This is a genomic window from Yoonia sp. MH D7, assembly GCF_054439475.1.
In genome coordinates this window covers 1,492,270-1,604,910 of record NZ_JBTJCF010000001.1, presented here as the reverse complement: position 1 = coordinate 1,604,910, position 112,641 = coordinate 1,492,270, and the positions used below count along the sequence as shown (strand labels likewise).

Below are 112,641 nucleotides of genomic sequence, written 5' to 3'. Positions count from 1 at the left end.
GCAATACCACCCGCGACCCCGCCGATGGCTTCCATCTTTTGGCTCTGGCGCAGGGTGGCGTGCAACTCCTCCAGTTCCTGATTGCGTTCAGCGACCCGCGTCTCAAGCGTTGCATTCAATTTTGCTATTTCATCTTCGACATGCTTGCGGTCTTCAATGTCGGTATTGGTGCCTACCCAACCTATCAGCTCACCTGTTTCCGAATGCAATGCAGACGCACGCACCAGATGCCAACGGTATGCTCCATCAGATTTACGGATACGGAATTCCGTTTCATATCCGATGCCTTGCGCGATCGCATGGGTCCATTTCGCCGCTGACGCATCAAAGTCGTCGGGATGAACAACACGGGTCCAATCAGTGCCGTAAAGCTGACCTTCGCGCAAACCGGTAAACTCGTACAGCCGGTCATTGAGCCAATCAAGCCCGCCGTTGGTGTCCGCCGTCCAAACATGGTTCGGCATGGTCTGCGCCATCGCCCTAAATTTCTCGCGGGTAGCGGTCAACTGGGCTTCGGCGATCTTTTGACCCGTCACATCATGCCCTTGCACGAAAATGCCGGTGGTCGCACCTGTTTCGTCTTTTAACGGGTGGTAAATGAAATCAATGTAATGCTGTTCCGGCTTGCCTGTCCCGACCGCTTTGAGTTGCGCCACCATTCCCTTAATCGAGACGGGTTCGCCGGATGTATAGACTTGGTCAAGCAGTTCGAAAAAACCTTGGCCCTCGAGATCTGGCAAGGCGTCTCGCACTTTCAGGCCTAACAGCGTCCTGTCGCCGACAAGATCTGTGTACGATTGATTGACGATCTGGAAGATATGCTCTGACCCGCTAATAACGGCCATAAAGCTCGGCGCCTGATCAAAGGCGGAGCGAAAAAAATCGGTCATCTGACCGAGCGCAAGATTTTCTGCTGAAATCGTTTCGGCACGCTGTAACAGAGCGGCTTGTGTTGGAATGGATTCGGTGCCCACCGTCTGCGTGCCGCGATATAAATCGGTCACATCCATGGTGTTTTGCAAAATGAACTCGACCTTGCCATCTGCGTCGAGGATAGGCGAGTGGGTGGCGCTCCAGAAGCGGTCCTCAATCTGACCTTTTGCTGTTTCAATGGGGTAGGGGATCAATGCAAGGTGATCAGCCTTTCCAGTTTCGATAACCCTGCGAAACGATGTCCGAAGAAGCTGGTCAGGCACCGAGTTGGCCGGAGCTGGGAATTCCTCCAACAAAAGTCGCCCGATCAGCGCATCGCGTTCGCGCCCGACAGTTCCGACGTAGGCATCATTGACCCAGACGATCCGTAGGTCTGAATCGACAAGCAAATGCGGAGAGGGTGCAGCTGCAAACAGCGCATCAAGGTCAACTCTTATCATCAGTATTTCCACAACTCATTACCAACGCCAAGCCTGACATGGGTAGATTTAATACATCCAGTAAAGGTTTCCAGTGTGCCTGCACCTTTCAGAATCATTATATATGCTAGCTTTACAGCCAACTCTACCTACTCCTGCGCTCGCCAAGCAAGTATGTGGAATGATTAATGAGCCGTTTTCACTTCAATCACCAAACTCGGGATTTTCGCTTGCATCGTATGTTCTTGCCCACTTTTTCAGTTTGCGAACCAACACACTACTTTTGACTGGAACTGCCTCGAGCGGTCATGGCTGCATTCAAACGCGCCAAGTTGCACTTGTTTGAGTTGAAAATAGGTGAACGATGCTGCCTGTGAGCGGCACTGAACCAAAAACGAAATCCAGCCCGTGTTAGGAGATTCAATCAATCGCCTTGTCCACATCGGCCTGCGCTTCCAGCTCTGAGTTCAATTCAGCGCCAAGCAGAACTATAAATGCGGAAATCCACAGCCACATCAGTAGAATGACGACCCCAGCCATACTGCCGAAGGTTTCGTTATAGCTACCAAAATTGCTGGCATAGATTAAGAAACCCGCCGAAGCGGCGATCCAAACTACGCAGGCGGCAATGGCACCAGGTGAGAGCCACTTCCATTCGACAAGACGTCGTGATGGTCCGTAGCGATAAACAATTCCGAGACCCAAAATAGTCAGAAACGCCAAAATCAACCAGCGTGATAATAAGATTAAGGTCTCAACCCATTCTGGTAGCGCTACAAACGCCAACGCCGCAGGCACAGCCACTACCGCTGACATGCCCAGTAAAAGCCCTAGGATCAGGAAAACTGTAAGTGCGAGCGTCCAGAGGGTCCTACTGACAAACCCGCGGGTCTCTTCCGCATCAAAGACGACGTTCAGGCCCTCCATCAAGCTACCCATTCCCCTGGATGCAGAATAAACTGCCAGAAATAAACCGATCACAAAGGCGGTGCCCAGCCCGACCTGTCCGGAACCCGCCACTGCCACTGCCTGATCAAGGATGATATCAGCTGCGCGTTCAGGTATCATATTGGTCAGGGTTTCCAGTTGGGCAGTCACCTGCGCCGGTTCCAACATCAAGCCACCCAAAGCCATCAATGCCGTAACTGCGGGAAATATCGCCAGTAAAGCGTAAAAGGCTACCCCCGCAGCGATGAGACCAATATGATCGGACTCCAGTTTCCCTTTCACACGGAATGCGATGTCTTTCCATCCTTTGGCGGTAATGTCGGACGGGGTTTTGGCGTCTTTGGCATTAGCCATGCTGGTCTCCTCTGACGTGCGACCAGCCCGCGCATGACACGTGGGCTGGTCATTCGGTTACGTGGGGTTCTAAGATTGCGCAACACCACCGACATTTTGTTTTTTGGCTTCCGCTTCGACGGCATCTGCGACACGTTCACCAGACTCTTTCGCTTTATCCATCAGCGACGTGGCAATCTTGTCTGCTTCGTCTTTGACATCGCTCACCACGTGTTTTGCTTCTTGGGTGGCCGCCTTTGCAACCTTACCCAGCTTCTGCTTTTCTTCTGCAAAGATGCGCTCGGCTTCGTGCATCAGCTGGTCACTCTGAGCGCCAAGATATTCATCTTCCATCCTGCTGCGGGGCAGGGCGGCACCCAAAGCGGCACCTAGAGCAACTGCAAGCGCACCAGCGATCAAAGGCTGCTCTTCAAAGATGTCCGTAGCGCGGTCGCGGCCCTGACGTGCGTATGTCATTGCGGCATCGCGGGCTTCAATGGCACTTTCGCGTGCGGCGACCACGCGGTTGCGTGCCTCCTCGGACAACTCCTCTGTACCTTCCGCCAAGCGCGCTTTCAACGCAGCGGCCTGATCCGACACCGACGAGACCAAATTCCGGGCTCCATCAATAACACCATTGCCGGTATCTGAGATGGCGCTTGCGCCATCTTTGGCGGTCTGAGCAATCGTTGTTCCAGCGGAGCGGGCTGAGCCAGCGACAAATGAGGCCGCGTTTGACGCCTGCTCTCGTGTTCCAGAAATCGCATCGTTCATCTTTGTTCTTACACCGTCGCCAGTGTCGTCACCATCGTCGCGATCCGATGCTGGTTGCGCCCATAACGGAGTAGAGTCAGGTTGTGCGTAATGACCGGAGTAATACGGTTTTGATCTGTCACCAGGTTGGGGGCCGAGCGAGCCGCTCGCAGCGGTTGAACGCGAGGCGGTTGGTGTGATCGATCGCCTATTTCGGTTCCGTTCGGCTGTGACGCCATAGTCGTCGTTATAGTCATCACGCGCCACCGCACCAACACGATCATATCGGTCATCGTTGTGGCGCTGACGTTTTTCGCCATATTTGTCACCGAACATCAACCACGCCAGACCTACACCGGTAACCGCCAGTGCCACAGGATTGCGCTTTGCCGCATCAGACAACGAGCGTCCGATATCTCCGCCATGCTCGCGGAAATGTTCAGTGACCTGACGGGCCACTGCATCAACAGAAAAGCGTTCTTTCAAATCATCCAGCGTATCGGTCAAGCCCGCACGTTCGCGTTCAATCTCACGTTCGATTTCTTCGGGGCTTTTGGTATTATTTGTCATCGTAAACCTCCTTCAGGGCGCGCACATCGCGCTTTACATTCTTTGCTGTCCTTTTGGGTGCAAGGCTGCTGAGCTTCAGCTCGATGGTGCCTTTGTGTGCCATCACATAAGCGGTGATCGCGAAAATCACCCCGACGATGAGAGCAGACCAACCTGCGCTAACGCCTGCCTCGGTTAACGCGGCAACTAGTGCGGCGGACAAGACATTCAGGGCTGTAAGCGCGACGACAACGCACCTATGATCAGGCCAATGGCTGCGCCCGCACTGGTCAGGATTTCATTCACCTCCGAGCGCGCGAGATCGACCTCACTGCGCACTAGAGAGCTGACATGCTCAAGGGCATCAGCCAGCAGTCCCCCGGTTGATTTATTCGGACCGGTATTCATAATTTATCTCCTCCTGATATGGAATCGGTCGCATTGGTTGCTGTGTTTTCAGAGTTGGAATATTTGGGTCGGTCCGCTGTATCGTTGCGTCCCACGTCTTGACCATGATTTCCGTAACCATTTGATCTTCCCGATCTATCGCCAGATGCTTTGGCAAAACGTGTCGCCGCAAAGCCGATTAAGGCGGCGCTGCCCAAAAATACGAGCGGGTTGCGTTTGGCGAAGTCTGACACTGATCCGACCATCTCGCCCAAGTCCTTGTCGCGGATTGAATCAGAGGCATCAGCCAGACTATCTGCTATCTGGCTAAAGGTGCGCTCCTGAGGCGATCCGCTCCGCATTTCATGTGCTGCCGTTCGCAAGGCCGATGCTACATCTTTGACTTCGCCAGCAGCGGCGCCTTTGGCCTGATCTGCGTAGTCGGCAGCTTCCGTGGCAACGTTCTCTGCAGCATTGTGGGCGCGCTTTTTTATCTCTTTCGTGGCTGTGCCTGCTGCTGATTTTGCCTTTTGTGTTAAATCCTGTTGCCCGTCAGACTTGATTTCATATGTACCTGTCATGGTAATCTCCGTGGGTTAAGTGATGAGGTTTAGAACTGCTAGAACGACCACAATGATGCCGATCAGATAGAAGACTCCGTGCATTCGATTTCCTTCGATATTCACGTTCCAATTATTGAAAAGGAAACATCCTGACAGTTGATTAGTTCCGAATAAAATTCTGGGGCCTCGTCGCTACGACAGACGATAGCCGACCCCGATGCGCAGCCTTTTTTGTCTCCGATTGGCGCCGACGTGTTTCTAAAAATGCAGGCTTCTAAATTCCGCCGAAAGGCGGATTTGAACTGTTAGTGGTTTCAATCTCGTGCGGGTGACGATTTTTGAAAATGGACATGTGAAAACAGTAGTTTCAGCGAGAAATTACGATTTAAGCACCGGGACTAACCTTAGGGTTTTTCACTGATGTAACCTCAATCAACGGGATGCTAAAAAATCAGAAGAGCCCTAGTTGTGTCTTAACCATTTTCGACCTCCGTTTTGGGCATTAATTATTGGGTCTCGGGAACCCACGGTAGGTGCGGACTGTTGCTACTCAAGAGATTGAAAAAAGGAGATCCAAATCATGCCTGCGAAATCAAAAGCGCAACAGAAGGCTGCCGGCGTGGCGCTTTCTACAAAGCGGGGTGAAACAGACAAGCAAGAGCTGGTAGGTGCATCCCGCGAAATGTATGACACAATGACCGAAGATCAGTTGGAAGACCTGGCTGGTACCAAGCACGAGGGCAAACCAGAACACACTTCTTGATTTTATGAATTGCAGCACTCGTGCTGATGATATCCCGCTTTTGTTGCGCCTAAAACCGACGCGTTGAAGGGGAGGCATTTTAAGCGAGGCCAATTAAGCGGCTGGTATTGAAAGTCAGCTTGACGCAGCGATTTACAGTAGTGTCGACGCCTGTAACCAGTCTGGTTGATCTTTGGATAATTGCCATGACATCCTTTAGCGCGAGAGACCGAATTTAACATGAGATGCTTATGAGCAAAGCCAAAGATATGGACAATGAAAATCACGCTGTCGAAGATATTCTCGGCGCGTTGAATGATGTTGTGCGCGATCATAACGCAGTTGACCTCGGCACCGTGAGAAAAGCGGTCGGCCAACGTGGTTATGGCCCGTTCCTGACTTTACCCGCAGTGCTAGAACTGACACCAATTGGCGCCGTACCCGGCGTCCCTACACTTCTGGCTCTTATTATTTCCGCATTTGCCCTTCAAATTGCTTTGGGTCGAAAAAACATGTGGTTGCCTGATTTCGTTGAAGGTTGGTCAGTCGACTCAAGCAAAATGAAAAAGGCGATTAAAAAACTACACCCTTTTGGACAAAAGGTAGATCGCTGGTTTCACGGAAGATTGCCACTATTCACGAGTGATATCGCAATCCGTCTCGGGGCTATTGCTGCGATTGTTCTTTGCCTCACTGTCCCCCCTCTTGAATTAGTGCCTTTTGCCTCTTCACTGCCAATGTCGGCGATCGCAATTATCGGGCTAGCAATTTTAATGCACGATGGTGTGTTGATGCTGGTAGGTTATGCTGCTGCTCTAGTTGTAGTCGCTGTAAGCTTTGGCGTTTTGGGATCGTTTTGAACAACAGTTTACCAGTTATCACCCATGAAGTTTAGAACTGTTCAGGGTGAGGGAAACGCCGGCGCCATAAGATCATATGGTATACACGGACCCGCCGCTCTTTCAGGGAAGTTGAAATTCTCTGTTCGTGCGGTGGAAGTGTAGAACAGCAAGGTTTCAAGTTTTAGGCATTTTTGTTGGACCATTGGCGACGTTTGGTCTGGAGCTTTGACTGGGTTTTCTGCGAGAGGAACTCAGGGTGCTCCAGACAGATCTTGTATCGAAATTTTTTCGAGAAATTTAGGTTTGTCTGTCATAATCGAAACTGCCAACTGAGAACATCTGGTCGCATTTTAAGCATCCGCGACATCTACTCTGCGCAACATATTCTGCACATTAATCAGTGCTTCGATCGCTATTTCATCTCCTGATTACCCGACGCTGCACTAGGCAATCACCCCTTAGATCCGTTTGAAAAATCGCATTCTGACTGATCTGAAAAAGATGGTGGTTAAAAGCAGAGGAACTTTTTCTCGCCGCAGGCATTGATCTGAATAGAAGCGTCGAATGATCAAAAAACGTCATATGCGTTTTATTCTATCAAAGTGAACATCACACACCCACTTGGATTGCTGGAGAATATAAATGACTGAAAAATCACCACCATATTGCCCTTCCATTGAAACACAAAAATCAAATCAGACGGCGAAGCGTGCCGAAACAGTGGGTCACGGAGGTGAGACACATCAACTTGCTCCAAACGGCCCGCGTCTGACGACAGCTCAGGGCGTGCCAGTCTCGGACAACCAGAACTCTCTCAAAGCCGGAGCCCGCGGTTCAGCTTTGCTTGAGGATTTTCATTTCCGTGAGAAGATGTTCCATTTCGATCACGAGCGTATTCCCGAAAGAGTGGTCCATGCGCGTGGTTACGGGGCGCGTGGATATTTCGAGACAACAGACGCGATCCCCGAACTTACATCAGCGCATTTACTACAGGAAAAGGGGCGCAGAGTACCCGCTTTTGTCCGCTTTTCCACAGTTGTCGGCAACAAGGGGTCGATGGATCTGGCACGTGATGCACGAGGGTTTGCTGTGAAGCTTTACACGGAAGAAGGAAATTGGGATATTGTCGGGAACAATATTCCTGTGTTCTTCATTCAAGACGCGATGAAGTTCCCCGACCTTGTGCATTCAGTCAAGGAAGCACCTGACCGTGGATTTCCTCAAGCTCAGTCCGCGCACGACAACTTCTGGGATTTCATTTCGCTAATGCCCGAGGCGATGCACATGGTGATGTGGACCATGTCGGACCGGGGTATTCCGCGCTCTTTCCGATTTATGGAAGGTTTCGGCGTTCATACTTTTCGCTTTGTTAATGCAGAGGGTGAGAGCCATTTCGTTAAATTCCACTGGAAACCAAAGCAGGGTTTGCAATCGGTCCTTTGGGACGAAGCGGTCAAGATTAACGGCGCTGATCCGGATTTCCATCGCCGTGATCTTTGGGGCGCAATACAGGCTGGTGATTTTCCAGAATGGGAACTGGGTGTACAGGTGTTTGACGACGCGTTCGCCGACACATTCGAATTCGATGTGTTGGATGCCACCAAGTTGATCCCTGAAGAGGGCGTGCCGGTTCGCATCATTGGCCGTCTCGTGTTGGATAGCGTGGTTGATAACTTTTTTGCAGAAACTGAACAGGTTGCATTCTGCACGCAGAACATCGTGCCGGGAATTGATTTCACAAATGATCCGCTGCTACAGGGCCGCAATTTTTCCTATCTGGATACCCAGATCAAACGTTTGGGTGGACCCAATTTCACCCATATCCCTGTAAATGCTCCAAAATGTCCCTTTGCGTATTTTCAACAAGATGGTCACATGGCGATGCACAATCCTGCAGGACGCGCCAATTATGAACCGAACCGTTGGAAAGAGGGCGGACCGCGCGCTGATCCGGAGACAGGATTTACCTCATACCCTGAGACGGTAGAGGGTGAGAAGCGAAAGGTTCGGCGGGATTTGTTTGCAGATCACTACAGTCAGGCGCGCCAGTTTTACAAAAGCCAAACTAAAATCGAACAAGGTCACATCGCCGATGCGCTTACTTTTGAGCTATCAAAATGCGAGGTGCTGGAGATCCGTAAGCGCGTTGTGGCGCACTTGCCGAACATTGATCCCGATCTTGCTCAAACAGTTGCGGATGGCTTGGGGTTTGACGCCATGCCACAGGCGCATACGCCAAGGCGAGAAGTTGTCGACGATCTTAAAAAGTCGGATTCACTTTCAATACTCAAGAACGGACCGAACAGTTTCAAGGGACGTAAACTGGGTATATTGCTAGCTGACGGCATCGACGGCGATTTGCTCAATGCGCTTCAAAAGGCGGTCAAGGATGCGGGCGGGATGGTTGAGATCGTCGCGCCCACGATCGGAGGAATCAAAACAGCACAAGGCGAGCGTGTGCAAGCCGACCAAAAAATTGATGGCGGTCCATCCGTACTTTATGATGCGATTGCTGTAATGGCATCTTCCGAGGGCGTGAGACAACTCATATCCATGCATCCCGCAAAAGGATTTGCCGCGGATGCATTCGCACACGCTAAATACATTGCTCTGTCCGGCGAGGCAGCAGACCTCTTTCGCGCAGCAGGGGTAGGCAAACTCGACAAAGGCGTTATTTCTCTCAACAAAGGCGACGAATGTGATGATTTTGTGAAAACCTGTGGGTCTTTGAGGTATTGGGACAGGTTGGGTGCATAATGACCTCCGCTCATCCCTTAGATCATCATAACAGCGACAAGATTAACGGGTTGTGACTGTATAAAAAGGGTAGCCCGCTGGGTTGCCCTTTCTATGACGGAGGTTGCATATTCGGTTCTGTGCGATTGGGCCTGACATCGAATTTCGTGAAGTTTTGGAGAAAAATTTTCCCAAAGGGTGTAGTGCAGTGCAAGTAATAGCTTAAGTTACTGCAAAAACTGAAAAAGACACTACAAATTCCAAACTGAAACTAGTCTGGTATCAATGGGCGGTATTGTTGTTTTTGAGCGGAGCATGACACTCATCGTATTCAGCTACACATCGATTAAGGTTTCATCTAGATGATCGCCATGGAGCACAGAGACGTTGCCTGTGGTTTCAAGCACAACTGCGCGAACGGATGAAATCTCCATCACATTTGCTTCGCGCAATTTGGCCATCAAATCCTCTTCGGTAACGCGGGTGGTCCGTAATGCCTCATAGAGGATCACACCATTTTTCATCAGCAGGGTCGGGGTGTTTTGGACAAGCGCATCAAACGTCGGAGCCCGGTGGCGCAACCACGATACTGCATATTGAACAGCAAAAAGACAGGACATAGCAGACAGGGTTTGCAGGAGGCTAGGCCACGTTTCGGATTGGGATGCGCCTGCCAATAGCGATCCCATTGCGACGGTGATGACAAAATCAAAATTGGTCAGTTTGGAAAATGATCTGAGACCCACAATACGAACTAGAAAAATCACCCACACCAAACCGAGGCCGCTTAATAAAAGCCCTTTTGTAATTGCGTCACCTATGGTGTCTTCAAAGAACATTACGGTCTCCTTATTTGTAAAAAATCGCAAGAACCCATACGCTAAAATAGTCTTTAGATCGCCTCAGACAAGCCGCCAGTCACTGGCAAAACCTTACGTCGGATACGCCCTCTTTCATAAACACACTAAAATGGGATGAAATTTCCTAAATCAAATCAATAGAAGTTTATAATATACACTGAACTAGTTCAGCTGGCTTGGTCTTGACTACGCTAGAAGATCAAAACCAGATATGTAGCTTTGTACATGATCGATTTGTCGAATTTTTCTTTGAGTTCCTTTCGCAGGCGGTGACCTGAGCCCCAAGTTCCCTCCAGCTTTGCGCGGAGTCCTTGGGGTTAAATCTGTGACCTCAGGCGGCCATTTTGTCCATCGTCTTTCTCTGCAAGAATTCCATTGGCGTCAGGTTGCCTAATGCTGAATGTGGCCTGCGCCAATTGTAATCCTCCTGCCAGTCTTCGAGCGTTTCGCGGGCCTCACCTAATGTGCCAAACAGCGTTTCATTGAGGCATTCGTCCCGTAATTTGCCGTTGAAGCTTTCGATAAAGCGGTTCTGCTGGGGCTTTCCTGGCGCGATATAGTGCCAGTCAATGCCTGTATCCTGAACCCATTTAAGGATCGCCATGCTGGTGAACTCGGTGCCATTGCCGGACACAATCGTCTTTGGCATGCCACGCTCAGAGATTATGTGGTCCAGTTCTCTGGAAACGCGTTGACCTGACAATGATGTATCCGCGACCAATACCAAATTCTCACGGCTGAAGTCATCGACGACGGCCAGAATGCGAAAACGGCGACCGTCTGTCAGTGCATCCGACACGAAATCCAGGCTCCATCGCTGGTTAGGGCCATCCGGCAGCACCATTGGCTTCCTTGTGCCCAAAGCACGCTTCCTGCCGCCTCTACGGCGCACCTGAAGCTTCTCTTCACGGTAGATGCGCCTCACTTTCTTGTGGTTCACCTCAAAGCCATCCCGCGCAATCATCACATGGACACGGCGGCAACCAAACCGCCGCTGTTCACGAGACACGCGTTTGATTGCAGCTCGCAGCTTCGCATCATCGCCACGGCGCGACAGATACCGCACCGTTGATCGATCAATCTGTAGCACATCACACGCCCGTCGCTGGCTGACCTGATGGACTTCCATCAAATGCACCACAGCTTTCCGCTTCCCAACGGGCGTCACCATTTTTTTGAATTGATGTCTCGCAGCATGGCATTGTCCAACATCTGCTCCGCCAATAGCTTCTTCAACTTACCGTTCTCGTCTTCCAAGGCTCTCAGCCGCTTCGCGTCAGACGGTTCCATGCCGCCATACTTCGATTTGTATTTGTAAAACGTCGCCGAACTGATCCCGTGCCGCCGACATACATCAGCGGTCTTCTCACCAGCTTCCTGTTCCTTGATCATCGCTATGATCTGTTCATCCGTAAATCGTGCTTTCATTTGTCCGTCCTTTTGTTGGGCGGACTCTACACAAATCTGGAGGAATTTTAGGGGCTCAGGTCAACGGCTGTGATCTTGTCTTGGGTTTAGATCGTGAAATTAAAGGAAAGCAATTGGAAACAAGGGCCTATGCTTTAATCGCAATCGGTCATGCCTTACTGGACGTGCATCAAAGTTCGGTTCAGCGCCCTCGCCACCATTTGGATGATTCTTTTGCAATTGCTCATACATCGCAATTTTAATTTAGCTCTTCGATCCGCCCATCAGAATGTATTTTCAGGAAAATACTGTATTCAACACCGGGATCGCCGTAATGATCAAAAATGAAATGGTAACAATTTTTACAACTTTCATCTGTCGGCTCTTTGAGCCGAAGGTTATGTCCATCCTTGTCCGTCGTCAGGGTTTTTGGCACCAAAGGCGGCCTAGACTAAGAGAGAGTTCGGCTCATCTGGTTGGTTGCATTATGCGGCGTGTTGTCTGTGATGCAAGCGTCGCGTTTCGAGCGTCTTACGTTTGATCCTTTCCCGTTGCTGTAGAATGGCTTTGTCGCGTCCGAAGTATACGTCGGCGGGTGTAACGTTGTTCAGGCTCTCGTGGTAACGCTGGTGATTGTAGTGGTCTACGAAGGCTTCGATCTGAGCCTCAAGATCGCCGGGTAGGAAGTAGTTTTCCAGCAGGATGCGGTTCTTCAAGGTCTGATGCCACCGCTCGATCTTGCCCTGCGTTTGAGGATGATAGGGCGCGCCACGGCTGTGCTTCATATCCTTGTCTTTCAACCATTCCGCCAGCTCCCCCGAGACGTAGCTGGAGCCGTTATCACTCAGCAGGCGAGGTTTGTGGACGACATGAACTTGGTCACATCCCGACGCTGCCAAAGCCAAGTCCAATGTGTCCGTCACGTCTTGGGTTCTCATGTTGGTGCAAAGTTTCCACGAGATTATATATCGGCTGTAGTCATCGAGGATCGTGCTGAGATAAAACCAGCCCCATCCGATGATCTTCAGATATGTGAAGTCCGTCTGCCACAACTGATTGATGCCCGTGGTTTTGTCTTTGAACTCGCTCGCCGCCTTTATAACGATAAACGCTGGGCTGGTGATCAGATCGTGCGCCTTCAAAATCCGATACGTCGAAGCCTCTGATACGAAATAGCTTTCTCGATCCGTGAACGTCACGGCCAGTTCACGTGGCGACAACTCGGTTTCTTTCAGCGCCAACTTCACGACCTTGCGCCGCACCTCGTCAGGAATGCGGTTCCAGACGTGTTTGGGCTTCGGCGATTGATCCTGCAGTCCAACTTCGCCACGCCGCAAATATCGATCATACCAACGGTAGAATGTGGTGCGGGGAATGCCCAGCTTTGCCAACGTGAGCCGTGCTGACAGGTGGCTTTCCTCGACCAGCCGGATGATCTCCAGTTTCTCAGATGCAGGATATCTCATTCGTGGTTGCCCCCATCGCCCAGCATGCTTTTTTTAAGCAAACGGAGTTCGAGCGTTTGTTCCGCCACAACTTCCTTGAGATCATGGGCCTCACGGCGCAGATCCTTCACCTCGTCAGTGTTCGCCGCACGTGCCGTATCGCCCGCAAGGCGCCGCTTTCCGGCTTCCATGAAGTCCTTGGACCATTTGTAGTAAATGCCCTGAGAGATACCCTCACGGCGGCACAGCTCTGCAATGCTGTCTTCACCACGCAGACCATCCAGAACGATCCTGATCTTCTCTTCGGATGAGTAATGCTTGCGCGTGGCGCGTTTGATGTCTTTGACGATCTTCTCGCCAGGGCTCGTCGTTGTTTGTCTCATCTTCCACTCCTCAGTGGTGACGATGAGCCAGAAACACTCTCTTATCAAATAACGCTATTTGGTCCCATAGGCGCTGACGTCAGACAAGCAGCACAGGGCGGCGCGATTACATTACGGGCGATGATGTATCGGTAAACGGAAAATCGGGGCGCGTGACCTCGGTAACTGTAGGCAATATTATGAACCGCCAAGTGATTATCTACGACAAGCGTGCGCAGATTATCGCGACCAATAAACCGCATTGGTGGGACATTTGGAACCACACCTTTCGGGCGATAAAACACGAAAAGCCCCCTTACATTACATTACATAGGGATCAGGCTTCCCCTATGTATACGATACCTTATGAATTGGACCCGTCGGATCCCGACCAAAGCCGCGTTTGGCGCGTCGAATTACGGGCAGGTAAGACCTTGTTGAAAGAGACTTGGGGCATTCGGACTTGGGCCGATTTGTTCGACAAGCTGGGCGATTTGTTCCGTCATACGGGCGAAGTGATCCGTTACACCGATCCAGCGTCAACCGATCCAAACCGTGCGCGGTGGTCCAACCACATTCTATGGGAAACGGCTTGCGCTGAAATGAACGACGATCTGACCGAGATGCGCAGCGGCGTTGATCCGAACCCGCTCAAAGAGGTTCACCGTGAACAGCACATCGCGACTATCTTTCGCAACGTGCTAGGCTGTAGCATCACATTGGCGGCGCTAGAGGGCAAAGAGCCAGCGGACCTTCCTGATTTCTTTGAAGCGACTGCGCAGAAAATGAAAGACGCGGTGCAGTCTGATCCAGCCAAAACCGAGCGGCAATTGCGCGAGGCTAAAGAGCGGTATGTGTTTATACAAAAACCGGAAGCGCCTATGTAATGTTACATAGGCATATACGGCAGTCAAAAGCGCCTTACATCATGTAGGGCGCTTTTGCTTGGCGGAACTTCAGCTATGCAAGTTATGGCAGGAACTGGACCTTCGCTGCGTGGGTAAAACCTAATCCAAATGACGCCGAAGCGGACGCTCACGATGCAGCTTCTTCACAGATCAAAATACTTGATTGAGTTTGGTTATCAAGCGTGGGTGAAATAGGGTATGGCGATTGAAGGTAAAGAAATCGATTATAAATTTTTAAAATCAAGCGAGCCGTAACTGAATGCCAAAAAGATCACGAACACACCAGCTTGAAGACATATCTATCCAGTGCTTTGAACAACTCCTACCGGCGGAATGGGTCTGCCGTCGTAAAGACAAGGACTATGGAGTTGATCTGGAGGTGGAAGTTTTTGATGAATGCGGCGAAGCAACAGGCCTACTTTTCTTTGTTCAACTGAAAGCTACTGATGACATCAAGAAAGAACGCACCGTAAGTATGAAGGTTGACAGGCTTGAATACCTTGCCTCTTTCGACAACCCTTCGATAGTCGTTCGTTATTGCGACGTTTCAAAAGCATTACATTGGATTTGGTTGTCGAATATCTTCGCCAAAATAGCAACGCCCGAAACCGAAACGGTTAGCGTGCAGTTTGAAGAATCTGACACATGGACCGACGCAACGCCGTTGGAAATAATTGAAACAATGAAAGTGTACCGTACTATTCGGACCGCCTCCAGGCGCACGCCGATTGGGTTGTCTGTTAGACCAAATTCCAGCGCAGCTGGTGGAACTTTTGAGCTGAACTATGCTGTTTCTTCAATTCTAGATACATGTAAAATGGTTGTTGCAGAAAAGGATGGATCGAAATGCCTGCCGGTGACTGTATGGCTAGATGGTGATTACCTGTTAGCAGAGGTAGACATTATCTCATCGATTGGTGTGCACCTGCACCGAGTGCATCGAGATGACATTCTTGCTCAGCTTACTTACATTCTTGTTTATATGGCTGGAAGGTACGAGTTCTCATCACAGGCAAAAAACCTTGCTCAGGTTATTGTCGATCGGCGTTTAACTTGTCAAAGCAGAGAAATAGCAAGCTCTGTCGCATGTCTATTTGTTGATAAACCATCTCTGTGTGCGGAAATCGCAAGCTTGAATTTTTTGCATGACCAGCAAGACCCAGCGTACGCTAGATACATTCAAAGTTTACTCGGAAGTGAGGTTTCTGTCGAAGAAAAAACGGATGCTGTGAAAAGGTTCTATAGCAAAGCACTTGTTGCCCATGAAGAACAATCTCGCCACAGTCAGTCGGTTATACATTACTCCTATGGTAATTTCCTAAGAATGAAGGGTGATCACGCGCAAGCGGTTCGTCACTACAATACTGCTCGCAAGAAAAATCCCGAATACTTGGAGAAAGAATATTTTCTCGCTGAGCTAGCCGCCACTCTGTATTTCAAGAGGAGGTTTAGCGTTTCTGCTCGGTTGTACGCTGCATCATATGAGCTATCCAAAATGCCAAAAACAGCATTATGCGCGGGCGACGCGTTTCTATTTTCCCGAGAATTCCTTAAGTCGTCTGAGCTTTACGACATCGCTGCTAGGTCAGATAACGAGTTTGAAAAGACCGAAGCAAATTTGAAGATTTGGTTGGCTGACTGGTGCGCGGAATTTTGCGAACGTAACGAACAAATGGAGATGCGTGGCGTTTTTCATCGACCTGCCGTTTGGTCGGATGTTTTGGAGCAGTGCCTTGCCGCGGAACAAATCGAACATGCTCTCGCTGCGTCCCTCTTGCTCGCTTTTATATTGGAGGACGATGAGAAGGTTTGGACGCAAGCGATATCCTTAGCCGTCCATACCAAAGACATACAGCTTATGCTCGCTACTTTGTCCTCTGCAATTTGGCGTTGCGGATACGAAGCCTACACGCCCTTTCGCGATCACTTGGCCCAGAATGGTTTCAAAAATGAGAACTTGGTGCACTTCGATGAAATAGTGGACCATTTGTATACACTAAGAACTTCAACTGGTGACGATGGTGTAACGATGAGGGTCGTCGAGCAGCATCAATTTGACACGCTGGTTGAAGTGCCTACTGAAGTTTAAAGCTAGGAGAAGCGTTATGCGGCAACCAAACCCCGATCATATAATTGAATGGAGGGGAAGGCGTGGCTTTCAGTCCGGAGCAGCTTTTGATATCAAAAATCGCCTTGATGACCTCAGTAAGGCTTGGAGAAATTCACCAAGCCCATATATGGCTGAGTTCGTACCTATGCGAATTTCAACTTGCATTGAAGTTTACGCCCGTGAGCTAGTTAGAGAGCTTACCGATGCAGGAAGCCCATACGCGGATCAGGCTACAAAATTGGTGAAGAATGCAAAACTAGATCTAGCCTTTGCTGCGCACATTTCGGGAAAAAGTTTATCCATTGGTGATTTCGTGGCGCACTCTGTGTCCATCAACAGCATTGATGCAGTAATTTCAATTTTTACTACCTTAATTATCGACTTCATACCTAAGCTGAAGATAGCTCACGCCCTTTGGACGGAAGAGGAATGCTCTTGGCCACTGGACCCAATTATTGAGAACTACGAACGAACGGTCAGTGTCCTGTACCAAATGTTCGAAGTGCGCCATGTCTTGACGCACGAGCTACCAGATGCGTCGGTAGTCGACGATCTGGATATTGAGGAGCTGTGCAATGCGGCAAGCCTGTTTGTTGATGCTTGTGATTGGGTGGTTGTTGGGGAATTACATGGTTCACTACCTCGCACGCAAACAGCGATGAATATCGGTGCGGGTGAATGTCTCGAAGAGGCTCAAAAAATGCTAGATTCAGCATTCTCTGAAGTTGCAGCTCTTACAGATATTGATGGTAACAGATTACAAGAGACTCAGTCGCTCTGGCAAAAATTCTCAGACAGCGAAGCTTCTCTTGTTGCATCACAAGTCGAAGGCGGCTCGATGTACCCGATGATGTGGTCTTCAGCAAAAAAGGACCTTGTAAACGACAGGACAGAGCAACTTCACAGAATTAAAGATGAATGGATGGGCGAATAAGGTCCATTTCTGGAAAGTGGTACCACATTTTTAGCGCTAAGGTCCAACGGCGGCAAACGGAATGCTGGACCTCTGCATCCACAATGCTCACGAATGTCTCTCATCGGCCGATTTAGTGGCTTGGATACGGCAGATTGTGCGCAACCAACTGGCTGTTGAAATCGGTGCTAGAGCAGTTGATAAAACACGTATGGCGGAACATCACAAAGAAGGTCAGCGTAAACGGCGCGCGCAGCTTGCAGGGCATCCCGAATGGATGGAATACCCGCGCACGCGCCCAAAGGCGCTTAAAGCTGGAACCGATTTTTTCTTCTCGGGACGCATGTGCAAAAACCGACATTACAATTTGCGTACCGTTTTGGGTTCGCGATGTGTCGCTTGTGAAGACCAAGCTCACAACGTGAGCCCGTCGCTTGCATCCTTCATTAAGGATTGGATTTTTCCTGACTAACCCGCTGCGCTGTAGAAATGTTGCTGAGACACAATGGCAGTTAAGGGCCGAACAGCCCGAATCAACTTTGATCAACACGCGAGGGATAAGATTATTGGGCCGTGTTTCAAACGACACAGCTTAAAATCGGCTTCCGATAAGCTTCCGGATTTTTTTGGCCATTTTTTCCAAAACCCAAAATCACGTAAGTATTTGAATTTATTGGATAAATGGTGCCCCACACGTCCCCACATTTATAGCCTAAGTCGTTGCTTGAAAACGATAATAAGTTTTATAATTTACTCGATACCCCCAATGATACCCCCAAACTTGACTTCTAATGGATTTAAAGACCGTCAATTGGCGTAAATGTGAGCTTGGATATCCATAAACGCTCTTTTGATGATCGGGATTTCGCCAAGTACGCGTTTCGCGCCATTTGTGCCGCCGTACTTAACTTTCAGGAAGTCACCGATCTTACTCAGAGCAAGTTCATCAACCCCGTGAACTTCATAGGACCCCAATACAGCATCCAAGAAGGTGCGCATTTCGCCTTCAATATTCGCAAGGCCTAAAGCTCTCGCTTGATTTGCACGTTCGGTGCGCATTTTTGGCGCGAGCGTAAACTTCACATAGGCCAAGACATCAAAGATATCGCTATTGGGTGCGTCAATGAGGCGCTTCATGTCTTCGAGGCGGTCGCCATCATAGCCCTTATCGGCGAGCAGCTTAGTGAAGCTTAATCGGGATTCAGGATTGCCCCAAATCTTACGCAAGTGATCTTCGTCGCGCACAAGGTCGCCAAGATCGCCAAATAGCTGCTTCATAAACTCTTCGCCTGAAATCATCTTACCGTCGTGCGAAAAGTAAGTGGTCGTGGCGATGTATTTGATCTCTCGTTCTTTGCCGTCGGCGAGTTTGACGATGATTTTGGCCTCGGGTTCGGGCGGGGGCTCACGCGGCCCGTCGGCAATTGGTCCTATTGGACTCTCGCCTCTTGTCGGTTTCGGGTCTTCTGGGGGCAGGGGCTCGCCGTCCCACTCGGGATCACTGAAATGCTCGTAGGCTTTCACAAAGTCATAGACGGTGAAAAAATCTTTGCCCTCAAACGTACGCGTCCCACGACCGACGATCTGTTTGAACTCGATCATCGACTTAACGGGGCGCATCAGGATGATGTTGCGGACATTGCGGGCGTCAACGCCTGTGGAGAGCTTCAGCGAGGTCGTCAGGATTGTCGGGATGCTCTTTTCGTTGTCTTGGAATTCGCGCAAATGCTGTTCGCCCAGCGCGCCGTCATTGGCTGTGACGCGTTCGCAATAGTGCGGATCATCGATGTCTTTGATCTGGTTAATATAGTCGCGCACGGCGGCAGCGTGGTTTTGGGTGGCGCAGAATACCAGCGTTTTATGACGCGGGTTGATCTGGTCCATGAACTCGTGAATGCGGCTTTGCTCGCGCTCTGGGATCACGATTTTCGCGTTGATCTCGGCTTCGGTGTAAACGTGGTCGGGGTCAATCTCGCCGCTGACGACTTCATCATCGGGATCATAGACGTAGCTATCAATCGTGCTGGCCATTTGGCGGACTTTGAAGGGAGTTAGGAAACCATCCTCAATACCGCTGCGCAGGGCATAGGTGTAAACAGGTTCGCCGAAATACGCATAAGTGTCGGCGTTCGTCTTGCGTTTGGGTGTGGCGGTCAGACCCAACTGCACGGCAGGTTCAAAGTACTCCAAAACTTGCCGCCAAGTGCTTTCGTCTTTCGCGCCGCCCCTGTGGCACTCGTCAATGATGATAAAATCAAAAAAATTAGGCTCGTAGGCGTGGAAGTTAAACGTGTCTTCGCCGTTTTTCCCATCGGTCATAAACGTCTGAAAGATCGTAAAGAACACCGACGCATTGCGCGGCATCTTGCCCTTTTTGCTGATCTCTTTGGGGTTAATGCGGCTTAGGGCGTCCGGCTCGAAGGCGCTAAACGAATTATACGCCTGATCGGCTAGAATGTTGCGGTCGGCCAGAAACAGGATACGCGGGCGGCGCGTTGGCTCGCCTGTCAGGCTCCATCGCGCTTGAAACAGCTTCCATGCGATCTGGAACGCGATAGATGTTTTGCCCGTCCCCGTGGCCAACGTCAAAAGGATGCGGCGCTCGCCGTCTGACATTGCCTCTAGCACCGCGTTCACAGCGCCCGCCTGATAATAGCGGGGTTGCCATTTGCCGCCGTCGGTCTCGAACGGGATCTGGCCAAAGCGGTCGCGCCATGCGTTGCCTGTGGGGTAGCAGCGCAGCCAGAGATCGGCGGGGGCTGGCACGGCGTCCACTTCCGCCTCGGCCCCTGTGTGGCAGTCGATCTCGTGATAGCGCAGCCCGTTGGTGCAATAGGCAAAGCGGGCCCCGATGCGTGTGGCGTAGTCAAGCGCTTGGCCGCGTCCTTCGGTATAGGGCAGGGTGGCGCGTTTGGCTTCCATCACGGCGATGGCGTGGCCGTTCACGCGCAACACATAGTCGGCGGGTTTGGGGCTGTCTTTTTGACCGCCCGACTGAATACGACCGGGCCACAGCATTTCTTCACGACTGACACGCGCACCCTCATGGCGGGCGGAGCCTTCCCAGCCGTTCGCGGCCAGATCAGGGTCAATCCGCATGGCGCGGGTATCAGCCTCGGTCTCGGACATCAGGGGAGATTGATCAATCATGGGTTGAGGTTAGCGTCACGTGAGTTCTCCCGCAAAGGCTTTTTGCAAGAGAGACTGGCGCAAGTCCGCGATGTCGGTGAGTTTGGTGCGGTAGTTTGCTTCGGCCACTTGCACAATTGCGGAGGTTTTATCTAGCATATCAATTGCCGCATCTTGTTTCGAAAGGCTTGGAAATGGAAAATACTCAGTCTCGAAAGTGGCAAGATTGATGTTGTGCTGGGCTGCGCCTTCGCCTCGTGCTTTCAACCGCTTCTGAAAGAACTGTAAAAGGTATTCGAGGTATTGGCTAGTTGTCTGCTTTGGGTCTGGCACGACACCAATAATGCTGTCGGGGAAACAAGCGCTAAATGACAGGATCGCGGTTTCAGCGATGTTTGCGGCAATCGTAATGCATAAGGTATCGGCGGGCCAGAGTTTGCTCTGTGCCAATCCTTTGTCAGTGTAAGTTTGCTTGTATTCGGTGATCAAATGATCGGCGTTCCGAACATCCCCAGTTTGCACGAACGGATAGGGGCCACCGTAAAGAAATGGCGCATTTCTCGGGCGATGCTTCGATTTTCCACGCCCAAAATCCAAAGCGATTTCTTTCAACAGCTTTTGTTCGCTTTTCTTTTCAATTGTTGAAAATACACTGACCAACCCCGCCTCAAACAACTCCCGCGCGTTTTGGAGGTTGGTTTCGGCGTTGTCTTTGGCGCGGGCCAGCCCCTCAAACGCCGCATCCAAAACCGCCACGATTTGTTTTTGTTCTGCGAGGGGCGGGATTGGGATTTCGTAATTTTGGATGTGTGCTTTTGTGAGGGCTTGCCGTGTTGCGCCAGCGTCATCGCCAATCCCAAGCAGCGTGTCCTTGTGTTCTTTCGAAACGAGAAGATATGCCAGAAACTCAGAGTCAATCTCGTCTGGATCAGGGCGAATAATTGCAACGTGCTGATTGACGCGGGCTGGTATTATCTCAGGTGGAACAACGCAACAGCGAGCAATTGAAGCACCCGTGATGTTTAGGAGGACATCGCTACTTTCGACTTCGACGATGGACAGCTTTTCAGCTTGATCGTCGTCTATCCTAGCTAAGTCTTTTGGTCGAAACTGAAGATCGTGCACATTCATACTCCGAATGAGTGCAATACCTTCTTGTTTGTATGCATTGCGCCCACCCTTAGGCGTTGCCCCGCTACCAATTTTAGAGGTGACATCTTCAAGGCGCTTAACCTCCCAGCCCGCCTTCACAGCATGCCTCTGATCTCTTCCAAAATGGCCGCCGTCTCTGTGTCGCGCTCTAGCATATCCGCGATAATCTCGGAGGGGTCGCGCAGGGGGGCTTCCTCGGGGGCGAAGGGGTTTTTGACGGACATATCCACTGTGTCTGCGTCGATATCAGTGCGCTGCACGGTCCAGCTTTTCGCGCTATCTTGCTTCGTCTTTTGCAGGGTCACAAACTCTGCCAACTCATCATCGCGCAGGGGGGATGATTTGCCCAAGGACCGTTCAGGGTCCAGCGCGTAGAACCACGTTTTATGGGTCTTGCGCCCTTTTTCAAAGAACAGCACCACGGTTTTAACACCCGCCCCTTGGAACACCTTGGCGGGGCAATCCAGCACGGTGTGCAGATCGCAGGTCTCTAACAGTTCGCGCCGCAGCGCCGCCGCGTCGCCGTTGGATAGAAACGTGTTCTTGATGACCACAGCCGCGCGCCCGCCCGCCTTCAGCTTGCGGATAAAATGCTGGATGAACAGATAGCCCATCTCGCCCGATTTGATGGGGAAGTTTTGCTGCACCTCGGCCCGCTCGCCCGATCCAAACGGCGGATTGGCAAGGATCACGTCATGGCGGTCCTTTTCCTGAATATCCATGACGTTTTCATTGAGCGTATTGGTGCGGCGGATATTGGGGGCCGTGATCCCGTGCAGGATCATGTTCATAATCGCGATGATATAGGCCAGCGATTTCTTTTCCTGCCCGTAGAAGGTTTTGGTTTGCAGGGTGTTGAAGTCGGTGGCGGATATATCGGGGGTCAGCATGTGGGTATAGGCCTCGCACAAGAACCCCGCAGAGCCGCAGGCCCCGTCATAGATCGTCTCGCCGATCTTGGGGGCGATCACCTGCAGCATGGCGCGGATCAGCGGGCGCGGCGTGTAGTATTCGCCCCCATTGCGCCCCGCGTTGCCCATGCGCTTGATACGGCTCTCGTAGAGGTCGGAAAGCTCGTGCTTGGCTTCTTGGGTGTTGAACTCTAACCCATCCACGATTTCCAGCACGTCGCGCAGGGAATAGCCCGAGCGGAATTTGTTGGTGATCTCGGAGAAGATTTCGCCGATTTTATACTCAATCGTGTCAGGGCTGGTCGCATCCTCACGGTATTTTTTGAGCGTCGGGAAGAGGGTCAGGTTGATAAAGCTGATCAGGTCTTCGCCCGTCAGAAGGTCTTTGCGCTCAACGCCGTTTTCATCGGTAGGTGAGGCCCACGTTTTCCAACGCATCGCCGTTGGTAGGGTTGGAGTGTAGTCCGTGCCCTCTAGCTCGGCCTCATCTTGCCGTTCCTGTTCGATATCGTCGAGATACTTGAGGAATAAAATCCAAGAGGTTTGCTCTGCATAGTCCAGCTCGGACGCAAGCCCCTCTTCATTGCGAAGCTCGCGGTCGATGCTGTTAAAGGCGTTTTCAAACATTGGGATTCCTGCATTTTTTTGCAGAGTAGTTTCAGGGCAGGGGATGAACAACGACGAACTAGGCTTGCACGGGTTTTTTGATCAATGCGCCCTGTTCCTCCGTCGAAACGGGGCAATAGGCGCTAACTGCTGTGATAACGCCGGAATGCCCGATGTTTGCCGAGAATGCTTTGAAACCGAGGTGCGTGGGGTATTCCGCCTCAATACCGCCGCTCTACTGTAGAAAAGTGTGCTATCATTTGCAAAGGTTTCTGACGCAATAGATCTTTCGGCAGGACTGTACGTTTGCTTATAATCAACACTGTCGTAGATAGATCATCCAATGCGGCAATTGACGTAATCACGTTAAACGCTACCTGCTGCGATTTCGATAGTGCGGCTGCATTATTTGGCTCCAAAATCGACTACACTCGGGCGTGCATCGCATCTCTGATAGAGACCTGCATACTCAACAGTGTCGAGCAATACGCCTACCTCAAGGCAACAGTTGAGGCCGCCGCAGCAGTGCATCCCGCTGCGCGCATCGACAAGCTCATACCATGGCACTTTGACAGTCAGGATTGACAGCGTTTACAATGTTTTCGCCGAATTTTATGAAAAGTCGAATACTGTGTTGCAGGCCTAGTGTTCCCTATCTTCGTAGCTCCCAAAGGTTTATAAATACTCTGGAGACGGACTGTGTTGGAGCGGGTATGAACTTAGAAATTAAAGCGTTTTACAATGCAAACGCACCGTTAGCTGATGGATTTAGAAGGAAAGAGCTACTATCAATTTCTGATGATGAATTTGAGCAGTCGCGCGAGTTCATTCATTGGGCGTTTCCAACGTCGGAACCTAGCCAACAATTCCCTAACGCGCCAGTTTTAGATTTGGCCTCAGCAATTTGGCTTGCCGAAAAAACTGACTTCTCTGAGTTCTTAGAGGACATGGCTGTTAGATTTCTAGACTTTCTATCTGCCCAAAATCATTGGAAATGCCACTACAACCATAATCACCTTCGCATAAGCAGAGCAATTCAAAGCCTCAGAGTTTTACACAGCTGGGAATTAGCAAATTGGTTCCATTCTAAAGTCAAAGAACTTGCAGATGATAGTTTTTCGCTGATGCAGGAGGCTGATAGTTACTGGGCATATCATGCATCCCCTATTCATGATCGGATTGCTGGCGCGTTTGTTGGGTTGGCGATTGGTGATGCGTTGGGCGCACCTGTTGAGTTCTCGCCAAGAGGAACCTTTTCGCCTGTAACTGTGTACAGGTCAGGCGGTCGATTTAATCTTCCAGCCGGGGCTTGGACTGATGATACAGCAATGGCACTGTGTTTAGCCCAGAGCATAATCGAGAATGACAGCCTACAAAACGATGATTTATTGAATAGGTTTTGTGACTGGGCAGCGCATGGCTCGAATACAAGTACAGGGGTTGCCGTAGGTATAGGGCAAAACACGCTGCGTGTTCTCGGTGATTACCGCAGAAACGGCTATTTAGAGGCGCGCCCTTTTGGTTCAAAGAATGATGGTAATGGCTCCCTTATGAGGTTGGCCCCAGTTGCTTGTTATGCATATTCGGATGTTAATAAGGCCCGTCGATTGGCGAGCGAGCAGTCCAAGTCAACCCATGCGTCAAGGCCTGCTGACGAAAGCTGCCAACTCCTTGCTGAACTACTATGCATGTTAATTGACGGACATTCTTTGACGAATGCGCTGAAAGGAACGTCGCAAAGGGAGTGGGGGCAATTGGCAGGTTCAATCTTCAAGCATCCATATGCTGAGGAAGTAATAGATGATGTGACCGCAAGTGGATTTGTCATTGAAACTCTTCATGCTGCACTTTGGTCTGTGATCAATGCTGATAATTTCGAAACGGCGGTCTTAAAAGCAGTCAACTTGGGTGACGATGCGGACACCGTTGGTGCTGTTGCCGGGCAACTGGCAGGCGCGATATTTGGGTATTCGGCTGTCCCGAAATACTTGAAGTCCGGCCTTAGTTCTGAGCGATCACTATATGTGACTTCTCAGTTTCTTGCGAGACTAGAATAGGAGGTGCGAGACAGTCGGCCATTTTCAAACCTGCCCTGTCTGACGTCAGCGCCTATGGGACCAAATAGCGTTATTTGATAAGAGAGTGTTTCTGGCTCATCGTCACCACTGAGGAGTGGAAGATGAGACAAACAACGACGAGCCCTGGCGAGAAGATCGTCAAAGACATCAAACGCGCCACGCGCAAGCATTACTCATCCGAAGAGAAGATCAGGATCGTTCTGGATGGTCTGCGTGGTGAAGACAGCATTGCAGAGCTGTGCCGCCGTGAGGGTATCTCTCAGGGCATTTACTACAAATGGTCCAAGGACTTCATGGAAGCCGGAAAGCGGCGCCTTGCGGGCGATACGGCACGTGCGGCGAACACTGACGAGGTGAAGGATCTGCGCCGTGAGGCCCGTGATCTCAAGGAAGTTGTGGCGGAACAAACACTGGAACTCCGTTTGCTTAAAAAAAGCATGCTGGGCGATGGGGGCAACCACGAATGAGATATCCTGCATCTGAGAAACTGGAGATCATCCGGCTGGTCGAGGAAAGCCACCTGTCAGCACGGCTCACGTTGGCAAAGCTGGGCATTCCCCGCACCACATTCTACCGTTGGTATGATCGATATTTGCGGCGTGGCGAAGTTGGACTGCAGGATCAATCGCCGAAGCCCAAACACGTCTGGAACCGCATTCCTGACGAGGTGCGGCGCAAGGTCGTGAAGTTGGCGCTGAAAGAAACCGAGTTGTCGCCACGTGAACTGGCCGTGACGTTCACGGATCGAGAAAGCTATTTCGTATCAGAGGCTTCGACGTATCGGATTTTGAAGGCGCACGATCTGATCACCAGCCCAGCGTTTATCGTTATAAAGGCGGCGAGCGAGTTCAAAGACAAAACCACGGGCATCAATCAGTTGTGGCAGACGGACTTCACATATCTGAAGATCATCGGATGGGGCTGGTTTTATCTCAGCACGATCCTCGATGACTACAGCCGATATATAATCTCGTGGAAACTTTGCACCAACATGAGAACCCAAGACGTGACGGACACATTGGACTTGGCTTTGGCAGCGTCGGGATGTGACCAAGTTCATGTCGTCCACAAACCTCGCCTGCTGAGTGATAACGGCTCCAGCTACGTCTCGGGGGAGCTGGCGGAATGGTTGAAAGACAAGGATATGAAGCACAGCCGTGGCGCGCCCTATCATCCTCAAACGCAGGGCAAGATCGAGCGGTGGCATCAGACCTTGAAGAACCGCATCCTGCTGGAAAACTACTTCCTACCCGGCGATCTTGAGGCTCAGATCGAAGCCTTCGTAGACCACTACAATCACCAGCGTTACCACGAGAGCCTGAACAACGTTACACCCGCCGACGTATACTTCGGACGCGACAAAGCCATTCTACAGCAACGGGAAAGGATCAAACGTAAGACGCTCGAAACGCGACGCTTGCATCACAGACAACACGCCGCATAATGCAACCAACCAGATGAGCCGAACTCTCTCTTAGTCTAGGCCGCCTTTGGTGCCAAAAACCCTGACGACGGACATGCGTCTCGTAGGGCGTAGGTTGGATCAGTGTTGGCTACCCCGCTCGCCACCGCATAGCGAAAGACAGAGCCTATACGGGCGCGGAGGCGGTGGGCGGTCTCATAGTTGCCCTTTGCTTCAACTTTGCGAAGCGTTTTGAGGATCATGGGGGCAGTGATCTCGGAAATTGGTTTGCGACCAAAATCAAGGTTTGCAAGTTTGAGGTGGTATTCGGTTTTTGATAGCGTTGCCTCTGATTTTCCTTCTTTGCGCTGTTTGGCGATAAAGTCTTGGCCGATACGTTCAAATGTTTGGCCCTTGGCCTCCAGTCGGATTCGTTTGTCTTCTTGTTTGGCTTCGCTAGGGTCAATGTCTGCCGCGACTTTGGCACGGGCAAGCTCTTTGGCTTTACGCGCCTGTGCCAAGCTGACCTCGGGATAAACGCCAATCGAAAGCAGACGTTCTTTACCGTACATGCGATATTTGAACTGCCATAGCTTTGAGCCATTGGTTTTGACCAAGACAAACAAGCCTTCGAAATCGGAGACTTTGTACGCTTTTTCGTGGGGTTTAAGGTTTCTTACCTGAATATCTGACAATGGCATGGTTGGGGGTATCACTTTTCCGACTCAAACTCGATACCCCCATGAGCACCCCCAAACTGGGGGTATCGTATCAAACACCACAAGACTGTGCTGGACAACAAGAAGGAACAAAACCCTTATAACACGAGGATATTTGGACGTCATCGGATAAATCTGGATATGAAAATGGTGCCCCCACACGGAACCAAGCTATTGTTTTTACTAGTTCTTATTTGTACATTTTCGTCTGTATCCCCCTTTTTTATATAGCCTAAACTGTCCTGAATTGTCTTGCCATGTCCATCCCTATCCACTAGCTTAAGGTGGATATTTAGGGGGATATAAAATGCGGGCGAAAAATAGACTTTCTGCACAGTTTTTGAAGACCGCACCCGTAGGCAAGCACTGCGACGGTGCGGGGCTTTGGATGGTCAAGCGCGACGATGGCGGCGCGCAGTGGGTGCAGCGTGTGACTGTTCACGGACGTAGGCGTGAAATGGGTTTGGGGGGCTATCCCGCGCTAGGGCTGGCAGATGCCCGCAAACAGTCAGAACGGTGGCGCACTCTGGCAACGGCGGGCCGCGACCCGATTAAAGAGCGTGAAGCCGAAGAGCGGGCTGCGCGGCGCGAAGATATCACGCTGGAAATATTGACCGCAGATGCTTTTGAATCCCGCAAAGCTGAATTGAAAGGGGATGGCACGGCGGGCCGGTGGCTTTCGCCTCTAACAATTCACGTTCTACCAAAGCTGGGCAAAGTGCCGGTTACGGACCTCGACCAGCGCGACATTCGCGACACGCTTGCGCCTATATGGCACACAAAGGCCGACACGGCGCGCAAGGCCATAAACCGGCTTACAATCGTGCTACGCCATGCAGCGGCACTGGGCTTAGATGTGGATCTGCAAGCGACCGAAAAGGCAAAGGCTCTGTTAGGCAAAACGCGGCATGTGGCAAAGAATATCCCGGCTATGATGTGGCCCGATGTGCCCGCTTTCTATACCAGCCTAGAAGAGCCGACCCTAACGCACCTTGCCCTGCGCTTGCTTATCCTGACGGGCGTGCGCTCTTCCCCGCTGCGCAAGATCCGGCTCGACCAGATAGAGGGCGATGTGTGGACAGTGCCAGCCGAAGGCATGAAGGGCCGCAAGGGGGCAACCGACCCATTCCGCGTGCCCCTGTCACATGAAGCCCAGCGCATAATAGACCTTGCGCGCCCGCACGCCCGCAACGGTTTTTTGTTTCCCAACACGCGCGGCGGCGTGATTAGCGATATGACGCTTTCACGGCATATGGAAAGGCGCGGGCTGTACGCGCGCCCGCATGGGTTCCGCACTAGCTTGCGCACATGGCTGGCCGAAGCGACCGACGCCCCGCATGAAGTGGCCGAAGGGATGTTGGCGCATGTGGTGGATGGTGGGGTGGTGCGCGCATACCGGCGCACTGATTATCTGGAGCAGCGCCGCGCGTTGGCCGACCGCTGGGCAGACCATGTGACGGGCGGCGCTGGGCAGATAGTTAAACTGGCGAGTGCGGGATGAGTGAACAGCAAAAACCGCCGTTTTCACTTGCTCAACATACAAGCGAAGCTAAGCGTTTAACGCAGTTGCTTGATGAACAGAAAAAGCAAAAACGGCAGGACTCAGAAGTTTCCTTCGAAGACGACTTTGCACCTAGCTCAAGTCCCGCGAAAGATGACGCTAACTCTGGCATACTACAGACCAAAGCAGGCCGATTGCATTGCTACAATGACCACGTTTTGGACTACATGGAGGGCGCGCTCGATAGAGCTTGCGAGTTGGGGTTGCCAAGAATACCTTGGTTTTTTCCCTTGCAATATCCTCCTGTAAGCGATTTTTTGTTTCAAGTAACTTCCCGAATGGTGGGTGCGTTATCTGAGACCTTGGAGGAACAATCTGACGATTGGCTAGCCTTAAAGTGCTACCTATGTTGGTTAGAAGCTTGCCACGCGCTGACAGACGGTGCCTCTATTTTATATGTGGCAGACAAGATGTTTGTTGCTGGCGCGACTGCCCGTGAGTTTGAATTGTCGGTCAGAAATCGTCGCCATTCCGATTTAGGCCGCCGGCAGAACCGTCACTTGACCGACTTGCGTGAAGGAAAGAATAGGCGCGCGGCCTTGAACGTTGAAGCCAGACGAAAAGTTGTCGCCAATCTAATGGAAGAAACTCGACTTACCGGCGGCAGTCTCGACATATGGTTGGTGAAGCAATTGTTTGAACGGCACAGCATCACCATTGGTCAAAGGACAGTTAGGAGCGACCGTAAGGTAATTACTGGATAGTAAACGAGAGAAACTTGGCAAACCTTGTTAAGCCTTGCCAGCCACATATTGACACATTCGCACCATCCGAAACACGAAAGGATGTTGCGATATGCAAACCTACCTCACTCTAACTGAACTACGCGCCAAGCTTGGCGGGCGTTCACGCTCTGCAATTTATGTCGACCTTGCTGCGGGCCGACTGCCCCAGCCGATAAAGCTTGGCGGACGTCTCTACTGGCCAGAAGGCGACGTTGAAACGCACCTGCGCGCCATGCGCGAAACGGTGGCTTAATATGAGCCGCAAAAATGAAATGGCCCGGAACCTGTTTGGGCAGGAACCGAGCAGGGTAGATAGCCATGTAAACGCGGCCAATACCCGAATCATAGCACAGCGTAAGCCGTCGCGCCACAACGGCGGCAAAGCCTACACCGTCAAAACGACCGGCGGCGATATTTTCCGCGTTGTCGTCTCTGGCCGTGTGCGCTGGGCGCTCGACCAGTTGTGCCGCGTGGGATTGGCGGGATGCACGCCTATCGACAATCCGGCCCCCCGCTGGAGCGCGTACATCTTTGACCTTCGCGGCATGGGTATCGAGATCGAAACCATCCATGAACCGCACGAAGGCGAGTTTGCAGGCACGCACGGGCGCTATGTGCTGCGCTCGACCCTCACGCGCGTGATGCAGGGGGATGCGATATGAACCGCCTGCAAATTCTCTACCTGCGCCGCCTGCACGGTTTGACCGAAGCGCAGGCGCACGCCTTGTCTGTGCTGATCTGGGGGGCTTCATGATGGATGCAAAGCACCTCACCCAAACCCTGCGCGGCAAATGGTATGGCCGCTATGGCAGCGCACCGTGCCCCGTGTGCCAGTGTGAAGGCCGCAAGGGGCAGAACGCGCTAACCTTGGCCGATGGCATCGGCGGCAAGCTGCTGTTGAATTGCAAGAAGGGAGGCTGCGACTATCGCGACATTGCGACAATCGCCGGTGTCACGCAGGGCACCTACACGCCGCCGGATCCGGTAATCATCGCCCAGCGCGCAGCAGAACAGCGCAAGGCCGATGCAAAGCGCGCGCAGCAGGCGCAGCGGCTCTGGACGGGCGCGCAGCCTGTCGCGGGCACAGTTGCGGAAAGCTATCTGAGGGGGCGGGGCATTACCTGCCCCCTTCCCAACACCCTGCGCTTTGACCCGCAATGCTGGCACGCGAGTGGCAAACGCGTTCCCGCTCTGGTGGCACTGGTGCAGGGCGGCGCGGGCTTCGCAGTGCATCGCACCTATCTGCGCGACGATGGCAGCGGTAAGGCCGACGTGACGCCACCCAAGATGATGCTAGGCGCGGTGCAGGGGGGTGCTGTGTGCCTGTCTGGGGGCGCTGCGCCGCTTGTGGTGGCGGAGGGAGTCGAGACAGCGTTGAGCCTATTCAGCGGGCTGCTGCGCGCCCCTGCGACCGTTTGGGCGGCGCTTTCTACATCGGGAATTCGCGGCCTGCACCTACCGGACACGCCGGGGCGTTTGACGATTGCCCCCGATGGCGATGCAGCAGGCCGTGCAGCGGCGCAGGCACTAGCAACACGGGCGCACGGGATGGGGTGGCAGGTATCGCTTTTACCTGCCCCTGACGGGCGCGATTGGAACGATATTTTGACCGGAAAGGGGGCCGCATGATGCAGGTTCTTCCAACACCAAAACCCTTCACGCCCGAAGGACCGCAACCGCTCTTGCGCGAAATCGCTGACGGTGCCGAATACCCCGTGCAGGCATTGGGGCCGCTAGCCGAAGCTGCGCAAGCCGTTCAGGGCATGACGCAGGCACCGCTTGCAATCCCTGCCGCATCGGCGCTGGCCGTGGCATCGCTAGCGGTGCAGGGTTTTGCCGATGTGGAGACACTGGGCGGCGCGCGTGCCCTTTCGCTGTACCTGCTGACCATCGCGGGCAGTGGCGAACGCAAATCAAGCTGCGATACGCCACTTATGGCGTCCCTGCGCGAATATGAGCGGGAACAGGGGAAGGCCCAGCGCGATGATATGCAATTATGGATAAATGCGCAGGCACTCTGGAAAGGGGAGCGCGACCGGATCCTCAGCGAAGCCAAGCGCGGCAAGGGAGAGAAGAAAACAGCCGCGCGCGCGGATCTGGACGCGCTGGGCGCGGAACCGGCGGCACCGCCGTCTGCTGACCGCACCGTGACAGAGCCGACCTTTGAAGGACTGACACGCTTGTTTGCGACCGGCCAGCCGTCCCTTGGCATCTTCAGCGACGAAGGCGGGCAGTTTTTGGGCGGGCATGCCATGAACTCGGAGAACCGGCAAAAGACGCTGGCCGCGTTGAATGACCTTTGGATGGGCAACCCTATACGGCGTACACGCTCAGGCGATGGGCACTCGACCTTGTTCGGGCGGCGGCTGGCCGTTCATCTCATGGTGCAGCCCGGCGTGGCGCGTGGCTTCATGGCGGATCCGATGGCAGCAGATACCGGCTTTCTACCCCGCTTTCTGATTTGTGAGCCGCGCAGCACCATCGGCGCACGACTGCACGGCACCATGCGCCGCGATGGGGGCGCGTTGGATCAATTCGGTATACGCCTTCGCGAAATCTTGGAAACGCCCATGCTGATGGATGCAGACACCCGTGAATTGCAACCGCGCACGCTACCGCTGTCGGATGGCGCGCGTGCGCTTTTGATCCGCTATGCGGACACGGTAGAAGCGGCACAGGCACCGGGCGGCACGCTGCACCGCTTGCCCGGCTATGCCAGCAAATCCGCAGAACAGGCGGCGCGCATTGCGGGCGTGCTGACGATGTGGCGCGACCTGCGCGCGCCCGAAGTGACCCCCGCCGATATGGGCAACGGCATCGCCTTGGCGCAGTTTCACCTGTCCGAAGCGGTGCGGCTGGCCGATGCTGCAACGGTATCTGTCGAAATCGACCGGGCCGAAGCCCTGCGCAAGTGGATGCTGGAGGGCTGGACAGAGACGGAAATCATGGTGCGCGATGTTGTGCGCCTTGGACCGAACGCGCTGCGCGAAAGCCCGAAGGCACGCGCAGCACTTGCCTTGCTGGAACGCCACGGCTGGATTGCACCGCTAGACCCCGGCACGCTTGTACGGGGCGCTGCACGGGCAGAAAGCTGGCGTATCGTGAAGGGCTGCGCGCATGTGGTTTGATGTGCAGCAGGCGCTAGCCGAAATCGAGGGGGGCACGCCGCCCCCTTCGGTGCAACTGCCGGTACAGGATCCGGCCCCGACACCTGCGCCCCGTGTCGCGGTTGTCGCAGGTGTCGCAACACCCCTAGCACAGAAACGCCAAATTGCAGCGGATCCAGACGCACAACACCCGCACGGAACCACCCTTGATGGGCAACCCCTGACATGGACCGGCCGCGTTGTATCGCTGGCATCTTGGCGGATGCTGACGGAATGGGATCGGCACGGGCCAAAAGGCAAGCACTGGAACGGCGTAACGAAACAATGGGACCACCCGAAAGGAAATTGAAATGGCTAAGAGCGTATCGAAGAAAGAAAAGAACAACCCAAAAATTGTGGATAGAAAACGACCATCGCTAGAGATGAACGAAGATGAAAACGGCGTTTTGCAAATCGGAATTGATGGTGACTTTGGTCGCATATCCACCCCTGAAACGGGAAAGCCTGTCGCGCTGGGCCTCATTGCACAAATTGCCAGTTTGGGGTCGCATGAAAAGCGGATAGATGAAGTGGCTTCAAACTTCGCGATTGGCTTTTTGGATGCGATGGCCCCCAAAGATGCAGCCGAAGCTTTGTTGTTCACGCAGATGGCGGCGATACACCAAGCGACCATGATGCTTGCGCGCCGCTTGAACCATGTTGAAAATATCCCGCAACAGGATGCAGCAGAACGCGCCCTGAATAAGCTTGGCCGCACCTATGCAGCACAGATGGACACATTGAAGCGATATCGCAGCAAAGGGCAGACAGTGCGCGTTGAGCGTGTGACAGTCGAAAGCGGCGGGCAGGCTATAGTTGGGAACGTGACAAAGGGGGGGGCGAATAATGAAAAGTGACGCTTACCCCATGCACTGTGTGATAGACGTACATTCAGACAACTAAGTGAGAATAATATGAAGCTTTATCTTTACGTGATTTTATTGGCGGGCTTTTCTGTCGCACAACCAGCCAAGGCGCAGACTATTTCCGGAAATGACCTGCATGAAGCCTGCACCTCGGATGACCAAGCGATGGCTGCCTTCTGTGTGGGCTACCTCATCGGACAGATAGAGGGGCAATTTCTGGGCGGATTGCTTTTCAGCCAAAGCGCAGAGGATGACATAGATACGGAAAGCTTTAACAGCCTTGCCAACATAGCCTTCCAACACTGTATTCCCCCAGACGTACTAAATTCCCAGCTTCGCGATGTTGTTGTAAGGTATTTGCAGGACAACCCTGCTACACGCCACGAAACTGCACGGTTTCTCGTCTTGGAGGCTTACCGTGACGCCTTCACCTGCCCATGAAGGAAACCAGAATGACCAGCGCGTTTGCAATGCACGCAGCCCAGCGCTGCACCGCGAAATCAAAACGTACCGGCCAGCCCTGCAAAAGCCCAGCGGTTAGCGGGTGGACCGTTTGCCGGATGCACGGTGCGCGGGGTGGCGCAGGATCCGGTAGAGCGCACCCGAACTGGAAACATGGAGAGAGAGGCTATCAAGCTGTCGAACTTCGGGCTGCTATTGCGGCACTCGTGGGAACAAAAAAAGGACACCGATAGACATTTGAGGCGAGCCGCTAAAGACTATTTGACTGAAAATTTTTCGAATGATTCAACCGATGCTGCTGCTACAGTCACGATGTATAGACAATTTTAGGTTTGAAGGGGCAGCACAATGGTCGAAAAGGCAATTGAAGGCAAAATCAGGGTTCTAGGGTTAGAAAGCTGGTGGCATGAAGAGTTGACGCCGGAGGACCGCGATGCAGTCGAGCAATCCTACGGGCCAGACCAAGGCGAAATTGAGGGTTCACTAAGTTGGACAACACAGTCACGCATTAGCTTTCTTACAAACGTGGCGGATTGGCTAAAAGGTGAAGGAACTAGATTTACAGCGTACAAATTTATCGCAAAAGCGGACAATATATGGCCTGATGATGCACCTGCTATAGATAGGCACTTTGCGCTATCAGTAATGTGTAAGGTTTTTTACCGTTGGCGTGACGTGGATAAATTTGCATTGGAAGCGGCCATTGATGCATGTAGGCGTTCTGTCTTGATGCACCAAGAGGCTTTAGTTGCCTTCAAGCAACCTGCACATATCCTACCTTGGGGCAGCGGCCTTCCCGGCCACTACTGTTTCAAGCAGTTGGCGATAATTGAAGAAAAACGCGGGAATTTTGAAGATGCGTTGAAGCTTTGCGATGAAGCAAAGCAGGCGGGCTGGACGGACGACTGGGATAAGCGTGTTGTGCGACTTCGTAAGAAATTAGCGAAGGACAAAAAGTCTTAGGCAAAGTGGTTTGTCCGAAGTTTGTTACGTCTAAGGCTAAACCTCATAACCGCAATCCAGAAGGTGGATAATTAGGGGGATGCAGAAAGGAGCCTTTGTCATTTTTTATATAAAATACAATGACTTAACGGATTTAAATGGTGCCCCCACACGGACTCGAACCGCGGACCTACTGATTACAAATCAGTTGCTCTACCAGCTGAGCTATAGGGGCACTTTGTGTGGCGGATATAGCAGGAGGCTGTTGAAAAGCGCAATGGGGTTTTTGCGAAAAAACCATGTTTTTTTCGGAGCTCGATTTTTGCTAAAAATAGGGATCTAAGTGTTATCCAGATTGTGTGACTGATAACGTTAAGTCATGTTGCTGGCATGCGTTATTTACTTTTGCTGATAGCCTCGATCCCATTGCCTGCGTTTGCAGAGCCGCCGGCCCCAGTGACCGACGCGGATTATGCGCCCGTGTCTTTGCAGGAGGCGCTCTTGGGGCGCGATTTGTTTTACGATCCGATCTTGTCTGGCAACCGCGAAGTGTCCTGTGCCACCTGTCACCATCCAGCCTTTGGCACTGCTGACGGGCTGTCGTTGGGTATTGGTGATGGGGGGCGCGGGTTGGGTCCGTCGCGCGTTGTTGACCCCGACAATCTGCCGGAAGCGCGGATTCCGCGGAATGCGCCCGCGCTGTTTAATTTGGGCGCGCATGAGTTCACCCGCCTGTTTCATGACGGACGTATTGAGGTGGATGCAGCCCGCACGCACGGAATCCGTACTCCATTGGACGCAGATATGCTGGTCGGGTTTGCCTCGCTTTTATCCGCCCAGACAATGTTCCCTGTGCTAAGCCCTGACGAGATGGCAGGCCATTATAATGAGAACGACATTTCCAAAGCGGTCCGCCAAGGTTTGCTGACAGGGCAGGGCGGTGCGTGGGATATTATCGCAAGGCGCGTCGAAGCGGTGCCTGAATATGCGAGGCAGTTCGCGGTAGTGTATCCTGAGCGTGGCAGGATTGATTTTACCGATATTTCCAATGCGATTGCGGCGTTTATGGCGTTTGAGTGGCGCTCGGATACGGCACCTTTCGATGCGGTTTTGAGAGGTGCTGCAACGCTGGACGGCGCGGCAGCACAGGGCATGGAATTGTTTTACGGAGATGCGGGCTGTGCCAATTGCCATAGCGGCCCTTTTTTGACGGACCATGATTTTCACGCCATGGGAGCACCGCAAATTGGCCCCGGCAAAGCCGCCGCGTTCGAGAACCATGCCCGCGATGAAGGCCGCTATCTGGTGACGGGTCACGTCGAAGATCTATATGCGTTCCGCACGCCGTCATTGCGAAATGTGCTGCTGACGGGGCCTTATGGACATGCCGGCGCGCACCGTGATCTGGCGGCGTTTCTGAGTGATCACGCCGATCCCGTGGCGGGATTGGCACGCTATGATGTTGCACAGGCCGTATTGCCCGGGATGGATGTTATTGATCTGTCCGAGGATTTTACGCCGATTTCTCGTGCCGTCGCAGTGACGGGCCAGAGGCTGGATGAAACGCAGATCCAAGCCTTGATCGCGTTTCTTGACACGCTGACCGATCCCGTTGCAACCGATGGCAGGTTGGGTGTGCCGGATACGGTGCCAAGCGGGCTGCCGGTGGATTTCCCAGAGTGAGAAAATGTGTCAACCACAGATCTATCTGACGGGGTGTAAGATGTGCTGCGCATCGGTGTCCAGCGTTGCATCAGTCACGTTTCCATTTGGCCATATAACACGCACCTCCGCTTGCTCTGCATCGCCAAGCCCGAAGTGCAGAGGCCCCGCTTGCCCGCCCGCATGACCGCCGCCGACCATAACTTGCTGGCTTTGCCCATTGACGGTGACCTGCGCACCGACCGCGCGGGTATTGGGGGCGGCGCTGCGCAGATCTAGCGTGATCCAGTGGCCGGTAGCTGGGCTGACATTGCGATACAGCTCGATATCCGCACGACGGTTGTTGACCACCAAATCCAACAGTCCGTCACCGTCAAAATCAACTAGCGCCGCCCCACGCGACCGCTCGGTCGTAGCGACACCTGCATGTGTCGCCGCCTCGAAAAATGTGCCATCCACGTTTTGCATCAACAGGTTGTTAGGGTCGGCCATCGCCAACCCCGGCATCTGGTCCACGTTGCCCTTAGCAATAAACAGGTCCGGACGGGTGTCGTTATTTATATCGCCAAATTGCGCATGCCATCCGGTTGACGGCCTGCCGTCCTCGCCTGTGTGGGGGCGTTGCGCATAGGTGCCAATGGAAAAAGGGGCTGCTATATAGGTGCCGTCTGCTTGCGCCAGTTGCATCAACTGGTCGCCCATCGAGGTCAACACAACCTCGTCGCGTCCATCGCCTGTAATATCGCGCGAGGCAATGCCCATGCCCCAAACTGATAGGCGCGGCCAGCCATCGGCTTCTGTCAAAAACCGCATCGCGGCCGTGTCCCACATCTGTTCAGCCCCGTCGCGCAGATAGTAATGGCGGTCATTGGAAATTCGCAAGCGATGCTGGCCCGATGCGTCACGAGCCGCAAGCATCGAAAGCGCACAGTAGCCGGGGGTCAACACGTGTTGCGTGTAGCCATTTGGCTGCGGGATCAGGACCGCGTTGTCGTCACAAGCCCCGAACGGTCCTTCCGGATCATCTCGGTCAACATAGTTTCCTAACGCCATCGTCGGCCTGTCGCCATCCCACCATGCCGAAAAACTTGTGGTCCATGCCGTGCCTGCGGGCATACCCCAGCGGTCCGTCGCATCCGTGAAAGTGCAATCGCCTGTGCCTTGTAGCACTACATTTGGCCCGACGCGCATCACAAACAGGTCTAGAATATCGTCGCCGTCGATGTCCAGCGGATAGGCCCCTGTGACGCCTGTAAGTGGCGCAATGGTTGTGCGTTCAAACGTAAATGCGCCAGTATTTTTCCAAAGGGCGGCAGGGGCCTCGCCGCCTGCTGCAAAAATGTCAGGCAGGCTATCATCGTTGCAATCCAGCACGCTGACACCGCCGCCGACAAAATGTTCCCAGCCGCCGCTATAGCTGTGGGGCCCAAGGGCGTCGCTGTGGTCCTCGAACAGAGGGCCTGCGCCTGCGCCGGTGGCCATAACGCATAGGAGCAGTGCGCGGATCATGAGCGTGCTTCGGTCAATGCGGCATCGGTCACAGCGGCGAGCGCCAGAGCCGTTGCACCTCGCGCCCAGACCAGATCGCCCCATGCATGGATTTCCACAGGGCAGGGCGCGCGCCCGTCTGACAGCGTTAGCCGCCGCATCTCAGCCATTACAGAATCGGCGTAAAGATAATCATAGCGCATCCGCTCGCCCGACAGGATAATCAGTTCAGGATCAAACAGTTGCACTACATTTGACAGTGCCACCGAAAGGTAACGCCCTGCGCGCCTGAAAATCGTGCTCGCGGCCTCGTTGCCCGCTTTGGCCTGCGTGTAGAGCAAATCAAGCATGGCATTCGGGCTTTGCACATTACGCGAGCCGCGATCAAGGGCGGTCCCTGCTTCGCGCACTAACGCATAGTCGGCAAGATATGCTTCAAGACACCCGCGCTGCCCGCAACGACACAATGCGCCGTCAAGTTGCACCTTGGTGTGCCCTAATTCCAAACCCATACCGCGCGAGCCGCGAAACAAGCGGTTATCAAGCACCAGACCCATGCCAACTCCGTGCTCGATCGTCACGACCGCAAAATTGGCGAGCTCTCGCCCAACCCCAAACCAAAGCTCGGCCAGCGTCAGCATATTGGCATCGTTATCCACATAAAACGGCAGGTTGTGCCGTTTGCTAAACCCGTCGGCAAGGTTCACATCGCGCGCGGTCATCAGCGGCGACCATGCGACCACCCCCGTGATATTGTCCACGATCCCGGACAGCCCCACGCCCACCGCATCGATTTCATCAATAGATTTGCCCGAGATCACCAAAAGCTCCGCGATCAAGGCGTCCATTTCGTCGAGCACCACTTCGACGTCTTTGCGCGGTTGTGGAGTAGTCAGCGAGGCATCGGCTAACACGTTACCTGCAAAATCTGTCAGCACGGCGGTATGAGTTTCTTCGGATAGCTTGATGCCGATCACATGTTTGCAGTCACGCACAACTTCGAGGGCCACAGGCGGGCGGCCACGCGCGTGCTCACGCGCCAACCCTTCGACCTCGCGTAGCATCCCGCGTGCGATCAAATCAGCGGTCAGCGTGGTTACCGACCCCGCACTGATTCCCAAGGCGCGGGTGATATCAGCGCGCGCAGCACGTCCTGCGGCGCGCACATGTTCAAACACTTGCTGGCGTAACGTCGTCGCATCACGGCCTAAAACCGGCAAAATCGGGCCACATCCTTGCGGCAGGTGTGGCATAACTGCCTGCTTTTCATGGCTGTCATACATAATTTAGCCCTTGAATTAAAATTCCAAAAATCACACTGATATCGTTGCTGTTGGGGTAGGTTGGCGAATTAAATACCGATAGACTAGCCCGAAAAGCAATATTTATAGAAAATTCCCTAATTTTTATTTTGACAACTGAATTAAATGGCGCATGTTGGGCCTATCGAGTCCAAAGACTCGTGATTCCGTATCCGCGGAAGCTGCATATCTGGGAGGATTTCATGCATAAATCTATTATTGCTGCCGCCATTGCGGTTGTCGGTTTTAATTCGGCCGCTTTGGCCGATGGTCTGACTGTTGGTGTAAGTTGGTCGAACTTTCAGGAAGAGCGCTGGAAAACCGACGAGGCCGCGATGAAGGCTGCGATTGAAGCAAACGGCGACACATATATTTCTGCCGATGCACAAAACTCTGCCGCCAAGCAGTTGACTGACGTTGAGGCCTTGATCGCACAGGGTGTTGACGCGCTGGTTATTCTCGCCGTTGACAAAGACGCTGTCGGTCCCGCAATTAACGCGGCCGCTGGCGAGGGTATTCCTGTCGTAGGCTACGACCGTCTAATCGAGGACGCGCGGGCTTTCTACCTGACATTTGACAACAAAGGCGTGGGTTCCATCATCGCACAGACCGTGATGGATGTGCAGCCAACCGGCAATTACGCAATCATAAAAGGCGACAAAGGCGATCCTAACGCATTGTTTTTGCTAGAAGGTATGATGGAGGTGATCGGTGACAAAGTGGCCTCGGGCGAGATCGTGATCGTCGGCGAAAGCTTTACAGACGGCTGGAAACCGGACAACGCGCAAAAGAATATGGAGCAGATCCTGACGGCTGCAAATAACGAAGTTGACGCTGTTCTGGCTGAAAACGACGGTATGGCGGGTGGCGCGATTGCCGCACTTGCAGCGCAGGGGCTGGACGTGCCGGTAGGCGGTCAGGATGGCGACCACGCTGCGTTGAACCGTGTGGCCCGTGGCACACAAACAGTGTCGGTCTGGAAAGATGCACGTCAGTTGGGTGCTGCCGCAGGTAATATCGCTGCGGCATTGGCGGCGGGCACGGCGCTTGACGCAATCGAGGACGCTGTGACCTGGTCCGGTGGTGAAAACGGCGTTGAAATGAACGCGATCTTTCTGGCGCCGACACCTGTGACCAAAGATAACATCAGCGACGTTATCGACGCAGGCCACATCGAAAAAGACAAAGTTTGCGAAGGCGCAATGGACGGTGTCGCCGGCTGTTAAGCAAAATACCACGCTGGCTGGTGCATTAACTGTACCAGCCAACATATTGACCTTATTATAGATACTGATCCGATCGCCTCTTGGTCGACATGCCCGTCGAGGCTCGCCATTGGTGTTTTCTTGACCCTGCCACATGGGATGGACAGATGACAAAATCGACCAACCAAAGCCCCTCGACCAATCCGCTAACGCGGTTCTTGCGGGCGACCGAAATAGACACCCGCTTGCTGGGCATGGTAGGGGCGCTGTTGTTCATCTGGATCGGGTTTCACTTGTCCGGTTATTTGAAAAACGGCAGTTCCGCGTTTTTGACGCCGCGCAACCTGTGGAACCTCTCGGTGCAAACTGCGTCGATTGGCATCATGGCCACGGGCATGGTGCTGGTCATTATAACCCGTCATATCGATCTTTCCGTGGGCTCGGTTTTGGGGTTCTGCGCAATTGTAATGGGTGTGATTCAGGTCAATATCCTGCCGCAATATCTGGGGCTCGGACATCCGCTGATATGGATTATTGCGGTGCTGAGCGGCATCGTAATGGGCGCTTTGGTCGGGGCATTTCACGGCTGGCTGATTGCTTATCTTTCGATCCCTGCATTTATCGTGACGCTTGGCGGCTTGCTGGTCTGGCGCGGCGTCGGCTATCTGGTCGCCCGTGGCGAAACAATTTCCCCCGTTGACGCGACATTTGCGCTGCTTGGCGGTGGTCCTTACGGCGCGGTCGGCAGCACCGGTAGCTGGATAGTCGGACTGATCTCCTGTGCCGCGATTCTGTGGATACTGATCTCCGCGCGCAAACGGCGGGGGGATCATGACTTTGCGCAGCGACCAATCTGGGCTGATGCTGTTCTGGCGGCTTTGGGCTGCGGCATGGTCATCGGCGCGGTGCTGCTGGTTAACGCCTATACATGGCCCAAAGGCATCGTCTCACAATATGCAGCGGCCAATAACATCGTGGTGCCAGAGGGTGGTCTGAATATTTCTTACGGGTTTGCGATTCCTGTTCTGATCATGATCGCAGTAGGGATCGCGATGACGATCCTGATGACCCGCACCCGGTTCGGCCGTTACGTTTTTGCTATCGGGGGCAACCCTGAGGCTGCTGCATTGGCGGGCATCAACACCCGTTGGATGACAGTCAAAATCTTTGCACTGATGGGCATGCTGGCGGGTCTCTCTGCTGTTGTCGCCTCCGCCCGCCTCGGCTCTGCGACCAACGCGATTGGCACGCTTGACGAGCTCTATGTCATCGCCGCAGCCGTGATCGGCGGCACGTCTTTAGCGGGCGGCGTTGGTACAATCTACGGCGCAATACTGGGCGCATTTGTCATGCAATCCTTGCAGACAGGCATGGTTTTAATCGGTTTTGATAGCGCCATGCAGCAGATTGTGGTGGGATCGGTGCTGGTCTTTGCTGTCTTTGTCGACAACCGTTATCGTAGCAAATCGAAGTAAGGAAACGCGATGAGCCAGACACAAACACCCCTCGTGGATATCCGCGACCTGTCCATTTCATTCGGCGGTATCAAGGCCGTGGATCGCGTGAGCCTTGATCTGTATCCCGGTGAAGTTGTTGGACTTTTGGGCCATAACGGGGCTGGAAAATCCACATTGGTCAAAATGTTGTCAGGTGCATACCAACGCGATAGCGGCGAGATCTGGATCGACGGTAAAAAGGCCGATATCCGCACGCCACGCGACAGCCGCGACCATAATATCGAGACAATTTACCAGAGCCTTGCACTTGCTGATAACCTCGATGCCGCCTCAAATCTGTTTTTGGGACGCGAGTTAACGAGCAAACTGGGCTTTGTGGATGATGGACGCATGGAGGCCGAAACCCGCAAGATTATGGCGCGTTTGAACCCAAACTTCAAAAAACTCAAAGAACCGGTTTCGGCGCTCTCGGGTGGCCAGCGCCAGTCGGTCGCCATCGCCCGTGCGGTCTATTTTAAGGCTAAAATACTGATCATGGACGAGCCAACCGCCGCACTTGGGGTGCATGAGACCCAGATGGTCGCGGACCTGATCAAAGAATTAAAAACTCAAGGTTTGGGCATCTTTTTGATCAGTCACGACACCCGCGAAATGATGGAACTGTGTGACCGCGTGGCTGTGATGAAAAACGGCCAATTGATCGGGGTCGAGCGGGTTGAAGACGTGACTGAAGATGACATTCTGTCGATGATTATCATGGGCAAAAACCCCACGAAGGTGGCTTGATGTATATCGGATTAGACCTCGGAACATCTGGGCTCAAGGCTGTTCTAATTGATGACACACAGGCGATTCTAGCCGAGGCCACCAGCCCGCTCAAGGCGAACCGGCCGCAGACAGGCTGGTCAGAGCAGGCGCCTGCCGCATGGCTTGATGCCGTTGACACCGCGATGCAGGCCCTGACAGCGCAGGTCTCCTTGGACGCCGTTCGCGGTATCGGTCTTTCGGGACAAATGCACGGCGCAACCCTCATTGACACGCAGGGCGAGATTTTGCGCCCCTGCATGTTGTGGAACGACACCCGCGCCCACGCCGAGGCCGCCAATATGGACGCCGATCCCGCGTTTCGCGCTGTCACCGGCAATATCGTGTTCCCCGGGTTCACCGCGCCAAAAATCGCGTGGTTAGCCAAGCATGAGCCGCAGGTTTTTGACCGCATCGCCAAGGTGCTTCTGCCCAAAGATTACCTGCGGTTCTGGCTGACAGGCGAGACTGTCAGTGACATGTCAGATTCCGCGGGCACGGCGTGGCTCGATGTTGCCGCCCGCGATTGGTCCGATGATTTGCTCGCCAAAACCGGTTTGACCCGCGACCAGATGCCAAAGCTTGTGGAAGGCTCCGAGGTCTCGGGCATCCTCAGTGACAAGCTCGCAAACTGCTGGGGACTGCCGCGCGGTGTTGTGGTGGCTGGCGGCGGCGGCGACAATGCGGCAAGCGCTGTTGGCGTCGGTGTCGTTAAGGCGGGCGACGCCTTTGTCTCGCTTGGCACCTCTGGCGTTTTATTTGCCGCTTCGGACGCCTACCAACCTGATGCAGCCAGTGCTGTGCATACGTTTTGTCACGCTTTGCCAAAGACTTGGCACCAAATGGGTGTTATTTTAGCTGCCGCCGATGCGCTGAATTGGTATGCAGATCGCGTCGGTCATAATGCATCTGCGCTGACAAGTGTTTTGGGTGATTTGCAAGCCCCAAGCCGCGCATTATTCCTGCCTTACCTTGGGGGCGAACGCACACCGCATAACGACGCACAGGTGCGCGGCGCGTTTCTGCATCTAGATCACAGCGATGACACCAACGCCCTGACACGCGCCGTGCTAGAGGGCGTAACCCATGCCTTCGTGGACAATTTCCAGGCCCTGAAATCAACTGGCACACAGATCAACCGCCTGATTGGCGTCGGCGGTGGCACTAAATCCGACTACTGGGTCAAAGCGATTGCAACCGCCCTCGACATGCCTGTTGAATTGCCCGTCGCGGGTGATTTTGGCGGCGCATTTGGCGCGGCGCGGCTTGGCCTGATGGCTGCCAACGGGGCAGGGGCCGAGATCGCGACACCACCAAAAATCGCGCGCGTCGTTGAGCCGGACACTACACTCACCAGCGCGTTTCAACACGCTCACGCTAGATACCGCGCAAGCTACGCAGCACTCAAGGACTTAACATGACCGACTTTTTCAGAGGCATCCCGAAGGTCTCATTCGAGGGACCTGATGCCGACACCGACTTCGCCTTCCGCCACTACAACCCAGATGAAGTGGTGATGGGCAAAACGATGAAAAACCACCTGCGCTTTGCTGCGGCCTACTGGCACTCATTCGCATGGCCCGGCGGTGATCCGTTTGGGGGACAAACGTTCGAGCGCCCTTGGTTCGGTGACACGATGGATCACGCTAGGATGAAAGCCGATGTCGCCTTCGAGATGTTTCAAATCCTCGGTGTGCCATACTACTGCTTCCATGACGCCGACGTGCGTCCCGAAGGCGTCGATTTCGCGGAGAATACCCGCAACTTGGAAGAGATCGTTGATTATTTGGCTGAAAAACAGGCCGAATCTGGTGTTAAATTGCTCTGGGGCACAGCCAACCTGTTTTCTCATAGCCGCTATATGTCAGGAGCCGCGACCAATCCGGACCCCGATGTTTTCGCATTCTCGGCCGCGACTATCAAAACCTGCATGGACGCCACAATGAAGCTCGGTGGCGAAAACTATGTGCTATGGGGCGGGCGCGAAGGTTATGAGACCCTGCTGAACACCGACATGGGCCGCGAACGTAAACAGGCGGGCGCGATGCTGCAAATGGCCGTCGACTATAAACACAAGACAGGCTTCAAAGGTGCGATCCTGATCGAGCCCAAACCGCAGGAACCCACAAAACACCAATACGATTACGACGTTGCCACCGTTTACGGCTTCCTCAAAGACTTCGGGCTTGAGGGTGAAGTGCAGGTGAACATCGAGCAGGGCCATGCAATCTTGGCAGGCCATTCGTTTGAGCACGAGTTGGCCCTTGCCCGAGAACTTGGCATTTTCGGCTCCATCGACATGAACCGCAACGACTACCAATCCGGCTGGGATACCGATCAATTCCCCAATAACGTTCCAGAAATGGCGCTGGCATATTACGAGGTGCTGCGCGCTGGCGGTTTCAAAACAGGTGGCACAAATTTTGACGCCAAATTGCGCCGCCAATCGCTCGACGCCGAGGACCTGATCCTCGCCCATGTCGGCGGCATGGACGCCTGTGCGGCAGGCCTGAAAGCGGCGGCCGCGATGCTGAAAGACGGCAAGCTGGAAACGGCGCGCAACGACCGTTACGCAGGCTGGGACACTGACGCGGGCAAGGCGCTTCTTACCTCCGACCTCGACAGTATCACTGCCAAAGTCATGGCTGAAAACACCAACCCTAAACCACGCTCTGGCCGTCAAGAACGCTTGGAGAATTTGGTAAACCGCTACTTGTGAACTCCGCGTGGGCTGCATACCTTCCGCCAAAAGGGAGCAGCCCGTGTGATCACCGCATTACTCAAATCTTTCGGCAGGCAATATCTGGACGTGACCATCCGCTCGGGCAACCTGCGCGTTCGGATTATCGAACGCCCCGCACTCTGGATGGACGACGCTGCACTTGCCACTTTACAAGGCGAGCTACGGCTTATCGCAAGCAAAACCCTGCCTGCAGGCGATCTCACCTACGGCGTTTTTGCCCCCGATGGCGAACGCTTGCGCGAGACCGTGATCACCTTGGTCACCGACGCTGCCGACACCCCGATTGCCTTTAACGCGCTGGCAATCATGCTGGTCGATGTGGCGCCGCAGCCCGTGCAGGTTCTGCATCTGGGCTTGGTCATGGTCGACCCTGCCGTGCAAAAACAAAACCTGTCATGGGTGCTTTACGGGCTGACCTGTTTTCTCATCTTCTCGCGCCGCCAACTGCGCCCGATCTGGATTTCAAACGTGACCCAAGTGCCTGCGGTCGTCGGTATGGTCGACCAGATGTTTTCAGACGTCTGGCCCGCCCCGCGCGCAGGGCCGCGAAGGCTCTCGCATCTGATGCTTGCACGCGCCATCATGACCAATCAGCGCGATGTTTTCGGAGTTGGCAACGAAGCCACATTTGACGAAGCTAAGTTCGTAATCTCAAACGCTTACACGGGCGGATCAGACGCGTTGAAGAAAACCTGGGACACCGCCCCCAAGCACCGCGACACCGCTTATAACACCTATTGTGCCGAGATTCTGAACTATGGACGCGGCGACGATGTGCTGCAACTTGGCCTCATGGATATCGGCGCAATGCGGCGTTATCTGGCCCGCGCCGTGCCACGCTCTGCGGTCCTATCCTTGCTTGTTGCGGGCGGTATCGTCGCGTTGCGCCGCATCGTATTGCCGGTCCTGCATTGGGCTGATGCAGGGCAGACCTGGCGCGATCTACGGCCATGGAACGGGGCAGGGCGATGATCGCCTCGGCCAACATTCTGACCGACCTTTACCTATCACTCGCAGGTATCATCGGGCTTGCAATCTTACACTGGCAATTCGCCGGAAACGCAGCCACCACCCTCCTAACCGCGCGGTTCATCTTTGTGCTGCGCGTCGGCATGATGCTGTTTGCGGGGCGAGCCTTGGTGGTGCTGACAGGGGGCATGTGGTTCCGCTTTGTGGTCATTCTGGCTGCTGCGCTGATTCCGTTGGCAACACTCTTACTCACCGAAAGCATGCTGCGCCGCCATGCACCAAAGTGGGTGAAAATCTACGTTGGGTTAGGCGCAATCCTCTTTGGTATCAGCGCATTCTGGCTTGGTAACGCCCTTGATCCCGCGCGGCTCTACGGCTTGCTGCTCTACCAGCTCGGTGGATTTGCAATCGCGGGTTGGCTTATCGCAACCCGCGACCGCAACAGTCTGTCGGCGGGCGAAAACCGTACCGCACATCGCCTCGGCTTGGCCCTCCTGTTTTTAGTCCCGCTTGGCGCATCAGATTTTCTGCTAGTTGCACTCCATTTACCTGTGCAAGTCTCGGCCATCGGCGTCTTGATGATGTGCTGGCTGGCACTGGGTTTGGGGCGCGTGCAGGACGGTCATCGGCACAGCGTCTTTGCGCTTTTATCAGTGGTTTTTGCGGCGCTTCTTTGCGGCGGAATGGTCACGCTGATTGGCGGGTTTGGGCGGCAAGGCGGCATCTTGATCGTCGCGCTTATTTTGGCGACACTGCTGGTACTGGCGATTACGGCAAGCGCCCGTGACAGACGAGATGCAGCAGGGCAGGCGTCGATCCTAGCCTATCTGGCACGGCCCTATCAGGGCGATGTGCTCGGGTTCCTGCAAGGTCTGTCGGATCATCCTTTGATGAATAAAGCGGCGGTGATCACCCCCTCCGAGCTTGATGGACTAATCCCCGATGTCTTGACCCGCATTTTCACTGCCGCTCCCGTCCTGCGCCGCGATCAGCGCCCCGCACTAGGCCACGTCGCCGAGGATCACATGGCGCATCTGTTCGAACGGTTTGACGCCACGCATCTGCTTGATCTGGGCACAAAGCCGCGTCAGATAGTTGCGATCTCTGTGCCAGCATTTCTAGGATCAAACGTTGCCCATTGCGAGCTTGGTGCAGTGCAACGAATGGCCGCGTTAATCGCAGACAAGGGTGCCTTGAATGTTAACTGATGCACAGTTTGAAACCATTGTGGCACAGGCGCGCCTTGCTCCGTCGATCCATAATGCGCAGCCCGCACGTTGGCGACGCACCTCCCAAACGATTGAAATCGCAGCAGATCGTAGCGTGATCCTGCGACAAGCGGACCCTTCCGGCGCACATATCGGCCTGTCTTGCGGGGCGGCAGTAGAGGCCACAGTGCTCGCGCTATCCGCACTTGGGGTCGCGTGTGACGTCAACGATCTTTGGCCAAACGAGGATCTGCATAGCTGGTCAGGGGACCGTATGGCGGCGCGTTTGACGCTGCGATATGGCTCAAAAACTGACCCGTTACAGGCACTTTTGGACGCGCGCTTCACATGGCGCGGGCCATTTTCAAATGAATATTTGCGACTGTTTGGCTGGTCGCGCAGCGATACGTTTTTTATCCTCGACGTATCAACACGTAGCTGGATTGCAGGGCTGAATGACATGGCATCGCTTGGTATTCTGCGCAGCAAACCGTTCCGGCGGGAATTGCTCAGCTGGATGCGCCTGCATCCATCTCATCCGCGATATAAAGTTGACGGTTTGAGCCTTGATGCCTTGCAAATCGACGAAAGGCTGGCGCGCAAAGTGGCGACCGGTTTTGGCCCGATGTGGCCGCTGTTGGACCTACTTGGCAAGACCGCAGCAATGACCGCCGAAGCAGATGTGACGATGACCGCGCCATTGATTGCTTGTTTCCACCGCCCCGCCGACGAAAGCCCTGTTCAATCCGGTCAAGCGTATCTGCGGCTGTGCCTGGAGGCCGCGCAATTGGGCTTGGCCGGCTGGCCAATGGCTGCGTTGACCGACGACGCGGCTGCCCGCGCACAGGTTACGGCTCAAATGGCGATTGGCCCTGATCGCAAACTCGTCCAAGTTTTGCGTTTTGGCGTGCCGACAGGACCGCAATCCTCACGCGCGCGTCACGACGTTAGGTCTCTCATTGTCGCTTAGTCTGCTATAAAACTATAACCCTTTCCCAATTTTACGGCCCTGAAAATTAGACGAAACGACTTCGTATATCTGACCTCTATCGTGCACGCGTAAACAAATGATGTATGCCCCACCGCGAAATTTCCGCGCCACAACTCTACAGGCAATGGCCGCGACAGTCATGATTGAAGCCCGTTAGTTTTTTTCTGCCGGTAACCAAATCGTAGCATTCGTCTGAAACACTGGCTGTATGAATTTGGAGCGCGTGTATGAACTTATATCATTGTGGCATTGACCTGCGGGACGATGCAAAAGCAGTTGCCTTTTCTGTCGCGATCGAGGCATGGATGGGACTATTGCAGTCGCACGGCGTGATCGTGTCGTGGCGTTTGTGTCGGCGCAAACTGGGCTTTGGTGCGCCAAAAGCGCGCGACTTTCTCTTAGAAATCGAGCTGGAAAATTTGAGCCAATTGGACCGTGCTTTTCGGTTTACGGGATCAAAAGATGAAGATGTAGAGCGGCTGTACGGTAATGTTCATTGTATGGTGGGTGATTTTGATGTCGCGCTCTATCGGCGGTTCCCTGATGCGGAACGCGCGGAAAGGATGGCGTTTATTTAGGTGTTGCGAGTATGAAAATAAACGCCATTTCTGACGGGCCTTGGTCTGACGGGCGTTGACGAGAAAACACGCGAGCCAATTCAACCTGCACTGAACGCGCCGTATTTGCCGCCATGAAACACCAGCGGGTCGCCGCCTTGGTGGTGGGCTCTGGTTACGCGACCCAGAATGATTGCATGATCGCCTGCGTCGTAAGTAGCCTCCAAGTTGCACTCGAATGTCGCAAGCGCGCCTTCGATGATTGGCATGCCGCAATGCGATAGGTGCATTGGCACGTTCTTGATCGCCGTTTTGGACCTAACAATGGCCGCACAAATGTCACGTTGATCCGCGCTTAGCACATGCACAGCAAACCTGCGTGCGCCATGGAAGTATTCGAACCTTTTTGAGCTTTTTGCCGGCGACCACAGCACCAGAGGCGGATCAAGCGAGACGCTGGCAAAGCTGTTGGCAACAATCGCCACGGGTCCGTCGGGGCTGTCGGTGGTGACAACCGTGACGCCGGTGACAAACGTGCCTAGCGCATCGCGGAATTCTTGGGCGTCAGTGGATGGGTCAAATGTCTGAAGGGTGCCTGCGTCCATCATGGTATTTCGTCTCCCAAGGTGTTTATATAAATTCCGAACCACGTCACGCGGTCACGTTGATATACAGAGCGTCGCTAAGTTTGCCTACCCGGTCAAGTTTATTGCTGAGGACGACGGTAATGAAATTCGCGCGCTGCGCCCTGAAGTTTCGCGGATCCACTTTTGTTCACACCACTCGTAGGTCAGTTTTCGCGCAAAAACTGGACACTTGAAGCAAATTGACGAACATCCCCGTAACGCCTGTTTATAGGTGGTAGAGTGACGTAAAGTTTTTGTGCTGACATCAAATGGAGCGCATATCTCTCCGCTGCATTAATGATGACTGGTGGCGTAAAAGTCTGATTTCCTTTAATTTATTGCGCCGCTTGTTGCGTATTGAATGTCATTGAAGCTATTTTCAAAAATCATTTGGCACGCCCACCTCTTCAGATAATTTGTTAAATCAAGAGGGAAACCTAATGCGCCTAAAAACCTGACATGATGCGTTTGGCTTGGAAGTGAGTGTGGATAACTTCTCATTACTTTTGAGAAGTTTTGCTGGCAGCGATGCAGTATGCGAGATCAAATATTCTAAGCGTTCTCGGAGGTGCAGATTGCACCTGTCCCGCTTTCGTGCGGCCCTCGGCGCTCGTGTAATTTTGAAAAGCGCGCAGCCGTTTCGACTTTTTCTCTCATCTTATATTTTGATAATTAGATGCTACCGCCGATTGTGGGGCAGTCGCGAAAGGGCGACCGCCAATGTCGAATAGACGACAATGAGAACTATCTGCGTTTTAATTGCACTTGCCACATCCCCAGCCGAAGCGCCCATTTGATCGACCGCGACAAATGCGGAAATGGCCGTCGAGGATGGAACAAGCTGCGAGATAGTCCGCAGATGGTCAGGTATCATTTCAACTGGCCACGAGATGCCCGAAAGAAAAAACATTGGCATCCCGATCACCACGAGTAAAAACACGACCCCTTCGCGCCAAGGAATGGCCATCGCGATAGCAAATCCCATTGCAATGCAAGCAAAGATAAATGGCACAGAGATCAACAGCAGCGTCGCAAGGTCGCCGGTACGCGGAATACTGTAGAGATAGGGGATCAACATCTGGGTGAATGCTACCCAGACCATATACAGGGCAAAGTAGGCAGTAATTGTGGCCCACAAACGTGCGCCAGTTGGTGGCCTGCGCCCCGCATGAAGTAGTCCGATCCCCATGACTAACGTCTGTTGCAAGATCAGGACAAAAGCCGCTGGAATCACATAGCTGGCATAGCCGCCCTGTGGATTGAAAACAGCCACATTGGTTACAGCGATAGGAGACAGCATCGTGCGTGCCACGCCATCATCGACGCCTAGTGCGGTGAGGCGCGCATAATTGACCTGCGCGCCCATTGTCCCTGCAACCGTGGCGACGGCCCGCATTACATTAGAGTAGATCAACAGATAGCTACCGTCACTATAGGCGGCAATTGGCGCGGGTCGACTGGCAAGGATGTCAGCCTCAAAGCCTGCTGGAATAACAAAGATCCCATAAACATCGCGCCGGTAAAAGGCATCCCGCGCGGTTTCCATATCCGGCGCGGACATGGTTACATCGACCAAATCTGTCACGTCAATTTCACGCACGAGGGTCCGACTGGCGGTCGAGTTGTCTTGATCGATCACCGCCACAGGAACATCGCGCAACACCTCACCTACATAAGGTTGTGGATAAAGAACGCTGTAAATCAGAATGCCAACAATCATCGTAGACTTTGCACTGTCGTCGGCAAAAAGCGTCCGAATGACCCCGAATACCTCGGCAAGGAAGTGGCGCAGCTTGTTCATGACTTACTCTCTCGAGCCTCGGCGGTAGCGTTTTTAGAAACCGGTATTTGGGCCATTTTCTTGCGCGTCACAATCCACAACAGGGTTGAGAAAACCAAAAGTTGGGCGAAAAGCCACCCCATCGCCGGCAGCGAATACTCTAAGGGCGCGCCACGCAGGGTCTGATCTGTTCGCAATTGCAGGTAGGGGGTCAGCGGTATGATCGCACCCCAAATCTGCGAAAAGAGCGTCATTCCGAAGCGGGGAAAACTAACGCCGGCAAACCCGAAAGACGGTGCCACGATGAGCCCCATCATCCCAAGGGCACCCGTGGTCTCCTTGGCAATCAGCGCAATAAGCGCCCCCATAGCCTGACAAGTGAGGATGAAAATGAAACCATTGAAGAAAAACACAAAGACGTTGCCACGAAAACTGGCGTCAAAGACGTTAAACAAAAGCACATCGCCAATCATCAAAACGAACGTGCCCACAAAGGTGTAGGGAAGCAGTTTTCCCAATATTGCGCGTGTTGGCGTTAGTGCAATACGCTGTAGGCGCGGCATGCCGTTAGGGGAATGGTGCTCGCGAGAAAACGAAAGAACCGCAGTGGCACAGATGAAAATCTGCAAGACGGTCGGCATGACTGCCGAAAGCAGAAACTGGATGTAATCAAGTGAGGGATTGAACAGCGGGCTTTGCTGTACGGGGATTGGCGTGATCAAATCCAGCGCGCGATCGGATCCGACTCCTTGGGCCTCAAGCAGACGCAATGACACACCCGCGGAAAAGGTCGAAACTGTAGCACTTAAGCTGCGCCCGACAATGCCGCCTGCTGTCAAAAACTGGCTGTTGGAAAATATCACAACCTCGGGCCTTTGCCCCAACAAGATATCATGTTCCAGACCGGCTGGGATCATTAAAACTGCATAGGCACGCTGTGCCACAAGCGCATGTCGCGCCTCGCTCAGAGATGTAAGATGCTCGACAATCTCAACATCAGCTGCCGCGTCTGCCATTCGCACGATCTGATGCGACATCGTTGACCCATCCAAATCAACGACAGCCACCGGAAGGTCGCGCGGCAAGCCTGGCGCAAAAATCACAGCCAGCATAAGAAACAGGATCAGTGGCAGCGGAACCAGCATGAACGCAAGGGCAGGCCGTGTCGCGATCTGGCGCAACTCGCGACGCCAAATCCGTCGAAAACCGGGGGGAAGATGCGTGGGGTTCACCGGATCATTGACCGTTGCGGACTGTGGCAGGCCAATCCACCAAAACGCTCATCCCGGGACGCAATCCCACAACTGCCGCAACAGGATCTGCACGCACAGAAAACGTCCGCAAATCAAAGTCACCGGTCGCTTTGGTTGCGCGCCAGTTGGCATAGCTGCCTTGGACATTAATTGATGAAATCGTTGCATCAATCAGGTCGGCATCATCGCCCAAAGCAGGAATACGTACTTTCAAAGACTGGCCAACCTCCAGTCCCTCCAAAAGGTCCTCTCGCAGGTTGAACGTAAACCACGCGTGATCCACATCCACGATGGAAATCAGCGGTGCCCCCGCACTAAACAGCTTACCCAATTCAGCAGTTCGCGCCGTCACCTCACCGTCGATGGGGGATGTCACGATCATCTCATCCACGCTGGCTGTCGTCTGCAAAACGGATGCTTCAGCCTGCCTTACTTGGGCATCAGCCACGGCCTTTTGTTCAGGGCTCGCGCCGTTGCGTGCCTGATCAAGGCTGGCCTGCGCTGCAGCTTGGGCTTGAATTGCAGCAGCAAGATTGTTGACCGCCTGATCTAGCGATGCCTGCGACACAACCGAGTCGCCTTGCAGCTGGCTTGCGCGGTCAAAGTTGCTCTGCGCTAGCGTAACGCTGGAACGCGCGGATTCAAACTGGGCTTCAGCAGCGGCAATCGTTTCCGGGCGGGTCGAGTAGGTAAGGTCGCGGTTGGCCTGCGCAACTTCCAGCGCGGCGCGCGCGGCGGCAAGTTGAGCATCCAGTATTGCGCTTTCCATCCGAACAACGACATCTTCTGCAACGACTCTGTCCCCGACAGTGACGGGCATTTCAGAAATACGCGCTGAAATCATTGCCGACAAATCAATGCGTGTCGCTTCGATTTCGCCTTGCACAAGGTAGGTCGCGGGTTGGCTCAATGTCCAAACCAGATATCCTGCCGCCGCAGCAACGGCGATGACTGAGACGGTCAAGGTTTTGTTCAGTTTCATCGGGAATCCTTGGCATGAAATTTATTTGGAAAATTACGGTTTTCTAAAATTATTGACTGCACAATGTCAATTACGAAATCTGCCATTCAAGAATTCGTGATGTGCAGATGAATAGGCCGATGCGCTTCGCTCTTGATTTATGAAAATTTCCGTTTTTATAAAGCGAGAGAGGAGCGGCAATGACAGAACATGAAACGGTGAAAGTAAAGCGGCCCCGCGGTCGTCCCTCTGTGCGTACGGAGCAGGAAACGCGCGCGATCTTGATCAAGGCGGCGGCCGAAGTGTTCCTGAGCGCAGGATATGCAGGAACCAGTATCGAAGCCGTCGCTCGTAGGGCGGGCATGTCGACGAGAACGATCTATAAAACAGTTTCGAACAAGGCGAGCTTGTTTCGATTGGTCGCAGACGACGCTATAGAGACAGGCATCGCGCAGCTCGATACGCCTTCAACCGCGACAACAGTTGAGGGCGCTATCATGGCACTATCGCGCGCCTATTCTCATCTCGTTCTCGGTAACGGGGGTGTTTTAAACGCGCGCGCCGTGTTTTCAGAACAATCCCGCTTCCCGGAGTTCCGCGATAACTACCTGTCCTCGATCGACACAGTAGCCGACGCATTTGACCGCCGTTTCATCGCGCTTCTTTCTAACTGCACGCTGCCCAAGGATGTTGATCTTTACGAAGTGGCTACCCTGCTGCGCAGCATGATTAACGGCGCCCAAAGGGAAGCCGTGCTTAATCCCAAGTATGATGGCACGGTATCTGCAATATCTGCTTGGTCCGACAAGTGCACGAACTTCACCATTCAGGCGATGCAATTGTCGAAAGCGGCGAGGGGTTAGGTTTCCAACGCAAAAGATCTGGTAGCATCGAGCTTGACCACTACGCGTTCTGTAAATTCGTCCCGTCACCGATGTCGCACAAGCGCGTAACACCTTCGTGTTGACTATCGCTGAAACGCAGATCTTCAATCGCTAGAACTGTGCGCGCGCGCTTGAATGCGGCGATGATTGTGTCAATGTTAACTCGGAATACCATTGGCTTCTTCTTTGATACCGCCAGTGCAATTTTCATTGTCGGTTAATGTAGGTCGCACCACACGTTATTTCCAACCTCGTCGCCCTGATGCTTCATGTCTCTTATGAATACCCTGTAGTACGTTTGATCCAGACCTGTCCAAGGCACCAGTGTGATTTCTTACTGTCGTCGCGTTGAAAAAGCGCGAACCCGACAACGCTATGCATCGGCAGTGAATTGGGCGACGATGGTGCTTGTCTGAGAACACGGTCAGCAGCGCATACAGTTCCTCAAGGGCAGATCGACGGCATTGGCTGAGGGGGGGCGAGAACGGCTATGCGAGTTGGGTCCTTTTTGTCGTCAAGGCCACTCAGTGTCCCTGATTTGTCTCGAGGCCTACTCATTTTTCGAACTTAGGGTATGGGCCGTTCAGTCCTTATATAAATTTAACTAATACTATTTCTGTTCTGATATCCATTTTTCGTACACGAGTTGTACGCTGGGTCTTTTCATCACAGCATCAGATATTCGCTTTACGTTTCGAAACTCATGTATCGATGGCTGCCCGCGTGCGGGTTGGAGCCACGTCGTCAACATGAACAGATAGATGTCAGCAGCGCTGAAGCAATCACCAATCATCCATTTGCTGTTTCCAATCTGATCGTCAATGATCGCCCACGTCTCGCGCAATCGTCGAAGTCCACGGCGTTGCGCACTCGGTTCTGTCGCAGGCGTGTCAGCAAAGCGATCTGGGTAGTAGTCCAGCTGGAATGCATTTTGCACAGCACTTGAAAAATAGACCAGCGTCTGAAGAAACAATCCGCGCTCAGGTTCATGAACTGCCGGTGCGAGTTTCGCTTCGGGGTGTCGGTCGCACAGAAAAATCGTGATAGCAGCGCATTCGTACATTGCGTTCTCACCCCAAATAAGAACGGGTACCCAGCCGTTGGGATTTAACGCCAGATGGCTTTGTGACCGGGATTTTCCCATTTCTATGTTGGTCGGTAGGAGTTCGTAATTTGCTCCAATCTCTTCGAGAATGACCCTAACACCCAATGATGCGCTTGCTGGCGCGTAGTACAGTTTGTAGCTCATGTGGGTTTCCTCCGTATCGCATTGGCGCTTTGTACCGGATGTCTGTCGTCCGGACCAAGCCTCCCTACGAGATTGCGGTTCCAACGGCATCTTATTTGGAGAAGGCCGCCCCTATATGTCTGGTCCCGCGCTGCTGGCTCGTCTCCAGAACCTGCATGAGGTTCAGCATGCAGGGTTATATATCCGAAGCCGGACTATGTAACCGCGCGTTCAGCGGCGGTTTGAGGCACTGTCAGAGGTTGATCCGGGGCGCCCATGACCTCAGGATCGTAGGGTTTACGTGCGAACACGTCCCGCACCATCGGCGCAAAAAATGAGAGCGGTAACGTGTCATAATCTGGGTCAAAACTGGTCTGGTCCCACCGTTCACAGAATTCCGCACAGTCGTCGAAATACTTCGCACCACGATGACGTTCACGCTTGTTCTGATCGAATCCTTCCAGATGTTGCCCATAATATAGCATTTTAAAATCACCATGGGTTTCGACGCACCAACGGCATTGCTCGCGCACAAACGGCTTCAGAATAGTCGCGGCATATTCATCGTGATTGTACGGCGCAAATATATCGCCAATGTCATGCAAAAGAGTCGATACGACCCAATCGATGTCCGCCCCATCGCGCCATGCACGGGTCGCAGATTGCGCCGAATGCCCTAAGCGGGTGATTTGATATCCTGAAAGACCCTCATCAAGATGCTCAAGAGCATGCAACAATCGATCCGCAGTTCCTTTGGTATAGTCAATCTCGTGAGCCGTCAGGAATTCATATTCCTCCTTCGTGCCATCTTTCATCTGGGTAAACTTCACACGCTCCATGTTACGCCTCCAATGTGCATTTTAGTATGCGGATCAGCTATCAGAATTACTGGTGGTTCAAAAGAGCGGCGATAAGAAATTTCCGGCATTGAAACTGAAAATGGCTGCGTAAGCCCTACGTTAGCGCGATCGCATCAAATCTTACGACTCGCATACTAACGGAGAGGAATTGGAAGGGGACTGTGTCGTTCAGCAGAATAAGCCCAGCTGCAAATTGGTCCAAAGCGAAAGATGAAACGTAATATAAAAAAGTTTGGATTATGAATGAGAAATCGATTGAGCGTTCCCGCCATAGCGGCGTTTTTGGCTTCGGCTGGGATACCTTTGTATATTCATCTTCCGAGCTACGCGGCTGAGCTGGGTATTAGTCTGGGCACGATTGGATATGTGCTATTTGGTCTGCGAGCGTTGGATTTCGTGCAAGACCCGGTTTTAGGGCGCATGATCGACAAATATCCAGCCTCTCGCCCGCGCTTTGTGGCAGTTTCGTTCTTGGGGATGGGGCTCGGGTTTTTGATCGCGTTTGTGATCCAACCCGGTTTGCTTGGGTTGGTTGCCGGGTTGGTTTTAGTGTTTACCGCTTACAGTCTTGGCACCATTCTTTTCTACGGGCAGGGCGCCGCAGTTGTGGGGAACAGTGCCGAAAGCGAACACCTGCGGTTCGCAGGGCGGCGTGAAGCGGGGGCGCTGGGGGGCATTCTTGTCGCCGCTATCCTGCCAGGCCTTTTGGGGGCATATTTTGGTGTTTTACAGGGCTATGCGATTTTTGGCCTAACGCTTGTGATTGCTTCGCTGGCGGTCTGGTTGTTGAGTAAACCATTCTGGGCACCTGTGCCGATTGCCTCCCTCGCCAGCCAATCCTTGCGAGACCTCTTACAGCCCAAGATAATCCAATTGCTTTTGATCGGGCTACTGAATGCGCTACCCGTTGCCGTCACCTCAACGCTGTTCTTGTTTTTTGTCGAAGATCGGCTTCACTTACCCGACCTTTCTGGCATGTTTTTGCTGCTATTTTTTGTGACCGCAGGCATTTCCGCACCGTTTTGGTCAAAGGTGTCGGCACGTTTTGGGGCGCGTAAGGTTCTCTTATTTGCGATGAGCCTTGCGATTTTGTCTTTCATTGGTGCTTACATGCTTCCGGTTGGCGCAGCTTGGCAGTTTGGATTGATTTCTGCGGTTTCAGGGGCGGCTTTGGGCGCAGATATGGTTATTCTCCCAGCCTTGTTTTCCACCGCGCTGATGACGGCAGGTGTTGCCACTGGCATAGGGTTTGGTGTCTGGGCCTTTGCCGCCAAAATATCATTGGCCCTCGCTGCCGCGATTGTTTTGCCTGCTTTACAATACTCAGGGTTCACGCCAACTGGGGCGAACTCCGCACATGCACTTCAGTCTCTGAATTTTCTCTATGCGATATTGCCATGCGCGTTAAAGCTTTTCGCGTTAGTTTTTGTCGTGCGTTTGCCAAAGACCGCTACGTAGTCTTATAAAACCCGATGCTCGAGGCGGCGACAACTGCGCTGAATTCGTGACCAATAGCGACAATACCAATGCGGCGCAGACATGACACATCTAGCGTCGCCTCGACGCGGTGTGGCGCGAATGCAGCGAACGGAATGCGCACCGTTTGCCACGCTTCTTGCGTCTGAATATCGGTGCGAAAGGATTGCCAAGAGCGCGTTAATTGCGCAGTGCGAAGCCGCATATCGTAGGTCTCACCGTTGCCCCAGATCGTCGCCTCGATCCCATCCCATGCGCGCGCATCTGCGTCCGCACCATCAGCGTGTAGATCAAACGCCATTTGCACAAATCCGCCGTTATTCTCCAGCGACACCTCCCCACGTAAAACCGCAGCATCGCGCCCCGCAAATACCTCTTGAGTAACTGCACCCGTTGATACGCCCCCCATGACAGTGTCGGCTATAAACTCCCATTTTGGGTCAAATTGCATCATATGTGCGCCTCCGGTTTTGCGATGCCAGAGACAGAATTTCTAACATGAGTGATCCAAATAAAACTACGATCCGTAGCCACTATAACCAGCTTATCGTTGGCCGCATTGTCAAAAGCCACCGTTGAAACACCTATTTGGATGACATCTTATGAAACTTTGTCTTGCTGCCTTCGCCTTATTTATTGCCTCGCCATCTGTTGCTGACGTGCGTGTTCAGTTCGTCGAAGGCGCGCCCAAGGACGCATTTATTATCACGAACCAAGGAAGTTGCGATATCGGACCTGCCGAGTTGATTATCGACTTTGCAGCCACGAACGCGGGCCTGATCTTTGACGTGAGCTCCGCAGGTGCAGGCGTTGAGGTATTTCAACCGTTTGAAATAACCGAGGGCGCGGACCTGTTGACCAGCCAGCCGACCATCACAGATGGCGACCAAACTGCGACGCTTTCTATCGCAACGCTTGGCCCTGAACAGAAAATATCGTTCACGATTGACGTGGACGATACAAATGGCACGCGCGAAATTACGGTGTCCGACGACGAGATCAATGGCGCGCTAATATCCCTAAATGCGCGCGGCAAACGAACCACTGCCGTTCTTGCCGCAAATGCTGAAGCGATGCTGGCGGTTTATACGTGCGCGTCTTGAAGCCACAGCAAAACATGGCGCAGCGATGAAACTGCGTTTGGTCCTTGGCGATCAGTTATCGCACGCGGTTTCAAGCCTGACGGATGCCACAAAGGACGATGTGATTTTGATGTGCGAGGTCCGCCAAGAGGCGACCTACGTCAAGCATCACAAAAAGAAGATTGTGTTCCTATTCTCTGCGATGCGTCACTTTGCGGCGTCGCTCTCGGCGAAGGGCTTCAATGTCCACTACGTAAAATATGATGATCCCGCAAATACTGGGTCCCTTCGTGGCGAAGTTGCGCTGCTGGCAGATCAGCGCGATATTTCCGAAATTATCGTCACCGCAGCCGGTGAATACCGTGTGCTCGAGGATATGAAGCAATGGGCGAGCACCCTGAGCCTGGCCGTGACAATCCGCCCTGACGACCGCTTCCTGTGCTCAACTGAGGAATTTGCCGCGTGGGCTGAAGGACGCAAACAGTTTCGCATGGAGTATTTCTACCGCGAGATGCGCAAGAAACACGCGGTCCTGATGACGGACGACGACCCCATCGGCGGGCAATGGAATTACGATGAAAGCAATCGCAAATCTCCCCCAAAAGATTTGACCGTACCAGACACGTTTCACGCAGATATCGATGATATCACCCAAGATGTGATCGACCTTGTATCGCGACATTTTCCCGACCACTTTGGCGACATTGCCCCATTCCACTTCGCTGTGACGCGTGATGCCGCCTTGCAAGCCTTGGATCTGTTCGTCGATGCGCGGTTGCGTCTCTTCGGCGACTATCAAGACGCGATGGTGCAAAACGAGCCATGGATGTTCCACAGTCACATCGGACTTTACCTCAACTGTGGTCTTCTCGCGCCTCTTGAGTGTATCGCTCGCGCTGAAGCGGCCTATCACGACGGCAGTGCGCCATTAAATGCCGTTGAGGGGTTTATCCGCCAAATTTTGGGGTGGCGTGAATATGTGCGCGGCATCTACTGGCTCAAAATGCCAGACTATAAGGCGATGAACTTCCTTGAGGCCAAGCGCGCTTTGCCGGACTTTTACTGGACCGCCGACACGCAAATGAACTGCATGCGCCAGTGCATTACAGAGACAAAAGAAAACGCTTACGCGCATCATATCCAGCGGTTGATGGTTCTGGGTAATTTTGCATTGATCGCAGGATTGGACCCCGATCAGGTCAATGATTGGTATCTTCTGGTCTATGCCGACGCTTACGAATGGGTCGAACTGCCGAACGTTAGCGGCATGATCTTGTTCGCAGATGGCGGCATCATGGGGTCCAAACCTTATGCGGCAAGCGGCACCTATATTAATAAAATGTCGAACTATTGCGGGTCTTGCAGCTATAAACACACGGTAAAAAACGGCCCCAAAGCCTGCCCGTTTAACTATCTTTATTGGGACTTTATCGACCGCAACGCGGACAAGCTACGCGGCAATCCACGGATGGGGTTCATGTACAAAAGCCTTGATCGCATGACGGATGAAAAACTACACGCGATCCGTGCCGACACTGACAGATTTTTCAAAGAAATCGCGCCACATGAAAAAAGCTAACCTCCCGCAAAAGACCTGCCCCGTCTGCATGCGCCCCTTCAGTTGGCGTAAGAAATGGGAAAAAGTATGGGACGATGTGCGCTATTGCTCCGCCAAATGTAGCAACACACGAAAATCCACGAAAAAATGACGACAATTTCCTCACCGGCCAGCCTGGCCAAAAATGCATTATCCAATTCCCACTCTCTAACCCATCCCGTTAGGATTACTTGCACTTTATCCCGAGCATGATTGCAGGGATTTCAATCATCGATGCTGGAATTTGGTATTGTACCGCAGATAAGGGGGAGCGGCGCTCGGGAACCTGCGTCGATAACAACCATGGCCTGCTAAATTAGCAACGAGCAAAGTATTGGTCCTGCCAAAGTGTATGTATCTGGATTGTCAGGCACGGATCTTCGGCCCTGATACTTGCTGCAGCGTGAGCATAGAGCTGACGCGTGACCGCTCCTGCAACGGCGGCTTTGGGCCGGAAGCAGTAGCCTCCACGAAGGGCGAACAGCGGCAATTTGCTACCATCCTCACGACGGAGCGCTAAGTGCCAGTTCCGATTCTACGCGAGCGTTGGCTCTACGTCAGGAGATCGAGTGTTTAGGTGCTGACTTCCCACTTGTGATCATTCGAAAGCGCGGGCAGTGCGCAAAGTGTAGGCATGTCGGCGCGGGTACCATTGTGCAGTACATAAGTCAGAGGAAGGTCACCTTTCCCGTAGTAATCTCATAGACCCCAGCAGCCGACTTGAGTATTCCAGCCTCGTGAAGTTCGGACAGGATGGGCCCTTCTGTCTGTGCGCGTTTGGCATTTATTTCGGCATTTCGCGCCGTCGCGGCCACAAGCAGATCTTCGGGATTGTCTGTCATGGCGTCATAGACCGCCGGACGAATCGCGTTGACTAGGCTGGGCAAATGTCCTGGTGGTAGAGCTTTGTCCTCTATCGATGAGATGGTCGCACGAACGGCCCCGCAAGAGCTGTGGCCAAGCACGACAATCAGCTTGAGACCAAGGATGGCGGCGCCAAACTCAAGGCTGGCAAGCCCGTCTTCGTTGATGAAGTTACCTGCCACCCGTACTACGAAAAGTGCGCCGGGCCCTTGATCGAACAACAGTTCAGGTGCCACCCGCGAATCCGAACAGCAGACAACTGCTGCAAACGGCTGTTGCCCCTTCGCCCGCGCCGCGCGCCCTACTGAATAGTCGGTGTTAATCGCCGCATTGGCAACATAGCGGGCATTTCCGTCTATCAGGCGTTGCAGAGCTTCGTCGGGGGACACCGGCGTCGCTTCTTCTGTCTGAGCATACGCAGGCAACGCAACCACACCAGTTGCAACAATGGCTAAGCTACCTCCAAGCAGGTTACGTCGGCTCACGCCCTTGTCTGAATTTGTTTGGCACATGGTCATTTCCTTTTGATTTTCTTTCGAGAAGCACTTGGAAGCCAAGGCCAAAATGAATTTTACTTAAATACTCGTTCTCTGCTGCAGTTGTGAGATACGGCGCGCTCATGAGTACCATAACGTCCCAATCGTGATGAGCCATCCTTCGCAAAGCAAGCAAAAGTTGAGAAGTGTTTTTGGGGAACTCTTTTAGGGCTATTTCATAGCCCGAACCATCAACGAGCGCTCGTTTTGGGAACGGACCGTAGTGCAATAATTTCACATTTGGCCGTTTCACCAGATCAACTGCTGTGCGCTAGAGAGTATTCACCAAGAACACTGGTCTAGGAATCTCCTGACTTGGGAAGGATGGATAGCAGGGTGCGTAAACGACGCGCCTCGTGGTCCGTGTTTCTGCTAACGCATTGTTTTGATTGGTTTGGTTTGACGCTGAAACGTGGTCCTCAACGATCAATTTTCTATGGCGACTCCCGCGCTACTCGTGGATCGGCCGCGGGCACCACTTTCCAGAATCCCCATCACACTTGAGCTAATTTATCCAACCACTTCCAGCCTTCATATTTGTCGCCGGTCTGTTTGATATGGGTGTATCGCTGCAATGATATCCATGATCGATGCCCGAACACGGCTGCGACCTAGGGGTTGGTTTCACCTATTTCGAACAGGCGCGACACACCTTCATGCCGAAGGTCGTGAAGGCGCAGGTCATCAATTCCCAAAACCTTACATGCGCGAGTGAAAGAGGCGCCGATCGCGTATCTTCGTTTTGCCAGTTATCCCTAGTCGATTGCAGACCACAAACGCATCCTTCATGGCCTGTTGGTCAAGTGGGATGCCCCAAGCCGATCGGGCCACGGCAAAGATTGCGCCAAGATGAGACATATAGTTTCTCACGGTTGCCGGTGACCTTGTCGCGCCAAGGTCTTTTGCAAAATCTACAATATAACGACTCTGAATTTCGTTGCAGGTCGTTTCTGCAATATTAAAATCACGGATTGATCGCAAAACCTACGCTTTGGTTCGCCCAATAACCTTAATGCTTTCGGTGATGTAGCGGTCGATCGCAGTGCTTAGCGTTCGGCCTTTGCTCTTGATCGAGGACAGATCGTCGCCATCTGTACTGATCTCATTCATCCGCTTTTTATACCAAGCAGCGGCAGATGAGCGCTTGTCAAATGTACGGGATTCTCTATGTCCCCATTTACCGTTTTGTCTGACGTTTATTTGTGCGACAAAGGCGGTCGAGCCGTCTTTGCGTTTTCGTTCTACTAACTGGGTCATACCTGAACAACATTTTTGGCCAATTTGAACAACATCCATTGTTCAGATAGTAAATTATAGGCGAAAATAAGCATAAATGCGTATAAATGACCAAAACATTCTGGAAGTAGAATTGAATAATAGTGCATTAAAAACAGATACTTATAGGGCGGCAAGGCTGTCCGTTGCTCCCATGATGGACTGGACCGATAAGCATTGCCGTTATTTTCATCGCCAAATGTCGCAGCATGCATTGCTATATACCGAAATGGTCACTGCCCCTGCGGTCATCAACGGTGATCGTGACAAGTTGCTGGGCTATAATCAGGCAGAGCATCCTTTGGCGTTGCAGCTGGGCGGGTCGGACCCTGCACAATTGGCGCAAGCTGCTAAAATAGGTGCCGATTATGGGTACGCCGAGATTAACCTGAACTGTGGCTGTCCGTCCGACCGGGTGCAGTCCGGCTCGTTTGGGGCGGTGCTGATGGAAAACGCATCGCTTGTCGCGCGGTGTGTCGGCGCGATGCGTGACGCTGTGGATGTGCCCGTGACGGTAAAATGCCGCATTGGCATAGACGACCAATCGCCCTCCGAGATATTGCCCGATTTTCTGTCGCAGGTCAGTGCCGCCGGCTGCGACCGGTTCATCATTCACGCGCGCAAGGCGTGGCTGCAAGGGCTTAGCCCAAAGGAAAACCGCGACGTGCCACCGCTCGACTACCTGCTGGTACACGACATGAAGGCGCTGTTCCCGCATCTGCATCTTTCAGTAAATGGCGGCGTCACAACCATGGACGAAGCCCTGCGGTTTCTGGAAAACGGCCTCGACGGAGTGATGATCGGGCGCGCCGCCTACCATAGCCCTGCGAATGTGTTGCTGGACGCCGACCGCCTGATTTTTGGCGGCGGGCTTTCGCGCACCGCCCACGAGGCTGTGCATGCCATGATCCCCTATATCAGTGATCACATCGCGGCAGGCGGGCGATTGCAACAGGTTTCGCGCCATATGCTGGGGCTATTTCAGGGCAGGGTGGGCGCGCGGATGTGGCGGCGGTATCTGTCGGAAAACGCCCACCGCGCTGATGCCAATGCGGATACGGTTTTGCGCGCCTTAAGTTATGTTTTATAAGGAAATAAGATCGTGGATATGACCTTGGTTTTGAGCATGGCAGCGATGCTGTTGGTCATAGGTGCTTTTGCGGGCGTCTTGGCTGGACTATTAGGCGTAGGTGGCGGAATCATTCTTGTGCCTGCTTTTTTCTACGCATTTCAAATGCTTGGCTACGATAGCCCTCAGTTGATGCAGATGTGCTTGGGCACGTCACTGGCCACAATCATCGTGACCTCGGTGCGCTCTGTCATGGCGCATAACAAAAAAGGCGCGGTTGATTGGGACATCCTGCGCAGCTGGGCACCCGGCATCGCGGTCGGCGCAGTGATCGGGTTTTTTACCGCTTCATCCCTGCAATCAAGCGTTTTACAAACGATTTTCGGTGTGCTGGCCACCATCGTCGGTCTCTACATGGCGTTTGGCAAAGAACATTGGCGCTTGGGCGATGCAATGCCCGTAGGGCTGCGGCGTATCATGTTTTCGCCCGCCATCGGGTTCCTCTCGGTGCTGATGGGCATCGGCGGCGGCTCGTTTGGTGTGCCGATTATGGCATTGCATAACGTGGTTATTCACCGTGCTGTGGCGACCGCAGCAGGCTTTGGTGTCATCATCGCCGTGCCTTCGGTGATCGGATTTCTCTCCGTCGATATGGCCGTGTCACCACCGTTCTCGATAGGTGCCGTGAACTTGGTCGCCTTTGGCTTGGTCATCACCATGACCCTGATCACCGCTCCGTGGGGGGCCGCATTGGCGCACCGGATGGACCCTAAACCACTCAAGCGGTTCTTTGGCTTGTTCCTCATACTGGTCGCGATGAACATGCTCCGCAAAGCGGCAGGGTTCTAAGGTTTCAACGCAATAAAATCCGCCAGCGATTTGCCCGCTTCATCGACAAACAGGCTCGGCAGGATCTTCAACACAGTAATCTGATCAACGCGCAGCTCCGCAAAGCTGCGCGTTGTCTCGTTCCATACCACACAGGTCCAAAGCCGCCCCCAGTAATCAAGCTGCAACGGACGCACAGTTTGATCCGCTCCATGCAACGTCAGCTTCAGCTTCTGGCGGGTGCGGATCGCTTGGCGGATCATTGGCAAATACTGAAACCCGCGCGCCGCATCGGCAAACGGGTAGACGGCAAACCCATACCCCGTCGGCGCTTTCGAGCGATCCTCCGGCATCACAGCGTCTAACTTGGCCGACAGGCTACGCGCCGCCGCCGACAATTCCGCATCGCCATTCTGCCCCACGGCCAACAACCCGATATGCAAAGCCTCAACTTCCGTCATTGTCAGGTTCAATGGGGGCAGGGTGATCGCAGCCGTCACGCGGTAACCGATCCCGCGTTCGCCCTCAATTGGCACGCCCGAGGCGGCCAGCGTGTCCATGTCGCGGTAAATCGTACGCAATGACACATCCGTAGCCGCTGCCAATGTCGCCGCCTTGTGCAATGCGCCGTCACGTAAAATCTGGATCAAAGCCATCAGGCGGTCAGCGCGGCGCATCAGTGATTCCCTCGTTTTCGGTTAGAGTTTTGCCAATTTTCTGTCAGTTGACAAGTTTTTGTCACAACTATCGTTAAAACCCTGTAAAAAAGCTACGTTTGCCGCTTTTAACAGGCGTCATGACTGGCTATTTCTAAGCCAGAACATGAAACGCGCTGCGCACCCCGTGTTGGCCGCGCATAGGAGAAATGAAATGCTGAATAATATTGGTTTGCCCGGTCTTCTGCTGATCGCTGTTGTTGTGCTTGTGCTGTTCGGACGCGGCAAAATCTCGTCCCTGATGGGCGAAGTAGGCAAAGGTATCACGGCGTTTAAAAGAGGCGTTGATGATAGCAAAGCTGAAATCGAAGCGGGTCTGGACGATACCAACGACGTGACCCCAATGGCCCCCGTTAAGCCGGTGACCCCCGTGAACGAAAAAGACAAAGCCTGAACCAACCCCAATAAGGGAATACGCTGATGTTTGGCCTTGGCTGGAGCGAAATGGTGCTGGTCGCCATTGTGGCGCTGATTGTGATCGGCCCGAAAGACCTACCCGGACTGTTTCGCTCGGTCGGGCAGATGACGGGCAAAGCGCGCGGCATGGCGCGCGAATTTAGTCGCGCGATGGAGCAGGCGGCGGATGAATCCGGTGTGCGGGATATTTCCAGCAGCCTGAAAGCGGCCGCAAACCCGCAGAAATTCGGCGTCGACAAGCTGAAACAAGCGACTGGCATGACCAAAAGTCCCGCCGCCCAATCCTTGTCCGAGGAACGCGCCGCAGCAAAAACCAAGGCGTCCGACGCAATGGCAAAAGCGGCAAGCTCCCGCAAGGACCGCGAAGCGGCGCCAATCGAAGTGGCTACGCCTGCACCGAAAGCAGCCTCCGCACCAAAGCCTGCGGCTAAAAAACCGGCGGTCAAAAAGCCTGCCGCGCCCAAAACTGCCGCACAAAAACCTGTTGCCAAAAAACCGGCTGCTAAAAAACCTGCGGCAAGTAAGCCCGCGGCAAAACCCAAAGGTGACGCATGAGCGCGCATGACGAAATGGAAGACAGTTCCGCCCCGTTGATGGAACATCTCACAGAATTGCGCGAGCGCCTGATCAAATCGGTGCTCGCATTTATTCTGGGCATGGTCATCAGTTTTACCGTTTGGAATCCGGTGTTTAACTTTCTGACAGAACCGCTCTGCGACGCATTGGCCGCACGCGGACAGTCCTGTGACTTGCAGTTCATCGCGCTGGAAGAAGGCTTCTTTGTCGCGATTTCCATATCGCTTCTTGGCGGTCTGGCCTTGGGTTTTCCGATCATCAGCTATCAGTTGTGGCGGTTCGTGGCTCCCGGCCTTTATAAAAACGAAAAAGGCGCATTCTTACCCTTTGTGATCGCCTCGCCCTTCATGTTTTTGACCGGCGCAGCGTTTGCTTATTATGTCATTACGCCACTTGCCTTTGGTTTCTTTCTAGGCTTCCAACAAGAAAACGTCATCAACTCGGATGCAGGTGCCAGCACTGTCGCTGCGGGCATCATTTTCCAAGGCTCGGCCAAAGCCTATCTCGCATTAACCATCAAGTTCATCGTGGCCTTCGGCCTGTGCTTCCAGCTCCCTGTCTTGCTCACCTTGATGGGCAAAGCGGGGCTAGTCTCGGCGCGCGGCCTGCGCGGGACCCGTAAATACGCAATGGTTGCCATCTTAATCGTCGCCGCCCTCGCGACCCCGCCTGACGTGATTTCACAAGTTATCCTGTTTGTCGTGGTCTACGGCCTTTACGAAGTCTCGATCCAGCTGGTCGCCCGCGTCGAGCGTATCCGCGAAGCCAAACTGCGCGCAGAAGGCTTATGGATTGACGACGACGAAGACGGCGATGAGGATCCAAACCTATGAAGCCTTTGAAACGTATCGCAGCGGCGCTGGAACGCATGAGCCCAGCCCCGCAGGCCGCCCCTGATTTTGGGGCGGCGTCGGCTTTCGTCTGGCACGCAGGCCCTGACAGGCTTGAACCTGTCACGCGCGTGAACCGTGTGCATGTGGACCTGCTGGTCGGCATCGACCGCGCCCGCGATACCTTGCTGACCAACACCATTCAATTTGCAAAAGGCTTGCCCGCAAATAACGCTCTGTTGTGGGGCTCTCGTGGCATGGGAAAATCCAGTCTTGTCAAAGCCGTACATGGCGCAGTTCACGCAGACCACGCACAGCTGAAAATCGTCGAAGTACAACGCGAAGACCTGCCCAGCATCGGCCGCTGTCTCAACATGCTGCGCGGTCAAGACGCGCGCTTTATCATGTATTGCGACGATCTTTCGTTCGGCAATGACGACGCACATTACAAATCTCTCAAGGCGGTTCTCGACGGCGGCATCGAAGGCCGGCCCGAAAACGTAGTGCTTTATGCCACCTCTAATCGCCGCCACCTGATGCCACGCGACATGATTGAAAACGAACGCTCCACCGCAATTTCGGCAGGCGAAGCGGTCGAGGAAAAAGTGTCGCTCTCGGATCGCTTTGGTCTCTGGCTCGGCTTTCATTCTTGCGATCAAGATCAATATCTGGCGATGATCCGTGGCTACTGTGACGCACATAACGTCCCAATCGATGACGCGACCCTGCGCGCCGAAGCTATCGAATGGCAAGCCACGCGCGGCAGCCGTTCTGGCCGTGTCGCATGGCAGTACTTTACCGACTTGGCTGGGCGCCGCGGTATTACCCTACGCTAAGTCCCGCATCAGCGGGCCTCGTCCCCTCAAAGATCGAGGCCCGCAAAATTTATGGCAAATAGTCGGCAGGATTGACCGAAGTCAGACCGCGCCGCACTTCAAAATGCACAAAACTCGGACTGCCGGCGCGTACTTTGCCGATGGCTTGCCCTTGAGAAACGCTATCGCCTTTGGCGACGCTTAACCCTTCAAGGTTGGTGTAGACCGTCAGCAGCCCATCGCTATGTTTGACCACAACAATCGCCACGCCGCTGGTGTCGGTGGTGACAGCGGCGATAGTGCCAGCGCCTGCGGACTTCACCGATGTGCCGGCTGGCACGCCGATGTCGATGCCCTCGTTGCGTCCCGCTGCATATTCTCGGATGATCGTACCCTGCACAGGATAGGCAAGGCGTGCAGATGATGCAGCGGCGGCCGGTGGTGCTGCGGGCGGCGGTGTTGGCGTGCCAAGATCGGGCGCTTTAGGCACATCTGCCGCTGCGATCGGGATCGAAGGTTCGACCGCGGGCATCGGCTCTGCCGCACTTGGCGGGACGGGTGTGACGCTACCTGCACCCGGGGCGGGTTCAGCCGCCACAACGGGAAGAGGGGCCGCAGGGGCAGATTGCCCGTTTTGCGGCACAAACAGGAATTGCCCTTCGCGCACCGAAAGGTCGGGTCCAAGTCCGTTCCAATCCGAGATCGCACGCACTGGCACATTGTATAGACGCGCGATGGAATAGACCGTCTCGCCTGTGGCAACCCTATGGCGCACAGGCTCGACGCCGGCAGGTGACACGGGCGCAGCAGTCGGCAGCGGCGCGGTTGCGACGGGTGTCTGCGGTCCTGCACGATCCAGCGCCGTGGTCGCGACTGCGCTCACATCAAACCCTGTCGGTTGGACCGGTCCGGTCGCCAAAGCACCTGTCGAGGGCGAAGGTTCAGCCAGGCGGGTAGGCAGCGCCACAAGCTCGTCGCGGCGTAGTTTCACGTCCGCCTCGATGCCGTTATACCGTGCGAGTTCCCCCGCATCGAGCCCAAGCCGCGAGGCAATCGTGCCAATCGTGTCGTCGCGTTTGGCCACAACAACCTGATAGTTCGGATACGAAATGATGCCGCGATCATCAGGGCGCGGACGGTTCGGCATATCCGCCACGGCGTCCGAGGTGTTGAATCCGCTAGTGATCCCCCGCATATCAAGGTCAAACGGTTCGCTACATGCGCCCAGCAGCCCAAGCGCTGCCCCTGTCATCAAAACCTGTTTCATGCTCATCTTCTGCGTCTCCTCGAAACTGCGGCGGTCCCTTATCGCGGGATCTGCCGTGTACTGGTTTAGTCCGCGCCAAGCCCTTCAAGCAAGGGCACAAAGCGTACGGCGCGCAACTCTTCGTAATCGTAGCCAGTCGCAAGCCGCTTGACACGTATCAGACTTTGCACCGTATCGGACTGGCCCACGGGCAATACCATAATCCCGCCAACCCGCAATTGCGCAAGCAAGGTACTAGGCGGGTCTTCGGCAGCAGCCGTGACAAGGATCTTGTCAAACGGCGCCTGCTCTGGATACCCGTGACTGCCATCTGCGGTAAACGCGGTGATATTGGTGATGTCTTGCGCCGAAAAAATCAGCCGCGCCTCATCCACCAGTCGCTTGTAACGATCAATCGTATAAACGCGGCGGGCAAGTTGCGCGAGGATTGCGGCTTGATAGCCCGACCCTGTGCCAATCTCCAAAATCTTGTCGCGATTGGTGATCTCTAAGGCTTGTGTCATCAGCCCGACAATTGAGGGCTGGCTAATGGTTTGGCCACACGAAATCGGCAGCGGCATATCTTCATAGGCCCGGTCCGAAAAGATACCCTTTACAAAAGACGCGCGATCAACCCGCTCCATAGCATTCAGCACCGCAGGATCCGTCACGCCCTTTGAGCGCAAAGCATAAAGAAATTGCATCTTGGCTTCCGCAGAGGCGCTCACTCCAATAACCCTTGGAGCTTGCTGATCATATCATGCGCGGTCAAATCCGCGCGCATCGGTGTGACCGAGATATAACCGTCCAGATTGGCCTGCGCGTCCGTGCCTTGTGCGGTTGGTCCTTGCTGTGGCCCGCCGCGCACCCAAAGAAAATCCCGGCCCGTTGGCGATTTGTCCGCCTGCACCGAAAAATTAACCCCCGCACGCCGGCCTTGGGTCGTGACCTTCAGACCCTTCACTGCATTTGCAGGCACTGGGGGGAAGTTCACGTTGTAAAAGGTGGTGTAGGCGTCATTTTGCGTCCAGATACCCTTATCAAGGATTGCTTGCACAGTCGCAGCCCCATGAACCATCGCCGCCTCAAACGGGTCCTCGCTCTCCGCATTTGCGGGCCCGAAAAACTGGCTCATCGCAATCGCTGGAATACCCTGCAATGCGGCCTCAATTGCAGCCCCGATTGTGCCGGAATATAGCGTATTTTCAGCAGCGTTATTGCCACGGTTAACCCCGGATAAAACCAGATCAGGACGCGCATCTTTCATCACATGATAAAGCCCCGCCAGCACACAATCCGCAGGCGACCCTTCGGCCGCGAACCGCTTCTCCGCCAGCTTTGCGATCATCGTCGGATGGGTATAACTGATGCAATGCCCGACACCGGACTGTTCAAACGCAGGGGCCACGGTCCAAACTTCGCCGGCGGGTCCGGCAATCTGGCGCGCAATCTTGTCGAGCGTTTTTAATCCTGGTGCGTTGATGCCGTCGTCATTGGTGATAAGAATACGCATGTGCCGCCTTTTATGATCACCCACACCTAATGCGGCCGCGCGTTTGGAGCAAGCATTGTGAATAGATTAAGCGCTTTGCACGTCGCGGTTTTCAAGAAACTGATGGGCCTGTTCAAGCGTTTCGACCAGACCCGCAAAAAAGTTGCCGGAGGTCACATCAACCAGCGTATGCGGCTCGGCAGCAGGGGTGCGTATGTCGAACGGCAGATCATCCATGGTTTTCAACTCGCGGTAGCTGGCACCGGGGCCATGCTTGATCACAGAAACCGCGACAGAATACTGGTGGACCTTGGTCGCGAGATCATGATTTCCCTCTGCAGTCAGCAGCTTGTGAAGCTTTTTGTAAAACGGACCGCGTTTGAAATGGTGCTGCATCCGCGCCTCGAACGCTGCGGCCAGCTCGACGCTCGCGGCCTCGATCTTGGCGGGTTTTCCGCCAGCCTGCGACGTTTTATGCGCTGCATCCAACAAATCGGTAACGGTGATCGCAGCAGTCATAGCATTTCCTTTATAGGGCGAGTGTCGCAAGCAGGCGCTTGGCCTCTTGTGCAGGTGTGGCAAGACCGGACCGGTCCTCGCCGGGATAAAACCGCGCGCGGGTGGCCGTCGGCATCGGATTTGGCGTGACCACATGCACATGCGGACCGTTTTTCGTACTCTCGGCAGCCCATGACCGCGCCAAGGCAATTTGCGCCGCCTTGGTCGCACCATAGGCGCCAAAAAACTGCGCACCGCCACGCGGATCATCCGTGAAAACCGCGTGACCGTCATGGCCTAACAGTGGCCCGACATAACTGATCAACCGCGCCGTGGCTTCGACGTTCACTGCGATAGATTTCGCCAGATCTTTTGGTCCAATATGTCCCGCAGGGGCCAAAGGTGATGCAAAAACAGCGGTATGGATCCACAGATCCAGCTTGCCCCAGCGGTCGAAAATCGAACGGCACAACTGCTGCATCGCAACGTCCACCGTAATGTCCATCGGCGCAAGCGTAGCTTCGCCACCAGCGGCACGGATCAGGTCGTCGATCTCTTCGAGCGCGCCCGTGGTTTTGCCCACGGCCACAATGTGATGGGTCGGGGCCAAGGCCACAGCCATCGCCGCGCCAAGCCCGCGCGACGCGCCGGTAATCAGTGCAATTTTTGTCATATTATTCTGCCGGACTCTTAGGTTGAAAGCCTTTTGCGATCATGTCGCTCGGCTTAACAGGATAGTCACCCGAGAAACAGGCATCACAAAACGCCGGGTTCTTCGCATCACGGCCATTCGGCTGGCCTGACGCCCGGTATAATCCGTCAAGCGAGATGAATTTTAAACTATTCACTCCCAGATGGTCGCGCATCTCGTCTTCACTCATTGTCGCCGCCAACAGCTTGTCACGCTCGGGGGTATCCACCCCGTAAAAACACGGCCACTGGGTCGGTGGCGAGGCAATGCGGAAATGCACCTCTGCCGCACCTGCCTCCAAAATCATTTCCTTGATTTTGCGACTGGTCGTGCCACGTACCACACTATCATCAACCAAAATCACCCGTTTGCCCTTGATCAGCGCACGGTTCACATTCAGCTTCAGACGCACACCCATGTTGCGAATGCTTTCCGAGGGCTCGATAAACGTGCGGCCCATATACTGGTTACGAATAATCCCCATCGCATAGGGGATACCCGATTGCAGCGAATAACCAATCGCCGCAGGCGTGCCACTATCAGGCACAGGACAAACCAAATCCGCATCAACAGGAGCTTCTTTCGCCAATTCACGGCCAATACTCTCGCGAATTTCATACACCGACTTGCCGCCCAAAATACTGTCAGGCCGCGAAAAATAAACATTTTCAAAAATACAAAACCGCGATTTTGCACGGCGGAACGGGAAATGACTGGCAACACCGTCTTTGGTAATCACGACCATTTCACCGGGTTCGATCTCACGCACAAAATCAGCGCCCACAATATCCAGCGCACAGGTTTCTGACGCTAGCGCCCAACCCTCACCCAGCTTGCCCAACACCAACGGACGCACGCCCAGTGGATCACGGCAGCCGATCAGTTTGGTGCGTGTCATCGCGACTATCGAGAATGCACCTTCAACTTTGCGCAACGCCTCTTCCATACGGTCAGGAATATTCTGCCCCATAGAACGCGCCATCAAATGGATAATACACTCGGTATCGGATGAGGACTGGAAAATAGAGCCGCGATCAATCAGCTCGCGGCGCAGCGCCAGCGCATTGGTGATATTGCCGTTATGCGCAATCGCAGCACCACCCATGGAGAACTCACCAAAGAACGGTTGTACATCGCGCAGCGCCGTCTGACCCTTGGATCCCGCTGTGGAATAACGCACATGGCCAATCCCGATCGTGCCGGGCAAAGATGCAATCATCGAGGGCGAGGTGAAATTGTCGCGCACCAACCCCATACGCCGCTGCTGGTTAAACCCGTTCACAGGGTCATGGGTGACAATGCCGCCCGCCTCTTGACCGCGATGTTGCAGGGCATGAAGACCAAGGGCCACGAAATTCGATGCGTCGGGAACATTCACAACGCCAAACACGCCACATTCCTCCCGCAGCTTATCATCGTCAAAAGGATGGGCAGGGGGCATAGAATGGGACAAGGCGGTGCAACTCCGAATCCGAGGGTTTGATTTACCCTCTCTTAATAGGTCTCGCGCCAAGTGTCACCCGACGAAAGGCGCATTGTGACAGGCACGTCATGACGGGCGGGCCTTAACCCGCCCTCAAATCACTCAGCCGCGCCGCAATTGCCAACGAGCTGCTCGTATTGCGTGGTGATCCAGCCTAGCGCCGCTTCAGGATCGCGCTCTTCGATCTTGCTGGTAAACTGACCAAATACCTTGGCCGAACGGCTGTTTTCAACCATGTCGATCTTCTGGGTCGACAACACAGTCTGGTACACGAAAAAAGCCACCGCGATTAACAAGACACCGCGCAGCACACCAAACAGGAAACCGATCCCCTGATCCACCCCGCCAAGTGCCGAGCGTTGCACAAGGCTCGAAAACAGCGGCGTGAAAATCGACACAACCACCAGCGCCACCGCAAACACCGCAGCAAACGACGCGATAATCGACAACTCGCAACTGTCACCAATGAAATCGCCAACCACCGGCAACCCGCGAATAAGCGGCTGCACGGAATCGGCAAAGATGAAGGCAAGGATCGTCGCGCCGATCCAGCCCGCAATCGCCATGGCCTCGCGCACAAACCCGCGGCTATACGCCAGCAGGGCGGATACGACGATGATAGCGGCGACCACCCCGTCGATGATTGTAAAACCTTCCATGCGCGTCTCTCACTTTTGCTTTTCGGGGCCACGATCCCCGAATATGTCTTCAACAAACGAGGCCAGATCCTGCGATGTGCGCAAACTTAGCCCCGCCACCGCGACCTTCTTGGTCTGTTGCGGTGTGATTGCCGACGTAAAACCAAGTTTTTGCGCTTCTTTCAATCTATTTTCGGTCTGCACGGCAGGTCTTAACGCCCCAGAGAGACTTATTTCCCCAAAAACCACAGCTTCAGGCGGTAATGGAGCATCTTCTCGGGCCGAAACCAGCGCAGCTGCCACAGCCAGATCAGCCGCAGGATCATTGATCTTCATCCCGCCTGCGACATTCAGGTAGACATCAAGCCCTGTGAACGGCACGCCGCAACGCGATTCTAACACCGCCAAAATCATCCCCAAGCGCCCCGCATCCAACCCCACAACCGAGCGTTTCGACTGACTGTGCGGCGAGGGGGCCACCAACGCCTGAATTTCCGTCAACATCGGGCGGGTACCTTCAATGCCCGCAAAGACAACGGACCCCGCGCTGGGTTTGCCCCGATCCGTCAGAAACAGCGCAGAGGGGTTTTTGACTTCGGCAAGGCCCTTGCCAGTCATCTCGAACACACCAATCTCGTCAGCAGGCCCAAAGCGGTTTTTGACCGAGCGTAAAATCCGGAACTGATGGCCGCGCTCGCCCTCGAAATATAGCACCGTGTCCACCATATGCTCGACCACACGCGGCCCCGCAATCGACCCGTCCTTTGTCACATGCCCGACCATAATCACCGACATATCGTGGGTCTTGGCAAATGTGGTCAGCTCATGCGCCGAGGCGCGGACCTGTGACACCGATCCAGGCGCCGAATCCACATTATCCGCCCACATCGTCTGAATAGAATCGATAATCGCCAGATCTGGCTTCTCGACCTCCAAGGTCGTCAATATATCGCGCAGGTTGGTGGCCGAGGCCAGCTTCACAGGACTTTGCGTCAACCCCAGCCGCTGCGCACGCATTTGAATCTGGTTGGTCGATTCCTCGCCAGAAATATAAATCACCTTTAAGCCGTTACGGGCAAACCTTGCGGCCGCCTGCAACAATAACGTCGATTTTCCGATCCCCGGATCACCGCCCACCAGCAGGGCCGAGGCTTTGACCAGCCCACCACCCAACACACGGTCCAACTCGCCCACACCCGAAAACGTGCGCGGCGGCGGCGCTTCGGTGGTCGCCAGATCCGTCAGAGCAATGCGCGCGCCACGCATCCCGCCCAAAGATTTCTTGGCCGGACCTGTCGCCAACGGCTTGTCCTCAACAATGCAATTCCACGCATCACACGCCACACATTGCCCCGACCACTTGGTATGAGACGCGCCGCATTCATTGCAGGTGTAAATTTTCTGTTTTGCCATGTTCTCGTTTTGCCCCATTAATTATTCAGTAGCAATGGGAATTTAAGCTGGGCGGGCGATACGCGGTGTGAGAGCGGAAATAACAATAGAGGCGAGTATACAAAGGGTAAACAAATACAGCCCCCATGCGGTTTCCAATTTACCGATCCCGATGCCCTTGGACACCACAATATACAGCGAAATAAGAAAAATATCCGCCATCGCCAGTTTGCCCATCCACGCCAGCACAGGCAATAATTTCGGGCTCAACAGATCAAAATGAATCAACGCCAGCCCGATGGTTTTCAGATAGGGGGCAAATAGCGCAAAAATCGTGACCAACAGCGCCAGAAACACATCCGTCCCCCAGAGACTTTGCAGACCCGACATCACACTGATTTCCGACAGCCTGAACAGCGGCAACAACCCCGCGCGCAGCAAAGGCGCAAACCAAGCAACCGGAAACGCCACAAGCAAAGCCAGATTAGCCGCGATCAAAATACTGCGCATCATCAGGTGTTATTCAGCCGCCGGTTTCTGGGTCAAAGTGACCACATTATCTTCGGCGTTGTTAAACTGGTAGCCAAGGCGCGGCAAGATCGCCTGCAGCTTCTCGTCAAGCTGATCCAGTTGCGACGCCACAATACTTTCTTCTAAATCAACCTGTTGTGCCCATTTTCGGAGCTGTTGCGTCGTATGTAGCGCCTCGACAATCAGATCCTGCTGATCCTCAACCTCTTCCTGTCGTTGCTGCAAAAACTGCTTGGCGCGCGCAATTTTCTCGTCGGAATATACGTCCGACAGGTGGCGGGCCTGTTGCGACATCTGGGCCGCCACTTCGATCACATCCGGCTCCAACTCGCGCAAATCAGGATGGTCACGCAGATAGGCCAACCGCTCGCGCACCGCGTCAAACTCGGAACTCAGTGTGAAAACACCCGCACGGTCCGCCGTATGGCACAGATGATAGGCGCGGGCCACGTCATCCATCCCCATGTGAAACGACCGGTGGCTGCGCTCCAGCGCGTTCAGGCGCATATTGGTGGGGATCATCAAGGCCGCACATAGCACCAGACCCGTGGCGATAACTTGCACATAGGTGCCAAAGTCCTGCATCGTGACCTCGCCAAACACCATCGGCAGCGTTAGCCAAGACGCTAGCCCGACCGCACACATGAACGTATAGGTCATCATCGCCACCGCACCAGAGCCGACAATCAGCATTGCCACACCCTGAAACAACCGCAGAATTTGATGTGAAATACCCGTGAAATGCATTTTACTTCCCCCAAAGTGAAATCTTCTCAGTGGGGTAACGGTAATAGATTCAAGCCATTAAACCAAAGGGGGAATATTTTCCGAATTTTGACCACAGGTTAAATTAGAGAAATTGCGGGCCATTGTCACAAGAATAACACCTACTCGAAAACCGTGAAAAAATGCCAAAGCAGCCTAGAAAACAGCACAATCAGTGGTTTTCCGCCTATTTACGCATGCCAGTCCCGTTTGAGCGCCAAGTGGCAACCGTCATCGATTATTGCCCTGCGTTAAAGTCACAGTTGGATGTTAATCTATCGGCCAACGCCTGCAAAACCACCGAATTTCACCACAAAACTTCGCACCATTTACGAATCGCTATGAATTACCCGCCACGCGAGCGCCGGCTATAACGCGGGCCAAGAGAGGTCAGTATTTCATATCCAATCGTGCCCGCCGCCTGCGCCAGCTGGTCCACCGATTGGTGTGGTCCCAGCAAGGTTAGCGCATGGGGCTCTTCCGACAGGTCAGTCACATCAACAGTGATTAAATCCATCGATACACGGCCCACAAGCGGGCAGGGCTCATTGCCATAAAACAGCGTCGCCTTGTCAGACATCGCCCGCAGTAATCCATCGGCATAACCGGTCGACAAGGTCGCAATCCGGCTCGGGCGCGTGGCTTGCCAGGCATTCGCATAGCCCACAACCTCACCCGCATCCAGACTGCGGATCTGCACCACAGGCAGATCCATCTGCACCACATTTCGCGCGTCCGCAAAAGGCATCCCGCCATAAAGGCCAATACCCGGACGTGTTACGTCAAAATGATAATCGCGCCCCAGCAAAATCCCGCCCGTCGCAGACAGCGAACGCGGAACAGAAATCCCGTCTGTCATCTGGCGAAACACGTTTAGCTGATAGGCGTTCATCGGATGATCCGGCTCGTCGGCACAGGCCAGATGGCTCATCACCAACGACGGCCGCTGCGCCAGTGCAATCTCGGCAATCGCACCCCATTCGTCCCATTCCATCCCCAAACGGTTCATACCAGTATCCAGCTGAAGCCCGAACGGCGCGCCCGGCAGAGCCTCGAAATGGCGCGAAATCTGGTCAATGGAATTCAGCATCGGCGTCAGACCAAGGTCGCCAATCATATCGGTGTCGCCACTCATATGGCCCGAAAACACCGAAATCTCGGGACCTTCGCCCAAGGCTTGCCGCACAGCCGCACCTTCTTCAGCCACAGCTACAAAGAACTTGCGCGCGCCGGCCTTCGCCAGTGCGCGTGCCACCGTTCCCACGCCTAGCCCGTAGCCGTCCGCTTTCACAACGGCGGCCGTCTCGGACGTTGTCATTTTATCCAAGGCCCGCCAGTTTGTAATAATGGCGTCAAGGTCGATTGTAATATGTCCAGTGCTCATGGACGCCCTTTTGTCAGCACAACAGGGGTGCGGCAAGGGGCCAATGCGCTGCAAAATCCCCGAGTTACGATTGCATGCTGGATTTTTGCGGAAATCCGCGCAATTGTGCCGAAAATTTTAGGAGACAAGTGATGTGGGTGCTGCGCAAGGTCATTAGCCAGTTGGAAACACCACGCGGAGAACGTCCGCTTGGTAGCGGCTGGCTGTCAGGGGCAATGGCGCTGCTGGCCAGTCTTGCGGGTCTGTTGCTGGTGCTGTTGCGCTGGTTCCCCGAAACCTTCTCCTATCCCGAAATCGCATTTATCCAAGACAGCGGCGCGGTCACTTTCGCGCTGCGCTTTGTGCTTTTGGCGGGCTACGCGCTGGCCCTGATCAGCCTGATCCTGTCAAAGCGAAAATCTCTAGGCTGGACCGCGCTGGTGATCTCGGTGGTCGCCTCACTGATGGCAACGTCACAGCCGCAGTTCGGGGCAGGTACCACACAACGCCTTTATTTCGGGTTGGATTATTTCATCATCAACGTGCTGATCGTGGGCTTCTTGTTTGTGCCGCTTGAACGGTTCTTTCCCGCGCGCCGCGACCAAACCGTATTCCGACCCGAATGGCAGGAAGACATGTTCTACTATCTGATCAGCTCGATGATGGTGCAGGTGCTTGGCTTCATCACGCTGGCGCCTTCAAATATCGTCAACGCACAGATCGTTCTGGATGATTTTCGCATACATATCATAAATTTACCGTTCCAGGTTCAAGTGCTGATCATCATGGCCGCGACTGATTTTGTGCAATACTGGGTACACCGCGCGTTCCATATGGTACCGTTTCTCTGGCGCTTCCACTCCATCCATCATTCCACCAAAAAGATGGACTGGCTGGCCGGTGCGCGGATGCATTTGATGGAAATCGCGGTGCTGCGCAGCTTGACCGCACTGCCGATGTTCACCCTCGGCTTCCGCCCAGAAGCGATCCAAGGCTACCTGCTGATCGTCTATTTTTACTCAAGCTTTATCCACGCCAACATCGGCTGGAAGCTCGGGTTTCTCGAACGGTTCTTTGTGACGCCGCGCTTTCACCATTGGCACCACGGCTCTGACCGCGAGGCGATCGACATCAACTACGCCTCACATTTCCCGATCTACGACTGGTTATTTGGCACACACTATCTGCCGCAAACCGCATGGCCGGAAAAATACGGCGTGGTGGGCGACAACGTACCGCGCGGGTATCTCAGGCAGTTTGTGCATCCCTTTGTGAAAGACAAACCTAAACCGCCTGTGAAGTGATCAATATTCCTCGGACGGGGTGCCTTGCCATGGTTTGGCAAGGTTGCCAAAGCGGGTGAACTGCCCCTCGAACGACAACCCGACAGTGCCAATCGGCCCGTGGCGCTGTTTGCCAATCACAACCTCGGCCTTGCCGCGCAGGCGTTCCATCTCGTCTTGCCACGCTGCGATTTTGTCCATCTCGTGGTCGCCCGGTTTTTCGCGTTCTTTGTAGTATTCTTCGCGGTAAACGAACATCACAACGTCAGCATCTTGCTCGATCGAGCCCGATTCACGTAGATCAGACAGTTGCGGGCGCTTGTCTTCGCGGCTTTCGACCTGACGCGACAGCTGCGACAAAGCAACAACAGGAATTTGCAACTCCTTGGCGATGGCTTTCAGGCCCATGGTAATTTCGGAAATCTCGTTGACGCGGTTCTCGGATCTACCGGTGCCGCGCACCAGCTGCAAGTAGTCCACAACCAATAGATCCAAACCGTGCGTTCGTTTTAGACGGCGGGCGCGGGCGGCCAACTGGCTGATCGGCAGGGCGGGTGTGTCGTCGATGAACAGCGGGCAGGCTTCAAGATTTTTGGCGGCCTCGACAAAGCGACGAAATTCGCTTTCTTCCATATCACCAGAGCGGATCTGGTGCGAGTTGACCTCGGAGGCTTCGGACAGGATCCGCGCGGCAAGCTGTTCGGCCGACATCTCAAGCGAGTAGAAACCAACGACGCCGCCGTTGACCGCACCTTCGGTGCCGTCTTGCAATTTGCCTTTGCGGTAGGCTTTGGCGACGTTGTAGGCGATGTTTGTCGCCAATGATGTTTTGCCCATCGACGGACGTCCAGCAAGGATCAGAAGGTCGGATTTGTGCAAACCGCCCAGCATCTTATCAAGATCAACAAGTCCTGTGGAAATGCCCGACAAACCACCGTCACGCTGGTAGGCGGCGTTGGTGACGTTGACCGCTTCGGTCACTGCTTTGAGGAAAGACTTAAAGCCGGTGTCGGTGGACCCTTGTTCAGCGAGGCGGTAAAGTTCTTGTTCGGCCTCGACAATTTGCTCGGAAGGTTCGGATTTCACGTCTACTTTGGCGGCTTTGTCAGCGATATTGCGCCCGACCATTATGAGCTCGCGGCGTGTCGACAGATCATAGATCATCTGGGCGTAATCACGCGCGGCAAATGCCGAGATCGCGGAACCCGCGAGGCGGGCAAGGTAGGCAGGGCCGCCGAGTTCTTTGAGACCCTCGTCGTCTTCGAGGAAGGTTTTAAGTGTCACGGGCGAGGCCAGTGCGTTTTTTGCGATGCGGCTTGCCGCGGTCTCGAAAATGCGCGCGTGAACCGGATCGTAAAAGTGTTTTGGGCCAACCACAGAGGCAATACGGTCAAAAATATCGTTATTTGTCAGGATCGCACCGAGCAATTGCTGTTCGGCCTCAATTGAGTGCGGCATGGTATCGACCGGGGATGTGGTGGCTACGCCTGTGGCGTTGAATGTTGCGACTTCGTTCATATTGTGACCCTAACCCCGACCTTGATTGTCCCCTTGTTTACTTACGAAACATGGGCGGTATGCGCAAATTGTATGTTTTTGTGGATAAGATGCAGCCTAGCATATCTAGGGATGCTGCGGGCAAGAAACCGCTAGATGTCGCGGTTTCTTGCCGGTGTTTATTTTCCGGTTACGATTTTCGGGCGTCTGACCAGCCAGCGGGATCGCGCAGGTACGCGTCGACCTCTGCCAGTGTTTCTGCGTCGTAAGAGCCGCGGGCTTTGGCTTCGGCCAGCACGTCCCACCATGTGCACAGGTGCAAGAGCTGGACGCCGTGGTCGGATAGGGATTTTTCGACGCCTTCAAAGATGCCGTAGTAGAAAATCACCGCCGTGGCGCTGCACGTGGCGCCGGTTTCGCGGATGGCGTCGACAAACGAGAGCTTGGAGCCGCCATCGGTGGTGAGGTCTTCGACCAGAAGCACGCGCTGGCCTTCGGTCATGACACCCTCGATGCGGGCGTTTTTACCGTAGCCTTTGGGTTTTTTGCGCACATAAGTCATTGGTAACGCAAGACGTTCTGCGACAAGTGCGGCAAACGGGATGCCTGCGGTTTCACCGCCTGCGATATTGTCAAAAGACTCGAATCCGGCTTCGCGCATGATCGTTACCGAGAGAAAGTCCATCAGCGTAGACCTTATCCGCGGATAAGAAATGAGTTTGCGGCAATCAACATATGTGGGCGCTTGTTTGCCGGATGCGTGAGTGAACGGCTCGCGGGCGTTGAAGGTGATCGCCTCTATTTCCAGAAGCATCCCTGCGGTCAGTCGTGCGATTTCGTCTTTTGGGGGGAAGGATGAAGGAATCATAAAGGCAGCTTTCTATGCGTTAACGTGGACCGACCAGTGAAGGTCGAAACCGGGATCAAAGACGGTGACAGGGCCGTCGGGCGTGGTGATATGGGCGGGGTAGCGCACGGCGGTCCCTTTGGTCAGGGTGATCGTGCGGGTGTTTGGGTCTAGGCCGTAGTAGCGCGGGCCGTTCAGGGAGGCAAAGGCTTCGAGTTTGGAAAGCGCGCCTGCGGCGTCGAACACTTCGGCGAGGCACGAGACGGTGTTGGTCGCGGTGAAGCAGCCAGCACAGCCGCAAGCCTGAAGCTTGGCGGGGTCGGTGTGCGGCGCGCTGTCGGTGCCCAGAAAGAACCGTTTGTCGCCAGAGATCGCGGCTTGAACCAGTGCTACGCGGTGGACTTCGCGTTTGGCGACGGGCAGGCAGTAGTAATGGGGTTTGATGCCGCCTACCAGAATGTGGTTTCGGTTGATGATCAGGTGGTGCGTGGTGATCGTGGCGGCCATGTTTTTAGAGCTGTCGCGCACATAGTCTACCGCGTCTTGGGTGGTGACGTGTTCCATGACCACTTTGAGGTCGGGGGTCTTTTTGCGCAGGGGTTTCAGGACCTTGTCGATGAACACGGCTTCGCGGTCAAAAATGTCGACGTCTGCATGGGTGACCTCGCCGTGTACGCAGAGCGGCATGCCGATTTCCGCCATTTTTTCCAGCACGGGACGGACTTTGGCAAAATCCGAGACGCCGGATGCAGAGTTTGTGGTCGCACCCGCCGGGTAGAGTTTCACGGCCGTGGCGATGCCTGCGGCATGGGCGGCGGCGACGTCTTCGGGGTCGGTTTCTTCGGTGAGGTAGAGGGTCATCAGAGGCTGGAAGTCTGAACCTGCGGGCAGGGCGGCCATAATGCGGTCGCGGTAGGCCATAGCATTTGCGGCTGTGACCACTGGCGGGATCAGGTTTGGCATGATGATCGCGCGGCCAAAGTGGCGGGCGGTCTCGGGCAGCACGGATTGCAACATTGCCCCGTCACGTAGGTGCAAATGCCAATCGTCGGGCTGGCGGATCGTCAGTTCTGTTATGTTTTTGTCAGGCATGGGGCGGGGGTACACTTTCAAAGCTGCGGTGACCAGATACAGATTCTTCTCTCTTGTATACTGACACAGCGCCGCTGATATAGGCGCAAGGTGATTTTTTTGGGCTTGGAGAGACGATATGTTTGGATTTTTAGTGGCGATTGCGGCCGGGTTTTTGACGCCGCAGCTGGATGCCCCTGTGGCGCGGCCCTTGGTGCGTAAGATGGAGAAGCATTTTACTGTTGAGCTGGCGGAGACACGGCTGATTTCGTTTATTGTCGCGATGTTGCTGGCGGGCATTGTCAGTGCGCTGCTGGATTCGGGGTCGGCGTTCTGGGTGATCCTTGGCGGTGCGTTGGGGTATTTTGGTATCCGGCTGGTGGCGGCAGTGCAGGATTTGATTGCGGCGCGTCAAAACCGCTAGGCGCTATGCGGCTTACGCAATGCTGCGATGCAGAAAGAAGACCTACTGCATCGCAGCATAATTGCTATGTTGTTCTCAACAGACATTGATAACAGATAGGAACATCATCATGGCCTTTATCACCGACACACGCAGCTCGCTTTCTAAAACATCAAATCTCTTTACATCCGCGTGGGATTTCATCGTGAGTGCATTTGAAGCTGTTGTCGTCGCACGCAGCCGTTCAGAAATAATCGCACGTTATGAAAACATGTCAGATGACCAATTGGCTAACATTGGCATTACCCGCGAAGGTATTGTCGCGCATGTATTTCGCGACAAGTTCTACATCTAAAATCGCGTTTACCGCACTTAAAATAACCGCGCCCGAGGTGAGCCTCAAGCGCGGTTTTTTTGTGTTTGGGTCAAGTCGCTGTTAGGCAACTCTGGTTTTTAGCGGAGTGCTGGGGCTGTGGCCTTCTTCGCGCAATTCTTGCAGTTTTGTGGCAAAGAACGGGTTGTCGCCTTGGCGTAGCACATAGGTGCAGACATTGGCGGCCAGAACCGGATGGCCGGTTTTGATCATCTGGGTGTAGAGCGTGCGCAGGTAGGGGATATGGTTGCGCCGAGCTTGCATCGCATTGATGAAGCTATGCTCTGTCAGTGTTTTGTTCATTGCGCTGACGATCATCTCGTCGTGAATACCCATCGCGTCAAGCGCCACATCGGGCCGGTTGCCGAGCCCTGTGCAGCGTAGCGTGGTCACGTTATCGCGGGTGAAGAGTGCGGCATGTATCGCGTCGAACCGTTGCAGCGGGTCAAAGGCGATGAAGGCGTGGTTGGCCGCGTCGATCATATCCGGGGCAAAACCGTAGCGCGAGGTGAAGTTTTGTCGCCGCTGGTCGATGTAGCGGGTTTCCCAGCCTGCGACGCGCGGATCAAGTGTGGCTTGCGGGCGCAGGGCGAGCACCGTGCATCCTGGCGCCGCGACGCTATAGGCCGCAGCCGCGTAGCCGCCGCCATGTGCGCCGTGAAAGAGCACTTTGTCGAAATCTTCAAAGAAGCCGTCGTCGATCAACCGGTCAAAGTAGCGATAGATTGCGGGGTCGCGAAACCAGCTGTCGGTTTGGCTGATGATCGCGAGATGTGACCACGCTTCGTGCCGCGTGTAGTGGAAGCCGCGCGGCTCGGCGTTTGCGTTGTATTTACGAATGTAGTCGGCCGCCTCGAAGGTGACCAGAAGATTAGTGCCTGCATCAAGAAAAGCGGCGCAGTGGTTTTTTCCCAAGGCTTCGTAGTAGCCTAGATCATCGCTGAGCGTTTCAATCCGGTCATACCAGTCGTCAAACTCCAGGCCAGCAAGTTCAGCCTCGAAATTCAAGCGCATATCGTTCATTACTACTCTCCGATCCGGGTTTCATCCGGTGACAATTCCTGTTTGACTGACAGGGCATTGTGTCAAAAATTGGTAAATGCCCCGCCAGAAATAAGGAAATTGCGCGTCAGAAAAAAGCTTGCAGTCCTGTTTGTGCCCGTCCGAGGATAAGGGCGTGCACGTCGTGGGTGCCTTCGTAGGTGTTGACGGTCTCTAAGTTGATCATGTGGCGCATGACGGGGAAGTCTTCGGAGATGCCGTTGCCGCCGTGCATGTCGCGGGACATGCGGGCCACGTCAAGCGCTTTGCCGCAGTTGTTGCGTTTCATCAGGGATATCATTTCGGGGGCCGCTTTGCCTTGGTCCATCAACCGACCGATGCGCAGGGAGCCTTGCAGGCCGAGGGTGATTTCGGTTTGCATGTCAGCGAGTTTTTTCTGGAACAGTTGGGTTTGGGCCAAGGGGCGTTTGAATTGGTGACGGTCCAGCCCGTATTGGCGTGCGGCATGCCAGCAGGCTTCAGCTGCACCCATAACACCCCACGAGATGCCGTAGCGCGCGCGGTTAAGGCAACCAAACGGGCCTTTGAGCCCTTCGACGTTGGGAAGCAGGGCGTCCTCGGATACGTCCACGTCTTTCATCACGATTTCGCCTGTGATGGATGCCCGCAGCGAGAGTTTGCCGCCGATTTTAGGGGCGGAAAGTCCCTCCATTCCTTTTTCCAAGATAAAGCCGCGGATTTTGCCGCCGTGCGCTTCGGATTTTGCCCAGACGATAAAGACGTCGGCGATGGGGGCGTTTGAGATCCACATTTTAGAGCCGGTGATTTTGTAACCGTTGGCAGTTTTGCGCGCGACGGTTTTCATGCCGGATGGGTCAGAGCCGGCGTCGGGTTCGGTCAGCCCGAAGCAGCCGATAGCTGTGCCTGCGGACAGAGCGGGCAGGTATTTGATTTTTTGTGCCTCAGAGCCGTAGGCGTAGATGGGATACATCACGAGAGAGGATTGCACGGACATCATCGAGCGGTAACCACTGTCGACGCGCTCGATTTCCCGCGCGACGAGCCCGTAGGTGACGTAAGACGCCCCAAGCCCGCCGTATTCTTCGGGGATCGTCAGTCCAAGCAGCCCTGCGTTGCCCATCTCGGTAAAGATGTCAGGAGGGGTGACTTCATCGCGGTAGGCTGCGGTGACGTTGGGTTGCAGTTTGCTTTGTGCGAATGTCTGCGCCGCGTCGCGCAGCATGCGTTCGTCTTCGTCGAGCTGGTCTTCCATGCGGAAGGCGTCGGCCCAGTCGAAGGGTCCAAGGTCGGGTCCAAAGCCTGCGGTGTCATGTGCCATTTGAAAATTCCTTATCCGTTTGGCTGCAAGTTAGGCGTAAGGGCGGGCAGGGGCAATGCATCTGTTTGGCCGGGCTCATGGTGTCTGCTGACCTGAACTGTCAGCGGTGTTGGTGGACTATGTTTAAGTAACATACACAGGAGAAAGATATGATTGGTTGTTTCGGCATCCAAGACCTTGCGCTGTCGTATGGGTGGGGTCGCGGCGCTGAGGTATCACGGATGATCCACAACAGCGGCGTCTTATTGGGAGCGTCCACGGTTTTGCGCGAAACGGCTGAGGGTGAAGCTGGTGGGGGGGATGCGTGTTGAAGTCGTGTTGTTGTATGGCCCAAGCCATTACACGCGTTTGACGGACTGTTTACACCCGCCCGTGCGGTGACAGGTGCTTGGTCGGCTTAAAGGTAAAATTAACATATTGCGCTTAGTCTGATCGAGGGCGACCAAAGACGGTTACACGATGGTTACGGGAGCGCAACAGATGCAGAGGGCACCATGAGTTTTTCACCTTTAACCTTCGGAAGCGGCATTGCTGGTTATAATTTCCTAGCGCGAACGCGTGATACGCAGCAGAATTTGATGGCGCAGTCGCCGCAGGTGAAGCGCGAAACCGATAATTTTGTCACGCAAATACAAGATATTAAGACCTCGGATCAATTGCTGGATAATCGCAGTGTTCTGAAAGTGGCGCTGGGCGCGTTCGGGTTGGATGACGATTTAAATAACCGGGCTTTTATCAAGCAGGTGCTGGAATCGGATCTGTCTGATAGCACGTCGCTGGCGAACAGGCTGGCGGACAAACAATATCTGGCATTGGCGAAGGCATTTAATTTCTCTGGGGATGGCGGGCCAAGTACGTTTGGTGTCAAGACGGGCGATGAGGTGCTTGATCAGCTTAAGACTCTGAAATCTGCGGATGATTTGCTGAATGATCGCGCGCTATTAAGTGCGACGCTAAAGACATTTGATTTGGGTCAGGACGTCAAAAACACCTATTTCCTCAAGCAGGTATTGGAATCGGACCCCGCTGATGCAAATTCGTTTGTTAACCGCCTTGGCGACCCCAGCTATGTCGCGCTTGCGACGGCTTTTGATTTCTCGGGCAAGGAAAGTAACGGCAATACTGTGTTTAGTTTTGCGCAAGTGTTTTCCGGACAGGCAGAGAATATCAAGACAGTCGACGACCTGTTCGACAAGCCGGACCTGTTGAACGAAGCGCTGAGAGTTTTTGGGTTGGAAGATGATCAGTACCAGCTTGATTTCCTCAGGTCCGTGCTTGAGTCCGATACCGGAGATGACAGTTCTGTTGCGAATAGTCGGGACGATCCGCGCTATAGCGTTTTGGCAGATGCATTTGGCTTTGCAGAGCGTGAGAAGTTTGATCTGGCCCTTGCGAATAATCCAAACCCGCCTTTCCCGAGTCTGGTTTTTGAAAGTAAACTAGAGAAATTCGTCAAAACCGTTTCAGCGCAAACTGATCCGTTAAATACGCCTGAAGATTTTTTCAACAATTTCAAGCTGATGGTTGCGAGCTATGATTTCTTTGACGTGCCATTTAGGGAGGATCAGGCTAAATTCGTGAATAGCCTATTTACATCCGACCGATCAGATCCTGTTTCGCGGTATAATACGACGTCCGATACGCGGTATCGCGCGTTGGCTGACGGTTTCAATTTCGAGGCGCCCGAGGTGGAGCAGAAGTATCCGCCCGGATTCACTGAGACCGTGGTTCAGAACTATCTTGACCGGCAGTTCGAAATACAGGTTGGCGAGCAAGAACCGGCCATGCGTTTTGCTTTGGCGTTAGGGCCGGAACTGACGACGATCGCTGAGAGCGGGGCGAGTGAAAATGGCAAATGGTACGCGGTGATGGCATCGCAGCCCTTGCGGGAGGTGTTTGAGACGATATTTGGTTTGCCGTCGAGTTTTGGTGTTTTGGACGTTGACCGACAGCTAGGCGATTTAAAAGCGAAATCGGAACGCATGTTTGGTACCTCAAATCTGTCGGAATTGGTGACACCCGAACGTGTTGACGAGGTCAGACGCCGGTATCTGGCACAAAGCGCTCTTGCTGCCGATAGCGTGCAATCGTCAGCCAGCCTGGCGTTGACGTTGCTGTCAATCAGGTAGGTGGAGTGGACTTTCGAAACCGACAGCGTTGGAATGGGTCATCTTGGTTAGCTTTTCTTATATGGTTCGAGACGTTTTGGGCGGATGTCCCTGTTTTTCGAGAAGCGCAACGATATCGTCAAAGGACCAAGGCGAGGCGTGCGCGGGCTGATTGGACTGGCGCGAGTTGATTGGAATGTGCGCAGTCAGCCGTTCATGCGCCAGAAACCATAGCGGCTGGTTTTGGATTGATAAGACCTCTGTTAAAACGCATTTGACTCGTCTGTGTGGCCGGAATGTCTGTTCGGTGTGGCGCCGTTTGGTCGCTGACAGGCACATAAATTCATCGCAGGGTCGATCAGCGCAGTATTGATTATGCATTGGGTGATCGGTGGCACAATGGATCGGGCCGCTTTTGATATTTACGTTGAAATCCAACTCGCCCGGCACCCCGCACAGACGTGATGCCTGACAAACGATCTGGCCAAAAAAACCGCAGGCAGTTGAAATACTGAAAGCCCATGGCTGAAGGGTATTTTTCAAAGATGCAGGATTTGGCTCAGATTAAAGCAAACTGCTTTAAAGGCTCGACACAGAAGTCAGCGTTCAGGGTCACATTGGCATTCTGATGACGGGTGCGCGCGATACATGAGGCGTGGCGCTTCTTGGGCATGATGTCTGTGAGGAGGAATAAGGATACAAGAATATTGTTGCCCCAACGAACACGCATTTAAGCGGGTCGCAACACCACAACCGTCAATGATCGTCGGCTGGTAGACAGTAAAAGCGAAGCCAAATGGTTTCAATTTGAATTTACCGCAAAGCAGAGTATTTGCAGCGCGCTTCGATGATCGACGTCACGCTGGAGCAAGTTGACAGGCGTTTGGCATAAATGCCGAGAGCGCCTGTCGTCTTGGAGTGGCTTCGGAGGCGGGCCGATCAGCATAATCATCTGACGACCTTCCCCGACGTTTTCTTCGAAACGGCGTCCAAGTGACAGGCGTTTGGCACAAATGCCGAGAGCGCCTGTCGTCTTGGAGTTACTTCGGAAGCGGGCCGATCAGCATAACCATCTGACGACCTTCCATTTTCGGAAAGTTCTCGACGCGGCCGGTTTCTTTGGTGTCTTCTGCGACGCGTTCTAGCAAGATACGTCCCAATTCCTGGTGAGCCATTTCGCGGCCACGGAAACGAAGGGTGATTTTCACCTTGTCGCCGTTTTCAAGAAACTTGAACACATTCCGCATTTTCACATCGTAATCAGCGTTATCCGTGTTTGGACGGAATTTCACTTCTTTGATCTCAATGATCTTTTGCTTCTTGCGCGCTTCGGCTTCTTTCTTTTGGGTCTCGTATTTGAATTTGCCGTAGTCCATGATTTTACACACGGGCGGGGATGCGTTCGGAGAAATTTCTACAAGGTCCAGCCCTGCGATCTCGGCGAGTTCCATAGCACGTTCCGGCGATACAACGCCTTCATTTTCGCCTTCTGCACCGATCAGGCGGATATCGGACCCGCGAATACGCTCGTTAATGCGAGGGCCGGTGTCGCGCGCTGGTGGCGCGTTGTGTGGTCTGCGTCCTATGATCTTTATCCTTTAATCGTTAGTAGGGTGCAGTGCACAAGGTAGACCTCGCGGGGTCGCTCTTCAACCCGAAAAAACCTGTAAATAACCGCCTATGTGGGGGGAATCTCGCTTAAAGTGGTGCTTTCCCTTTAGATTACTATCTGACATATGATCCGCAGGACCCATCTGGGGGTCAGTATGATGCAAACATTAAGGGGACATGACCAATGAGAGCAATCATTATTATAATCGTCGCGGCGATTCTCGGCTTTTTCGGCTACCAATATTTCGCAAACGACAAAACACCTGCTGTCGCTGTGGCAGAGCTGACAGGGTCGGCGAATGACGCGGTTGATACAGCGTCCGAAGTTGAAGCAGATGTTGCTGACGAGGCTGCTGCTACTGCGGTTGCCGCTGAGGAAGCTGCTGCTGCGCAAGCACAGGCTGCAGAAGAAGCTGCAACTGCTGCTGCCCAAGAGGCTGCCGCTGCTGCGACTGCCGCTGAAGAAGCTGCCGCCGCTGAGGCCGCTATTGCCGCTGAAGCAGCTGAAGCAGCTATTGCTGCTGAAGTGACTGCTGTTGAAGAGGCTGCAACGACTGCTGTTGATGACGCTGCTGCTGCGGCTGCTGCGACCCAAGAGGCTGCGGCCGCTGAAGTGACTGCTGCGCAAGAATCCGCAACTGCGACAACGGACGCTATGGCTGAGGACGCAAATGAGGCCGCTGCATTGTTGACGCCAGAAGGTTTCGACGCAGACAAAGTGGTGGAAATGATCGCAAACTCGAATCTGTCGGACGTGCAGAAAACTGTCCTGACTGGTGCAGTTGAAAGCGTGAGAACAAATCCTGCGTTGCTGAATGCGACACTCACACGTCTGAAAGAAGCAATGGGCATGTAAGCCCGAGGCTATAGACATAAAAAGGGCCGCGTCAGTGATGATGCGGCCCTTTTTTTATTGCTATTTGTTATTGTCGTGCGGGTTTAACCGACGAAAGCTTTTTCGATCACGTATTGCCCCGGATCGGAGTTGGCGCCTTCGTGCAGGCCCGCTTTCTCTAACAGCACTTTTATGTCCACGTTAAATGCGAGGCTGCCGCAGACCATGGCGCGGTCGGTCGCGGGGGTGAGCGGTGGCAAGCCGAGATCGGTGAACAGTTCGCCGTTTTCGATGAGCGTGGTGATGCGCCCCATCTTGGCAGAGTGTTCGCGGGTTGTGGTCGGGTAGTAGCGGATCTTGGCGAGGTTTTCTGCGCCGAGCAATTCGATCATCATTTCGTCGCTTTTGAGGTTTTCGATCAGGTCGCGCCCGTAGGTCAGCTCGTCCACATCGCGGCAGGTATGGGTGACGATGACCTCGTCGAAGTTTTCGTAGGTGTCCGGTTCACGCAGCAGGGACGCAAAGGGCGCAAAGCCGGTGCCGGTCGCAAAAAAGTAGATCCGTTTGCCTGGAACCAGTGCATCATGCACCAAGGTGCCGACGGGTTTGGGTTTGAGGATGATCTCGTCGCCGACTTTGATGTGTTGCAAGCGCGAGGTCAGCGGGCCGTCCGGCACCTTGATCGAATAGAATTCCAGTTCGTCGTCCCAAGATGGCGAGGCGATAGAGTAGGCGCGCAGCAAAGGGCGCTGTTTTCCCGTCACCGGATCAGGGTCGCCCATCAGGCCGATCATCACAAACTCGCCGGATCTGAACCGCAGGGATGCGGGCCGCGTGACCCGAAAGCTGAACAAGTGGTCGGTGTAATGGGTGACGGCGGTCACGGTCTGCGCGTCAGGCAGGGCGGGGACTTTGGCGGCTGTTTGCATATTCACTGGGTTCTGCTCTGTCATAGTTCATTCGGCGATCCTTCTAGGGACCGCCCTCCGTTTAGTCTTTGATATGGATCAGGGAAAGGGCTAGCCGCGAAGTCGTGCCTGATAGTTGTGCGATTGCCAATCTGCGCGGGCCAGCCATTGGGGCTCGGGCTGGCGCGCGGCAAGGGTATCGTCGATCTCGACCTCGTCAAAGCCGCTGCGCCGCGCCATGGCATATTGGTCGGCGAGGATGTGTCCGCGTGCGCGAAGCCGTCCGTTAAACCCGTTGCTACGCAGAATCGCCGCAAGCGTAAAGCCGCGTCCGTCAGCGGAGGTAGGGAAATCGATGCGGATCATGCCGGCGTTGTTCAACGCCGCGAGCGCGTCAGGGGGCGTGTGCGATGCAAGGTCGATTGCACAGGTGCAATCATTGGCAGGTTCGCTATCTAGCGTCCGATATCCCATAGTCCAATCGTCACGAGAAAAGCCGGTGTCGGTGATGATAATGCTCATGCTGCTACGCCTGTTTTGATGATTTTGCCGCCTTCGAAATGAATGCCGCATTCTGATTTTTCCGTGTCACGCCAACGGCCTGCACGGGGATCTTCATCCGCTTCGACGCGGCTGGTGCAGGGCGTGCAGCCAATTGAGGGATAGCCTTGGGCAACCAAGGGGTGACGTGGCAATTTATGCGTTGTGATATAGGCGGCCAGATCTTGTCGTGTCCATGTGGCGAGCGGGTTCACCTTGATTTTGTGTGCGTCTTTTTCGAAATGGGGAATGTCGGCGCGCGCCCCCGATTGGAACCGTTTGCGGCCCGAAATCCAACTGCCGAAATCAGTGAGAGCATCTGCCAGCGGTTTGACTTTGCGCAGGTGGCAGCAGGCATTTGTATCGGCTTGGTGCAGCAATCCGTCGACATCGTTCACAAGCACCGCGTCGCGATCTGGCGTGATGACGCGAATATCAGTCAGGCCTAAGCTAAGGGCCACATCCTTTTGATATTGCAAGGTTTCGTCAAACAGCATTTCAGTGTCGAGAAAGATGATCGGGGTGGTTTTGTCAATTTGTGCCATCATATGCAACAGGACCACACTTTCGGCGCCGAAGCTACTGACGACAGCCGTTTTGCCGATTTGAACGTCGTCGATGACATGATGAAGGATGGTTTGCGGGTCCGACTTGCGGTGCAGTACGTTGCGGCGGTCTGCGATGTCTTTAAGCGGCATTTTTCACTGCCTTTTCTGGATAGAGTATATCTTTGAACGGGGCGGCACCGAGGCGGCGGTAGGCTTGCAGGAAGGTTTCGTCGGCAGACAGTCGCAGGCCGAGGTAACCCAGAACCAGTCGCTCGATTGCAGGTACAATGTCATCTGCGCCAAAGCCGGGACCAGCGCGCTCGCCGATAGTTGTGGTCTGTGTACCATCGCCGCCAAGGGTGATCTGGTAGTTCTCGACACCAGCGCGATCCAGTCCAAGAATGCCGATATGGCCGACATGGTGGTGACCGCAGGCATTGATGCAGCCCGAGATTTTGATTTTGAGCGCGCCTATTTCGTGCTCCAGTTTCAGCGCGTCGAACCTTGTTGCGATCTCTTGGGCGACAGGGATAGAGCGGGCAGTTGCGAGGGCGCAGTAATCCATGCCCGGGCAGGCGATGATGTCGCTGATCAGGCCGATGTTTGCGGTGGCGAGGTCAGCGTTGCGTAGCTCTGCGTAGATCGCGGGCAAGTCGGATTTATGTACATGGGGCAGGATCACGTTTTGCTCGTGGCTGATGCGCAACTCGTCGTGACCGTATTTCGCAGCAATGCCAGCCATGACGCGCATCTGCGCGGCGGTTGCGTCACCCGGTGTGAGCCCATGTTTTTTGATCGAAATGGACACGATAGCGTAGCCATTGGCGCGGTGCTCGGACAGGTTTGTGTCGCTCCATGAGCGGAAGGCTGGATTGGCAAGGCGTGCGGCCTCGAAACCGTCGGTGGACTTTGTCAAAAAGGCAGGGGGGGCGAATGAGCGTTCAATTTGCGCGAGCCAGTTTTGGTCGACTCCGGCAAAGTGAGGTGCGATTTGTGCGAAACGCGACTCGACGAGGTCTTGGATTTTTTCCAATCCGTTCTCGTGCAGCGTGATTTTTATGCGTGCTTTATACTTGTTATCGCGGCGACCTAGCAGGTTGTAGACGCTGACGATGGCTTCGCAGTAGGGCAGCAGATCGGATTTTGGCAGGAAGGCACGCAGCACTTTGCCGACCATGGGTGTGCGACCAAGGCCGCCGCCAACGATGACCTCAAAGCCGATTTCACCAGCAGCGTTTCGAATGACCCGCAGACCAATATCATGGGCGCGGATCACGGCGCGGTCGGCTTCGCAACCGGTCACGGCAATCTTGAATTTGCGCGGCAGGCCTTGGAATTCGGGATGGTCGGTGGACCATTGACGTAGCAACTCGGCGACGGGGCGCGGGTCTTCGACCTCGTCTTTTGCGGCGCCTGCAAAATGGTCCGCAGTGACGTTGCGGATCGTGTTTCCAGAGGTTTGGATTGCGTGCATGCCGACGTCGGCCAAGGCGTCGAGCATGTCTGGCACGTCGCGCAGTTCGGGCCAGTTATACTGGATGTTTTGGCGCGTTGTGAAATGGCCGTAGCCTTTGTCGTAGGTGTCGGCGAGGTATGCGAGTTGGGTCATTTGCGCGGAATTGAGGGTGCCGTAAGGGACTGCGACGCGTAGCATATAAGCGTGCAGTTGCAGGTAGAGGCCGTTCATGAGGCGCAGTGGCTTGAATTCATCTTCAGTCAGGGAGCCGTCGATGCGCCGTTCTACTTGGTCACGGAATTGCGCTACGCGGTTGCGGACAAAGTCGGTGTCGAAGTCATTGTAAACATACATGATTTAGGATTCCTGTTTGCCGTGGGCGTAGTTTGATGGGCCGCGCGTGCGGAAGGCTTCTCGAAAATGAACGGGTTGTGGACCGCGTTCAGTATTCTTTGCGTCGACCAGATAGACGCCGGAAACGGCGGCTTGGTCGGCTTGGGCATCGAGAAAACAGATCTCTGCGTGGGCTTCATCGGTGAATAGTTCGGCCTCGCCCATAATGCGCGTCCATGTCCCTTTTGGTGTGAACCAGATAGCGTCGCCTTCGAGAAGAGCATTTGCGGTGATGACTTTTGAGAAGGGAGCGGACATATCAAATTGCCTCCAGTTTGGTGTATTTTTCGCGTATTCTTTGCGTCTTGCATGCGTCTTGCGCTGCGCGTGGGGCGAGGCCCAGGAATGTAAGGGCGGGGCCGGTCAGATTTGCGTTTGAGAGTGTCGGTTCCAGCGTGGCTAGCGTGCAGGTAATGATGCGCTGATCAGGGCGTGAGATGTTTTCGATGATGGTCATCGGCGTGTCGGGGTTTGCACCATGCATCAAAAGCCGCCCTTGAATAAAGCGGGCGGATTTTATGCCCATGTAGATGGCCGCAACTTCATCCTCGACGGCCAGAGATTTCCAGTCGTGATCTGCGAAGCCTTGTGTGTCGTGTCCGGTGAGGAAGCGCACGGAGGCATTGCGTCCACGTTTTGTTAGGCTTTGTCCGATATGAGCGACAGCAGCGGAGGCCGCCGTAATGCCCGGAATGATTTGATAGGAGATATTTGCAGATGTAAGCGCGTCAATTTCTTCGTCCAAACGCCCGAATACCGTTGGATCACCTGATTTAAGCCGCACAACATGGTGGCCGTTCTGCGCGTGTTTGACGATCATAGCGTCAATGTCGGCCTGTGCCGTAGAGGCGCCAAAAGCGGTTTTGCCTGCGTCGATAATGATGGCCTCGCGGCGGGCGAGTTCGAGGATCGCAGGGGTTACTAGGCGGTCGTGGATAATTACGTCGGCTTTGTCGATGGCTTTGCGGGCTTTGAGTGTGAGAAGGTCAGGGTCGCCCGGACCCGCACCAACGAGATCAACGTGGCCTTCGGTTTTGGCGGACTGGATGTATTTGTCGAGCAGGGTGTCGAGGGCGGATTGCACGCCATCTATGCCTGCGTCTGCCATCGCGGTGGGGCCGGCGCTGAAGTAGAAATCGGACCAGAATGTGCGCCGTTTGACGCCAAAGGGCAGGACGTCAACGGCGTGACGGAATGTTTTACCGATACGCGCGAGTGCGCCGAGGGTCGTCGGGAGTTTTTCTTCGATGTCGGCTTTGATTGCGCGGGCGAGTACGGGAGCGGCCCCTTCAGTGCCGATGGCCACAACAACGGGGTCGCGGTCGACGATGGCTGGGGTGATGAACTGGCTGTCGTGCAGGTTATCGACAATATTGACGAGTGCGCCCTCTGCCTTGGCGATAGCGGCTGTACGTGCGTCCTCTGCTGCGTCTTCGTTTGCGCCGTAGAATAGGGCAGCGCAAATCGTGTCGCCGCGTTTCATGGCACGGGTGACAAGGGTGAGTTTGCCCGCTTGGTGTAAAAGGAGGAGATCGGCGCTGGGGTCGGCGGCATAAACGCTAATTTTGCCTCCGGTTTTCATCAGGAGGCGCAATTTTGCCAGTGCTGCTTCGCCTCCACCGGAGACAACGATCCGTTTGCCTGCGACGGCGAGAAAGATGGGGAAGTGCTTCATTGCGTCTCTCCTTGTCAAAACCTTGCCTCAATATAGGATAATTTTCTGGATATTGACCATATGTTGACGTAAGTAAGGACGTATGTTCGCATTGGGGCGGCAGGTGGATGAATTATTCCACGACAGCGGAGAATATAGAATGTCAGTGCGGATTGATGAGACAGACCGGAAGATTTTGCGCGCGCTTCAGGCCGACGCGGCGCAGTCTTTGGATGAAATTGCCAAGGTCGTAGGGTCATCCAAGACCCCGGTTTGGAACCGAATCCGCAAAATGCGCGAGGCGGGCGTGATTGGTCAGCAGACCGTCGTGTTGGACGCGGAAAAGTTAGGATTTGAGGCGTGTTTCTTTGTGCTGATCCGCACATCAGAGCATGACAAAGACTGGCAAGAGCGGTTTCTGCAGGCCTTGATGTCGCGCGATGAGGTGCAGGAGGCGCATCGTTTGGCGGGCGATATTGACTATATCTTAAAGGTTCGCGTGCAGAATGCCCGAGCGTATGACGTGTTTTATCAGGCGCTGATATCAGAAGTGCGCGTATTTAATGTGACGGCGTTGCTGTCGATGGAGGAGATTAAGTCGACGATCGCATTGCCCATTTAGGGCGCGCGTTAGGTTTGGACCATGAGGGAATCGAGACCGTGGAAGTGAAAGACGTCGGCATAGGTTGGTGCGCCGACGAGTTTGAGGTTCGGGCAGCGTTCAAATAGGATTTTGAGCGCGATTTCGATCTCTAAGCGTGCCAGTGGAGCGCCAACACAGAAGTGGATGCCACCGCCGAAGCTCGCGTTTTTTGGTCCTGTGCGGGCGGGGTCAAATGTAGCGGGGTCGGTGTAGGCTGCGGGGGCGCGGTTTGCCGCCGCGAGCAGGCAGGCGACCTGATCGCCGCGTTTAAGGTTTTCGCCGTAAAATTCCATGTCTTCATAGACATAACGGGTGAATATGTGGAGCGGCGGATCATGGCGGATCACTTCTTCCACGAGGGTGGGGGTGATGTTGCGGTGGCCGGTCTCTAACAGGGTTTTGGTACCGTTTCCGAGGGGGTGGACCGTGGCTTCGTGGCCGGCGTTCAGAAGCAGGATGCAGGTGGTGACAAGCTCGTCGTCGCTTAACCGGTCGCCGGCTTCATTTGCCGCGATGAGCGTCGAGATAAGATCATCGGCGGGTGCTTTGCGTTTGGCGGCGATGTGATCGCGGATGAATGCCGAGAACGCGAGGGTCGCTATGATTGCGTCTTGTTCTATTTGCGGCGTGCGTTTGGCTTGATACATGGCGACCATCGCGTTGGACCATATGAGCAGGTCGTCGCTGGCGTCGAGCGGCACACCCAACAGTTTGGCGATGATGCGCACCGGAACGGGTTGTGCGTAGGCGGTGAGCAGATCGAAGGGTTCGGAGGGGAAACGGTCGATCATGGCATTACAGAGCTGGTGCATGTCGGGGGCGAGGGCGGCGATGGTCCGGCTGGTGAAGGCGCGCAGAACAAGGCCGCGCAGGCGGGTGTGGCGCGGGGCCTCGAGTTCGAGCATCGAGTGCGCTTCGATGTCGTAAAAGGGGGTGAGGGCTTTGGGGATCTTGTGCGCAAATTCGGGCGGGCATTCGCGTCCCATGCGTTTGTCACGCAGCGCGGCGTGAGTGGCGGCGTAGCTGACCGTGCAGGCCATTTTATACTCGTCCCAGTAAAACAGATCGCCGTGCGCGCGTGTGCGTTCGTAGAACGGGTAGGGGTTTTGGACGAAGGCGGGATCAATTGGATCTTGGGAAAAGTGTTGCATATATAGGGTTTGCCGTGGCTGGGAGGTCATTGCAAGTGGTGACGGTTAAAGTTGTGTTACAACGCCAGTTTCGCGGACTGTATTTTGGGGAAATTCTACGTAATGGTGACCTCGCACCTGTTTATGCATCGGGTGTGCTGAGGCGTTGGATCAGGTTGGCTTTCGAGGGCCGTTGGATGTGGATGATCTGGCGACGAAAATTGGCGCGGTTTCAGGAGGTGCGATTTAGATCTTTGCCGAAAATGGGAGCGGGTTTTCGGAACGGGGCAAGGCCGCTGTTGTGGTACGTCAGCGGGTGATGGTTTTGGAGACGGGGCATATATCAGATGCCATTTCCAATGGCTTGCAGATGTTTTTACGGTACGGGAGCGAGTTGTTTTACCCAAGTAGATGTGGGCCGCGTGGTGGATTTAGTATGAAGCTACTGAAGCTTGACGATGGGCAAATCCCGCAGCATCTCGGACATATGATGCGGTGTGCGATCATATTTCTGATTATGGTCCCATATATTCCGGCAAAGTTTATCGGGCCTGTGACTATTGTGAGTTGGTCGACGGGTTTGAGGCGTGGAAAGGGTGCCGCTTGAGTTTCAGGCGGCGCCCGTTTTTTGTTATGGAGTTGCGCTTTTGGCGGGAATTTAACCGCTATCAAACTAGGCGGTCGAGAGCGCGTCCATGATGGGGGTGAAGTCGGCGGCGGTCAGGCTAGCGCCGCCGACAAGCGGGCCGTCGACGTCTGGAATGGCGAAAATTTCAGCGGCGTTGCCAGCTTTGACCGAGCCGCCGTAGAGGATGCGGAAGGCGGTGCCGTCGGAGAAATTTGCGATGAGGTGGGTACGGATATGCGCGTGAACTTCGCCGATTTGTGCGGAGGTTGGGACTTTGCCAGTGCCGATGGCCCAGACGGGTTCGTAGGCGATGACGGTATTTTTGGCGTTGGCGGTGTCGGGAATCGAACCTGTGAGTTGGGTCGAGATAATATTGAGGGTTTCGCCTGTTTCGCGCTGGTCCAGCGTTTCACCGATGCAGATGATTGCGGTGAGGCCTGCGGCATGGGCCGCGGTGGATTTGGCCTGCACGACTTCATTGGACTCCATGTAGTCGGTGCGGCGTTCCGAGTGGCCCGTGAGCGTGTAGGTCGCGCCCGCGTCAGCGAGCATTTGGGCGGAAATGTCGCCTGTGTGTGCGCCCGAGACGTTGGCGTGGCAGTCTTGGCCCCCGCGTGCAATTGGCAAGTCAGAGGCCGCGCTCAGCAGGGTCGCAGGGAGGCAGAGCAGGACGTCGATACCTTTTGCAGGATGATTTGCGATGGTGCGGGCCTGTTCGAGATCGGTGCGTGTCCCGTTCATTTTCCAGTTTCCGGCGGCAAGTTTACGGCGCATTGGTGTCCCTCCAGTAAGAATTTATCCAGTGGTAGCAAGATCATGGTGCGGTTGCAAAGCCGTAGTGGAGCGCCGTTCAGTCCAGAAGATCGCCGAGCGCCCGCCGTCCGAGTTCGCATGCGATAGTCGGGTCCTCAAGTGCTATGTCGGGCATGGACCAGTAGGGCATGTTGTGGAATTGAGTGCCGCCATCGTCCGCCAAGGTGCTGGCAAGGTTGCCTGTTGATTTGAGATAAATCGTGCCTTCGCCGTCAACCAGACTGAAGATCGTACCGTCATAGTAAAGCCCGAGGCCGCCGAACATTTTGCGGTGCGTGATCGGACCGAGGTCAGAAAACAGGTCGGTTGCAAAAGCGACGTCGGCGTCAGAGACGGACATTATTTAGTGTCCAGCGTTTCGCTGAATTTGATCGACTCGCCACACCCGCAGGCGTCGACCACATTGGGGTTGCGGAATTTAAAGCCAGACTCGAGCAGGGATGTCTCATAGTCGATTTCGGTTCCGAACAGGAACATTTGTGCCATTGGTGCGATCATCACGCGCGCGCCGTTTGTCTCAATTGTCTCGTCCAGAGGATTGATTTCGTTGACATATTCCATGGTGTATTCCATGCCCGCGCAGCCGCCTTTTTTCACACCGATGCGTAACCCTTCAGAGCCGTCTTTGGTCATAAGTTTTGCGATTTGCGTCGCCGCTTTGTCGGTGATGGAAACCGCTTGTTTGCCTGGGATGCCGAACATGAAAATCTCCTTTTGGGTTATTTAGGCACGAATGGGGGCCGGCTCAAGGGAGGGCCGCGAATGTGATGAGATTAGCCGTGCCGAAGCTGAAGAGAAGCGCCCAACCGAATGAAGCGAGAGTGCCAATGATGACATATTCGCTGGCTTTTTGATCTTTGGACGCAGTGTCGAAGCGTAGCACTGATTTTGCTGCGATCAGGAAGCCGATGGCGGCGGGTTGTCCGGTGAGCACCAGCAGGAAGATCACGGCGCGTTCCAACATGCCAATCATCCGACCGGCGTTGGGCAGGCCGTCGCCTTGGCTGCCGTGAAAGTCTTGCATCAGGAGCCCGATCGCGGGGCCGCCAGCCCAGACGGTGACGATGAGCCCTGCTGTTGTGGCCAGTGGGACGTTGAAGGCGGTATCAGCGGGCCAGAGCGTTGATATTTGCGGAAAGATAAAGAAAATCAAGATGATAGTGGCGAAGTGGGCGGCTTGATCGGCGATGTAGGTCCAGAGTTTTTCGGGTGCAAAATGGGTTTTAATCACGTCGATAATAAGGTGAAGGGCGGTCAGCGTTAAAGCGGGGCCGATGCTGCCGCGTAGCGCCAAAGCGGCGGTAATAAAGACAATTACAATATGCGCGCCCATGGCTACGGGGCGTTTTTTGTTTGTGATAATCCAGCTGGTTTGCAGCAGATAGTCGGCGATCAGGTGGGCGCAGATCAGGGCGAGGGCAGTGGTCAGCATGGTGCTGTCTTTTGGGGTAACAGGTTAAGGGGGCTGTAATGGAGGAAAACAGGTAAAAGTGGCTGTAAATTAGGAAGCATCGAGGGCCTCACAGATATCAATCAGGGCGTCGACGCCCGAGGCATCAAGGGACTGCTGCACTGATTGTTGTGTGATCCCCAATTGTAGGGCCAATTCGGCTTGGGTTGGGCGGTTTGGGGCCAGCGCGCGTAGGGCAAGTGCAGCCTGTGTGTGGGTCCAGCGCGCGATGATTTCTTCGGCCAACCGCAAGATCAGGCTATGCGTGCCACCTTCGGGGACAACGCTAAAGGTGCGTTTTTTCGGCATGGCCTCAAGAGCTTGGCCTGATTTTATGAATGCAGGCCCCGAGGCGGTGGAAAGGTCGCTGCCTGCAAGTGTGCCTGTGTCAACTGCCAGAGCGATGCGCGTGTCGTAGCGCCGGTCGGTCATGCGTACGGCGGCGCGCGCGGCAAAAGTCGCGCGTAGAGCAAAGCGCGGATCGGCCACCATTTGCCAGCCGTCGCCGCGATTGCGTGTCAGGTAAGCGGGCGCGCCTTGCCATTTTTCGATTACATCAGCTGCAAGATGTAAGTTATTGAAAATAAGGTCTAAACCACCATCGGGTAGTTGCGATGATTTGATAATATCGCCCGTCAGGACGGCGTAGTCTGCCATATGTCGCCCCTTTTGTAGCAATGGTTAAGCGGCCTGCACTCAAGATCAAGCGTTACATAAAGCCGAGCTCGAGCCGTGCTTCGTCGGACATCATTTCCATGCCCCATTGTGGTTCGAATGTCATGGCTACGTCGACGTGTTTGACGCCTGGTAGGGGTTCGACCGCATCAGCGACCCAGCCGGGCATTTCGCCTGCAACCGGACACCCCGGGGCGGTGAGGGTCATGATGACATTCACTGCATTATCGTCTTTGATATCAATGGTATAGATCAATCCAAGGTCAAAGATATTGACTGGAATTTCGGGGTCGTAAACGGACCGGATGGCCTCGACGATTGTATCGTAAAGCGGGTGGTCTGTGGATGAAGGGGCGATGAGAGGTGTGCCTTCAACGGGTGAGTTTGCGTCTGTCATGGCTGATGTCCTGCTATTCCTGACTGAACATATAGGGATTAGAGGGGCGGGCGTAAAGGGTTGAGAGTGGGCGCCGTAATTTTACGACGGAAAGGGAAAATTAAGAGGTTGGAGTATATGTCGGGTGAAGCAACTGGATTTGGTTATTATTGCAAGGAGGAGAAGCGTGTTTTGGGAAAGTCTTGCATTTTTGGCGGCCGTTTCCTGTTACCTGTGTGCGATCCCTCTTTTCCTTTTGCCAAAGTTGCGGCAAGAGGGGGCTATGACACAACGTATTTCATTTGATCTGCAAGCGACCGACGGCAAAGCCCGCACCGGTGTTATTTCCACCCCGCGTGGCGACATTCGTACGCCTGCGTTTATGCCGGTTGGCACGGCTGCAACGGTCAAGGCGATGTTACCGTCGAGTGTGGCTGCGACTGGTGCTGATATTTTACTAGGCAATACCTATCATTTGATGTTGCGCCCGACGGCGGAACGTATTGCCAATTTAGGTGGTCTGCATAAGTTTATGAACTGGGAGAAGCCGATCCTGACGGATAGTGGCGGATTTCAGGTCATGAGCCTCGCGGATTTACGCAAGATGTCCGAGAAGGGTGTCACATTTAAGAGCCATATTGACGGGTCTAAACATGAGTTAACACCAGAGCGATCAATGGAAATTCAGAAGTTGTTGGGGTCGGATATTGTCATGTGTTTTGACGAATGTCCTGCGCTTCCTGCGGATCGTGGCCGTATTGAAGAGAGCATGCGGATGTCTATGCGGTGGGCGCAGCGATCGCGCGATGCTTTTGGAGACCGTCCCGGTCATGCCTTGTTTGGAATTCAGCAAGGTGGTCTTGAACAGGATATGCGCGAAGAGAGTGCATCGGCGCTGGTTGATATCGGATTTGATGGTTACGCCGTTGGCGGGTTGGCCGTGGGCGAGGGCCAAGAGGCAATGTTTGGCGTTTTGGACTTTGCCCCCGATCAGTTACCTGTTGATAAACCAAGGTACCTGATGGGCGTGGGCAAGCCGGATGATATTGTGGGCGCGGTCAAGCGCGGGATCGATATGATGGATTGTGTGTTGCCTAGCCGGTCGGGGCGCACAGGACAGGTTTTCACACGGCGCGGTGTTTTAAATATCAAGAACGCACGCCACGCTGATGATCCACGGCCATTGGACGAAAATTGTAGCTGTCCCGCCTGTTCGAGTTATAGCCGCGCGTATCTGCATCATGTGTTTCGCGCGCAGGAGATGATCTCGGGGATGTTGCTGACGTGGCATAACCTGCATTATTTTCAGGATATTATGCAGGGGATGCGCGATGCGATTGCGCAGGGGACGTTTGGCGCGTGGGAGGCACAGTTTCATGCGGGTCGGGCGCAGGGGGATATTGACCCGCTTTGATGTTCGCATCAATCCGAGGTAATCGCGTTACGAGCAGGATAAAAGGACCGTAACGATGAAAGTGTTCTTCCTAGGGAGTTGTCAGATCAATGCAATGCGCGGGCTTTGCCGCGAGATGTTTCCTGATCTGGACGCGAGTTTTCAGACGATCACGCCGTATTGGGGGAGGTTTGACGAGGAAACGACGCGCCGTGAATTGGACGAAGCTGATCTTGTTATTTCGCAGGCGATTGCCAATCCGACGACCACGTTTAACGTGAATGATGTGATTGCGAGTGCGCGGGGCGACGTGGTTTTTGTGCCTTACGTTTATATCGATGGTATCGCATCGCTGGAGATTATTGCCTCTAAAGGTAAATCGGTCATTTATGGGGCAGAGCAGATTTTGCGTGGGCAAGAGGGTCGCAAGCCGATCAAGATTTTCGAAGATTATTACAACGGCGAGATTGATATGGAGTGCGAGGCGCGGGTTCTGGGCTCGATTGAGCGGATTGCGCAAAAGGAAGCCGAGGACTGCGATATTAAGATTGCTGATTATTTGAGCGCGACGTGGCGTCAACAACCGACGTTATATGGGATAAATCACCCAACGCAGCATGTTGTGTTCGAGATGTTTAAACGAGTTTGTGAAAAGGTCGGCTGGGAATATGATGAGGAGCACAAAAATGATCCAATTGCGTGGGGCCGCAGAGCCTTGCCTGCGTCACAGCGCGGGTTTACCCCCCAAGATGCAAAAATATTGCAGCTGGAATATCCTTGCGACACCCATTGGTATGGGCAAAGTTATAAATTGTTGCACTTAGCCTTGAAGGCAGAAGAGAATGCGTCGCGTGAATTCGAGAAAAACGAGTTTCGCGAGAAGGATGAAGTGCAAAACTGATCGTGTTTCGCTAAAGTTGCCTTGCTGATGGTGACTGGTGTAGGCAGAGTGTCACAAAATCGTTGGGCTGTTGAAACTGTGGGGCAATCGCCCCATCTTAACTAGTCCAAGGGATGAGTTTGTTGCCGCGAAGCGGGGCGGGTTCATCTGCATAAAAAGGAAAAGAGCATGAAAGAACCGTTGAGTTTATCTTACCCCGTTTTGCCGTTGCGCGATATTGTGGTGTTTCCACATATGATTGTGCCGCTTTTTGTCGGGCGTGAGAAATCTGTGCGCGCTTTGGAAGAGGTGATGCAGGACGACAAACAAATTTTACTTTCTAGCCAGATTGATCCCGGCGAGGACGATCCGGCGCAGGATGGCATCTATAAGACAGGCGTTTTGGCCAATGTTTTGCAATTGTTGAAGCTGCCGGACGGCACCGTAAAGGTGTTGGTTGAGGGCCGCGATCGCGTGCGGATTACCGGATACCTTGATAATTCTAAGTACTTTGAGGCCTCTGCAGAATATCTTGAGGAAGTGCCTGGAGCGGCTGACGAAACAGAAGCATTGCTACGCAATGTCGCTTCTGAATTCGAGCGCTATGCCAAAATCAAGAAGAACATTCCAGAAGAGGCGATGGCCGCTGTTGGTGACGCAACCGAGCCAGAGAGACTGGCAGATTTGGTCGCAGGGCATTTGGGTATCGAGGTGGATCAAAAGCAGGGATTGCTGGAGACGCTGTCGGTGTCCGAGCGTTTGGAGAAAGTTTACGGCTTGATGCAGGGCGAAATGTCCGTGTTGCAGGTCGAGAAAAAGATCAAAACCCGTGTGAAATCCCAGATGGAGCGCACCCAGCGCGAATATTATCTGAATGAGCAGATGAAGGCCATTCAGAAGGAATTGGGCGATGGCGAGGACGGGGCGAATGAGGTCGCGGAACTTGAGGCGCGGATTGCTGAAACCAAGCTGTCGAAAGAAGCCAAAGAGAAGGTCGATGCCGAACTGAAGAAGCTCAAAAATATGAGCCCGATGTCGGCAGAAGCCACAGTTGTGCGCAACTATCTGGACTGGATTTTGGCCGTTCCTTGGGGCGTGAAATCGCGTACCAAGAAGGATTTGACCGCGGCCCAAAAGGTTCTGGACGATGATCACTATGGTCTGGACAAGGTTAAAGAACGTATTGTTGAGTATCTTGCGGTGCAACAGCGTTCGGCCAAGTTGAAGGGCCCGATCATGTGTTTGGTCGGTCCTCCGGGTGTGGGTAAAACCAGCCTTGGTAAATCTGTGGCAAAGGCGACGGGTCGTGAGTTTATCCGTATTTCCCTTGGGGGTGTGCGTGATGAAAGCGAGATCCGTGGTCACCGTCGGACCTATATTGGCTCGATGCCCGGTAAGATTATTCAAGCGCTAAAAAAGGCAAAGACGACGAACCCATTGATTTTACTTGATGAAATTGATAAAATGGGTCAAGATTTTCGTGGCGACCCTGCGTCGGCGATGCTGGAAGTGTTGGATCCGGAACAGAACTCCACATTTGTGGATCACTATTTGGAGGTCGAGTATGACCTGTCGAATGTGATGTTCTTGACCACGTCGAATTCGTATAACATGCCCGGCCCGCTTTTGGATCGTATGGAGATCATCACATTGTCGGGGTATACCGAGGATGAGAAATGCGAGATCGCCAAACAGCATTTGCTGCCGAAGGTCATGAAAAACCACGGTTTGAAGGCCAAAGAGTTTAGCATTGCAGATGATGCGTTGCTGGCGATGGTGCGGGTTTATACGCGTGAGGCTGGCGTGCGGAATTTAGAGCGTGAATTGGCAAAAGTGGCCCGCAAGGCTGTGACCAAGATCGTAAAGAAGGAAGCCACAGTTATCGCCGTGAACGCGGATAATCTGGATGAGTATCTGGGTGTGAAAAAGCACAAATATGGCCTGGCGGAAGAGACCGATCAGGTGGGTGTTGTCACGGGACTTGCGTGGACCTCTGTTGGTGGGGAATTGCTGAATATCGAAGCGCTGCGGTTGCCGGGCAAAGGCCGTATGAAGACCACGGGTAAACTGGGTGATGTGATGAAGGAGTCCATCGAAGCTGCGTCATCTTATGTGCGTTCGATTGCACCCGAGATTGGTGTGAAGCCGACCAAGTTTGACACCATTGATATTCACGTTCACGTTCCTGATGGCGCGACGCCGAAAGACGGTCCGAGTGCCGGTCTGGCAATGGTCACGTCGATAGTGTCGGTGTTGACGGGGATTCCTGTGCGCAAGGATATTGCCATGACGGGCGAAGTGTCGTTGCGCGGCAATGCGATGCCGATTGGTGGCTTGAAAGAGAAGCTGTTGGCGGCGTTGCGTGGCGGGATCAAGACGGTTTTGATCCCTGTGGATAACGAAAAGGATCTGCCCGAGATCCCTGACAATGTGAAAGAGGGGCTTACGATTATCCCTGTGAAACATGTGTCTGAGGTGTTGCACCATGCGCTGGTGTCCAAGCCCGTGCCGATTGAGTGGGACGAAGCGGCGGAAGAAGCGGCAGCGGCGGCGGCCCTGGTTCGTGCGGCAGGTTCGGCAGGAGCCACGGCCCATTAAGCGAGCTATTGTGTGATTTGGAATGGCGTGCCGCGCGAGTGGTGCGCCATTTCTTTTTGGCGATGCGGTCATCTTTGTGACAGTGCTATATTTAGTCAGCGGGTCATTCTGTTTTCACCTTACGAATGACGGGGAGACGCTGAAGATGCGCATGAGGCATTGGTCTTTTCATGACAGAAAGATGTTGAGTATGTTTGATAAATATACCTTTAGGACCGACCGCGGCGCTGCTGTTTTACAGCGGGACGTGGACGCAATTGGCGCGGTGAAATTGCTTGCTTTGAAGCCGTTTTATGGTCTGTCTTGTCTTTTTATGTGCCACGTGATGGGCGGATAAGAGGACTGGCGCTTTATCATCTGGAGGGGCCGTTGCCTGTCAGTGCCAATTTTATGCTTATGTTGGCGCTGCCAATAGGGCAGGCGGCGTTCGTGACGATGGTGCGTGTATTACCGTCAATATTGCCAACGCATTGCCCGATCTTGAGAGCTGTTTTACAACCTGTGCAGAATTGGGGGGACGTTGAGGGGGTTTCTTGTGAGGCATGGCAGAGGTGTCAGTTCACACGCATGGGTGGTCTGATGGGTGCGCAAACTTTGGAATGTGCAACAAACTGAAAAATTTGAAGAATCCCTTGTAAGCAAATCGAGATCTCTGCCATAACTTGGTTGAAATGAAGTGAGGAACGTCTGATGTCGGGCAAGAAAAGTGGTGCTTCTGGCACCGTCAAATTGAATACTGTGATGCCTGAGCCGGTGGTGACACCGCTCAATGCTATGTCGCCGAAAGCCAAAATTGCGTCGGCCGCCGTGTCAGTGCCGCAGGGTGAAACGGTGAAGAAGCCCGAGTTTATTGATCGTGCCGTGGCCCGAACAGAAGTCAAAAAGCGCGATGCGAAACCTGCGATTGAGGCCGCTTTGGCGGTTTTGGCCGAAGCGTTGGAAAATGGCGAAGAGTTGAATTTACCGCCGATGGGTAAGCTGCGTGTGGTCAAGTCCAAGGATGTTGGTGACGGCGCGAAGGTTTTGACGCTTAAGCTGCGCACGATGAAAGATGGCGCGGGGCAGGGTGCTGGCCAAACGGATCATGTGTCAGATATCGACGACGATGATGACGACGAGGATTGATGATTTCATTGTTGGTCATCGCGGATCTGTTGGCGACGATGAACTGGTGCGCCGCGTGACTTGCGTTGGCTTTGAGCGCCATGTGCAGCATGATGTGAACAACGTGGTGAAGAGCTTTGTTGACGCAGGATTAGCATGATGTTTCCCGAACTTTATATTTTGCGGCATGGCCAGACCGAGTGGAATGCTGCTGGCCGTATGCAGGGGGCGCTGAATTCTCCGTTGACCCCGCAGGGTGGGTTGGATGCGGCGCGTCAAGGCGAGATTTTGAGCGGGTTGGATTTACAAGGCTTTGATTTTGTATGCAGCCCACAGGCGCGTGCGGTGCAGACGGCGGGAATCGCGTTGGCGCACATTGCGGGAATGATCCGCACCGACGACAGGTTAGTTGAAATTGGTGTCGGGGATTGGGCTGGTCTGTACCGTAGTGATTTGCCGATGGCTGATGTGCCTGATCCCCATATGGCCCAATATGAGGCGGCACCGGGCGGCGAGGGATTGGCGGCGGTCGAGCGCCGTATTGCTGCGTTTTTGGCTGATTTGAAGGGTCCTGCGGTGCTTGTTACTCACGGTATTACAAGCCGCGTGATCCAGACGTTGGTTGTGGGCGAGGCCTCGTTGGGTCGGTCGACAATCCACGACGGGCAGGGTTGTGTTTACCATTTAAAAGACGGTGTGAAAAAAATGCTAAAATGAGGCTTGCACACCGTAGCGCGTTGTTCTAAATGACCGCTATCGGGTGATTAGCTCAGTTGGTAGAGCGCTTCCTTTACACGGAAGATGTCGGGAGTTCGAGCCTCTCATCACCCACCATACTTATATAGTGTTTTCCCAAATTTTGATAAGTATTTGCTGGTTCACCGAACCAACCCGTTGAGAGGTGGTCGCGGATTTTCGGACCAGTTGTTAAGGTGGATCGCATGACGAAAGAAGTGATCCCAAATGACAAAACGAAAGAACCATTCGCCCGATTTCAAAGCCAAGGTTGCGCTTGAAGCAATCCGCGAGGAGATGTCGATGGCGGAACTGTCCAAAAAATATGGCGTTCATCCGACCCAGATAGGGACTTGGAAACGGGCGGCGATAGAGAATATGGCGACGGCATTTACGCGCAAAGGTTCAGCGCCCGATGGGGTAAGTGCCGTTGACGTCGACAAGCTGCATTCCAAGATAGGTCAGCTTGTTGTGGAGCGAGATTTTTTGGCGGATGCCTCGCAGCAGTTGCTCGGGATGCGAGGCAAAAAATGGTGAGCCGAGATCATAAGTTAAGCATGCGTAAACAGTGCGAACTATTGCAGTTGTCGCGTTCGCGGCTTTACTACCAGCCCGTCGGCGAGAGCGCTGAGAACCTGCGGTTCATGGAAATCATCGACAAACAGTTCCTGGAAACGCCTTGGTATGGATCGCGTCAGATGGCCCGGTACATGAAGCGCAACAATCACCAATGTGGCCGCCACCGGATCCGGCGCTTGATGCGGCTTATGCGTCTGGTTCCGATCTATCAGGAGCCCAACACAAGTAAAAAGCATCCGCATCACAAGATCTGGCCTTACTTGCTGAGGAATGCGGCAATTGACCGCCCAAATCAGGTTTGGTGCGCAGATATTACCTACATACCGATGCGACGCGGCTTCCTGTATCTCGTGGCGATCATGGATTGGCACAGCCGCAAAGTGCTTTCGTGGCGGCTGTCCAACAGTATGGATGCAGACTTTTGCGTCGAGGCTTTGAAAGAGGCGCTCGCCAAGCACGGCACGCCGGAAATCTTCAACACCGATCAGGGCAGCCAATTTACCAGCGGCGCTTGGATCGACGTGCTGGTCGACGCAGACATCAAGATCAGCATGGACGGAAAAGGCGCATGGCGCGACAATCGCATGATCGAAAGGCTCTGGCGATCGTTGAAGTATGAATGCGTCTATTTGAATGCCTTTGAGACAGGCTCGGAAATGCGGGCTGGGATCGGCAAATGGCTGACGTATTACAACTCTGAGCGCCCGCATTCAACTCACGGCATATTGACCCCAGATGAGGCCTATGTCAGCAAAACAGAACCAATGAGATTAGCAGCCTAAATAAAACCCAGATCCACCTTAACAAGGATGTAAACTGGTCTAAAATCTAGGACCACCTCTTTCAGCCTCGGCTTCCTTTCTTGAGCGTGCCTTAAGTTGATATCTACGGCGCTTTCCGACCTCAATCCATGAGACGCAGAAGCCGCCGCGTAGCCTTCCAATTGTGAGTTCTGACATGCTTCCGTTTCCTTTACGATTGCAGCTGGTATGCGGTATAATTTACCAAGACGAAAATGAGCTAGATCACCAGAAACGCATTGGTTCCGGATCGTCGTGGCACTAACATCCCACCGTTTTGCAAGGCTATATGGTGAAAATGGAGTGTCCAAAATGACTTGATTTTCCATGCGTTACTTCCTTGGTTCTGAATAGATAGGAATTGCTTTTTTTGAGGTGCCCCTAGATTTGTAGACGCTTTGCTTGGTAATTTTGGAACCAAGGAGAGACGGATATGACCAAAGGAATACGGTTTACAGACGAGTTCAAACGTAACCGCGCGATTGAGACCGCGGCTTATGCAGCTTGACTGTTTTGCGTGGCCATTGGCGCCCAATTCCAAGGTAGCAATTCGTCCAACCTATTGATCTTGTGATCATGGATACGGTCGAGAATGTCGGCCAGATATGCTTGCGGATTTAGGCCATTCAGCTTGGCGGTTTCAATGACGGTCATGGCACGCGCAAGTGTTTCCGCACCGGTGTCCGCCCCGGCAAACAGCCAGTTTTTTCTTCCGATGCCGATCGGGCGCAAGGCACGCTCGGCTGGATTGTTGTCGATGGCGACACGACCGTCAGCCAGGAACAGGCTGCAAGCCTCCTGCCGACTGAGGCCATAGCGGAACGCCTTTGCCAGTTCGCTCTTGCCAGGAATGCGCAGGAGCTGTTGTTCGGACCAGACAAAGAAGGCCTCGATCTTTGACCAGCTCAGCTTTTGACGCGCGGCATGGCGGACATCAGCGGGTTGACCATTGATGTCGCGCTCAATGTCGTAAAGCTTGCCGATCCGGTCGAGCGCCTCGCGGGCGATCTCGGACTTGGTTGATGACCAGAAGTCGTGGAAGTCGCGCCGCAGATGCGCCCAACAGGCGGCTTCGCGCAAACGCGGCACACCACCCGGTTCAGGCTCATAGAGTTTGGCGTAGCCTTTGTAACCATCCGCCTGAAGGATGCCACGAGCATTGGCCAGATGGCTCAGGACATGCTCCTCCTTCCAGTTTGGTGCAAACCGATAGACAGCACCGGGTGGAGATGATCCCGCCCAAGGACGCTGATCGCGCACATAGGCCCAGATCCGACCTTGCTTCACCCCCTTGCCAAGTCCCTTGTCGCGCCTTGAGCGATCCAGCACCCGGATCGGCGTGTCATCTGCATGGAGTAGATCACTTGCCATGACGTCCATCTCGATCCGCTCGATAAGTGGCAACAGCGTCTTCATGGCGCGGCCACACCAACCGACAAGCGTGCTTTCAGGGATGTCCGCGCCCATGCGCTCAAATATCTCATGTTGACGATAAAGGGGAAGGTGATCGTCGAACTTCGAGACCAGTATGTGCGCCAGCAGGTTCGGACCCGCCATGCTACCCGGGATCGGGCGGCTGGGTGCGGGCTCCTGCACCATATTCTCACAGCGGCGACAGGACTTTTTGATCCGGGCGATCTGGATCACCTTCATCTGAGCGGCGATCATGTCGATCAGTTCGCTGACATCCTCGCCCACCACGCGCAGATCGCCACCACAATCCGGGCAGCATGTGCCGGGATCAAGTTCCCGCCGTTCACGCAGGGTCGCATCAGAGACCCGCGGTCGGCGGCGGAGTGTGGGGGCAGACACCTCATTGGATGCAGGTTTGTCATGACCTTCGTCAATTGGCGTCTCATCCTCCTCGGCAACAGCAATGAGCAGGCCTTCGAGTGCCAGCTCC

At 54.1% G+C, this 112,641-nt stretch carries 112 protein-coding genes, 2 tRNA genes and 1 pseudogene (2 of these 115 cut by a window edge); 57 read left to right on the top strand and 58 right to left on the bottom strand.

What is annotated here, in order from left to right; all coding sequences use genetic code 11:
- The 5 genes and pseudogenes from ACXLHR_RS07855 to ACXLHR_RS07835 all read right to left on the bottom strand — a co-directional run.
- Positions 1–1,373: the 5' end (the start) of a hybrid sensor histidine kinase/response regulator gene (locus tag ACXLHR_RS07855; protein ID WP_458790921.1), read on the bottom strand. 1,525 nt of this gene lie to the left of the window's left edge; the window shows 1,373 of its 2,898 coding nt (coding positions 1–1,373); the start codon lies at positions 1,371–1,373; its stop codon lies beyond the left edge, outside the window.
- Positions 1,374–1,772: 399 nt separating this feature from the next.
- Positions 1,773–2,654 carry a YihY/virulence factor BrkB family protein gene (locus tag ACXLHR_RS07850; RefSeq protein ID WP_458790920.1) on the bottom strand — a complete coding sequence of 294 codons (882 nt, stop codon included), beginning with the start codon at positions 2,652–2,654 and terminating at the stop codon, positions 1,773–1,775.
- A 69-nt stretch (positions 2,655–2,723) separates the two neighbouring features.
- Positions 2,724–3,956 carry a DUF3618 domain-containing protein gene (locus tag ACXLHR_RS07845; protein WP_458790919.1) on the bottom strand — a complete coding sequence of 411 codons (1,233 nt, stop codon included), beginning with the start codon at positions 3,954–3,956 and terminating at the stop codon, positions 2,724–2,726.
- Positions 3,946–4,343: pseudogene (locus ACXLHR_RS07840) on the bottom strand (phage holin family protein). Before ACXLHR_RS07840 ends, ACXLHR_RS07845 begins: the two are co-directional and overlap by 11 nt.
- Entirely contained in the window at positions 4,340–4,903 is a 564-nt protein-coding gene (locus tag ACXLHR_RS07835; RefSeq protein ID WP_458790918.1) for a hypothetical protein, read from the bottom strand. Before ACXLHR_RS07835 ends, ACXLHR_RS07840 begins: the two are co-directional and overlap by 4 nt.
- A gap of 562 nt (positions 4,904–5,465) precedes the next feature.
- Here ACXLHR_RS07835 and ACXLHR_RS07830 point away from each other — a divergent pair.
- The 3 genes from ACXLHR_RS07830 to ACXLHR_RS07820 all read left to right on the top strand — a co-directional run bounded on the left by ACXLHR_RS07830 (position 5,466) and on the right by ACXLHR_RS07820 (position 9,226).
- The gene (locus ACXLHR_RS07830) at positions 5,466–5,648 is read left to right on the top strand and encodes a DUF3008 family protein (RefSeq protein ID WP_458790917.1); all 183 of its coding nucleotides are present in this window, start codon (positions 5,466–5,468) and stop codon (positions 5,646–5,648) included.
- A 230-nt stretch (positions 5,649–5,878) separates the two neighbouring features.
- Positions 5,879–6,487, top strand: a complete 609-nt coding sequence (locus tag ACXLHR_RS07825) for an exopolysaccharide biosynthesis protein (RefSeq protein WP_458790916.1) — start codon at positions 5,879–5,881, stop codon at positions 6,485–6,487.
- 624 nt (positions 6,488–7,111) lie between these two features.
- The gene (locus ACXLHR_RS07820) at positions 7,112–9,226 is read left to right on the top strand and encodes a catalase (RefSeq protein ID WP_458790915.1); all 2,115 of its coding nucleotides are present in this window, start codon (positions 7,112–7,114) and stop codon (positions 9,224–9,226) included.
- A 314-nt stretch (positions 9,227–9,540) separates the two neighbouring features.
- Here ACXLHR_RS07820 and ACXLHR_RS07815 read toward each other — a convergent pair whose 3' ends face one another.
- The 3 genes from ACXLHR_RS07815 to ACXLHR_RS07805 all read right to left on the bottom strand — a co-directional run bounded on the left by ACXLHR_RS07815 (position 9,541) and on the right by ACXLHR_RS07805 (position 13,300).
- The gene (locus tag ACXLHR_RS07815) at positions 9,541–10,044 is read right to left on the bottom strand and encodes a DUF421 domain-containing protein (RefSeq protein WP_458790914.1); all 504 of its coding nucleotides are present in this window, start codon (positions 10,042–10,044) and stop codon (positions 9,541–9,543) included.
- A 352-nt stretch (positions 10,045–10,396) separates the two neighbouring features.
- Positions 10,397–11,493 (bottom strand): IS3 family transposase gene (locus tag ACXLHR_RS07810; RefSeq protein ID WP_458790913.1). Its coding sequence is split into 2 segments (ribosomal slippage): positions 10,397–11,247 and positions 11,247–11,493, totalling 1,098 coding nucleotides; the frame shifts between segments, so codons are not numbered across the junction.
- Between the two features lie 464 nt (positions 11,494–11,957).
- Positions 11,958–13,300, bottom strand: a protein-coding gene (locus ACXLHR_RS07805) for an IS3 family transposase (protein WP_458789593.1) whose coding sequence is annotated in 2 segments (ribosomal slippage) — positions 11,958–12,973 and positions 12,973–13,300 — 1,344 coding nt in all. Because the reading frame shifts where the segments join, the coding sequence is not laid out codon by codon here.
- Positions 13,301–13,452: 152 nt separating this feature from the next.
- Between ACXLHR_RS07805 and ACXLHR_RS07800 the strand changes: the two genes are divergently transcribed.
- The 4 genes from ACXLHR_RS07800 (at position 13,453) to ACXLHR_RS07785 (ending at position 17,682) form a co-directional block, all read left to right on the top strand.
- Positions 13,453–14,166: a hypothetical protein gene (locus ACXLHR_RS07800; protein ID WP_458790912.1), complete on the top strand. Its 714-nt coding sequence runs from the start codon at positions 13,453–13,455 to the stop codon at positions 14,164–14,166.
- Positions 14,167–14,446: 280 nt separating this feature from the next.
- The gene (locus ACXLHR_RS07795; RefSeq protein ID WP_458790911.1) at positions 14,447–16,276 is read left to right on the top strand and encodes a DUF4365 domain-containing protein; all 1,830 of its coding nucleotides are present in this window, start codon (positions 14,447–14,449) and stop codon (positions 16,274–16,276) included.
- A 16-nt stretch (positions 16,277–16,292) separates the two neighbouring features.
- Positions 16,293–17,231, top strand: coding sequence for a lysozyme inhibitor LprI family protein (locus ACXLHR_RS07790; protein WP_458790910.1), 939 nt, complete (start codon positions 16,293–16,295; stop codon positions 17,229–17,231).
- 61 nt (positions 17,232–17,292) lie between these two features.
- Positions 17,293–17,682, top strand: a complete 390-nt coding sequence (locus ACXLHR_RS07785) for a hypothetical protein (protein ID WP_458790909.1) — start codon at positions 17,293–17,295, stop codon at positions 17,680–17,682.
- 335 nt (positions 17,683–18,017) lie between these two features.
- Here ACXLHR_RS07785 and hsdR read toward each other — a convergent pair whose 3' ends face one another.
- The 3 genes from hsdR to ACXLHR_RS07770 are packed head-to-tail and all read right to left on the bottom strand — an operon-like array spanning position 18,018 to position 23,029.
- Entirely contained in the window at positions 18,018–20,360 is a 2,343-nt protein-coding gene (hsdR, locus tag ACXLHR_RS07780; RefSeq protein ID WP_458790908.1) for an EcoAI/FtnUII family type I restriction enzme subunit R, read from the bottom strand.
- Between the two features lie 15 nt (positions 20,361–20,375).
- A complete protein-coding gene (locus ACXLHR_RS07775; RefSeq protein ID WP_458790907.1) occupies positions 20,376–21,590 on the bottom strand; it encodes a restriction endonuclease subunit S in 1,215 nt (404 codons plus the stop codon).
- Positions 21,587–23,029 carry a class I SAM-dependent DNA methyltransferase gene (locus ACXLHR_RS07770; RefSeq protein ID WP_458790906.1) on the bottom strand — a complete coding sequence of 481 codons (1,443 nt, stop codon included), beginning with the start codon at positions 23,027–23,029 and terminating at the stop codon, positions 21,587–21,589. Before ACXLHR_RS07770 ends, ACXLHR_RS07775 begins: the two co-directional genes overlap by 4 nt.
- A 285-nt stretch (positions 23,030–23,314) precedes the next feature.
- On the opposite strand from ACXLHR_RS07770, the gene ACXLHR_RS07765 reads away from it, so the two are divergent.
- From ACXLHR_RS07765 to ACXLHR_RS07755, 3 genes are all read left to right on the top strand, one after another.
- Complete coding sequence (locus ACXLHR_RS07765; RefSeq protein ID WP_458790905.1) at positions 23,315–23,593, top strand: transposase domain-containing protein; 279 nt, start codon at positions 23,315–23,317, stop codon at positions 23,591–23,593.
- 128 nt (positions 23,594–23,721) lie between these two features.
- Entirely contained in the window at positions 23,722–25,065 is a 1,344-nt protein-coding gene (locus ACXLHR_RS07760; RefSeq protein WP_458790904.1) for an ADP-ribosylglycohydrolase family protein, read from the top strand.
- Between the two features lie 122 nt (positions 25,066–25,187).
- A protein-coding gene (locus tag ACXLHR_RS07755) for an IS3 family transposase (RefSeq protein ID WP_458790740.1) occupies positions 25,188–26,530 on the top strand; the annotation gives its coding sequence in 2 pieces (ribosomal slippage) (positions 25,188–25,515 and positions 25,515–26,530; 1,344 coding nt in all).
- 35 nt (positions 26,531–26,565) lie between these two features.
- Here the strand turns inward: ACXLHR_RS07755 and ACXLHR_RS07750 are convergent.
- Positions 26,566–27,183, bottom strand: coding sequence for a tyrosine-type recombinase/integrase (locus ACXLHR_RS07750; protein ID WP_458790903.1), 618 nt, complete (start codon positions 27,181–27,183; stop codon positions 26,566–26,568).
- A gap of 331 nt (positions 27,184–27,514) precedes the next feature.
- Between ACXLHR_RS07750 and ACXLHR_RS07745 the strand changes: the two genes are divergently transcribed.
- The 10 genes from ACXLHR_RS07745 to ACXLHR_RS07700 all read left to right on the top strand — a co-directional run bounded on the left by ACXLHR_RS07745 (position 27,515) and on the right by ACXLHR_RS07700 (position 34,930).
- Positions 27,515–28,708 (top strand): tyrosine-type recombinase/integrase, encoded by a 1,194-nt coding sequence (locus ACXLHR_RS07745; protein WP_458790902.1) that lies wholly within the window; start codon positions 27,515–27,517, stop codon positions 28,706–28,708.
- Positions 28,705–29,472 (top strand): hypothetical protein, encoded by a 768-nt coding sequence (locus ACXLHR_RS07740; RefSeq protein WP_458790901.1) that lies wholly within the window; start codon positions 28,705–28,707, stop codon positions 29,470–29,472. Before ACXLHR_RS07745 ends, ACXLHR_RS07740 begins: the two co-directional genes overlap by 4 nt.
- Positions 29,473–29,563: 91 nt before the next feature.
- Positions 29,564–29,746, top strand: a complete 183-nt coding sequence (locus tag ACXLHR_RS07735) for a helix-turn-helix transcriptional regulator (RefSeq protein ID WP_458790900.1) — start codon at positions 29,564–29,566, stop codon at positions 29,744–29,746.
- Between the two features lies 1 nt (position 29,747).
- Positions 29,748–30,155, top strand: a complete 408-nt coding sequence (locus ACXLHR_RS07730; protein ID WP_458790899.1) for a winged helix domain-containing protein — start codon at positions 29,748–29,750, stop codon at positions 30,153–30,155.
- Between the two features lie 88 nt (positions 30,156–30,243).
- Entirely contained in the window at positions 30,244–31,122 is an 879-nt protein-coding gene (locus tag ACXLHR_RS07725) for a DUF7146 domain-containing protein (protein ID WP_458790898.1), read from the top strand.
- Entirely contained in the window at positions 31,119–32,621 is a 1,503-nt protein-coding gene (locus ACXLHR_RS07720) for a YfjI family protein (RefSeq protein ID WP_458790897.1), read from the top strand. Before ACXLHR_RS07725 ends, ACXLHR_RS07720 begins: the two co-directional genes overlap by 4 nt.
- On the top strand, positions 32,611–32,949 hold the full coding sequence (locus tag ACXLHR_RS07715; RefSeq protein ID WP_458790896.1) for a hypothetical protein: 339 nt from the start codon (positions 32,611–32,613) through the stop codon (positions 32,947–32,949). The genes ACXLHR_RS07720 and ACXLHR_RS07715 overlap by 11 nt, the downstream gene beginning before the upstream one ends.
- A 1-nt stretch (position 32,950) precedes the next feature.
- Positions 32,951–33,496 (top strand): hypothetical protein, encoded by a 546-nt coding sequence (locus ACXLHR_RS07710; RefSeq protein ID WP_458790895.1) that lies wholly within the window; start codon positions 32,951–32,953, stop codon positions 33,494–33,496.
- A gap of 57 nt (positions 33,497–33,553) precedes the next feature.
- Positions 33,554–33,946, top strand: a complete 393-nt coding sequence (locus ACXLHR_RS07705) for a Rap1a/Tai family immunity protein (RefSeq protein ID WP_458790894.1) — start codon at positions 33,554–33,556, stop codon at positions 33,944–33,946.
- A 369-nt stretch (positions 33,947–34,315) separates the two neighbouring features.
- Positions 34,316–34,930: a hypothetical protein gene (locus ACXLHR_RS07700; RefSeq protein ID WP_458790893.1), complete on the top strand. Its 615-nt coding sequence runs from the start codon at positions 34,316–34,318 to the stop codon at positions 34,928–34,930.
- Between the two features lie 138 nt (positions 34,931–35,068).
- Here the strand turns inward: ACXLHR_RS07700 and ACXLHR_RS07695 are convergent.
- Positions 35,069–35,144 (bottom strand) — tRNA-Thr (locus tag ACXLHR_RS07695).
- 155 nt (positions 35,145–35,299) lie between these two features.
- Here ACXLHR_RS07695 and ACXLHR_RS07690 point away from each other — a divergent pair.
- Entirely contained in the window at positions 35,300–36,592 is a 1,293-nt protein-coding gene (locus ACXLHR_RS07690; RefSeq protein ID WP_458790892.1) for a cytochrome-c peroxidase, read from the top strand.
- A 21-nt stretch (positions 36,593–36,613) separates the two neighbouring features.
- On the opposite strand, the gene ACXLHR_RS07685 is transcribed toward ACXLHR_RS07690, so the two are convergent.
- The gene (locus ACXLHR_RS07685) at positions 36,614–38,080 is read right to left on the bottom strand and encodes a CRTAC1 family protein (RefSeq protein ID WP_458790891.1); all 1,467 of its coding nucleotides are present in this window, start codon (positions 38,078–38,080) and stop codon (positions 36,614–36,616) included.
- Positions 38,077–39,342 (bottom strand): ROK family protein, encoded by a 1,266-nt coding sequence (locus tag ACXLHR_RS07680; RefSeq protein ID WP_458790890.1) that lies wholly within the window; start codon positions 39,340–39,342, stop codon positions 38,077–38,079. The genes ACXLHR_RS07685 and ACXLHR_RS07680 overlap by 4 nt, the downstream gene beginning before the upstream one ends.
- 221 nt (positions 39,343–39,563) lie before the next feature.
- Here ACXLHR_RS07680 and ACXLHR_RS07675 point away from each other — a divergent pair, with 221 nt between their 5' ends.
- The 9 genes from ACXLHR_RS07675 (at position 39,564) to ACXLHR_RS07635 (ending at position 49,315) form a co-directional block, all read left to right on the top strand.
- Positions 39,564–40,586, top strand: a complete 1,023-nt coding sequence (locus tag ACXLHR_RS07675) for a substrate-binding domain-containing protein (RefSeq protein WP_458790889.1) — start codon at positions 39,564–39,566, stop codon at positions 40,584–40,586.
- A gap of 146 nt (positions 40,587–40,732) precedes the next feature.
- On the top strand, positions 40,733–42,040 hold the full coding sequence (locus ACXLHR_RS07670; RefSeq protein WP_458790888.1) for a sugar ABC transporter permease: 1,308 nt from the start codon (positions 40,733–40,735) through the stop codon (positions 42,038–42,040).
- Positions 42,041–42,049: 9 nt separating this feature from the next.
- Positions 42,050–42,808 carry an ATP-binding cassette domain-containing protein gene (locus ACXLHR_RS07665; RefSeq protein ID WP_458790887.1) on the top strand — a complete coding sequence of 253 codons (759 nt, stop codon included), beginning with the start codon at positions 42,050–42,052 and terminating at the stop codon, positions 42,806–42,808.
- Positions 42,808–44,247, top strand: coding sequence for a xylulokinase (gene xylB / locus ACXLHR_RS07660; protein WP_458790886.1), 1,440 nt, complete (start codon positions 42,808–42,810; stop codon positions 44,245–44,247). The genes ACXLHR_RS07665 and xylB overlap by 1 nt, the downstream gene beginning before the upstream one ends.
- Positions 44,244–45,545: a xylose isomerase gene (xylA, locus tag ACXLHR_RS07655; RefSeq protein ID WP_458790885.1), complete on the top strand. Its 1,302-nt coding sequence runs from the start codon at positions 44,244–44,246 to the stop codon at positions 45,543–45,545. The genes xylB and xylA overlap by 4 nt, the downstream gene beginning before the upstream one ends.
- A 45-nt stretch (positions 45,546–45,590) precedes the next feature.
- On the top strand, positions 45,591–46,541 hold the full coding sequence (locus ACXLHR_RS07650) for a hypothetical protein (protein ID WP_458790884.1): 951 nt from the start codon (positions 45,591–45,593) through the stop codon (positions 46,539–46,541).
- Positions 46,520–47,746: a hypothetical protein gene (locus ACXLHR_RS07645; protein WP_458790883.1), complete on the top strand. Its 1,227-nt coding sequence runs from the start codon at positions 46,520–46,522 to the stop codon at positions 47,744–47,746. The genes ACXLHR_RS07650 and ACXLHR_RS07645 overlap by 22 nt, the downstream gene beginning before the upstream one ends.
- Positions 47,736–48,716 (top strand): hypothetical protein, encoded by a 981-nt coding sequence (locus ACXLHR_RS07640; RefSeq protein WP_458790882.1) that lies wholly within the window; start codon positions 47,736–47,738, stop codon positions 48,714–48,716. Before ACXLHR_RS07645 ends, ACXLHR_RS07640 begins: the two co-directional genes overlap by 11 nt.
- A gap of 248 nt (positions 48,717–48,964) precedes the next feature.
- Entirely contained in the window at positions 48,965–49,315 is a 351-nt protein-coding gene (locus ACXLHR_RS07635) for a DUF6614 family protein (RefSeq protein WP_458790881.1), read from the top strand.
- Positions 49,316–49,395: 80 nt separating this feature from the next.
- Here ACXLHR_RS07635 and ACXLHR_RS07630 read toward each other — a convergent pair whose 3' ends face one another.
- The 4 genes from ACXLHR_RS07630 to ACXLHR_RS07615 all read right to left on the bottom strand — a co-directional run bounded on the left by ACXLHR_RS07630 (position 49,396) and on the right by ACXLHR_RS07615 (position 53,935).
- Positions 49,396–49,899 carry a flavin reductase family protein gene (locus tag ACXLHR_RS07630; RefSeq protein ID WP_458792502.1) on the bottom strand — a complete coding sequence of 168 codons (504 nt, stop codon included), beginning with the start codon at positions 49,897–49,899 and terminating at the stop codon, positions 49,396–49,398.
- A 700-nt stretch (positions 49,900–50,599) separates the two neighbouring features.
- A complete protein-coding gene (locus ACXLHR_RS07625) occupies positions 50,600–51,721 on the bottom strand; it encodes an ABC transporter permease (RefSeq protein ID WP_458790880.1) in 1,122 nt (373 codons plus the stop codon).
- The gene (locus ACXLHR_RS07620; protein WP_458790879.1) at positions 51,718–52,932 is read right to left on the bottom strand and encodes an ABC transporter permease; all 1,215 of its coding nucleotides are present in this window, start codon (positions 52,930–52,932) and stop codon (positions 51,718–51,720) included. Before ACXLHR_RS07620 ends, ACXLHR_RS07625 begins: the two co-directional genes overlap by 4 nt.
- Positions 52,933–52,936: 4 nt before the next feature.
- Positions 52,937–53,935, bottom strand: coding sequence for an HlyD family secretion protein (locus tag ACXLHR_RS07615; protein ID WP_458790878.1), 999 nt, complete (start codon positions 53,933–53,935; stop codon positions 52,937–52,939).
- A 179-nt stretch (positions 53,936–54,114) separates the two neighbouring features.
- On the opposite strand from ACXLHR_RS07615, the gene ACXLHR_RS07610 reads away from it, so the two are divergent.
- A complete protein-coding gene (locus ACXLHR_RS07610; RefSeq protein WP_458790877.1) occupies positions 54,115–54,777 on the top strand; it encodes a TetR/AcrR family transcriptional regulator in 663 nt (220 codons plus the stop codon).
- A gap of 40 nt (positions 54,778–54,817) precedes the next feature.
- Here the strand turns inward: ACXLHR_RS07610 and ACXLHR_RS07605 are convergent, their stop codons facing one another.
- The 3 genes from ACXLHR_RS07605 to ACXLHR_RS07595 all read right to left on the bottom strand — a co-directional run bounded on the left by ACXLHR_RS07605 (position 54,818) and on the right by ACXLHR_RS07595 (position 56,865).
- Complete coding sequence (locus tag ACXLHR_RS07605) at positions 54,818–55,009, bottom strand: hypothetical protein (protein WP_458790876.1); 192 nt, start codon at positions 55,007–55,009, stop codon at positions 54,818–54,820.
- Between the two features lie 399 nt (positions 55,010–55,408).
- Positions 55,409–56,047 (bottom strand): glutathione S-transferase family protein, encoded by a 639-nt coding sequence (locus ACXLHR_RS07600; RefSeq protein ID WP_458790875.1) that lies wholly within the window; start codon positions 56,045–56,047, stop codon positions 55,409–55,411.
- Positions 56,048–56,241: 194 nt separating this feature from the next.
- Positions 56,242–56,865 carry an HD domain-containing protein gene (locus ACXLHR_RS07595; protein ID WP_458790874.1) on the bottom strand — a complete coding sequence of 208 codons (624 nt, stop codon included), beginning with the start codon at positions 56,863–56,865 and terminating at the stop codon, positions 56,242–56,244.
- Positions 56,866–57,129: 264 nt separating this feature from the next.
- Between ACXLHR_RS07595 and ACXLHR_RS07590 the strand changes: the two genes are divergently transcribed.
- Complete coding sequence (locus ACXLHR_RS07590; RefSeq protein WP_458790873.1) at positions 57,130–58,344, top strand: MFS transporter; 1,215 nt, start codon at positions 57,130–57,132, stop codon at positions 58,342–58,344.
- Here ACXLHR_RS07590 and ACXLHR_RS07585 read toward each other — a convergent pair.
- Positions 58,337–58,813, bottom strand: coding sequence for a CIA30 family protein (locus ACXLHR_RS07585; protein WP_458790872.1), 477 nt, complete (start codon positions 58,811–58,813; stop codon positions 58,337–58,339). The genes ACXLHR_RS07590 and ACXLHR_RS07585 overlap by 8 nt on opposite strands.
- Positions 58,814–58,964: 151 nt before the next feature.
- Here ACXLHR_RS07585 and ACXLHR_RS07580 point away from each other — a divergent pair, with 151 nt between their 5' ends.
- Genes ACXLHR_RS07580 through ACXLHR_RS07570 form a run of 3 tightly spaced genes read left to right on the top strand, consistent with a single transcriptional unit; the run spans position 58,965 to position 61,153 of the window.
- Positions 58,965–59,465: an aggregation factor core gene (locus ACXLHR_RS07580; protein ID WP_458790871.1), complete on the top strand. Its 501-nt coding sequence runs from the start codon at positions 58,965–58,967 to the stop codon at positions 59,463–59,465.
- 25 nt (positions 59,466–59,490) lie between these two features.
- The gene (locus ACXLHR_RS07575) at positions 59,491–61,023 is read left to right on the top strand and encodes a cryptochrome/photolyase family protein (RefSeq protein ID WP_458792501.1); all 1,533 of its coding nucleotides are present in this window, start codon (positions 59,491–59,493) and stop codon (positions 61,021–61,023) included.
- A complete protein-coding gene (locus ACXLHR_RS07570) occupies positions 60,950–61,153 on the top strand; it encodes a DUF2256 domain-containing protein (protein WP_458790870.1) in 204 nt (67 codons plus the stop codon). The genes ACXLHR_RS07575 and ACXLHR_RS07570 overlap by 74 nt, the downstream gene beginning before the upstream one ends.
- 556 nt (positions 61,154–61,709) lie before the next feature.
- Here the strand turns inward: ACXLHR_RS07570 and ACXLHR_RS07565 are convergent.
- From ACXLHR_RS07565 to ACXLHR_RS07555, 3 genes are all read right to left on the bottom strand, one after another.
- Positions 61,710–62,417: a carbonic anhydrase gene (locus ACXLHR_RS07565; protein ID WP_458790869.1), complete on the bottom strand. Its 708-nt coding sequence runs from the start codon at positions 62,415–62,417 to the stop codon at positions 61,710–61,712.
- Positions 62,377–62,694 (bottom strand): hypothetical protein, encoded by a 318-nt coding sequence (locus ACXLHR_RS07560; RefSeq protein WP_458790868.1) that lies wholly within the window; start codon positions 62,692–62,694, stop codon positions 62,377–62,379. Before ACXLHR_RS07560 ends, ACXLHR_RS07565 begins: the two co-directional genes overlap by 41 nt.
- Positions 62,695–63,425: 731 nt before the next feature.
- The gene (locus ACXLHR_RS07555) at positions 63,426–63,737 is read right to left on the bottom strand and encodes a hypothetical protein (RefSeq protein WP_458790867.1); all 312 of its coding nucleotides are present in this window, start codon (positions 63,735–63,737) and stop codon (positions 63,426–63,428) included.
- 37 nt (positions 63,738–63,774) lie between these two features.
- Between ACXLHR_RS07555 and dusA the strand changes: the two genes are divergently transcribed.
- Positions 63,775–64,806 carry a tRNA dihydrouridine(20/20a) synthase DusA gene (gene dusA, locus ACXLHR_RS07550; protein WP_458790866.1) on the top strand — a complete coding sequence of 344 codons (1,032 nt, stop codon included), beginning with the start codon at positions 63,775–63,777 and terminating at the stop codon, positions 64,804–64,806.
- Positions 64,807–64,815: 9 nt separating this feature from the next.
- The gene (locus ACXLHR_RS07545; protein ID WP_458792500.1) at positions 64,816–65,634 is read left to right on the top strand and encodes a sulfite exporter TauE/SafE family protein; all 819 of its coding nucleotides are present in this window, start codon (positions 64,816–64,818) and stop codon (positions 65,632–65,634) included.
- Here the strand turns inward: ACXLHR_RS07545 and ACXLHR_RS07540 are convergent.
- The gene (locus tag ACXLHR_RS07540) at positions 65,631–66,290 is read right to left on the bottom strand and encodes a helix-turn-helix transcriptional regulator (protein WP_458790865.1); all 660 of its coding nucleotides are present in this window, start codon (positions 66,288–66,290) and stop codon (positions 65,631–65,633) included. The two genes, ACXLHR_RS07545 and ACXLHR_RS07540, sit on opposite strands and share 4 nt — an antisense overlap.
- Positions 66,291–66,483: 193 nt before the next feature.
- Between ACXLHR_RS07540 and ACXLHR_RS07535 the strand changes: the two genes are divergently transcribed.
- Genes ACXLHR_RS07535 through ACXLHR_RS07520 form a run of 4 tightly spaced genes read left to right on the top strand, consistent with a single transcriptional unit; the run spans position 66,484 to position 68,988 of the window.
- A complete protein-coding gene (locus tag ACXLHR_RS07535) occupies positions 66,484–66,723 on the top strand; it encodes a twin-arginine translocase TatA/TatE family subunit (RefSeq protein ID WP_458790864.1) in 240 nt (79 codons plus the stop codon).
- Between the two features lie 26 nt (positions 66,724–66,749).
- A complete protein-coding gene (gene tatB, locus ACXLHR_RS07530; RefSeq protein WP_458790863.1) occupies positions 66,750–67,301 on the top strand; it encodes a Sec-independent protein translocase protein TatB in 552 nt (183 codons plus the stop codon).
- Entirely contained in the window at positions 67,298–68,155 is an 858-nt protein-coding gene (gene tatC / locus ACXLHR_RS07525) for a twin-arginine translocase subunit TatC (RefSeq protein ID WP_458790862.1), read from the top strand. The genes tatB and tatC overlap by 4 nt, the downstream gene beginning before the upstream one ends.
- Positions 68,152–68,988, top strand: a complete 837-nt coding sequence (locus ACXLHR_RS07520) for an ATP-binding protein (RefSeq protein WP_458790861.1) — start codon at positions 68,152–68,154, stop codon at positions 68,986–68,988. The genes tatC and ACXLHR_RS07520 overlap by 4 nt, the downstream gene beginning before the upstream one ends.
- Positions 68,989–69,037: 49 nt before the next feature.
- Here ACXLHR_RS07520 and ACXLHR_RS07515 read toward each other — a convergent pair whose 3' ends face one another.
- The 11 genes from ACXLHR_RS07515 to alr form a co-directional block, all read right to left on the bottom strand.
- Positions 69,038–70,240 carry a peptidoglycan DD-metalloendopeptidase family protein gene (locus ACXLHR_RS07515; RefSeq protein WP_458790860.1) on the bottom strand — a complete coding sequence of 401 codons (1,203 nt, stop codon included), beginning with the start codon at positions 70,238–70,240 and terminating at the stop codon, positions 69,038–69,040.
- Positions 70,241–70,299: 59 nt separating this feature from the next.
- Positions 70,300–70,917 carry a protein-L-isoaspartate(D-aspartate) O-methyltransferase gene (locus ACXLHR_RS07510; protein ID WP_458790859.1) on the bottom strand — a complete coding sequence of 206 codons (618 nt, stop codon included), beginning with the start codon at positions 70,915–70,917 and terminating at the stop codon, positions 70,300–70,302.
- Between the two features lie 20 nt (positions 70,918–70,937).
- Positions 70,938–71,726: a 5'/3'-nucleotidase SurE gene (surE, locus tag ACXLHR_RS07505; protein WP_458790858.1), complete on the bottom strand. Its 789-nt coding sequence runs from the start codon at positions 71,724–71,726 to the stop codon at positions 70,938–70,940.
- A gap of 66 nt (positions 71,727–71,792) precedes the next feature.
- The gene (locus tag ACXLHR_RS07500; protein WP_458790857.1) at positions 71,793–72,224 is read right to left on the bottom strand and encodes a hypothetical protein; all 432 of its coding nucleotides are present in this window, start codon (positions 72,222–72,224) and stop codon (positions 71,793–71,795) included.
- 10 nt (positions 72,225–72,234) lie between these two features.
- On the bottom strand, positions 72,235–72,876 hold the full coding sequence (locus tag ACXLHR_RS07495; RefSeq protein WP_458790856.1) for an SDR family NAD(P)-dependent oxidoreductase: 642 nt from the start codon (positions 72,874–72,876) through the stop codon (positions 72,235–72,237).
- A 1-nt stretch (position 72,877) separates the two neighbouring features.
- On the bottom strand, positions 72,878–74,335 hold the full coding sequence (gene purF, locus ACXLHR_RS07490; protein ID WP_458792499.1) for an amidophosphoribosyltransferase: 1,458 nt from the start codon (positions 74,333–74,335) through the stop codon (positions 72,878–72,880).
- A gap of 140 nt (positions 74,336–74,475) precedes the next feature.
- A complete protein-coding gene (locus ACXLHR_RS07485) occupies positions 74,476–75,036 on the bottom strand; it encodes a CvpA family protein (protein ID WP_458790855.1) in 561 nt (186 codons plus the stop codon).
- A 9-nt stretch (positions 75,037–75,045) separates the two neighbouring features.
- The gene (radA, locus tag ACXLHR_RS07480; protein WP_458790854.1) at positions 75,046–76,428 is read right to left on the bottom strand and encodes a DNA repair protein RadA; all 1,383 of its coding nucleotides are present in this window, start codon (positions 76,426–76,428) and stop codon (positions 75,046–75,048) included.
- A gap of 42 nt (positions 76,429–76,470) precedes the next feature.
- On the bottom strand, positions 76,471–76,917 hold the full coding sequence (locus ACXLHR_RS07475) for a paraquat-inducible protein A (RefSeq protein ID WP_458792498.1): 447 nt from the start codon (positions 76,915–76,917) through the stop codon (positions 76,471–76,473).
- A 9-nt stretch (positions 76,918–76,926) separates the two neighbouring features.
- A complete protein-coding gene (locus ACXLHR_RS07470) occupies positions 76,927–77,685 on the bottom strand; it encodes a DNA repair protein (protein WP_458790853.1) in 759 nt (252 codons plus the stop codon).
- A gap of 364 nt (positions 77,686–78,049) precedes the next feature.
- Complete coding sequence (alr, locus tag ACXLHR_RS07465; RefSeq protein ID WP_458790852.1) at positions 78,050–79,087, bottom strand: alanine racemase; 1,038 nt, start codon at positions 79,085–79,087, stop codon at positions 78,050–78,052.
- A gap of 131 nt (positions 79,088–79,218) precedes the next feature.
- Between alr and ACXLHR_RS07460 the strand changes: the two genes are divergently transcribed.
- Positions 79,219–80,370, top strand: coding sequence for a sterol desaturase family protein (locus ACXLHR_RS07460; protein WP_458790851.1), 1,152 nt, complete (start codon positions 79,219–79,221; stop codon positions 80,368–80,370).
- Here the strand turns inward: ACXLHR_RS07460 and ACXLHR_RS07455 are convergent, their stop codons facing one another.
- The 3 genes from ACXLHR_RS07455 to pyrC all read right to left on the bottom strand — a co-directional run bounded on the left by ACXLHR_RS07455 (position 80,371) and on the right by pyrC (position 83,785).
- The gene (locus ACXLHR_RS07455; protein ID WP_458790850.1) at positions 80,371–81,867 is read right to left on the bottom strand and encodes a replicative DNA helicase; all 1,497 of its coding nucleotides are present in this window, start codon (positions 81,865–81,867) and stop codon (positions 80,371–80,373) included.
- A gap of 169 nt (positions 81,868–82,036) precedes the next feature.
- Positions 82,037–82,714 (bottom strand): orotate phosphoribosyltransferase, encoded by a 678-nt coding sequence (locus ACXLHR_RS07450; RefSeq protein ID WP_458790849.1) that lies wholly within the window; start codon positions 82,712–82,714, stop codon positions 82,037–82,039.
- 12 nt (positions 82,715–82,726) lie between these two features.
- On the bottom strand, positions 82,727–83,785 hold the full coding sequence (gene pyrC / locus ACXLHR_RS07445) for a dihydroorotase (RefSeq protein WP_458790848.1): 1,059 nt from the start codon (positions 83,783–83,785) through the stop codon (positions 82,727–82,729).
- Positions 83,786–83,903: 118 nt separating this feature from the next.
- On the opposite strand from pyrC, the gene ACXLHR_RS07440 reads away from it, so the two are divergent.
- Positions 83,904–84,188 (top strand): hypothetical protein, encoded by a 285-nt coding sequence (locus ACXLHR_RS07440; RefSeq protein WP_458790847.1) that lies wholly within the window; start codon positions 83,904–83,906, stop codon positions 84,186–84,188.
- Between the two features lie 109 nt (positions 84,189–84,297).
- The gene (locus ACXLHR_RS07435; protein WP_458790846.1) at positions 84,298–84,522 is read left to right on the top strand and encodes a hypothetical protein; all 225 of its coding nucleotides are present in this window, start codon (positions 84,298–84,300) and stop codon (positions 84,520–84,522) included.
- Positions 84,523–84,603: 81 nt separating this feature from the next.
- On the opposite strand, the gene ACXLHR_RS07430 is transcribed toward ACXLHR_RS07435, so the two are convergent.
- Both ACXLHR_RS07430 and ACXLHR_RS07425 read right to left on the bottom strand, forming a co-directional pair.
- Positions 84,604–85,563, bottom strand: coding sequence for a hypothetical protein (locus ACXLHR_RS07430; protein WP_458790845.1), 960 nt, complete (start codon positions 85,561–85,563; stop codon positions 84,604–84,606).
- A gap of 106 nt (positions 85,564–85,669) precedes the next feature.
- Complete coding sequence (locus tag ACXLHR_RS07425; protein WP_458790844.1) at positions 85,670–86,881, bottom strand: acyl-CoA dehydrogenase; 1,212 nt, start codon at positions 86,879–86,881, stop codon at positions 85,670–85,672.
- Positions 86,882–87,030: 149 nt separating this feature from the next.
- Between ACXLHR_RS07425 and ACXLHR_RS07420 the strand changes: the two genes are divergently transcribed.
- Together ACXLHR_RS07420 and ACXLHR_RS07415 are read left to right on the top strand one after the other, a co-directional pair.
- The gene (locus ACXLHR_RS07420) at positions 87,031–87,192 is read left to right on the top strand and encodes a hypothetical protein (RefSeq protein WP_458790843.1); all 162 of its coding nucleotides are present in this window, start codon (positions 87,031–87,033) and stop codon (positions 87,190–87,192) included.
- Positions 87,193–87,375: 183 nt separating this feature from the next.
- Positions 87,376–89,010 (top strand): DUF1217 domain-containing protein, encoded by a 1,635-nt coding sequence (locus ACXLHR_RS07415; protein ID WP_458790842.1) that lies wholly within the window; start codon positions 87,376–87,378, stop codon positions 89,008–89,010.
- A gap of 1,019 nt (positions 89,011–90,029) precedes the next feature.
- On the opposite strand, the gene infC is transcribed toward ACXLHR_RS07415, so the two are convergent.
- Positions 90,030–90,524 (bottom strand): translation initiation factor IF-3, encoded by a 495-nt coding sequence (gene infC, locus ACXLHR_RS07410; RefSeq protein WP_458792497.1) that lies wholly within the window; start codon positions 90,522–90,524, stop codon positions 90,030–90,032.
- 260 nt (positions 90,525–90,784) lie between these two features.
- Here infC and ACXLHR_RS07405 point away from each other — a divergent pair, with 260 nt between their 5' ends.
- The gene (locus ACXLHR_RS07405) at positions 90,785–91,456 is read left to right on the top strand and encodes a hypothetical protein (RefSeq protein ID WP_458790841.1); all 672 of its coding nucleotides are present in this window, start codon (positions 90,785–90,787) and stop codon (positions 91,454–91,456) included.
- A gap of 83 nt (positions 91,457–91,539) precedes the next feature.
- Here the strand turns inward: ACXLHR_RS07405 and ACXLHR_RS07400 are convergent, their stop codons facing one another.
- From ACXLHR_RS07400 to cysG, 6 genes are all read right to left on the bottom strand, one after another.
- Positions 91,540–92,388 carry a ferredoxin--NADP reductase gene (locus tag ACXLHR_RS07400; protein WP_458790840.1) on the bottom strand — a complete coding sequence of 283 codons (849 nt, stop codon included), beginning with the start codon at positions 92,386–92,388 and terminating at the stop codon, positions 91,540–91,542.
- Positions 92,389–92,454: 66 nt separating this feature from the next.
- Entirely contained in the window at positions 92,455–92,865 is a 411-nt protein-coding gene (locus ACXLHR_RS07395; protein ID WP_458790839.1) for a DUF934 domain-containing protein, read from the bottom strand.
- The gene (locus ACXLHR_RS07390) at positions 92,862–93,581 is read right to left on the bottom strand and encodes a phosphoadenylyl-sulfate reductase (RefSeq protein ID WP_458790838.1); all 720 of its coding nucleotides are present in this window, start codon (positions 93,579–93,581) and stop codon (positions 92,862–92,864) included. Before ACXLHR_RS07390 ends, ACXLHR_RS07395 begins: the two co-directional genes overlap by 4 nt.
- Entirely contained in the window at positions 93,571–95,241 is a 1,671-nt protein-coding gene (locus tag ACXLHR_RS07385; protein WP_458790837.1) for a nitrite/sulfite reductase, read from the bottom strand. The genes ACXLHR_RS07390 and ACXLHR_RS07385 overlap by 11 nt, the downstream gene beginning before the upstream one ends.
- A gap of 3 nt (positions 95,242–95,244) precedes the next feature.
- Positions 95,245–95,538, bottom strand: a complete 294-nt coding sequence (locus ACXLHR_RS07380) for a DUF2849 domain-containing protein (RefSeq protein WP_458790836.1) — start codon at positions 95,536–95,538, stop codon at positions 95,245–95,247.
- 1 nt (position 95,539) lies between these two features.
- Positions 95,540–96,955, bottom strand: a complete 1,416-nt coding sequence (cysG, locus tag ACXLHR_RS07375; RefSeq protein ID WP_458790835.1) for a siroheme synthase CysG — start codon at positions 96,953–96,955, stop codon at positions 95,540–95,542.
- A gap of 139 nt (positions 96,956–97,094) precedes the next feature.
- Here cysG and ACXLHR_RS07370 point away from each other — a divergent pair, with 139 nt between their 5' ends.
- Positions 97,095–97,556 carry an Lrp/AsnC family transcriptional regulator gene (locus ACXLHR_RS07370; protein WP_458790834.1) on the top strand — a complete coding sequence of 154 codons (462 nt, stop codon included), beginning with the start codon at positions 97,095–97,097 and terminating at the stop codon, positions 97,554–97,556.
- A gap of 8 nt (positions 97,557–97,564) precedes the next feature.
- Here the strand turns inward: ACXLHR_RS07370 and ACXLHR_RS07365 are convergent, their stop codons facing one another.
- The 7 genes from ACXLHR_RS07365 to ACXLHR_RS07335 form a co-directional block, all read right to left on the bottom strand.
- Complete coding sequence (locus ACXLHR_RS07365) at positions 97,565–98,728, bottom strand: cytochrome P450 (RefSeq protein ID WP_458790833.1); 1,164 nt, start codon at positions 98,726–98,728, stop codon at positions 97,565–97,567.
- Between the two features lie 652 nt (positions 98,729–99,380).
- Complete coding sequence (gene tpiA, locus ACXLHR_RS07360) at positions 99,381–100,109, bottom strand: triose-phosphate isomerase (RefSeq protein WP_458790832.1); 729 nt, start codon at positions 100,107–100,109, stop codon at positions 99,381–99,383.
- Positions 100,110–100,185: 76 nt separating this feature from the next.
- On the bottom strand, positions 100,186–100,488 hold the full coding sequence (locus tag ACXLHR_RS07355; protein WP_458790831.1) for a TfoX/Sxy family protein: 303 nt from the start codon (positions 100,486–100,488) through the stop codon (positions 100,186–100,188).
- Entirely contained in the window at positions 100,488–100,850 is a 363-nt protein-coding gene (locus tag ACXLHR_RS07350) for a HesB/IscA family protein (protein ID WP_458790830.1), read from the bottom strand. Before ACXLHR_RS07350 ends, ACXLHR_RS07355 begins: the two co-directional genes overlap by 1 nt.
- Before the next feature lie 43 nt (positions 100,851–100,893).
- Entirely contained in the window at positions 100,894–101,580 is a 687-nt protein-coding gene (locus tag ACXLHR_RS07345; protein ID WP_458790829.1) for a DUF3307 domain-containing protein, read from the bottom strand.
- A 69-nt stretch (positions 101,581–101,649) separates the two neighbouring features.
- Complete coding sequence (locus ACXLHR_RS07340; RefSeq protein ID WP_458790828.1) at positions 101,650–102,255, bottom strand: hypothetical protein; 606 nt, start codon at positions 102,253–102,255, stop codon at positions 101,650–101,652.
- Positions 102,256–102,307: 52 nt separating this feature from the next.
- Positions 102,308–102,670 (bottom strand): SUF system Fe-S cluster assembly protein, encoded by a 363-nt coding sequence (locus ACXLHR_RS07335; RefSeq protein WP_458790827.1) that lies wholly within the window; start codon positions 102,668–102,670, stop codon positions 102,308–102,310.
- Between the two features lie 262 nt (positions 102,671–102,932).
- Between ACXLHR_RS07335 and tgt the strand changes: the two genes are divergently transcribed.
- From tgt to ACXLHR_RS07290, 9 genes are all read left to right on the top strand, one after another.
- Complete coding sequence (gene tgt, locus ACXLHR_RS07330) at positions 102,933–104,063, top strand: tRNA guanosine(34) transglycosylase Tgt (RefSeq protein ID WP_458790826.1); 1,131 nt, start codon at positions 102,933–102,935, stop codon at positions 104,061–104,063.
- A 55-nt stretch (positions 104,064–104,118) separates the two neighbouring features.
- Complete coding sequence (locus ACXLHR_RS07325; RefSeq protein WP_458790825.1) at positions 104,119–104,943, top strand: WcbI family polysaccharide biosynthesis putative acetyltransferase; 825 nt, start codon at positions 104,119–104,121, stop codon at positions 104,941–104,943.
- A 168-nt stretch (positions 104,944–105,111) separates the two neighbouring features.
- Positions 105,112–107,520: an endopeptidase La gene (lon, locus tag ACXLHR_RS07320; RefSeq protein ID WP_458790824.1), complete on the top strand. Its 2,409-nt coding sequence runs from the start codon at positions 105,112–105,114 to the stop codon at positions 107,518–107,520.
- A gap of 190 nt (positions 107,521–107,710) precedes the next feature.
- On the top strand, positions 107,711–107,857 hold the full coding sequence (locus ACXLHR_RS07315; protein WP_458790823.1) for a hypothetical protein: 147 nt from the start codon (positions 107,711–107,713) through the stop codon (positions 107,855–107,857).
- Between the two features lie 353 nt (positions 107,858–108,210).
- Positions 108,211–108,645: an HU family DNA-binding protein gene (locus tag ACXLHR_RS07310; protein ID WP_458790822.1), complete on the top strand. Its 435-nt coding sequence runs from the start codon at positions 108,211–108,213 to the stop codon at positions 108,643–108,645.
- Complete coding sequence (locus ACXLHR_RS07305; protein ID WP_458790821.1) at positions 108,626–108,784, top strand: hypothetical protein; 159 nt, start codon at positions 108,626–108,628, stop codon at positions 108,782–108,784. The genes ACXLHR_RS07310 and ACXLHR_RS07305 overlap by 20 nt, the downstream gene beginning before the upstream one ends.
- Positions 108,784–109,341 (top strand): histidine phosphatase family protein, encoded by a 558-nt coding sequence (locus tag ACXLHR_RS07300; RefSeq protein WP_458790820.1) that lies wholly within the window; start codon positions 108,784–108,786, stop codon positions 109,339–109,341. The genes ACXLHR_RS07305 and ACXLHR_RS07300 overlap by 1 nt, the downstream gene beginning before the upstream one ends.
- 41 nt (positions 109,342–109,382) lie before the next feature.
- Positions 109,383–109,458 (top strand) — tRNA-Val (locus tag ACXLHR_RS07295).
- Positions 109,459–109,587: 129 nt separating this feature from the next.
- Positions 109,588–110,720, top strand: a protein-coding gene (locus tag ACXLHR_RS07290; protein ID WP_458789667.1) for an IS3 family transposase whose coding sequence is annotated in 2 segments (ribosomal slippage) — positions 109,588–109,867 and positions 109,867–110,720 — 1,134 coding nt in all. Because the reading frame shifts where the segments join, the coding sequence is not laid out codon by codon here.
- 513 nt (positions 110,721–111,233) lie between these two features.
- Here the strand turns inward: ACXLHR_RS07290 and tnpC are convergent.
- A protein-coding gene (gene tnpC / locus ACXLHR_RS07285; protein WP_458792488.1) for an IS66 family transposase crosses the window boundary here: on the bottom strand, positions 111,234–112,641 show its 3' portion. Its footprint extends 206 nt past the window's final position; the window shows 1,408 of its 1,614 coding nt (coding positions 207–1,614); its start codon lies off the right edge, out of view — the gene reads right to left on this strand; the stop codon is at positions 111,234–111,236.

Excerpts from the sequence above, each read along its gene's own strand:
- ACXLHR_RS07590 (WP_458790873.1), top strand. The coding sequence starts at position 57,130 with ATGAGAAATCGATTGAGCGTTCCCGCCATAGCGGCGTTTTTGGCTTCG.
- cysG (WP_458790835.1), bottom strand. The coding sequence starts at position 96,955 with ATGAAGCACTTCCCCATCTTTCTCGCCGTCGCAGGCAAACGGATCGTT.
- alr (WP_458790852.1), bottom strand. The coding sequence starts at position 79,087 with ATGAGCACTGGACATATTACAATCGACCTTGACGCCATTATTACAAAC.
- ACXLHR_RS07825 (WP_458790916.1), top strand. The coding sequence starts at position 5,879 with ATGAGCAAAGCCAAAGATATGGACAATGAAAATCACGCTGTCGAAGAT.
- ACXLHR_RS07455 (WP_458790850.1), bottom strand. The coding sequence starts at position 81,867 with ATGAACGAAGTCGCAACATTCAACGCCACAGGCGTAGCCACCACATCC.
- ACXLHR_RS07790 (WP_458790910.1), top strand. The coding sequence starts at position 16,293 with ATGCGGCAACCAAACCCCGATCATATAATTGAATGGAGGGGAAGGCGT.
- ACXLHR_RS07315 (WP_458790823.1), top strand. The coding sequence starts at position 107,711 with ATGTTTGATAAATATACCTTTAGGACCGACCGCGGCGCTGCTGTTTTA.
- ACXLHR_RS07740 (WP_458790901.1), top strand. The coding sequence starts at position 28,705 with ATGAGTGAACAGCAAAAACCGCCGTTTTCACTTGCTCAACATACAAGC.
- ACXLHR_RS07625 (WP_458790880.1), bottom strand. The coding sequence starts at position 51,721 with ATGAACAAGCTGCGCCACTTCCTTGCCGAGGTATTCGGGGTCATTCGG.
- tpiA (WP_458790832.1), bottom strand. The coding sequence starts at position 100,109 with ATGCGCCGTAAACTTGCCGCCGGAAACTGGAAAATGAACGGGACACGC.
- ACXLHR_RS07635 (WP_458790881.1), top strand. The coding sequence starts at position 48,965 with ATGAACTTATATCATTGTGGCATTGACCTGCGGGACGATGCAAAAGCA.
- ACXLHR_RS07680 (WP_458790890.1), bottom strand. The coding sequence starts at position 39,342 with ATGTATGACAGCCATGAAAAGCAGGCAGTTATGCCACACCTGCCGCAA.
- ACXLHR_RS07495 (WP_458790856.1), bottom strand. The coding sequence starts at position 72,876 with ATGACAAAAATTGCACTGATTACCGGCGCGTCGCGCGGGCTTGGCGCG.
- ACXLHR_RS07305 (WP_458790821.1), top strand. The coding sequence starts at position 108,626 with ATGATGACGACGAGGATTGATGATTTCATTGTTGGTCATCGCGGATCT.
- ACXLHR_RS07630 (WP_458792502.1), bottom strand. The coding sequence starts at position 49,899 with ATGGACGCAGGCACCCTTCAGACATTTGACCCATCCACTGACGCCCAA.
- radA (WP_458790854.1), bottom strand. The coding sequence starts at position 76,428 with ATGGCAAAACAGAAAATTTACACCTGCAATGAATGCGGCGCGTCTCAT.
- ACXLHR_RS07605 (WP_458790876.1), bottom strand. The coding sequence starts at position 55,009 with ATGAAAATTGCACTGGCGGTATCAAAGAAGAAGCCAATGGTATTCCGA.
- ACXLHR_RS07335 (WP_458790827.1), bottom strand. The coding sequence starts at position 102,670 with ATGACAGACGCAAACTCACCCGTTGAAGGCACACCTCTCATCGCCCCT.
- ACXLHR_RS07725 (WP_458790898.1), top strand. The coding sequence starts at position 30,244 with ATGATGGATGCAAAGCACCTCACCCAAACCCTGCGCGGCAAATGGTAT.
- ACXLHR_RS07710 (WP_458790895.1), top strand. The coding sequence starts at position 32,951 with ATGGCTAAGAGCGTATCGAAGAAAGAAAAGAACAACCCAAAAATTGTG.
- purF (WP_458792499.1), bottom strand. The coding sequence starts at position 74,335 with ATGCCCCCTGCCCATCCTTTTGACGATGATAAGCTGCGGGAGGAATGT.
- hsdR (WP_458790908.1), bottom strand. The coding sequence starts at position 20,360 with ATGATTGATCAATCTCCCCTGATGTCCGAGACCGAGGCTGATACCCGC.
- ACXLHR_RS07645 (WP_458790883.1), top strand. The coding sequence starts at position 46,520 with ATGGAACGGGGCAGGGCGATGATCGCCTCGGCCAACATTCTGACCGAC.
- ACXLHR_RS07570 (WP_458790870.1), top strand. The coding sequence starts at position 60,950 with ATGAAAAACTACACGCGATCCGTGCCGACACTGACAGATTTTTCAAAG.
- ACXLHR_RS07430 (WP_458790845.1), bottom strand. The coding sequence starts at position 85,563 with ATGAACGATATGCGCTTGAATTTCGAGGCTGAACTTGCTGGCCTGGAG.
- ACXLHR_RS07600 (WP_458790875.1), bottom strand. The coding sequence starts at position 56,047 with ATGAGCTACAAACTGTACTACGCGCCAGCAAGCGCATCATTGGGTGTT.
- ACXLHR_RS07390 (WP_458790838.1), bottom strand. The coding sequence starts at position 93,581 with ATGCCGCTTAAAGACATCGCAGACCGCCGCAACGTACTGCACCGCAAG.
- tgt (WP_458790826.1), top strand. The coding sequence starts at position 102,933 with ATGACACAACGTATTTCATTTGATCTGCAAGCGACCGACGGCAAAGCC.
- ACXLHR_RS07460 (WP_458790851.1), top strand. The coding sequence starts at position 79,219 with ATGTGGGTGCTGCGCAAGGTCATTAGCCAGTTGGAAACACCACGCGGA.
- xylA (WP_458790885.1), top strand. The coding sequence starts at position 44,244 with ATGACCGACTTTTTCAGAGGCATCCCGAAGGTCTCATTCGAGGGACCT.
- pyrC (WP_458790848.1), bottom strand. The coding sequence starts at position 83,785 with ATGCCTGACAAAAACATAACAGAACTGACGATCCGCCAGCCCGACGAT.
- ACXLHR_RS07380 (WP_458790836.1), bottom strand. The coding sequence starts at position 95,538 with ATGTCCGCTCCCTTCTCAAAAGTCATCACCGCAAATGCTCTTCTCGAA.
- ACXLHR_RS07510 (WP_458790859.1), bottom strand. The coding sequence starts at position 70,917 with ATGCAATTTCTTTATGCTTTGCGCTCAAAGGGCGTGACGGATCCTGCG.
- ACXLHR_RS07340 (WP_458790828.1), bottom strand. The coding sequence starts at position 102,255 with ATGGCAGACTACGCCGTCCTGACGGGCGATATTATCAAATCATCGCAA.
- ACXLHR_RS07415 (WP_458790842.1), top strand. The coding sequence starts at position 87,376 with ATGAGTTTTTCACCTTTAACCTTCGGAAGCGGCATTGCTGGTTATAAT.
- ACXLHR_RS07770 (WP_458790906.1), bottom strand. The coding sequence starts at position 23,029 with ATGTTTGAAAACGCCTTTAACAGCATCGACCGCGAGCTTCGCAATGAA.
- ACXLHR_RS07850 (WP_458790920.1), bottom strand. The coding sequence starts at position 2,654 with ATGGCTAATGCCAAAGACGCCAAAACCCCGTCCGACATTACCGCCAAA.
- ACXLHR_RS07640 (WP_458790882.1), top strand. The coding sequence starts at position 47,736 with ATGTTAACTGATGCACAGTTTGAAACCATTGTGGCACAGGCGCGCCTT.
- ACXLHR_RS07345 (WP_458790829.1), bottom strand. The coding sequence starts at position 101,580 with ATGCTGACCACTGCCCTCGCCCTGATCTGCGCCCACCTGATCGCCGAC.
- ACXLHR_RS07425 (WP_458790844.1), bottom strand. The coding sequence starts at position 86,881 with ATGGCACATGACACCGCAGGCTTTGGACCCGACCTTGGACCCTTCGAC.
- ACXLHR_RS07420 (WP_458790843.1), top strand. The coding sequence starts at position 87,031 with ATGATTGGTTGTTTCGGCATCCAAGACCTTGCGCTGTCGTATGGGTGG.
- ACXLHR_RS07515 (WP_458790860.1), bottom strand. The coding sequence starts at position 70,240 with ATGAGCATGAAACAGGTTTTGATGACAGGGGCAGCGCTTGGGCTGCTG.
- ACXLHR_RS07815 (WP_458790914.1), bottom strand. The coding sequence starts at position 10,044 with ATGTTCTTTGAAGACACCATAGGTGACGCAATTACAAAAGGGCTTTTA.
- lon (WP_458790824.1), top strand. The coding sequence starts at position 105,112 with ATGAAAGAACCGTTGAGTTTATCTTACCCCGTTTTGCCGTTGCGCGAT.
- ACXLHR_RS07355 (WP_458790831.1), bottom strand. The coding sequence starts at position 100,488 with ATGTCCGTCTCTGACGCCGACGTCGCTTTTGCAACCGACCTGTTTTCT.
- ACXLHR_RS07735 (WP_458790900.1), top strand. The coding sequence starts at position 29,564 with ATGCAAACCTACCTCACTCTAACTGAACTACGCGCCAAGCTTGGCGGG.
- ACXLHR_RS07845 (WP_458790919.1), bottom strand. The coding sequence starts at position 3,956 with ATGACAAATAATACCAAAAGCCCCGAAGAAATCGAACGTGAGATTGAA.
- ACXLHR_RS07310 (WP_458790822.1), top strand. The coding sequence starts at position 108,211 with ATGTCGGGCAAGAAAAGTGGTGCTTCTGGCACCGTCAAATTGAATACT.
- ACXLHR_RS07385 (WP_458790837.1), bottom strand. The coding sequence starts at position 95,241 with ATGTATGTTTACAATGACTTCGACACCGACTTTGTCCGCAACCGCGTA.
- ACXLHR_RS07475 (WP_458792498.1), bottom strand. The coding sequence starts at position 76,917 with ATGCGCAGTATTTTGATCGCGGCTAATCTGGCTTTGCTTGTGGCGTTT.
- ACXLHR_RS07700 (WP_458790893.1), top strand. The coding sequence starts at position 34,316 with ATGGTCGAAAAGGCAATTGAAGGCAAAATCAGGGTTCTAGGGTTAGAA.
- tatB (WP_458790863.1), top strand. The coding sequence starts at position 66,750 with ATGTTTGGCCTTGGCTGGAGCGAAATGGTGCTGGTCGCCATTGTGGCG.
- ACXLHR_RS07405 (WP_458790841.1), top strand. The coding sequence starts at position 90,785 with ATGAGAGCAATCATTATTATAATCGTCGCGGCGATTCTCGGCTTTTTC.
- ACXLHR_RS07435 (WP_458790846.1), top strand. The coding sequence starts at position 84,298 with ATGGCCTTTATCACCGACACACGCAGCTCGCTTTCTAAAACATCAAAT.
- ACXLHR_RS07565 (WP_458790869.1), bottom strand. The coding sequence starts at position 62,417 with ATGTGCCAAACAAATTCAGACAAGGGCGTGAGCCGACGTAACCTGCTT.
- ACXLHR_RS07470 (WP_458790853.1), bottom strand. The coding sequence starts at position 77,685 with ATGCATTTCACGGGTATTTCACATCAAATTCTGCGGTTGTTTCAGGGT.
- ACXLHR_RS07485 (WP_458790855.1), bottom strand. The coding sequence starts at position 75,036 with ATGGAAGGTTTTACAATCATCGACGGGGTGGTCGCCGCTATCATCGTC.
- ACXLHR_RS07535 (WP_458790864.1), top strand. The coding sequence starts at position 66,484 with ATGCTGAATAATATTGGTTTGCCCGGTCTTCTGCTGATCGCTGTTGTT.
- ACXLHR_RS07835 (WP_458790918.1), bottom strand. The coding sequence starts at position 4,903 with ATGACAGGTACATATGAAATCAAGTCTGACGGGCAACAGGATTTAACA.
- ACXLHR_RS07785 (WP_458790909.1), top strand. The coding sequence starts at position 17,293 with ATGCTGGACCTCTGCATCCACAATGCTCACGAATGTCTCTCATCGGCC.
- ACXLHR_RS07690 (WP_458790892.1), top strand. The coding sequence starts at position 35,300 with ATGCGTTATTTACTTTTGCTGATAGCCTCGATCCCATTGCCTGCGTTT.
- ACXLHR_RS07715 (WP_458790896.1), top strand. The coding sequence starts at position 32,611 with ATGTGGTTTGATGTGCAGCAGGCGCTAGCCGAAATCGAGGGGGGCACG.
- ACXLHR_RS07520 (WP_458790861.1), top strand. The coding sequence starts at position 68,152 with ATGAAGCCTTTGAAACGTATCGCAGCGGCGCTGGAACGCATGAGCCCA.
- ACXLHR_RS07795 (WP_458790911.1), top strand. The coding sequence starts at position 14,447 with ATGCCAAAAAGATCACGAACACACCAGCTTGAAGACATATCTATCCAG.
- ACXLHR_RS07585 (WP_458790872.1), bottom strand. The coding sequence starts at position 58,813 with ATGCAATTTGACCCAAAATGGGAGTTTATAGCCGACACTGTCATGGGG.
- ACXLHR_RS07395 (WP_458790839.1), bottom strand. The coding sequence starts at position 92,865 with ATGAGCATTATCATCACCGACACCGGCTTTTCTCGTGACGATTGGACT.
- ACXLHR_RS07760 (WP_458790904.1), top strand. The coding sequence starts at position 23,722 with ATGAACTTAGAAATTAAAGCGTTTTACAATGCAAACGCACCGTTAGCT.
- ACXLHR_RS07595 (WP_458790874.1), bottom strand. The coding sequence starts at position 56,865 with ATGGAGCGTGTGAAGTTTACCCAGATGAAAGATGGCACGAAGGAGGAA.
- ACXLHR_RS07325 (WP_458790825.1), top strand. The coding sequence starts at position 104,119 with ATGAAAGTGTTCTTCCTAGGGAGTTGTCAGATCAATGCAATGCGCGGG.
- ACXLHR_RS07575 (WP_458792501.1), top strand. The coding sequence starts at position 59,491 with ATGAAACTGCGTTTGGTCCTTGGCGATCAGTTATCGCACGCGGTTTCA.
- ACXLHR_RS07615 (WP_458790878.1), bottom strand. The coding sequence starts at position 53,935 with ATGAAACTGAACAAAACCTTGACCGTCTCAGTCATCGCCGTTGCTGCG.
- ACXLHR_RS07675 (WP_458790889.1), top strand. The coding sequence starts at position 39,564 with ATGCATAAATCTATTATTGCTGCCGCCATTGCGGTTGTCGGTTTTAAT.
- ACXLHR_RS07705 (WP_458790894.1), top strand. The coding sequence starts at position 33,554 with ATGAAGCTTTATCTTTACGTGATTTTATTGGCGGGCTTTTCTGTCGCA.
- tatC (WP_458790862.1), top strand. The coding sequence starts at position 67,298 with ATGAGCGCGCATGACGAAATGGAAGACAGTTCCGCCCCGTTGATGGAA.
- ACXLHR_RS07580 (WP_458790871.1), top strand. The coding sequence starts at position 58,965 with ATGAAACTTTGTCTTGCTGCCTTCGCCTTATTTATTGCCTCGCCATCT.
- ACXLHR_RS07665 (WP_458790887.1), top strand. The coding sequence starts at position 42,050 with ATGAGCCAGACACAAACACCCCTCGTGGATATCCGCGACCTGTCCATT.
- ACXLHR_RS07350 (WP_458790830.1), bottom strand. The coding sequence starts at position 100,850 with ATGTTCGGCATCCCAGGCAAACAAGCGGTTTCCATCACCGACAAAGCG.
- ACXLHR_RS07300 (WP_458790820.1), top strand. The coding sequence starts at position 108,784 with ATGTTTCCCGAACTTTATATTTTGCGGCATGGCCAGACCGAGTGGAAT.
- ACXLHR_RS07610 (WP_458790877.1), top strand. The coding sequence starts at position 54,115 with ATGACAGAACATGAAACGGTGAAAGTAAAGCGGCCCCGCGGTCGTCCC.
- ACXLHR_RS07365 (WP_458790833.1), bottom strand. The coding sequence starts at position 98,728 with ATGCAACACTTTTCCCAAGATCCAATTGATCCCGCCTTCGTCCAAAAC.
- ACXLHR_RS07440 (WP_458790847.1), top strand. The coding sequence starts at position 83,904 with ATGTTTGGATTTTTAGTGGCGATTGCGGCCGGGTTTTTGACGCCGCAG.
- ACXLHR_RS07670 (WP_458790888.1), top strand. The coding sequence starts at position 40,733 with ATGACAAAATCGACCAACCAAAGCCCCTCGACCAATCCGCTAACGCGG.
- ACXLHR_RS07555 (WP_458790867.1), bottom strand. The coding sequence starts at position 63,737 with ATGGATGTTGTTCAAATTGGCCAAAAATGTTGTTCAGGTATGACCCAG.
- ACXLHR_RS07500 (WP_458790857.1), bottom strand. The coding sequence starts at position 72,224 with ATGACTGCTGCGATCACCGTTACCGATTTGTTGGATGCAGCGCATAAA.
- ACXLHR_RS07720 (WP_458790897.1), top strand. The coding sequence starts at position 31,119 with ATGATGCAGGTTCTTCCAACACCAAAACCCTTCACGCCCGAAGGACCG.
- ACXLHR_RS07830 (WP_458790917.1), top strand. The coding sequence starts at position 5,466 with ATGCCTGCGAAATCAAAAGCGCAACAGAAGGCTGCCGGCGTGGCGCTT.
- dusA (WP_458790866.1), top strand. The coding sequence starts at position 63,775 with ATGCGTATAAATGACCAAAACATTCTGGAAGTAGAATTGAATAATAGT.
- ACXLHR_RS07540 (WP_458790865.1), bottom strand. The coding sequence starts at position 66,290 with ATGCGCCGCGCTGACCGCCTGATGGCTTTGATCCAGATTTTACGTGAC.
- ACXLHR_RS07820 (WP_458790915.1), top strand. The coding sequence starts at position 7,112 with ATGACTGAAAAATCACCACCATATTGCCCTTCCATTGAAACACAAAAA.
- ACXLHR_RS07730 (WP_458790899.1), top strand. The coding sequence starts at position 29,748 with ATGAGCCGCAAAAATGAAATGGCCCGGAACCTGTTTGGGCAGGAACCG.
- ACXLHR_RS07685 (WP_458790891.1), bottom strand. The coding sequence starts at position 38,080 with ATGATCCGCGCACTGCTCCTATGCGTTATGGCCACCGGCGCAGGCGCA.
- xylB (WP_458790886.1), top strand. The coding sequence starts at position 42,808 with ATGTATATCGGATTAGACCTCGGAACATCTGGGCTCAAGGCTGTTCTA.
- surE (WP_458790858.1), bottom strand. The coding sequence starts at position 71,726 with ATGCGTATTCTTATCACCAATGACGACGGCATCAACGCACCAGGATTA.
- ACXLHR_RS07400 (WP_458790840.1), bottom strand. The coding sequence starts at position 92,388 with ATGACAGAGCAGAACCCAGTGAATATGCAAACAGCCGCCAAAGTCCCC.
- ACXLHR_RS07745 (WP_458790902.1), top strand. The coding sequence starts at position 27,515 with ATGCGGGCGAAAAATAGACTTTCTGCACAGTTTTTGAAGACCGCACCC.
- ACXLHR_RS07450 (WP_458790849.1), bottom strand. The coding sequence starts at position 82,714 with ATGATTCCTTCATCCTTCCCCCCAAAAGACGAAATCGCACGACTGACC.
- ACXLHR_RS07370 (WP_458790834.1), top strand. The coding sequence starts at position 97,095 with ATGTCAGTGCGGATTGATGAGACAGACCGGAAGATTTTGCGCGCGCTT.